Source organism: Cellulosimicrobium sp. SJTW-1, from assembly GCF_047716875.1.
Lineage (GTDB): Bacteria > Actinomycetota > Actinomycetes > Actinomycetales > Cellulomonadaceae > Cellulosimicrobium > Cellulosimicrobium funkei.
Genome location: NZ_CP136680.1, coordinates 2,347,242 through 2,461,410, shown reverse-complemented (window position 1 = coordinate 2,461,410; position 114,169 = coordinate 2,347,242). Strand labels below are relative to the sequence as shown.

Genomic DNA, 114,169 nt, shown 5'->3' with positions numbered 1-114,169 from the left:
CTTGCGCAACGTTTCGCGCGGGCGCGGAGTTCCGGTGGCCCGACCCGTGGCGCGGGGTCGAGGCCCCGTCGTCGTGCGTGGTCCGTGAGCGGGCGAGCACCCGCAGCGAGACCTTGCAGTCAGCGGAACCGAGCGAGTAGAGGACGGGACATGCACGCCATCGGGGTGGACATCGGCGGGACGAAGATCGCGGCCGGGGTCGTCGACGAGAAGGGCGAGATCCTCGTCCAGACGCGCCGCGACACCGAGCCCGACGACGTCGCGAGCATCGACCGCGCCATCGCCGACGTCTATGCCGAGCTCACCGCCGACCACGAGGTCGGCGCGATGGGCCTCGCGGCGGCCGGCTTCGTCAGCCCGGACCGCACCTCGGTGCTCTTCGCGCCGAACATCGCGTGGCGCGAGTACCCGCTGGCGCGCAACGTGCGCGAGCTCATCGGCGACGTCGACGTCCCGATCGTCGTGGAGAACGACGCGAACGCGGCCGGCTGGGCGGAGTTCCAGTTCGGCGTCGCGCGCGACGCGACCGACATGCTCATGCTCACGGTCGGCACGGGGCTCGGGGGCGCGATCGTCGTCGACCGCGAGCTCGTGCGCGGCAAGTGGGGCGTCGCGGCGGAGGTCGGCCACATGCGCGTCGTCCCCGGCGGGCACTACTGCGGCTGCGGCCACGAGGGCTGCTGGGAGCAGTACGCGTCCGGGCGCGCCCTCGTGCGCGACGGGCAGAACGCCCTCATCGCCCAGCCGGACCGCGCGACGCGCCTGCTCGAGATCTGCGGCGGCGACCCGGACAAGCTCAACGGTCCCCAGATCACCCAGGCCGCGCAGGAGGGCGACGACCTCGCGGTCGAGCTGCTCGCGAACCTCGGCCGCTGGATCGGCGAGGGCGCGGCGTCGGTCACGGCGCTGCTCGACCCGGAGCTCATCGTCATCGGCGGCGGCGTCGGTGCGGCGGGCGACCTCCTGCTCCAGCCGGTGCGGCGCGCGTTCGCCGACCAGCTCTCCGCGCGCGGGCACCGCCCGGAGGCGCGGATCGAGCTCGCCGAGCACGGCAACGAGGCGGGCATCGTCGGCGCCGCGGACCTCGCGCGCCGCTGACGGGCGGCGCGGGCGCGGTGCGGGGGAGGCGCGGGCGTCAGACGACGGCGCCCGGCCCCCGGTCGTCGTCGTCCCGCCGGTGCGGCATGCGCCAGAGCAGGATCGCGAGCCCCACGAGGAAGGCGCCGCCGCCCACCTGCGCGACGAGCACGGGGTACGGGCGTGCCACGACCAGCACGACGAGCAGCAGGATCGGCACGCCGACGACGAGCGCCCACGCCATCGTCAGGAGCGGGTCGCGCCCGAGGACGAGCGGCGGGTCCGGCGGCACGAAGTGGCTCTCGGCCTCCTCGAGGTCCTCGACCTCGGGCGTCGTGGGCCAGTCCCGCGGCCCCGTCGGGCGCACCCAGGGCGCCACGGGCACGGACCCGAGCACGTCGCGGCCGCTGCGCGGGGAGCCCTCAGGCGCTCCGGCCGTCGGGTCCTGCGCGGCCCGGGGGTCGTCGCCTGGCCGGGCGCCCGGCTCGGACCGGTCGAGCTCGGACAGGTCCGCGAGCTCGGCCACGATGCCGGCCCACCGGGCGTCGACGTCGAGCGCGGGCTCGGGCGACTCGTCGCGCGGCGCCGTCGCCTCCCCGTCGTCGGCGGCAGGGTGGTCCGCACCCGGCGCCGCGTCGTCGGGCGTGGGGTCGGGGACGTCGTCGGGCTGCGGGGAGTCCGGCTGGGCGTTCGGTGCGGCCATGGGAATCACTCTAGAGTCGGATGCACGTCCCGCGCCGGGACCCCGCGAGGAGGAACGTTGTTCTACTGGTTCATGAAGCAGGTGATGGTCGGCCCGATCCTGCGGCTCCTGTACCGTCCCTGGACGCGGGGCGTCGAGCACGTGCCGGACGAGGGCGGTGCCATCCTCGCGAGCAACCACCTCGCGGTGATCGACTCGTTCATCCTGCCGCTCGTCCTCGACCGCAAGGTCCAGTTCCTCGGCAAGTCCGATTACTTCACGGGCACGGGCGTCAAAGGCCGCCTGACCGCGGGCTTCATGCGCGGCGTCGGGACGATCCCCGTGGACCGCGCGGGCGGCAAGGCCAGCGAGGCCGCGCTCGAGACGGGCCTGCGCGTCCTGCGCGAGGGGGACCTGTTCGGCATCTATCCCGAGGGCACGCGCAGCCCGGACGGGCGGCTGTACCGCGGCAAGACGGGCGTCGCGCGCCTCGCGCTCGAGTCGGGCGCCCCCGTGGTCCCGGTCGCGATGGTCGGGACGAACATCGCGCAGCCGATCGGCAAGGTCATCCCCACGCCGATGCGCATCGGGGTCGTCATCGGCGAGCCGCTCGACTTCTCGCGCTACCGCGGCATGGAGAACGACCGCTTCATCCTGCGCGCCGTCGCCGACGAGATCCAGTACGCGATCATGCGGCTGTCCGGCCAGGAGTACGTCGACATCTACGCGGCCACGGCCAAGGCGCGCCTCGCGGCCGGCCACACCGAGTCCGAGGTGGCGGGCGGAGCCCCCGGCGGGCGTCCCGCCCCGGACGTCCAGGTCCCGGAACCGCCGCCGGAGCCCCGCGCGGCGTCAGTAGACTGAGCGACGGCCGGTCGCGCCGGGCCCGTGCAGGGCCCGAGCCCCGTCGCCGCCACCCCGCCGGACCGCGTCCGTCCGGCCAGGATCCGTCCTACGAGAGGTTCTGAGTTCACATGTCGGTTCGTCGCGTCGCCCTCCTCACCGCGGGCGGTTTCGCCCCGTGCCTGTCCTCCGCGGTCGGGGGTCTCATCGAGCGGTACACGGAGCTCGACCCGGAGATCGAGATCATCGCCTACCAGTACGGCTACCACGGCCTGCTGACCGGCACGAAGATCGTCGTGGACTCCGAGGGGCGCAAGCAGGCGGGGATCCTGCACCGCTTCGGCGGCTCGCCGATCGGCAACTCGCGCGTCAAGCTCACCAACGCGGCCGACTGCGTCAAGCGCGGCCTCGTCCAGGAGGGCCAGGACCCGCTGCAGGTCGCCGCGGAGCAGCTCAAGGCGGACGGCGTCGACGTGCTGCACACGATCGGCGGCGACGACACGAACACGACCGCGGCCGACCTCGCCGCGTACCTCCACGAGAACGGCTACGAGCTCACGGTCGTGGGCCTGCCGAAGACGATCGACAACGACGTGATCCCGATCCGTCAGTCGCTCGGTGCGTGGACCGCCGCCGAGGAGGCCGCGGGCTTCGCCGCCAACGTCATCGGCGAGCACCGCTCGGGCCCGCGCATGCTCATCGTGCACGAGGTCATGGGTCGGCACTGCGGCTGGCTCACCGCGGCGTCCGCCGCCGAGTACCGCAAGTGGCTCGACGCGCAGGAGTGGGCCCCGGCCCTCGGCCTGACGCGCGAGCGCTGGGACGTCCACGCGGTCTTCCTGCCGGAGCTCGCGCTCGACATCGACGCCGAGGCCGAGCGCCTCAAGGCGATCATGGACGAGCAGGGCAACGTCAACATCTTCCTGTCCGAGGGCGCCGGCATGCACGAGATCGTGGCGCAGCTCGAGGCGGCGGGCGAGGAGGTCCAGCGCGACCCGTTCGGCCACGTCAAGCTCGACACGGTCAACCCCGGCCAGTGGTTCGCCAAGCAGTTCGCCGAGAAGCTGGGCGCCGAGAAGGTCATGGTCCAGAAGTCCGGCTACTTCTCGCGCGCGGCCGCCGCGAACGCCGAGGACCTGCGCCTCATCAAGTCGATGACCGACCTCGCGGTCGAGTGCGCGCTGCGCGGCGAGTCGGGCGTCATCGGCCACGACGAGGAGAACGGCGACCGCCTGCGCGCCATCGAGTTCCCGCGCATCGCCGGCGGCAAGGCGTTCGACGTGTCGCAGCAGTGGTTCGGCGAGCTCCTCGAGGGCATCGGCCAGCCGCTCGTGCCCGCGGCGCCCGCAGCCCACTGACCGGCACCACCGCACCAGGAACCTCGTCAGGGGACGCCGTATGACCACCACGAGCGAGCCGGGGACCGACTCCGGGCTCGACCACTTCCGCACGCTCGTCGCGCTCCAGCAGCCGACGTGGCCGGACGAGGCGGCGCTCGACGCCGTCCGTGACCGGCTGGCGGCCTCCGCGCCGCTCGTGGTGCCGGCGGCTGCCGACACGCTGCGCTCCCGCCTGGCCGCGGCCGGGCGGGGCGAGGCGTTCCTCCTGCAGGGGGGCGACTGCGCCGAGACGTTCGCCGAGGCGAACGCCGACCGGATCCGCAACAAGATCCGCACCATCCTGCAGATGGCGGTCATCCTCACGCACGGCGCGAGCATGCCCGTCGTGAAGATGGGCCGCATGGCCGGGCAGTACGCCAAGCCGCGCAGCTCCGACTCGGAGACGCGCGACGGCGTGACCCTGCCCGCGTACCGGGGCGACATGATCAACGGCCACGCCTTCACGCCCGAGGCGCGGATGCCCGACCCGGAGCGCCTCGTCCAGGCGTACCAGATCTCCGCGGCGACGTGGAACGTCGTGCGCGCGTTCACGACCGGCGGCTTCGCGGACCTGCGCCAGGTCCACGAGTGGAACCGCGGCTTCATGCGCAACCCGGCCTACGCGCGGTACGAGCGGACGGCGTCCGAGATCGACCGCGCGATCCGCTTCATGGACGCGTGCGGCGCCGACTTCGACGCGCTGCGCACCGTCGAGTTCTTCGTCAGCCACGAGGCGCTCGTGCTCGACTACGAGCGCGCGCTCACGCGCCGCGACGCGCGCACGGGGGACGCGTACGACACCTCCGCCCACTTCCTGTGGATCGGGGAGCGCACGCGCCAGCTCGACGGCGCGCACGTCGACTTCCTCTCGCGCGTCGCGAACCCGATCGGGGTCAAGCTCGGCCCGACGACGACGCCCGACGTCGCGCTGGAGCTCGCCCGCCGTCTCAACCCCGACGACGTCGAGGGCCGCCTGACCTTCGTCACGCGCATGGGCGCGGGCAAAGTGCGCGACGCGCTCCCGCCGCTCGTCGAGGCCGTCGCGCGCGCGGGCGTGCCCGTCACGTGGGTCACGGACCCCATGCACGGCAACACCATCACGTCCGCGAGCGGCTACAAGACGCGCCGGTTCGACGACGTCCTCGACGAGGTGCGCGGCTTCTTCGAGGTGCACCGCGCCGCGGGGACCGTGCCGGGCGGGCTGCACGTCGAGCTCACGGGCGACGACGTGACCGAGGTGCTGGGCGGGAGCGAGGAGATCGACGACGCGGGGCTCGCCCTGCGCTACGAGACGCTCGTCGACCCGCGCCTCAACCACCAGCAGTCGCTGGAGATGGCCTTCCAGGTCGCGGAGATGCTGCGCGGCTGAGGGCGCGGGGGAGACGGCGTCTCCCGTCGAGCACAGGGCTGTGGCCCGTCCCGTGGTCGGGGCGGGCCACGGCCGTCTGCGCGGCGCGGGAGGTCAGAAGACGTTGAGGACGATCGTCGAGCCCTTGGGCGCGGTGCGCCCGTCGCCGCCCGGAGGGTCCTGGGCGTAGACGATGTTGAGCGGGTGGATGCCCTGCGGGTAGCGGATCTCCACCTGGAAGCCTGCGTCCTTCAGGGCCTTCTCGGCGTCGGCGACGTTGCGGGTGCTCACGTTCGGGACCTCGACGAGCGGGGGTCCGAGCGACACTACGACGTTCACGGTGTCCTTCCGGTGGGCGTCGGAGCCCTGCTCGGGGTCCTGGCGGATCACGAGCCCTGCGCCGACGGTCTCGGAGTACTCCTCGGTGACGGCGGGGACGAGGCCCTGCTCCTCGAGCGCGGCGACCGCGGCGTCCTTCGCGGAGCCCGTGACCTGCGGCACGACGACGGGCGCCGGCCCGGACGAGACGGTGAGCACCACCGGCACGTCGTGCCGGATCGTGGCGCCCTCCTCGATGACGTTGCCGTCGGGGTCCTTCACGGCCATGACCTGGCCCGACGGCACCTCGTCGTGCGGCGTGGCGACGGGGTCGCCCAGCGTCAGGTCGGCGCCCTCGATGGCGGCGGTCGCCTCCTCCTGCGTCGCGCCCACGAGGCCGGTCGGCACCGTGAGCATCCGCACGCCCTTCGACACGACGAGCCGCACGCTGCCGTCCTTGCGCACGTCCTCGCCGGACGCCGGGTCGGTCGCCACCACGGCGCCCTCGGGCACGGCGTCGTCGTAGCGCTCCTCGACCGTGTGGGAGAGGCCCGCGTCGTCGAGGATCGCGACGGCCTCCGGGCGCGCCGCCTCGACGAGGCCGTCCGGGACCTGGGTGTAGGCGCCCGGCCCGGACGAGAACCACCACGCGGCGCCGCCGCCGACGCCCGCGAGGACGAGGAGCACGACGAGCGACCAGACGACCACGCGGCCGTGACCGCGTCGCCGCGCCGGGGTCGGGGCAGCAGGGGGCGGCGGGCCGGGCCGCGTGGTCGGCGCGACGACGTGCCCGACGGCGAGCGGCTCGGTGAGGCCCGCGGCCTCGCGGTCGCGCAGGCTGAGCGCCGCGAGGGACGCGGTCGCGGCGGCGGACGGGTCGTCGGGCTCGGTCCGCGGGCCCGGACCCGGCGGGGGCGGCACGACGGCGGACCCCCCGGCGGGCGGGTCGACGCGCCGCTCGAGGTCGGCCGGGTCGAGCGCCGCGCGGGTCGAGCGCACGAGCGCGAGCGCGGCGCCGGCGTCGGCCGGGCGGTCGGCGGGGTCGCGCGCGGCGAGCGCGCACAGCAGGTCGTCGACCTCGGGCGGGATCCACGGGGCGACGTCCGACGGCGGCGGCACGTCGTTGTTCACGTGCTGGAACGCGACCTGGATCGGCGTCGTGCCGGTGTGCGGGACGGTGCCGAGCAGCATCTCGTACGCGAGGATGCCCGCCGCGTAGACGTCGGTGCGGGCGTCGCACGTGCCGGTCGCGATGAGCTCGGGGGAGAGGTAGGCGACGGTCCCGAGGATCGTGCCCGTCGTCGTCGCGGTCACCTCGTTCACGGCGCGGGCGAGACCGAAGTCGGTGACCTTGAGCCGGCCCTCGGTGTCGAGCAGGACGTTCTCGGGCTTGATGTCGCGGTGCACGAGCCCCGCGCGGTGGGCGGCGGCGAGCGCGTCGAGCACGTGGTCGAGCACGTCGAGCGCGCGACCCAGAGTCAGGGTGCGCTCGGTGAGCATGGTGCGGCGCAGGTTCGACCCCGCCACGTACTCCATCGTCAGGTAGCTCGTGTCGCCGTCGAGGCCCTGGTCGTACACGGCGACGAGGCCCGGGTGGGTGAGCCGGGCCGCGGCGCGCGCCTCACGGCGGAAGCGCGAGACGAAGTCGGCGCCGGACGCGCCCTCGGCGAGGTGGGGGTGCATGACCTTGAGCGCGACCTCGCGCTCGAGCCGACGGTCGACCGCGAGGTACACCGTCGCCATGCCGCCTCGCGCGATGCGCGAGACGACCTCGTACCGCCCGTCGACCAGGCGGCCGACGAGGGGATCGGTCGTCACGGTGGCCACGGGGAGAGTCTAGGTGGCCGGGTGTCACGATCCGGTGAGCGCGGCGCGCACGGCGTGGGTGTCGTGTGGAGGCACGCCGTAGGCTTGCCCGGTGACCGATCGCGACACCACCCCCCGCCCCACGCTCGACGACCTCGTCGGCGATTGGCTGACCCTCCCCGACGTCGCCGAGGCGCTCGGCACCGACGTCGGCAAGGTGCGCCGTCTCGTGCAGGAGCGGCGCGTCGTGGGCGTGAAGCGCGGCGAGCGCACGACGTTCCAGGTCCCGGCGCGCTTCCTCGTGCCGCTGCACCTGGTCGACCCGGCGAACGCCGGCCGCCCGGACGAGAGCGGCCGCGTGGGAGTCCTGTCGAGCCTGCAGGGCACGATCGTCGTCCTCACCGACGCCGGCTTCGACGACGCCGAGATCCTCGAGTGGCTCTTCACCCCGCACGACGAGCTCGGCGAGGCCCCGTTCGACACGCTCCTCAGCGGGCACAAGGCGCGCGTGCGCCGCGTGGCGCAGTCCGAGCTCTGACGCGCCTCGATCGTCCGGGCCCGTGCCGGGCCGACGGACGGCGGTGCGGTCAGGCCGTGCGCTCGACGGCGGCGCGCGCGAGCAGCGCGAGCATCGTCGCGCCCGGCTCCGCGAGCCCGGCCCCGTCGAGGGCGGCCGCGGCGCGCTCGGTGAGCTCCGCGATGAGCGACTCGACGGCGTCGCGCGCGCCAGTCTCGACGAGGACGGCGCGCAGGTCCTCCACCGTGGCCGGGTCGAGGTCCGGGTCGCCCAGGTGCGTGAGCAGCAGCTCGCGCTGCGCGGGCGTGGCGGTCGCCAGCGCGCGCACGACGAGCACCGTCCGCTTGCCCTCACGCAGGTCGTCGCCGGCCGGCTTGCCGGTGACCTGCGCGTCGCCGAAGACGCCGAGCACGTCGTCGCGGAGCTGGAACGCCTCGCCCACGGGCAGGCCGAACGCGCTCGTCGCGGCGACCGCGTCGTCGTCGGCACCGGCGAGCGCCGCGCCGAGCGCGATGGGGTGCTCGACGCTGTAGCGCGCGGACTTCGAGCGGATCACGGCCCGGGCCCGCTCCTCGTCGGCCGCCGGGTCCTCGCCCCACGGCAGGACCTGCGCGTGCACGTCGAGGTACTGGCCGGCCGTGACCTCCGTCTGCATACGGCCGAACACGCGTCGCGACCGCGTGGCGACCACGGGTGCGAGGTCGTCGAGCGCGTCGCCGAGCTCCCGGTGGCTCGCGATGAGCGCGAGGTCGCCGAGCAGGATCGCGGCGTTCTCGCCGTACCGCTCGCCGTCGCCGGACCAGCCGAGGTCGCGGTGGCGCGCCGCGAAGGCGCGGTGCGCCGTCGGGCGGCCGCGCCGGGTGTCGGAGGAGTCCATGACGTCGTCGTGGAAGAGCGCCGCCGCCTGGAACAGCTCGAGCGCCGCGCCGGCGCGCAGCACCGTGGTCTGGTGCGGGCCCGCGGCGTCACCGCCGTGCGCGCGCCACGACCAGTAGCAGAACGCGGCGCGCAGGCGCTTGCCGCCCGCGAGCAGCTCCTGCGTCGCGTCGGCGAGCAGGTCCGTGTCCGGGTGGGTCCCGGCGAGCTCGGCGCGCAGCGCCGCGGTCGAGGCGTGCAGGGCGTCGTCGACGCCGGTGCGCACCCCCTCGCGGTCGACGAGCGCGGCGGGGCTCGGGTCGGTGAGGTCCTCGGACGCCTGGGGAGGGACGGAGGGCGAGGTCGGCAGCGACGGGTTGGGCACGGGGGCAGCCTATGCGGAGCGAGCGCCACCCTGCCCGCCCGGTCTGGTGGCGGTCGGGCGGCGCGGCACCTCAGCCGGCGGCGACCTGGCCGCTGATCGTCACGAGGCGTTCCGTCTCGTCGTCGAAGACGCCGACGGCGACCGACTCGGTCGGGGCCTCGGGCGCCGTCGTGCGGACGAACGTGGTGAGCGAGGTGAGCGCGCTCGGCACGGTCGACGGCGACACCGCGAAACCGGCCACGCCCAGCGTGTCGGTGTAGTAGGCGGTGAGCGCCTCGACCGTGTTCGTGGAGCGCAGGTTGAGCGTGACGTCCACGAGCGCGCCGTCCTGCGACGGCCGTGCCGAGCTCGCGAGCACCTCGGCGCCCGGCGCCACCGGGACGAGCGCGACGGGGAACCCCTCCACCAGGTCCCCGACCGCCGAGGCGGCGTCGTAGTCGGGCAGCGGCGTGCCCGGCGCGCCGGAGTCGGCGTCCGGCGCCGGCTGCTCCTCCCGGGGTGCCGCGGCGCCCTGCACGTCGCCCAGGTCCGCCTGGCACCCCGCGAGCGTCGAGCCCAGCACGGCCGCGACGAGGACGACGGCGGCCCGGCCGGCGGGGGAGAGCGCCGGGTGCGCGGCGGCGCGGGTTCGTGGTGGCACGCGCACACCGTAGTCACCCGCGCGTGCGCGAGCCACCACGGAGGTCGGGGGCCGACCACAGCCCCGGGTGCCCGCCCCGCGTCGTCCACAGCCGGGCGGCGGGCGCCCCGCACGCCGCCCCGACCGACTGGGATGGGCGCATGACGACCCTCATCCGGGCCCAGGGCCCGCGCGAGCTCCTCGCCTACGTCCCCTTCCGGCTCGGCTACCGACCGCAGGACAGCGTCGTCCTCGTGGGGCTGCGGCCACCGCGCGGCCGCATCGGTCTCGTCGTGCGCGTCGACGTCGCCGACGCGGCGGACGTCGAGCACGGGCCGCAGCTCGCGCGGTCCGTCGTGGGGCACCTCGCGGCCGACGGCGCACGCCGCGTCGTGCTCGTCGTCTACTCCGACGCGCCGCTGCGCGCGGCGGGCGTCGCGGCCGCGCGGGTGCGGGCCGCCGTCGAGCACTGCCGCGAGGCCGCCGAGCCGCACCACGGGCCCGTCGAGGCGTGGGTCGTGTCGTCGACGGGCTGGTACGCGCTCGACTGCCCCGAGGACGACTGCTGCCCGCCGGAGGGAAGGTCGCTGCGCGAGCTCGAGTCGAGCGAGGTCGGCGCGCACATGGTGCTGTCCGGGGCGGCGCTCGCGGACTCGCGCGAGGAGGCGCTGCGGATCCCGCCCGCGGGCGCGGACGCGCGGCGCCGTGCGGCGCGCGCGGCACGGCGGGTGCGCGACCGCGCCCGGTCCGTGGCGGCTGGCGACGACGTCGCGTCCCGGGTCGCGGCGCGGGTCTCCGCCCTCGCGCTGTGGCGGACCGCGGTCGCGCAGGTCGTCGCGCGCGACCGGGCGCGGGACGGCGGGCCGGTCGACGACGGCGCCGGTGCCGCGGTGCCCGCCGCGACGGTCCTCGGGCGCCTGGCCGCGGGCCTCGAGTCGGTCCCCGTGCGCGACGCCGTGCTTCTCTCCCTCGTGCCGGGGACCGACGACCTGCCGGACCGCACGGTGCGGGGCGGCGACGTGGACGCCGGGACGGGCCGCGCCATCGCGGCCGTCGTGGACCCGGGCGCGGGCCTCGCGCCCGACCCGGCGGTCACCGGGCCGGCGAGGGCCGTGCTGGAGGGCGTGGTCGCCCACGCGCCGCGCGGGAGCACCGCGCCCGCGCTGACGCTCCTGGCGCTCGTGGCCTGGTGGCACGGCGACGGCGGCCGGGCCCGTCGGCGGCTCGCCGAGGCGCTGGCGGAGGACCCGACGTACCGGCTCGCGCTGCTGCTCGCGAGCGCGCTCGACGCCGGGGTCCCGCCGGGCTGGGTCCGCGCCGACGCGTGCGCCGACACGCACGACGTCGGGTAGGTTCGACGCAACACGACCTGCGGTCGCCCCCGCGGCCGGCCGCACCCACGAGCCGTCTCCGGAGGACACATGAGCGTCGTCGTCGCGCACCTGAGCACGCCCGAGGGCCGCGAGGCTCTCGACAGCGCGGCCACCGAGGCCGTCCGGCGCGGCACCGACCTCGTCGTCGTCGTGACCGAGGCCTCCATGGCGACTCCCGAGCTGGTCGCCGCGCACGAGGACGACCTGCGACGCGTGGAGGCACGCCTCGAGGGGACGGGCACGACGCTGCGCCGCGAGCAGGGCTCGTCGGACCTCGCGGACGACCTCGTGGGCGCCGCGGAGCGGACGTCGGCGGACCTCATCGTCATCGGGCTGCGTCGGCGCAGCCCCGTGGGCAAGCTCATCCTCGGCTCGAACGCCCAGCGCATCCTGCTCGACGCGCCCTGCCCCGTGCTGGCCGTCAAGCCCGAGCGGCCCGCCGGCGTCTGAGCCGCCCGCGCGTCGGCGCGCGGACGTGGATCCCTGCGGTCCGGCGCGCCTGCGGGGGCCGGGTGAGGGGCAGGGTGTGCGGGGAATCTTCCAGGGTCCCGACCCGTTGTACACGTCACGAACCGGGTGACGAACGTCGTGACGACGTGGTGCGCCGGGCCGTCGGGAGGCGGTCAGGTCCGACATCACCCCGTGTCGCGGCGTCCGGCGCACGGATCGCCGGTACAATATAGGTAGTCCGCCAGAGCCCGACGACTCACCGTGAGAGTCCAGAGCAGCCCGCACTTCACGGTTCACGTCCCCGCTCCGGCGGCCCTACCGCCCCCCATGATTGCCGAAAGGTCGGTTTGTGGCGCCCTCAACCCCGATTTCCGCACTCCCGCGAGAGTTCGAGCACCCCGCCCTGCAGGAGCTCCTGCGGCGCGGCAGCGCGAACGGTCGCGTCGACGCCGAGAGCTTCCGCACCGCGTGCGAGCAGGCTGCCGTCAACGACGCCAAGCGGCTGAAGGCGGTCTTCCGCGCGCTCGCGGGCGCCGGCGTCGAGGTCGACATCCCGACCACGACGAAGGTGGCCGCGGCGGCTTCCCCGCGCAGCACGACGACCGCGCGCACCAAGCCCGCCGCGACGAAGTCCGCGGCGGCGACCAAGCGCACGACCACGACGAAGGCCGCCCCGGCGGCCGACGCCGAGGGTGCGGAGACCCCGTCGACCGGCCCCGCCAAGCCCGCCGCCCGCAAGACCGCGGCCAAGGCTCCCGCCAAGTCCAAGGCGACGCCCGCGCGCGCCAAGAAGAAGGACGACGACGAGGACGACGCCGAGGTCGAGATCGAGGATCTCGAGATCGACGTGACCGAGGACGAGGAGGCCGCGGAGCCGGGCGCCAAGAAGGCTGCCGCCGCCGCGCCGAGCGACGAGCCCGAGGAGACCGGCTTCGTCGTCTCCGACGCGGACGAGGACGACGCCCCGGTCCAGCAGGTCGTGACCGCGGGTGCGACGGCCGACCCGGTCAAGGACTACCTCAAGCAGATCGGCAAGGTCGCGCTGCTGAACGCGGAGCAGGAGGTCGAGCTCGCGAAGCGGATCGAGGCCGGTCTGTTCGCGGAGGAGAAGCTCGCGGCCGAGGGCGACGACCTGGACCGCAAGCTCAAGCGTGAGCTGCAGTGGATCGCGCACGACGGCAAGCGGGCGAAGAACCACCTGCTGGAGGCGAACCTGCGTCTGGTGGTGTCGCTGGCCAAGCGGTACACGGGTCGCGGCATGCTGTTCCTGGACCTGATCCAGGAGGGCAACCTCGGTCTGATCCGTGCGGTCGAGAAGTTCGACTACACCAAGGGCTACAAGTTCTCGACGTACGCGACGTGGTGGATCCGGCAGGCGATCACGCGCGCGATGGCGGACCAGGCGCGCACCATCCGTATCCCGGTGCACATGGTCGAGGTCATCAACAAGCTCGCGCGCGTGCAGCGTCAGATGCTGCAGGACCTGGGCCGGGAGCCCACGCCCGAGGAGCTCGCCAAGGAGCTCGACATGACCCCGGAGAAGGTCGTCGAGGTCCAGAAGTACGGCCGCGAGCCCATCTCGCTGCACACGCCGCTCGGCGAGGACGGCGACTCCGAGTTCGGCGACCTCATCGAGGACTCCGAGGCCATCGTCCCGGCGGACGCGGTGAGCTTCACGCTCCTGCAGGAGCAGCTGCACCAGGTGCTCGACACGCTGAGCGAGCGCGAGGCGGGCGTCGTCTCGATGCGGTTCGGCCTCTCGGACGGGCAGCCCAAGACGCTCGACGAGATCGGCAAGGTCTACGGCGTGACGCGTGAGCGCATCCGTCAGATCGAGTCGAAGACCATGTCGAAGCTGCGCCACCCGAGCCGCTCGCAGGTGCTGCGCGACTACCTCGACTGACGCGTCGCGGTGGGCGGCCGGTGGCACCACCGACCGCCCGCCGCCGTCGCACGACGAAGGCCCCGAGGAGATCTCCTCGGGGCCTTCGTCGTGTCTGAGGTCTGTCTCTGAGGTGGTCGTCGCGGGGGACCGGGCGGTGGAGCCGGTCCCCGCGGTCGTGCGCTCCTGGCGCGGGACGGTGCTCGGCGGACCGGCGCGTCAGCGCGCGCCGTGCTCCGCGAGCAGCTTGTCGGTCTCGTCCTGGATGGACGTCGCGAGGTCGGTGTAGGCATCCGCGTGCGCCCGCGCGTGGTGGCCGCAGAACAGCAGCTCGCCGCTCGGCAGGACCACACGGACGTACGCCTGGGCCCCGCAGCGGTCGCAGCGGTCGGCCGCGGTCAGCGGTTCGGTGGTGGTCGTCGTAGCAGTCACATGAACATCAAACCATCCCCTCCTGAGGTTTCGTCCCGGGGGAGGGCCGGGTTCGCTACCCGCGAAGCGCGCTCACCCGGCGCCGTCGTCTCCCGCCGGCATCTCACGCATCCCGCCGCATCCCGCCCGATCGCGCGGCGTCCGCGGCAGCGCGGCGGGGCAGCACCGCGCTGTGGGCGCCCTCGTCTAGGCTTGCCGCCGTGACGACCACCTCCGCTGAGTCCAGCTACACCGCTCGGCACCTGTCCGTGCTCGAGGGCCTCGAGGCCGTGCGCAAGCGCCCGGGCATGTACATCGGCACGACCGACTCGCGCGGTCTCATGCACTGCCTCTGGGAGATCATCGACAACTCGGTCGACGAGGCGCTCGCGGGCAACTGCTCGAAGATCCGGGTCGTGCTGCACGCCGACACCTCCGTGACGGTCGAGGACGACGGCCGCGGCATCCCCGTCGACATCGAGCCGAAGACGGGCCTGTCCGGCGTCGAGGTCGTCTTCACCAAGCTGCACGCGGGCGGCAAGTTCGGCGGCGGGTCGTACACCGCGTCGGGTGGTCTGCACGGTGTCGGCGCGTCCGTCGTCAACGCGCTGTCCTCGCGTCTCGACGTCGAGGTCGACCGCGGCGGCAAGACGCACCGCATGACCTTCCACCGCGGCGAGCCGGGCGTGTTCAGCGACCCGAAGACGGGCCCGACGCCGGACGCCCCGTTCGAGCCGTTCGTGTCCGGGTCCGAGCTCGCGGTCGTCGGGAAGACGAAGCGCGGCGTCACCGGCACGCGCGTCCGCTACTGGGCGGACCGCCAGATCTTCCTCAAGACGGCCGTCTTCTCCTACGACGAGCTCGTCACGCGCGTGCGCCAGACGACGTTCCTCGTCCCCGGTCTCGAGATCACGGTGCGCGACGAGCGCGGCGTGCCGGGGACGCCGGGGGAGTCCGGGCCGCACGAGGAGACGTTCGTGCACACGGGCGGGTCGGTCGACTTCGTCGACTTCCTCGCGCCGGACACCCCCGTCACCGCGACGTGGCGCCTCACGGGCTCGGGCTCGTTCACGGAGACCGTCCCGGTGCTCGACGACCGGGGTCACATGACCCCGCAGGCGGTGCAGCGCGACTGCGAGGTCGACGTCGCGCTGCGCTGGGGCACCGGCTACGAGACCGAGGTCCGCAGCTTCGTCAACATCATCGCCACGCCCAAGGGCGGTTCCCACCTCGGCGGCTTCGAGCAGGGTCTGCTCAAGGTGCTGCGCAAGGCGGTCGAGACGAACGCGCGCCGCCTCAAGGTGTCGACGAAGGACGCGTCCGAGCGCATCGAGAAGGACGACGTGCTCGCCGGCCTGACGGCCGTCGTCACCGTGCGCCTCGCCGAGCCGCAGTTCGAGGGCCAGACGAAGGAGGTCCTCGGCACGGCGCCGGTGCGCGGCATCGTGGCGCGCGTCGTCGAGAAGGAGCTGAACGCCCTCCTCACCTCCACCAAGCGCGACGAGAAGACGCAGGCCGCGCTGCTGCTCGACAAGGTCGTCGCCGAGATGCGCGCGCGCATCACCGCGCGCAAGCAGAAGGAGATCTCGCGGCGCAAGAACGCGCTCGAGACGTCGTCCCTGCCGGCCAAGCTCGTCGACTGCCGCAGCGACGACGTCGAGCGCAGCGAGCTGTTCATCGTCGAGGGCGACAGCGCGCTCGGCACCGCGCGCCTCGCGCGCAGCTCCGACTTCCAGGCGCTGCTGCCCATCCGCGGCAAGATCCTCAACGTGCAGAAGGCGTCCGTGAGCGACATGCTGCGCAACGCCGAGTGCACCGCGATCATCCAGGTGCTCGGCGCCGGGTCGGGGCGGTCGTTCGACCTCGAGGCCGCGCGCTACGGCAAGATCGTGCTCATGACGGACGCCGACGTCGACGGCGCCCACATCCGCACCCTGCTGCTCACGCTCTTCTACCGGTACATGAAGCCGCTCGTCGAGGCGGGCCGCGTCTTCGCTGCCGTGCCGCCGCTGCACCGCATCGAGGTCATCGGCGCCGGGCGCCGCAAGAACGAGTACATATACACGTACTCCGAGGCCGAGCTCGCCGCGACGCTCAAGAAGCTCGACAAGGCCGGCCGCCGCTACAAGGACGACATCCAGCGGTACAAGGGCCTGGGGGAGATGGACGCCGATCAGCTCGCCGAGACGACGATGGACCCGCGCCACCGCACCCTGCGTCGCGTCACGGCCGAGCACGCCGAGGCGGCGGAGCGCGTGTTCGAGCTGCTCATGGGCAGCGACGTCGCGCCGCGCAAGGAGTTCATCGTCGCCGGCGCGGCCGAGCTGGACCACGCCCGCATCGACGTCTGACGATGTCCGCCGGGCAGGACGCGCGACGGGCGGGCGACCCCGACCTGGTCGGGCTGCTGCGGCGCACCGTCCTGCTGGTCGCGGGGCTCAACCTCGCGTACTTCGTCGTCGAGCTCACCGTCGCGCTCGCGGCGGGTTCGGTGTCGCTGCTCGCCGACAGCGTGGACTTCCTCGAGGACACCGCGATCAACCTGCTCATCGCCGTCGCGCTGGGTTTCCCGCTCGCGCGGCGCGCGGTCCTGGGCAAGGCGCTGGCGCTGCTCATCCTCGTCCCCGCGCTGTTCGCGGCGTGGGAGGTCGTGCGCCGGTTCGGCGACCCGCCCGCACCCGAGGTGCTGCCGATCGTCCTCGCCTCGCTCGGCGCGGTCGTGGTCAACGGGGTGTGCGCGTGGCTCCTCGTCCGCGTCCGCCATCACGGCGGGTCGCTGAGCCGGGCCGCGTTCCTGTCGGCCCGCAACGACGTGCTCGTCAACGTCGCCGTCATCGCGATGGGGCTCGTGACCGCGTGGACCGGGTCCGGCTGGCCGGACCTCGTGCTGGGGTGCGGGATCATCCTCCTCGCGGGCCACTCCGCGTACGAGGTGTGGGAGGTCAGCGAGGAGGAGCGGCTGGCGGCCAGGGCCGTCGCGGGCGAGGAGATCGGGTGAGGGGCCGTCGTCCGACAGGCGGGCGACCCGGCGCGAGCCGGGCGGCGCTCCGTACGCTGGCGACGTGACCCTCCGAACGCTCCGCGCCACGTCCGCGCGCCCGCTCACCGCCCTGACCGCCGTCCTGCTCACCGCGGGCCTGCTGGCCGGGTGCTCGTCCGCCGACGAGCCCGCCGCCGACACCACGTCGACCTCCACGGCGACCGCGGGCGAGGAGTCGAGCGCCCCGGCCGACGACGCGACGGACGAGGCGCCCGGCGACGAGTCCGGCGACGACGAGGACGCGCCCGAGCTCTCCTACGAGGGGCGCGAGGGCGCGACGGCCCTCGACCTGCTCCTCGAGGCGGACCCGTCCGCCCAGGTGACCGGTGAGGGCGAGAACGCGTTCGTCACGGCGATCGACGGCGTCGCCGCCGACCCGGACAGCGAGTTCTGGGCCCTGTACGTGAACGGCGAGATGGCTACCGTGGGTGCAGGCTCGCTCGAGACGAAGGACGGGGACGAGATCACGTGGAAGCTCGAGACGTTCACCTCGTGACGCGCTCGGAGAGCACGGCGCTGCGCTGGTGGCGGCCGGCGCTCGTCGTCACGCTCGCGGCGCTCGCCGTCGTGTGGCGGCTCGTGCGCGCCGACCTCGGCGCACCCCCGAACCTCGAGCTCGTCACCGCGGCGACGTTCGCGGCGACGATCCTGCTGCGCTCGCGGTGGGCGTTCGTCGTGCCGCTCGCGGTGACGGTCGTGTCCGACGTCGTGCTCGGCAACACGGCGATCGCGCTGTTCACGTGGAGCGCGTGGCTCGTCGTCGGGCTGGGCTCGCTGCTCGCGCGGAACACGACCGGGTGGCGCCGCGTCGGCGCGGGCGCGGCGTTCGGCGTCGCGGGCTCGCTGTGGTTCTTCGCGTGGACGAACTTCGGCGTCTGGCTGCAGGGCCGCGGCGGCTGGTACCCGGCGGGAGCGGACGGGCTCGTCGCGAGCTACGTCGCGGGTCTGCCGTTCCTGCGCACCATGCTGCTCGGCAACCTCGTGCTCGTGCCGCTGGTCGCGGCCGGGACGCTGCTCGTGGACCGGCTCGAGGCGTCGCACGGGATGGTCGGCGCCCGCGCCGTCCCCGCCGCGCGGTAGCGTGGTTGGTACCGGGCGCCGCACGGGCTGAGCCCGCGACGGGCTCGGCCGGGGCAGGAGGAGGACACCCATGGCGGGACACCGGATCTTCGGCATGAGCTTCGCGAGCCTCTACCCGCTCTACGTGACCAAGGTGGAGCGCAAGGGGCGCACGAAGGACGAGCTCGACCAGGTCGTCGGCTGGCTCACCGGCTACGACGACGCCGGCCTCGCGCAGGCGATCGCCGACGAGATCACGCTCGAGGAGTTCTTCGACCGGGCGCCTGCGTGGAACCCGAACGCCTCGCTCATCACCGGGGTGATCTGCGGCGTCCGCGTCGAGGACATCGAGGACCCGCTCATGCAGAAGGTGCGCTACCTCGACAAGCTCGTCGACGAGGTCGCGCGCGGCAAGAAGATGTCGTCGATCCTGCGCGGCGAGGCGGCCACCGCCTCCTAGCGGCGCCCGCGGCTCACCCGAGCTCTTCCGCGAGCCCGACGATGATGCCGCCGGGCCCCCGCAGGTAGCAGAGGCGGTACGCGTCCTCGAAGCGTACGACCTCACGCAGCACCGCCCCGCCGTGGCGGGCGAGGCGCTCGACCGTGTCGTCGAGGTCGTCCACGGCGAACATCACCCGGTGCAGGCCGAGCACGTTCGGCGGGGCGGTGCCGAGCCCCAGGTCGAGCGGCGCCGGCGCGTGGTACCGCGTGAGCTCCAGCCGCCCGGGGCCGCCGGGGACGCGCATCATCGCGATCTCCGAGCGGAGGTCGTCGAGCCCGACGACGCGCTCCGCCCACCGCCCCTCGATCGTCATCCGGTTCTCGAGCTCCATCCCGAGCTCGGCGAAGAACGCGACGGCCGCGTCGAGGTCGTCGACGACGACGGCCACGTTGTCGAGGCGCTGGATCGCCACGGGTGCCTCCTGAGGTGCTGGGGTCGGTGGGTCGTCCGGGGTGCCGGTGAGGTCCGGCGCCGAGCAGGGCGTCAGGCGTCCTGCCCGACGCCGCGCCCCGGCTCGCTCATGTCGCCCGTGCCCGGCGTGCCGTCCGCGAGGCCGTAGCGCAGCAGGACCGTGCCCGTCGGGCTCGGTGCGGGAGGCTCGAGGAGGGTGAGGTTGGTGGGGACGGCGCCGCCGTCGAACACGGTCTTGCCCGCGCCGAGCACGATGGGGTGCACCCACAGGTCGAGGCGGTCGAACAGCCTCTCGGTCAGCAGCGTCTGCACCAGGTCGAGGCTGCCCACGACCTTGACGTGCTCGTGCCGGTCGCGCACCTCGCGCACCGCGGCGGGCAGGTCCGGGCCGAGCAGCGTCGACCCGGCCCACGGCAGGTCCGGCGTGCCGCGCGACGCCACGTACTTGGGGATGCGGTTGAACAGAGCCGCGAAGTCGTCGTCCTGCCCGCCCTCCTGGAACGGCCAGTACGACGCGAAGATGTCGTACGTGCGGCGTCCGAGCAGCAGCGCGTCCGTGCCCTCGTACGCCGCGGCGATCTGCTCGCCCGCGACGTCGTCGAGCAGCGGCGCCTGCCACCCGCCGAACGCGAACCCGCCCTCCGAGTCCTCCTCCGGCCCGCCGGGCGCCTGCCCGACGAGGTCGAGGGTCGTGAACAGCTCGATCTCGATGCTTCCCATGGCTCGGCTCCCGCGGCGTCGTGGTCTCGGTCACGGGTAAGACGTCGTCCGGTCGCCGAACTCATCGACGCGGCGGCCGGGCGGGTCAGGTGGCGGGCGGTCCTGCGTCGTCGGGCTCGTCCGGGACCCACCGCAGGACGTCTCCGGGCTGGCACCCGAGGACGCGGCAGACGGCGTCCAGCGTCGAGAAGCGCACGGCCTTCGCGCGCCCGTTCTTCAGGACGGCGACGTTCGCCGGCGTGATGCCGACCGCGGCGGCGAAGTCGCCGACGGACATCTGCCTCCGCGCCAGGAGGACGTCGAGGTCGATGACGATCGGCACCTAGATCACCGCGGCCAGCTCGCGGCGGTCGGCGGTCGCGGCGCGGAGCAGCGCGCGCAGCACCACGACGAGCAGGGCCAGCGCGCCCCCGCCCACGAGCGAGCCGAGGAGGCCGAGGAGCACGAGCGGCCCGCCGAGCTGCGCCCCGAACGTCAGGTGACCGAACACCGTCGCGGCGAGGATCGCGACCGTGACCACGCACCCGATCACCACGGTGACCGAGCGCAGCGCGCGCGGGTCGAACACCTCGTCGCGGGCGGCGAGGCCGAGCAGGCGCCACACCGCCACGAGGGCGACCTCGACCGCGAGCAGCGCCAGCACGGCCAGCACGGAGTACGGGACCACGAGGCTGCGGACCTCCGGGTACTGCGCCCCGACCTCGGCCGCGAGGAGGGGGGCGAGGAACATCGACAGCGCGGTGCCGAGGACCACGAGGACGAGGAGCGCTCGTGTGCACGCGACGAGGGGAGGTCTCATCTATCGATTGTCGATAGATGAGACGGCCCTGTCAATGACCGAGGCACGACCCGTTGCGCGAAGGGGGAAGCGCGCGGCCGGGCGGTATCCGCTGTACCCGTCCGCCGGCGGCGTCGGCCCCGGGTGCTCTCTCGTCCGCGGAGCGGTCGATCAGCCGAGTCACAGCGTGGCGTCCCAAGATCCTGCGGATCCTGGCCTGTGGATAACGGGTGCCCTCGCCGTCGCGGCGTCTACCGTCCGGTCCAGGAGCCCACGACCAGGAGGATCATCATGCTCGACCAGCATGAGCGCACGTGCCAGCACGAGCGAACGACCGCGGTCCCTCGCACGGGGCACCGTTCCCGTACTCGCCTCGCCACGCGTCGGAGAGCCACCGTCGGTCGCGTGCTCTCGGGACTCGGGGTCGCCGTCGTCCTCACGGTCGTTCCCGGCTGCGCGCTGCCCTTCGTCGAGACCGACGACGGCGCGACCCCTGCGGCGGCGGTGACGCCCCAGAGCGAGGGCGAGCCGGCGACCCCCTCCGGGGCCGAGTACGCGATCGTCTCGGGCCAGCCGGTGCGGACGCCCTGCTGGTCCTACGAGGGCCCGGAGGCGTTCGTGAACAACGTCTCCTCGGACCAGGAGGAACACTGCCACGGTGCCCTCGAGCTCTGGGGCGAGGTCGTCGACGGGGCGGTGGTGCCCACGGGCGTCGGGGCGGTCTACGGGCAGGTATCGGTCGAACCGGTGCGGGTCGCGACGTCCGAGGCGTGGGGGGTCGGGACCGATCTCGGGGGAGCGGTCGACCTCCTCGCGGACTCGTACTTCGCGGAGAACGGCAGCATCCTCAGCCTGCACGAGGCGACCACCCTCGACGGCGTACCGGCGAACATCACCCGGGTCGAGGGGAGCTTCGAGGAGACGCGGACGAAGGCCTTCATCACCGCCTTCGCACCCGAGCGGTTCGCGTCGGGCACGGACGAGGTCCAGTTCTTCGTGATCGCGATCGTCACCCCCTACGACAACGGCGACGAGCTCATCGAGCAGGTCACGGGCACGTGGAGGTGGTCCTGAGGCTGCTCCCCGCTCGCCCCGGGAGGACGCCCCGCGGCTGGCGATCGTCAGACGCTGAAGTACTTGGCCTCGGGGTGATGAAACACAAAACAATCTGTCGACTGCTCGGGGTGGAGCTGGAGCTCCGCGGAGAGCTCGACACCCACACGCTCGGGCCGCAGGAGCTCGACGACCTTGGTGCGGTCCTCCATGTCCGGGCAGGCGGGGTACCCGAGCGAGAAGCGGGCGCCGCGGTACTCGAGCTTGAACATGCCCTCGACCTCGGTGGGGTCCTCGTCGGCGAACCCGAGCTCGGCGCGCACGCGCGAGTGCCACATCTCGGCGAGCGCCTCGGTGAGCTGCACCGACAGGCCGTGGAGCTCCATGTACTCGCGGTAGTGGTTCCCCGCGAACAGCTTCGCGGTGTGCTGGTCGACGCTCGCGCCCATGGTGACGAGCTGGACGGGCAGCACGTCGTACCGGCCCGTCTCCTCGACCCAGGACCGCGGCTTGACGAAGTCGGCGAGGCACAGGTGCCGGTCGCGGCGCTGGCGCGGGAACGTGAAGCGCAGCCGCTCGGTCCCGGGCTCGCCGCCCGACCCGCCGTCGGGCGCGCCGATCCCCGCGAGCCCGGCGCCGTGGTGCGCGACGACCACGTCGTCGCCCTCCGACCACACCGGGAAGTACCCGTACACGACCGACGGGTCGACGACGCCCTCGGTGCGGATCCGCTCGTACCAGGCGTTGAGGCGCGGGCGCCCCTCGGTCTCGACGAGCTCCTCGTACGACACTCCGTCGTCACCCCGGCCGGGCTTGAGCCCCCACTGGCCCATGAACGTCGCGCGCTCGTCGAGGAACGCTGCGTACTCCGCGAGCTGGACGCCCTTGACGAGGCGCGTGCCCCAGAACGGGGCAGCGGGCACCGGGTTGTCGGCCGCGACGTCGGACCGCGCGGGCAGGTCCTCGACGGGTGTCTCGGTCACGGTGACCACGGCGTGGCGGCGCTTCTTCAGCGCGGGCAGCCCGACGGCGTCGGGCGACTCGCCGCGCGCGACGCGCACGAGCGGCTCCATGAGGCGCAGGCCTTCGAACGCGTCGCGCGCGTACCGGACGACGCCCGGGAACTGGCCCGCGAGGTCGTCCTCGACGTACGTGCGGGTGAGCGCCGCGCCACCGAGCAGGACCGGCCAGCGGCCGGCGAGCCCGCGCGACGTGAGCTCCGCGAGGTTCTCCTTCATCACGACGGTGGACTTCACGAGCAGCCCGGACATGCCGATGACGTCGGCGTCGTGCTCCTCGGCGGCCTCGATCATCGCGGAGATCGGCTGCTTGATGCCGATGTTGACGACCGTGTAGCCGTTGTTGGTGAGGATGATGTCGACGAGGTTCTTGCCGATGTCGTGCACGTCGCCGCGCACGGTCGCGAGCACGATCGTGCCCTTGGACCCGCTCGAGCCCTCGATCTTCTCCATGTGCGGCTCGAGGTAGGCGACCGCCGTCTTCATGACCTCGGCGGACTGCAGCACGAACGGGAGCTGCATCTCGCCGCGGCCGAACAGGTCGCCCACGACCTTCATGCCCTCGAGCAGGTGGTCGTTGACGATCTCGAGCGCCTTGATCCCGGACGCCATCGCCGCGTCGAGGTCCTCCTCGAGACCCTTGCGCGCGCCGTCGACGATCCGCCGCTCCAGCCGCTCGCCGACGGGCAGCGCCGCGAGCTCCGCCGCGCGCTGGTCCTTGAGCGCCGCCGAGTCCACGCCGTCGAACAGCTCGAGCAGCCGGGCGAGCGGGTCGTGCACGAGGTTCCCCTCGTCGTCGTACCGCCGCCGGTCCCACACGAGGTCGAGCGCGGCCTCGCGCTGCTCGGCGGGGATCTGCGCGAGCGGCAGGATCTTCGCGGCGTGCACGATCGCAGAGTCCAGCCCGGCCTCGACCGCCTCGTGGAGGAAGACCGAGTTGAGCACGGTGCGCGCGGCGGGGTTGAGGCCGAACGACACGTTCGACACCCCGAGCGTCGTGTGGATGCCGGGGTAGCGGCGCGTGATCTCGCGGATCGCCTCGATCGTCTCGATCGCGTCGCGCCGCGTCTCCTCCTGGCCCGTGGCGATGGGGAACGTCAGGGCGTCGACGATGATGTCGTCGACCCGCATGCCCCAGTCGCGCGTGAGCGTCTCGACGAGCCGCGTGGCGATCTCCACCTTGCCCGACGCGGTGCGCGCCTGGCCCTCCTCGTCGATCGTCAGCGCGACGACGGCCGCCCCGTGCTCGACGACGTGCGGCATGATCCGCGCGAACCGCGACGTCGGCCCGTCGCCGTCCTCGAAGTTCACCGAGTTCACGACGGCGCGCCCGCCCACGAGCTCGAGGCCCGCCGCGATGACCTCGGGCTCCGTCGAGTCGATGACGAGCGGGAGCGTCGACGCGCTCGCGAGGCGCGAGACGACCTGCTTCACGTCCGCGACGCCGTCGCGCCCCACGTAGTCGATGCACACGTCGAGCAGGTGCGCGCCGTCGCGCGTCTGGGCGCGCGCGATCTCGACGCACTCGTCCCAGTTCTCCGCGAGCATCGCCTCGCGGAACGCCTTCGACCCGTTGGCGTTCGTGCGCTCGCCGATCGCGAGGAACGACGCGTCCTGGTGCAGGTCCGTGTGCGAGTACAGGCTCGCGACGCCGTTCTCGCGCTCCGGGTGGCGCTCGACGACCGGCCGCGCGCGCACCGCCTCGACGACGCGGCGCAGGTGCTCGGGCGTCGTGCCGCAGCAGCCGCCCACGAGGCCCAGGCCGAACTCGGTGACGAACTGGGTGTGCGCCGCGGCGAGCTCGTCGGGCGTCAGCGGGTACGTCGCCCCGTTCGGGCCGAGCACCGGCAGCCCGGCGTTGGGCATGCACGTCACGGGGATCTCCGCGTGCCGCGACAGGTGCCGCAGGTGCTCGCTCATCTCGGCCGGGCCGGTCGCGCAGTTGAGCCCGATCGCGTCGACGCCGAGCGCCTGGAGCGTGGTCAGCGCGGCCCCGATCTCGGAACCCATGAGCATCGTGCCCGTGGTCTCGACCGTCACCTGGACGATCACGGGCACCTCGCGCCCGACGTCGCGCATCGCGTTCCGCGAGCCCGTCACCGCGGCCTTCGCCTGGAGCAGGTCCTGGCTCGTCTCGACGAGGATCGCGTCGGCCCCGCCCTCCAGGAGGCCTGCGGCCTGCTCGGCGAACGTGTCGCGCAGGTGCGCGTACGTCGTGTGCCCGAGGCTCGGCAGCTTGGTCCCCGGACCCATCGAGCCGAGCACCCAGCGCGGCTGGTCGGCGGTCGCGTGGGCGTCCGCGCGCTCGCGCGCGATCCGCGCCCCGGCCGCGGCGAGCTCGCGGATCCGGTCGTCGATGTCGTAGTCCGACAGGTTGGACCAGTTGGCGCCGAACGTGTTCGTCTCGATCGCGTCCACCCCGACCTCGAGGTACGCGTCGTGCACCGCGGCGATGATGTCGGGTCGCGAGACGTTGAGGATCTCGTTGCAGCCCTCGAGGCCCTCGTAGTCCTCGAGCGTCGGGTCCTGCGCCTGGATCATCGTGCCCATCGCGCCGTCCGCGACGACGACGCGCGTGCGCAGCGCCTCCGCGAGGGCCCGGGAGCGGGCGTCGGCGAGGTCCTGAGGAACGACGGTCGGCATGCTCGCAGCGTAGATCGCGTGCGGCGCGGCACGGGGAGCCGTCTCAGCGGGCCGACGCGCCGCGCCCGGACGGCACGGGAAAAGCACGTGCCCGACGGCGTGGGTCCCCCTACCGTGGTCGCCATGTCCTCTCCCTCGACGACCGACCGCGCCGAGGCGGCGCCCCCGACGCTCGCTCCGATCGCCGAGCGCGCCGCCGCCCCCTCGACCCTGCCGCCGGTGACCGCGGGCGGACTCACGTGGCGCTCCGCCACGCCTGCCGACGCGCCGGCCCTGCTCACGCTGCGCAACGACATCGCGGAGGCGGACGACGAGCCGTACCGCGAGACGCTCGCGGAGATCGAGGAGATCTTCACCGCGCCGTGGCGCGACGTCGCGGCCGACTCGATCGTCGGCGTCGACACCGACGGGACGCTGCGCGCCTACGGGATGGTCGACACCAACCCGGGGGACGCGCGCACCGTGCGGGCCTTCCTCGGCGGCGGCGTCCACCCGACCCACCGGGGGCGCGGGATCGGGCGCGAGGTGCTCGCCTGGCAGGTGGCCCGTGCCCGGCAGGTGCTCGCCGCGAGCGGCAAGGAGCTGCCCGCGCGGCTCGCCGTCTTCGGGGAGGACACCGACCCGCCCGAGAAGGCGCGGCTCTACGCGCGGTTCGGGTTCGTCGCCCGCCGCTTCTACTCCGACCTGCGTCGCGACCTCGCGGCCCCCGTGCCCGACGTCCCGCTCGACGGTTCCCTGCACGTCGTCCCGTGGTCCGCCGAGCTCGACGAGGCGACGCGCCTCGCGCACAACGACGCCTTCCGCGACCACTGGGGGAGCGAGCCCCGCACCGCCGAGGCGTGGACGCACGGGCGCAGCGAGTTCGCGCCGCAGTGGTCGTTCCTCGTGGTCGACGACGCGCCCGACGCCGACGCGCTCCTCGCCGACCCGGCCACCGACCCCGAGACCGCCGCCGCGCTGCGCGCCGGCGAGCCGCTCGTCGTCGGCTACGAGATGGCGGGCCGGTACGACGAGGACTTCCCCGTGCGGGGGTACACGTTCGGGTACACCGAGCTCCTCGGCGTCCGGCGCGCGTACCGGGGGCGCCGCGTCGCCGTCGCGGCGCTCGCGGCCGCGATGCGCGCGTTCGCGGCGGACGGCATGCAGTACGCCGCGCTCGACGTCGACACGGAGAACCCGTCCGGTGCGCACGGTCTCTACGCGAGCCTCGGCTACGAGAAGGTCACCGGCTCGCGCATGTACTCGATCGAGCTCTGAGCGACTTCGGCCAGAGCGGTCACAGCGTCGAGGCGGAGAGCGCGTCGCAGTCCTGGAGCGTGCCGCCCTCGTAGCCGGTCGTGAACCAGCGCTGGCGCTGCTCGCTCGACCCGTGGGTCCAGCCCTCGGGGTTCACCTGGCCGGTCGCGGCCTCCTGGATGCGGTCGTCGCCGACGGCGGACGCCGCGGACAGCGCGTCGTCCAGCTGCTGCTTGGTGATCGGTGCGAGGAACGTCACGCCGGTGTCCGGGTCGACGGTGGTCGCCGCGTGGCCCGCCCACATGCCGGCGAGGCAGTCGGCCATGAGCTCGATGCGCACGGAGTCGGACTCAGGGCCCGTGCCCTGCCGGTCCGCCGAGTCCATGGCGCCGGTCAGCTGCTCGATGTGGTGCCCGAACTCGTGCGCGACGACGTACATCTCCGCGAGGCCGCCGTCGTTCGCACCGAAGCGGTTCGTCAGGTCGTCGTAGAAGCCGAGGTCGATGTACACCGTCTGGTCGGGCGGGCAGTAGAACGGCCCGACGGCGCTCGTCGCCGCGCCGCACCCCGTCGAGACCTGCCCGGTGAAGCTCACGACCTCCGGCAGCGCGTACTCGACGCCGGCCTGCTGGGGGAGGGCCTCGGTCCAGTAGGCGTCGAGCGACTGGACGGTGCCGTTGAGCCGGCACTCGCGCGTCGTGTTCGCCTGATCGGCGGTGCACGTGTCGATGTACTCCTGCTGGCCGTCGCCGTACGCGCCGGAGTCCGACCCGTCGCCGCCGGTCAGCGCGCTGAGGTCGACGCCCGTCTGGTTGCCGACGAACGCGATGAGCAGCGCGACGAGCACCGCGCCGATCCCGCCGCCCGCGATCATCGGGCCGCGCCCGCGGCCGCCACCCTTGCGGACGCGTCCGCCCTCGAACGATCCGCCCTCCTGGAATGTCACAGGGGAACGCTACCCCCGGGCGCGGTCGCAGGCCTCAGAAGCGGACCAGCGCGCGCAGTACCCGCGCGAGCAGGTCGTGGTCGCCGCGGTGCTCGTGCCGCTCGACGGGCCCGACGACGGGCGCCGGCGGCTCGCGACGCGGCAGCGTGCCGGGGTCGTCGCCGGGTGCCTCGGCAACGGTCTCGGCCAGGTAGGTGTCGACGAAGTCGACGAGGAATCGCTCGACGCGGCGGCCCGTGAGGGCGATGTTCCAGTCCGTCGGGCCCACGAGGATGACCGACAGGTCCTGCCCCAGCAGGTAGACGAAGACGCACGCCTCGGCGGTGTTGAGGATGCAGCGCGCCGAGCTGCCCGGGACGGCCGGGCCCTGGGTGAGGGCCGCGGCGACGGCCCGCGCCACCTCGACGACCGGGCCGGGAGAGGGGCCGGCACTGCCGAGGACCCGGCCACCGGGACCGAGGGCGAGCACGTGCGCCTCGTGGTCGAGGGCGTCGTCGATGCCCCGCAGCACGTCCACCACGCTGCGGGGGGCGACCCGCCCGCGCTGGTCGAGGGCGTCCGCGACCACGGGCGTCAGAGCGACAGCGACTCGTCGAGCTGGGCCAGGCCGCGGCGCGCGAGCGCGAGGTTCGCCCGTCCGCGCTCGAGCACGAGGTAGGAGAAGGTGCCCCGCAGGCTCTCGCGCTGCGACAGGCAGATGAGGTGGTACTGGCGGCCGAGCGTGATGAGGATGTCCTCGATGCCGTCCTCGAGCCCGAGCTGCTCGATCGCCCGGAGCTTCGCGCGGATGACCTCGGTGTTCGCCGCGGCGGCGAGCTCGAGGTCGAACGGGGCGGCCTGCTTCTGGACCAGGGCCAGGCCGCTGCTGTAGTCGACGACCGCGATCGCGATCGCCCCGTCCAGCTCGAGGACCTTGCTCAGTGCTGCTTCGGCGTTGCTCAACGTGCTCTCCTTGCTCGGGTCCCCCCGCCATCTCCTCGGCGGTCCGGGACGTCCGGAGGCTAGCACGATGGGCTGATTGTCCCGTTCTGTTCCCTGTGTGTGGGACCGCCGTGGGGCGGTCCGGGGGGCGTCGAGAGAAAGACCGCGCGGGAGCGGGCGCGCGGCCCGTAGAATCGTCGGGCCCCGTCGATCGGATCGCCCCACCAGGCTGGATCCACCGGGGTCACCCTTCGGAGAGGACCTGCACGTGATCACCGCCCACGGCGTCGAGCTGCGCGTCGGCGCCCGCGTCCTGCTGCACGAGGCGACGTTCCAGATCGCCGCGGGCGACCGGATCGGCCTCGTCGGCCGCAACGGCGCCGGCAAGACGACCCTGACCAAGACCCTCGCGGGCGAGACCCAGCCCACGGCGGGGAAGATCACGCGCGGCAACGACATCGGCTACCTGCCCCAGGACCCGCGCACGGGCGACCTCGAGGTCATCGCGCTCGACCGGGTCCTCTCGGCACGCAACCTCGACAGGATCGTGCGCCAGATGCGCGAGACCGAGGGCGCGATGGCGAGCGCGGACGCGGAGACGCACGAGGCCGCGATGGAGCGCTACCCCAAGCTCGAGGCGCGGTTCCTCGCGGCCGGCGGGTACGCGGCCGAGAGCGAGGCGCACCGCATCACGAGCAACCTCGGTCTCGACGACCGCGTGCTCGGTCAGCCGCTGAGCACGCTGTCCGGCGGGCAGCGCCGCCGCATCGAGCTCGCGCGCATCCTCTTCTCCGGCGTCGAGACGCTGCTCCTCGACGAGCCGACGAACCACCTCGACGCCGACTCGATCGTCTGGCTGCGCGACTACCTCAAGTCGTACAGCGGCGGCTTCGTCGTGATCTCGCACGACGTCGAGCTGCTGCGCGCGACGGTGAACAAGGTGTTCCACCTGGACGCCAACCGCGGCGAGCTCGACCAGTACAACCTCGGCTGGGACGCCTACCTCGCGCAGCGAGAGTCCGACGAGCGCCGTCGTCGTCGCGAGCGGCAGAACGCCGAGAAGAAGGCGGGCGCACTCCTCGCCCAGGGCGAGAAGATGCGCGCCAAGGCCACCAAGGCCGTCGCCGCGCAGCAGATGATGCGCCGCGCCGAGAAGATGCTCGCCGGCATCGAGGGCGAGCGCCAGAGCGACAAGGTCGCGAAGCTGCGCTTCCCGAAGCCCGCACCGTGCGGCCGCACGCCGCTCACCGCGAGCGGGCTGTCCAAGGCCTACGGCTCGCAGGAGGTCTTCGCGGGCGTCGACCTCGCGATCGATCGCGGCAGCCGCGTCGTCGTGCTCGGCCTCAACGGCGCCGGCAAGACGACGCTCCTGCGCATCCTCGGCGGCGTCGAGCAGCCGGACACGGGCGAGGTGCACCCGGGCCACGGCCTGAAGATCGGCTACTACGCCCAGGAGCACGACACGCTCGACATGGACGCGACCGTCGTCGAGAACCTGCGCCACGCGGCGCCCGACCTCACGGACACGCAGGTGCGCTCGGTGCTCGGGTCGTTCCTGTTCTCCGGCGACGACGCGGACAAGCCGACGAACGTACTGTCCGGCGGGGAGAAGACGCGGCTCGCGCTCGCGACGCTCGTCGTCTCGGCGGCGAACGTGCTGCTGCTCGACGAGCCGACGAACAACCTCGACCCCGCGTCACGCGCCGAGATCCTCGGGGCGCTCAAGACGTACGAGGGCGCGGTCGTCATGGTCACGCACGACGACGGCGCGGTCGAGGCGCTCGAGCCCGAGCGCGTCCTGCTGCTGCCCGACGGCGACGAGGACCTGTGGAGCGACGAGTACGCGGAGCTCGTCTCGCTGGCCTGACGGGCCCGCTCGTCGCCGGGACCAGGCCTACCGCGGGGCGGACCCCTGCCGGGCGTCGAGCTGCGCGTCGATGAGGGCGTCCTCCTCGTCCTCGGCGCTCGGACGGCGCGAGCGCGGCTCCCGCCGGGCCCGCGCGGCGTCCGGGTCCTGGGCCGCGAGGAGGTCGCCGGCGGTGAGGGTGGTCTGCTCCCCGCGCGCGTCGCGCCGGTCGCGGCGCACGAGGAGCCAGAAGCCGGCGACCGCGCCGAGGGCGAACACCGCCCACTGGAACGCGTACGACAGGTGCGAGCCGGGGTCGGTGTCCGGCTTCGGCAGCGCCTCCAGGGTCTGAGCCGCGGGCGGCACCTCGGTGCGCAGCTGCCCGTAGGCGCCGACCGTGCGGCCCTCGGCCCAGCCGCCGCCGTCCGGGCCGGCGGCGAGGACCTGGTCCGTCGCGATGGCCTGCACCTGGCCCGCGGGCGCGTCCCGGCCCGACGGCGGCTCGTCGCCGCGCAGCGTCACGGTCGCCTCGACGTCGCCCGCGGGGGGCGGGGGCACGTCCCCGGGGGTGACGGCGTCGGTCCCCAGCGGCACGAACCCGCGGTCCACGACGACGACGAGCCCGTCCGGCGCGGACGGCGTGGGGTTCGTCACGAACGGGACGAGCACGTGGAAGCCGGGGCTGCCGCCCACCGGGCGGTTGCGCAGCAGGACCGTGGCGTCCGTCTCGTAGCGTCCCTCGAGGACCACCGGCCGCCAGAGGTCGGCCTCGTCGAGCTCGGTACCCGGAGTGGGCAGCACGTCGTCCACCGGGACCGGGTCCGACGTGTAGTTGGCCTCGATGCGCTCGATCTCGGCGTCGCGCGAGACGTAGCGGTTCCACTGCCAGCGGCCCGCGACGAGGCACAGCGCGACGAGGACGAGGACCCCGACCGCGAGCGTCGCCCACTGGCGCGGGGTGCGCGGCTGGTGGGCGTCCGCGGTGGCGCGCTGCGGCGTCGGGCCCGCGGGGACCTGCGGTGGTGCGGCCTGCGTCACGGGGCCGCCCGGCGCTCGAGCTCGTCGACCGGCACCGTCGAGCGCCAGAACGAGCGGGCGCCGAGGAACGTCTCCAGGTGCTCCCGGTGCGCGTCGCACGCGAGCCACACCTTGCGCCGCTCGGGCGTGTGGATCTTGGGGTTGTTCCACAGCAGGCCCCACGCGGCGGCCTCCTGGCAGCCCTTGGCGCTGCACACCAGCTCGTCCTCGCCGACAGGGTCGGCGAGGCCCAGGACGTCGGTCACCGGCGGTCCTCCTCGTCGTCGTGCGGCTCGCGGGGCTCGGCGCCCGCGATGCCGTGGCTCCCGGGCGCACCCGCCGTGGGCAGCGCGCGGTGCTCCATGGGGGAGGTGTCGTAGTGCGCCTGGTCGCGGCCCGCGTTGGCGACGAGCACCGCGCTGTACGGCAGCACGACCGCGCCGACGGCGAGGACCCACGTCACCCAGCTGCCCTGCGCCAGGATGGCGCCGAAGATGCACACGAGCCGGATGCCCATCTGGATCAGGTACTTGCGCTCCCGGCGCGCCTGGTCCGCGGCGAGCGGTTCCGGTGCGGCGGTGATGCTCGGGACCGCCTCGGCCGACCTCCGGGCGGCGCGTCGTGTGGTCACCCGTCCAGTCTACGTTTGTCGGGACCCCACAAAGTGTGGGGGAGCGGTGTGACCTGGCCGCACCGCGCACCGCGGGGCCCGCGCACGGTACGGTCGGTGCGGCGCCGTCGCGCCGGGCCCGGCAGGGCCCACCCGGCACCGGCCGTGCGGGACCCGTCCCCGGCCGCCGCCGACCCACCCGACCGTCCCGAGGAGCCGCACGTGTCCGAAGCCACCGCCCCCGCCCCGCGCACCGTCGTCGTCACCGGCGCGAACCGGGGCATCGGCCGTGCCATCGCCGAGCGCTTCGTCGCGAACGGCGACCGCGTCGCGACCGTCTACCGCGGCGGTGACCTGCCCGCGGGCGTCTTCGGCGCCGTGGCGGACATCACCGACACCGCCGCCGTCGACGCCGCGTTCTCCGAGATCGAGAAGGAGCTCGGCCCGGTCGAGGTGCTCGTCGCGAACGCGGGCGTCACGCACGACCAGCTCCTGCTGCGGATGACCGACGAGGACTTCGAGTCCGTGATCGACGTCAACCTCACCGGCACGTTCCGCTGCGTGCGCCGGGTGACGAAGGGCATGATCCGGCTGCGCCGCGGGCGCATCGTGCTCGTGTCGTCCGTGATCGGCCTCTACGGCGGCGCGGGCCAGGTCAACTACGCCGCCTCGAAGGCCGCGCTCGTGGGCATGGCGCGCTCGATCACGCGCGAGCTCGGGTCGCGCAACATCACGGCGAACGTCGTGGCGCCCGGGTTCATCGACACCGCGATGACCGCCGAGCTCCCCGAGGAGCGCCAGGCCGCGTACAAGTCCGCCATCCCCGCGGGCCGGTTCGCCCAGGCGGATGAGGTCGCCGGGGTCGTGCAGTTCCTCGCGTCCGACGACGCGGCGTACGTCTCGGGGGCCGTGATCCCCGTCGACGGCGGCCTCGGCATGGGCCACTGACCGCACCCCGCGGCGCCTCGCGCGCCGTCCCGCGGAGCCGTCACCGACGCGCCCGCCCCACCTCTCTTTCAGTACGCTCGCCTCAGCGCGCCCACAGCGGGCGCACGACGGAAGGAAACCGATGGGTCTGCTCGACGGCAAGAAGCTCCTCGTCACGGGAGTGCTCACCGACTCCTCGATCGCGTTCCACGCGGCGCGGCTCGCGCAGGAGGAGGGTGCCGAGGTCGTGCTCTCCTCGTTCGGCCGCCAGATGAAGCTCACGCAGGCCTTCGCGAAGCGCCTGCCGGTCGAGGCGCCCGTCGTGCAGCTCGACGTCACGAACGACGACGACCTCGCCGGCCTCGCGGACGCGGTGCGTGAGCACACGGACCGCCTCGACGGCGTCGTGCACTCCATCGGCTTCGCGCCGCAGAGCGTCATGGGCGGCAACTTCCTCTCCGGCACCTGGGAGGACGTGGCGACCGCGCTCCAGGTCTCGACGTTCTCCTACAAGTCGCTCGCGGTCGCGGCGAAGCCGCTCATGACCGACGGCGGCGCCGTCGTCGGCCTCACGTTCGACGCGCAGTTCGCCTGGCCGGTCTACGACTGGATGGGCGTCGCGAAGGCGGGCCTCGAGTCCGCGAACCGCTACCTCGCGCGCGACCTCGGCCCCGACGGCATCCGGGCCAACCTCGTCTCCGCGGGCCCGATCCGCACCACGGCGGCGAAGTCCATCCCGGGCTTCGCGCAGATGGAGGACGCCTGGCCGAACCGGGCGCCCCTCGGCTGGGACCAGACGACGGCGGAGCCCGCCGCGCGCGCGGTCGTCGCGCTCCTGTCCGACTGGTTCCCGGCGACGACCGGCGAGATCGTGCACGTCGACGGCGGCGTGCACGCCATGGGGCAGTGACCGCGGAGGAGCGCAACGGCGCGCAGACCCCCGACGGCGGCACGCGCCGCCTCGTCCTGCTGCGCCACGCGAAGGCCGAGCCCGGCGGCGGGAACGTCGACGACGTGCTGCGCCCCCTCGCGCTGAACGGCCGCCGGCAGGCGGTGCGTGTCGGTGCGGCGCTGCGCGAGTCGGGGCTCGTCCCCGAGCGCGTGCTGTGCTCCTCCGCGCTGCGCACGCGTCAGACGTGGGAGCTCCTGTCGGCGCACCTGGGCGACGTCGCGCCCGACGTGCTCGTGAGCGACGGCCTCTACGCGGCCGACGTCGCCGACGTCCTGGACCTCCTGCGCGCCACGGACCCGCGGGTCCGCACGCTGCTCGTCGTCGGGCACGAGCCCACGATGGCGGCCACCGCGTCGTACCTGGCGGACCCGGCGTCCGACGGCGGCGCGCTCGCCCAGGTGCGCGTCGGCGTGCCGACCGCGACGTACTCGGTGCTGGAGTCCGGGGCGTCGTGGGACGCGTGGGAGCCGCAGGCCGCCCTGCTGACCTACGTGGGCCGCCCGTCCTGACCCGGTCGCGGCGCACCCGCACGACGGAGCCCTGGCACCCCACGGTGCCAGGGCTCTCGCGCGTCCGGGGTCAGCGTGCGGCGTCGACCTGGTCGACGACCGCGAGCACCGCGTCGAGACGCGGTCCGTCGACGCCGTAGGGTGCCTGCTCGCGCACGACGGGCTTGGCCGCGAAGGCGATGCCGACGCCCGCGGCGCCGATCATGTCGAGGTCGTTCGCGCCGTCGCCCACGGCGATCGTCGCGCTCATGGGCAGGCCGAGCTCGGCCGCGAACTCGCGCAGCGCGGCCTCCTTCGCCGCACGGTCGACCACTGGCCCGGTCGTGCGGCCCGTGAGCCGCCCGGCGGAGACCTCGAGCCGGTTCGCGCGGAAGCGCGTGATGCCGAGCTCGGCTGCGAGCCCGGCCACGACCTCCTCGAAGCCGCCCGAGACGAGCGCGACCTCCCAGCCGCGGCGTCGAGCCTCGGCGACGAGCTCGCGGACGCCGGGGGTGAAGGTCGCGCGCGCGCGGACGTCGTCGAACGCCTCGACGGGCACGCCCGCGAGGGTCGCGACGCGCTCGCGCAGCGAGGCGCCGAAGTCGATCTCGCCGCGCATCGCGCGCTCGGTCACCGCCGCGACCTCCCCGCGCGTGCCGGCGTGGTCGGCGAGGAGCTCGATGACCTCCTGCTCGATGAGCGTCGAGTCGACGTCCATGACGAGGAGCCGCACGGGGGCGCTCGGCGGGTCGGGGGTCACGCGAGGGCTCCTCGGGCTGGCGGTCGCGGGCGGGGCAGGGCTCGGCGCGGCGTCGGGCACGTGCACGACGCCGGTCGGGGAAGGCGTCACTCGACGACCGTCCCCTTGGGGACGACCGTGATCCCGGACTCGGTGACCGTGAAGCCGCGCGCGCGGTCCTGCTCCGGGTCGAGGCCGATGCGGGCCTGCTCCCCGACGACGACGTTCTTGTCGATGATCGCGCGGTGCACCTGCGCGTGGCGGTGTACCTGCACGCCGTCCATGAGCACGGAGTCCGAGACGGACGACCACGAGTGCAGGTAGGTGCCGGGCGACAGGACGGAGCCGACCGCCGTCGCGCCCGAGATGATCACGCCGGGGGAGACGATCGAGTCCGCGGCGTGGCCCAGGCGGCCGCGGCCCGCGTGCACGAACTTCGCGGGCGGCAGACCGGTGTAGCCGGTGTGCAGCGGCCACTCCTCGTTGTAGAGGTTGAAGACCGGCGTGACGGCGATGAGGTCCTTGTTCGCGTCGTAGTACGAGTCGATCGTCCCCACGTCGCGCCAGTAGTCGCGGTCGCGGTCGGTCGAGCCCGGCACGTCGTTGCGGATGAAGTCGTAGACCGCCGCGGTGCCCTTCTCGACGAAGGCGGGCACGATGTCGCCGCCCATGTCGTGGCGGGAGTCCGCGTTCGCGGCGTCGGACGTGACGGCCTCGATCAGCGCGTCGGTGTCGATGACGTAGTTGCCCATCGAGGCGAGCACCTCGTCCGGGGAGTCGGCGAGGCCCACCGGGTCCGACGGCTTCTCGCGGAACGCGGCGATCTTCGTCGGGTCCTTCGGGTCGGTCTCGATGACGCCGAACTGGTCCGCCATCGAGATCGGCTGGCGGATGCCCGCGACGGTGAGCTGCGCGCCGGACTCGACGTGCGCGTCGACCATCTGGGAGAAGTCCATGCGGTACACGTGGTCCGCGCCCACGACCACGACGATGTCCGGACGCTCGTCGTCGATGATGTTGAGGCACTGGTAGATCGCGTCCGCGCTGCCGAGGTACCAGTGCTTGCCGACGCGCTGCTGCGCGGGCACCGGCGCGACGTAGTTGCCGAGCAGCGAGGACATGCGCCACGTCTTCGTGATGTGCCGGTCGAGGCTGTGCGACTTGTACTGCGTGAGCACGATGATGTGCAGGTAGTGCGAGTTCACGAGGTTGGACAGCGCGAAGTCCACGAGGCGGTAGATGCCTCCGAACGGCACCGCGGGCTTGGCCCGCGAGGCGGTGAGCGGCATGAGGCGCTTGCCCTCGCCCCCGGCGAGGACGATGGCGAGGACTCGGGGTGCGGCGGCCATGCCCAGACGGTAGCCCCTCGGGGCGGGACCACGCAGCAGGACCCGCATCCTGGGCGCGGGTCGCGTCGGCCCCGCCCACCGGGGGTCCGCGGCGGGCGACTCGGCTACGGTGTGGCGCGTGAGAGTCGACCTCCTGACCCGTGAGTACCCGCCGCACGTCTACGGCGGGGCCGGCGTGCACGTCGCCGAGCTGTCCGCGGTGCTGCGGCGCCACGTCGACGTGCGCGTGCGCTGCTTCGACGGCCCGCCCGGCGACGACGGCGTGACCGGGTACTCCGTGCCCGGCGTCCTGTCCGGGGCGAACGCCGCGCTCGGCACGTTCGGCGTCGACCTGCAGATGGCGGACGACGTCGCAGGCGCCGACCTCGTGCACTCGCACACCTGGTACGCGAACCTCGGAGGCCACCTCGCGGGGCTGCTGCACGGCGTCCCGCACGTGCTGTCCGCGCACTCGCTCGAGCCGCTGCGGCCGTGGAAGGCGGAGCAGCTCGGCGGCGGGTACGCGCTGTCGTCGTGGGCGGAGCGCACCGCGTACGAGGGCGCGGCGGGGATCGTCGCGGTCTCCGGCGGGATGCGCGACGACATCCTGCGCGTCTACCCGCAGGTCGACCCGGCGAAGGTGCACGTCGTGCACAACGGGATCGACCTCGACGGCTGGCGCCGCCCCGAGCCCGGCGTGCAGCAGGACGTCGCCGACCGCGTCGTGCGCGACCTGGGGATCGACCCCGGGCGGCCCGCCGTGGTGTTCGTCGGGCGGATCACGCGCCAGAAGGGGCTGCCGTACCTGTTGCGGGCCGCGCGCTCGCTGCCCGACGACGTCCAGCTCGTCCTGTGCGCGGGCGCCCCGGACACCCCGGAGATCGCCGCGGAGGTGAGCGGCGCCGTCGCCGAGCTGCAGGCCGAGCGCAGCGGGGTCGTCTGGATCGAGCAGATGCTGCCGCGCGCCGAGCTCGTCGCGGTGCTCGCCGCATCGACCGTCTTCGTCTGTCCGTCCGTGTACGAGCCGCTCGGCATCGTCAACCTCGAGGCGATGGCCGTCGGGCTGCCCGTCGTCGGGACCGCCACGGGCGGCATCCCCGAGGTCGTGGACGACGGCGTCACCGGCCTCCTCGTGCCGATCGACCAGGCGGACGACGGCACGGGCACGCCGCTCGACCCCGACCGCTTCGTCGCCGACCTCGCCGCCGCGCTCACGCAGGTCGTGAGCGACCCCGAGCGGGCCGCCGCGATGGGCCGCGCGGCGCGGCAGCGCGTCGAGGACCACTTCGCGTGGGACGCGATCGGCGAGCGCACGCTCGAGGTCTACCGGACGGTGCTGGGGCAGTCGTGACCACCGCGGGGAGCGACCGGGTCGACGAGGCGTCGCGCCTCGTCGCCGCCGCGCCCCGCGCCGTGTACCGCGCGCTCGTCGACCAGGACGCGCTCGCGGCCTGGCTCCCGCCCGACGGCATGACAGGGAGCTTCGAGCGCTTCGACCTGCGCCCCGGTGGCGGCTACCGCATGGTCCTCGCCTACGACGACCCGCAGGCCGACCCCGGGAAGACGGGCGAGGGGACCGACGTCGTCGACGTCGCCGTCGTCGACCTCGTCCCGGGCCGGAGCGTCGTGCAGCAGGTCGTCTTCGCCGCGGACGATTCGGCGTTCGCCGGGACCATGACGATGACGTGGACCGTGGAGCCGGTCGGGGACGGCGCGCGCGTCACGGTCCGCGCGACCGGCGTGCCGCCGGGCATCTCCCCGGCGGACCACGCCGCCGGGATGGCCTCCTCGCTCGCCCACCTCGACGCGTACGTGACGGCGCGCGCCTGACGGCCCACCCCGCGCGGACCGGGCCAGGCGGTGGCGGTCAGCGGTCCGGGTCAGGCGGTGGCGGCCCAGAACGTGGCGGCGCCCACGGCGTGGCGGGACGCGCGGTCGACCTCGCGCAGCGCCGTCGAGCGCTGGTCGGCCTGCCAGAGGTTGACGGCGCCGCCGTCGTCGGCGGTCGCGAGGTCGACGATCGCGCGCAGGCGCACGGCCTGCACGAGGACCTGGACGGCGCGCGGCGGGACGCCGGGCGGGAGCTGCCAGGTCGGGGCGCCGCCCGCGCGCAGGTCGGCGATGGCGCCCGCGGCGTCGTCGCGCCAGCGGGCGACGTCGAGCTCGTCGAGGGCGCGCGTGGCCAGCAGGAGCGCCGTGCGCAGGTCGCGCTCCGCCTCGGGGAGCGACCCGACGGCGCCGAGCACGCGGGCGCTCCACGGCCCGACCTGCGTGACGTGCCACGTGACGAGGTGGCCCGGCTCCAGGTCGCTGCCGAACTCCGTGACCTCCGGCACGAGCGCCCACGACCCGGACGACGTCGTGACCACGACGCACTCGCCCGCGTCCGTCGCGCGCGCGGAGACCTCGGGCGGGACGCCCGACACGTCGCCGGGGACCGGCGCGAGCGCGACGACCTCGCGCGCGTCGCCGGCCCACGCGCCCGCGAGGTCCGCGAGCCGGACGTCGCCGAGCGCCCCGGACACCACGTGCGGCTCGTCGTCGCGCTCCACGGCGCGCACGAGGCGGGCCGTCCCGTCGTCGTCGCCGAGGCGCGCGGCGCGCAGCCAGAGCGCGAGCAGGGCGCTGCGAGGGAGGGCGCCCGCGCTCGACGCGGAGCCGGGGCCCGGGGCGGGCTGCGGGGCGTCGTGCGGACCCTCGGACGAGTGTGAGACCACGACGGCCAACCTATAGGGTCGGTGACCATGAGCGCGGTTCTCGACCTGAAGGGCGTCACCGTCCGACGCCACCCCAAGACCATCCTCGACGCGGTGGACTGGCAGGTGAACGAGGGCGAGCGGTGGGTCGTGCTGGGCCGCAACGGCGCCGGCAAGACGACGCTCCTGCAGATCGCGTCCGCACGCATGCACCCCACGGCCGGCACGGCCGACGTCCTCGGCGAGCGGCTCGGCCGCGTCGACGTGTTCGAGCTGCGCCCGCGCGTCGGGCTCGCGTCCGCGGCCCTGGCCGACCGCATCCCCGGCGACGAGACCGTGCGCGACGTCGTGCTCACCGCCGCCTACGGCGTCACGGGGCGGTGGCGCGAGGAGTACGAGGAGTTCGACGCGCAGCGCGCGGACGACCTGCTCGCCGCGTTCGGCGTCGACCACCTCGCGGACCGCACCTTCGGCACGCTGTCCGAGGGGGAGCGCAAGCGCACGCAGATCGCGCGCGCCCTCATGACGGACCCGGAGCTCCTGCTGCTCGACGAGCCCGCCGCGGGCCTCGACCTCGGGGGCCGCGAGGAGCTCGTGGGCGCGCTCGCGGAGCTCGCCGGAGACCCGGCGTCGCCGGTCCTCGTGCTCGTCACGCACCACGTCGAGGAGATCCCGCCGGGCTTCACGCACGTCCTGCTGCTCAAGGACGGCGTCGTGCACACCGCGGGCCCGATCCGCGAGGTGCTCACCGCGGAGAACCTCAGCGACGCGTTCGGCGTGCCGCTGCTCGTCGCGCACGGCGGCGGCCGGTGGATGGCGCGCGCCGCGCGGGCGTGACCTCCGAGCGCGGCACGCGCCCGGGGCGTGCACCGCGGGCGGAAATTCGGTAAAGTACACGTAAAGCGCGCACGTGGGATCGGGGGTCGAGATGGACTGGCTGTGGTGGGTCGGAGCGGCACTGCTCCTCGGTCTCGTGGAGATCATCTCGCTCGACCTCGTGCTCATCATGCTCGCCGGGGGATCGCTCGCCGCCGCCGGCGTCAACGCCGCCGGCGGGCCGCTCTGGCTCCAGATCGTCGCGTTCGCGGTCGTGAGCGTCATCCTGCTCCTCACGCTGCGCCCGTGGCTCCTGCGGCACCTGCGCTCGCGCGTCCCGCTCACGGAGACGAACGTCGCGGCGCACGTCGGCCGCACGGCGCTCGCCGTCGACCGCGTGAGCGAGTTCGGCGGCCGCGTGAAGCTCGTCGGCGAGGTCTGGACCGCGCGGACCGAGCCCGACGCGCCGCAGATCCCCGTGGGCACGGAGGTGCGCGTCGTCCGGATCGACGGCGCGACGGCCGTCGTCGCGCCGCTGCCCGCCCAGCACCCCACCGGGTCGTGACCAGCCGGCACACCCGCACCGCGCCGCCGGGCGACCGGTCGCGCGACCGACGACCAGGAGGCAGTCGATGAACGACCCCAGTCCCGGAACGATCCTCGCGTACGTCGTCCTCGCGCTGATCCTGATCTTCGTCATCGTCGCGCTCGTCAAGGCGGTGCGCATCGTGCCGCAGGCGGTCGCGATCATCGTCGAGCGCCTGGGCCGGTACTCGCGCACGCTCGAGCCGGGCCTGCACCTCCTGGTGCCGTTCATCGACCGCGTCCGTGCCTCGGTCGACCTGCGCGAGCAGGTCGTGTCGTTCCCGCCGCAGCCGGTCATCACGTCCGACAACCTCGTGGTGAGCATCGACACGGTGATCTACTTCCAGGTCACCGAGCCGAAGTCCGCGGTCTACGAGATCGCGAACTACATCACCGCGATCGAGCAGCTCACCGTCACGACCCTGCGCAACGTCATCGGCTCGATGGACCTCGAGCAGACGCTCACGAGCCGCGACCAGATCAACGGCCAGCTCCGCGGCGTGCTCGACGAGGCGACCGGTCGCTGGGGCATCCGCGTGAACCGCGTCGAGCTCAAGTCGATCGACCCGCCGCCCAGCGTGCAGGGCTCGATGGAGCAGCAGATGCGCGCCGAGCGTGACCGCCGCGCCGCGATCCTCACCGCGGAGGGCGTGAAGCAGTCGCAGATCCTCACGGCCGAGGGTGAGAAGCAGGCGGCGATCCTCCGGGCCGAGGGTGACGCGCAGTCCCAGATCCTCCGGGCCGAGGGCGAGGCGCGCGCGATCCTCCAGGTCTTCGACGCCATCCACGAGGGCGACGCGGACCCGAAGCTGCTCGCCTACCAGTACCTCCAGATGCTCCCGCAGATCGCGAACGGCACGGCGAGCAAACTGTGGGTCGTGCCGACGGAGTTCACGGCGGCGCTCGGCTCGATCGCCAAGGGGTTCGGCGGCGTGCCGGGGATCGACGGCGGGGGAGTGCCGAGCGGGGGCCCCGCCGAGGACGCGGAGGCGGCCGAGGCGAGCGCCGAGGCGCGTCGTGAGCGCGACCGCGACCGCGTGAGGTTCGGCGTCCCGTCGCTCACCGACCCCGCCGAGGCCCTCGCCGAGGCGCGGCGTCAGGCGGAGGCCGCGACCGCGGACGCGACGAGCTCGGGCACGCGGTCGGGCCTGCCGTTCGACCCGCAGACCGAGCGGGGCCAGCACCCGGGTGGCCCCGGCGAGCACCACGCGGCCGCGCCGGAGCCCGGGACCGCCACGCCGCGTCCGCTGGGCGGGCCGTCGCAGTACGCGCCGCCGCCTCCGCAGCCGATCGTCGAGGACGCGCCGACCACGGACGAGCCCCCGCGCGACGAGCCGCCCGCCGGCGGGCCGCCGTCCTTCTCGCCGCGGCACTGACGGGGCGCGCCACCGCGCGGCCCCAGCGGCCGTGGTGGCCCCCGGCCACGCACGACGACGACGCCCCTGCACCCACCCGGGTGCGGGGGCGTCGTCGTGCCGGCCGCCGGAGGTTCGCCGGGAGCGGACGGCCGTGAGAGTGAGTGCTCACTCAGTTACCGTCGAGACGTGGTCCCCGTCTCCGTTCCCTCTGATGCCCCGCCCGACGCTCCTCTCGACGCGCCCTCGGGCGCGCGGTCCGAGGCGGCCGCCCCGGAGCGCACCCGCGCACGGCCGCTCTCGCGCGAGGAGCGCCGCGACGCGATCGCCGCCGCGACGATCCCGCTGCTCGTCCAGCACGGCGCCGCCGTGACGACGCGCCAGATCGCCGACGCCGCGGGCGTCGCGGAGGGCACGCTGTTCCGCGCGTTCGCGGACAAGGACGAGATCCTCCACGCCGCGGTCGTGCGCTCGCTCGACCCGGCGCCCGCCGTCGCCGCGATCGGCACGCTCCCGGACGACGACGGGCTGCGCCCGCTCGTCGTGAGCATCGTCGAGTTCCTGCTCGAGGCGCAGCGCGTCGGCATGCGCATCTTCGCCGCGGCGCACCAGGTGCTCGACCCGCACCGCGCGACGGCCGACCGCGCCGAGGCCGTGCGCCGGATGCGAGCCGGGGACGGCCGGGACGCCCGTCGGGCCGGGTTCGACGCCCGGGAGCGGTCGGCGCGCGAGATCGTCGCGGCGATCGAGAGCAAGCTCGCGGCGCACCGGACGCAGCTGCGCGTGGACCCGGCGCTGGCCGCGCGGGCGCTGTTCTCGCTCGTCTTCGGAAACGCCTTGCCGCACCTCTCGGGCGGTGACAGGCTCGACGCCGTGCAGCTCGCCGACCTCATCCTCGGCGGCATCGGGGCGGACGTCACGACCGACCCGTCGCCCTGACCGGCGGCCCGTCCACGACGCGCGCGCACCCTCGTCCGGTGCCGCCCGCCCCGCGCACCCGCGACCCGCGGCTCGCGCCCTCGTCCCGCAGCCCCCTCCCGGACAGGAAGCCCATGCTCGTCAGCCTCTTGCGGACGCGACTGCGTCCCTACCGGACGCCGATCGTCGTCCTCCTCGTGCTCCAGCTCCTCGCGACGCTCGCGTCGCTCTACCTGCCGAGCCTCAACGCCGACATCATCGACCAGGGCGTCACGCAGGGCGACACCGCCTACATCATGCGCACCGGGGGCCTCATGCTCCTCGTGAGCCTGGGCCAGGTCGTGTGCGCGGTCGCGGCCGTCTACTTCGGCGCCAGGGTCGCCATGTCGTTCGGCCGCGACGTGCGCGCCGGGCTGTTCACCAACGTGCAGCGCTTCTCCGCCCAGGAGATGGGCCAGTTCGGGGCGCCGTCCCTCATCACCCGCACGACGAACGACGTGCAGCAGGTGCAGATGCTCGTGCTGCTCTCGCTGACCATCATGGTCATGGCGCCGATCATGCTGGTCGGCGGCGTCGTCATGGCGCTGCAGGAGAACGTCGAGCTCTCCGGCCTGCTGCTCGTCATCGTGCCCGTCCTCGGGGTGAGCGTCGGGCTCATCATCTGGCGGATGGTGCCCTACTTCCGGCAGATGCAGAAGAAGATCGACGGCATCAACGCCGTGCTGCGCGAGCAGATCACCGGCATCCGCGTGATCCGCGCGTTCGTGCGAGAGCGTCGCGAGGCCGAGCGGTTCGACGTCGCGAACGACGCCCTGTTCGACGTCTCGCTCAAGGCGGGCAAGCTCATGGCGCTCATGTTCCCGACCGTCATGCTCGTCATGAACGCGTCGAGCATCGCGGTGCTGTGGTTCGGCGGGCGCCAGATCGACGCCGGCGACATGGAGGTCGGTGCGCTCACCGCGTTCCTGTCGTACCTCATGTACATCCTCATGGCCGTGATGATGTCGACGATGATGTTCATGATGGTCCCGCGCGCGGCCGTCTCCGCGGAGCGCATCACCGACGTCATGCAGACCCGCGCGACGGTCGTCGAGCCCGAGCGGCCCGTCGCCCTCACCACGCGGACGGGCCGCGTCGAGCTCGACGGCGTCGAGTTCCGCTACCCCGGGGCCGAGGAGCCCGTGCTCCACGACGTGTCGTTCGTCGCGGAGCCCGGGCGGACCACGGCGATCATCGGCTCGACCGGCTCCGGCAAGACGACGCTCCTCAACCTCGTGCCGCGGCTGTTCGACGTGACGGGCGGCGCCGTGCGGATCGACGGGACCGACGTGCGCGACCTCACCGGCGCGGACCTCGGCTCCCTCCTCGGCCTCGTGCCGCAGAAGGCCTACCTGTTCTCCGGGACGGTCGCCGACAACCTCCGCTACGGCCGGCCCGACGCCACCGAGGAGCAGATGTGGGAGGCCCTCGAGGTGGCGCAGGCGCGCGACTTCGTCGAGGCGCTCGACGGCGGCCTCGACGCACCGGTCGCGCAGGGCGGCACGAACTTCTCGGGCGGGCAGCGTCAGCGGCTCGCGATCGCCCGCGCGATCGTGCGCGACCCGGCGGTCTACCTGTTCGACGACTCGTTCTCCGCGCTCGACTACGCGACGGACGCCCGCCTGCGCGCGGCGCTCGCGCCCCGCACGCGGCGCTCGACCGTGATCGTCGTGGCGCAGCGCGTCGCGACGATCCGGGGCGCCGACCAGATCCTCGTGCTCGACCACGGCCGCATCGTCGGTCGCGGCACGCACGCCGAGCTCCTCGAGTCCAACGAGACGTACCAGGAGATCGTCTACTCCCAGCTCTCGATCGAGGAGGCAGCATGAGCGGCGAGCAGGACGCCTCGCGCACGCCCGCGACGTCGGGCGACGGCTCTCCCGAGACCGGCGCACCCGCGGCGGCCGGCGGGCGCGACGTCGCCGGGACCCGGCTCGCGGGCCGACCCCGCGGTGGCGGCGGGCACGGCCCCATGGGCGGCATGGGCGTCCCCGGGGAGAAGGCGCTCGACTTCAGGGGCTCCCTGCGCCGGTTCGTGGCCTCGCTGCGCCCCGAGCGCGTGCCGATCGTCGCCGTCGTGATCCTCGGCGTGGTGTCCGTGGCGCTCGCGGTCGCCGGGCCGAAGCTCCTCGGCAACGCGACGAACATCATCTTCGCGGGCGTCGTCGGCTCGCAGCTCCCGGCCGGCGTCACCCAGCAGCAGGCCGTCGAGGCGCTGCGGGCGCAGGGCCAGGACCAGGTCGCCGACCTCGTCTCCGGCGTGCCGGGGCTCGTGCCGGGGGAGGGCATCGACTTCACCGCGCTCGCGACCGTGCTCGCGTGGGTGCTCGCCGTGTACGTCGGCTCGTTCCTCTTCGGCTGGCTCCAGGGGCGCATCACGGCGATCGTCGTGCAGCGCACGGTCTACCGGCTGCGGGGCGAGGTGCAGGCCAAGCTGGCGCGCCTGCCGCTGTCGTACTTCGACCGCAACGCCCGCGGCGAGATCCTCTCGCGCGTGACGAACGACATCGACAACATCTCCCAGACGCTCACGCAGACGCTGTCGCAGCTCGTCACGTCCGTGCTCACGGTGGTCGGCGTGCTCGGCGTGATGTTCTGGATCTCGCCGCTGCTCGCGGTCGTCGCGCTCGTCACCGTGCCGCTGTCCGTGCTGGTCACGGCGCAGATCGCGAAGCGGTCCCAGCCGCAGTTCATCCGGCAGTGGGCCGCGACGGGCCGCCTCAACGCGCACATCGAGGAGATGTACACCGGCCACACGCTCGTCAAGGTGTACGGCCACCAGCAGGCCGCGATCGACGACTTCGAGCGCGAGAACGCGGCGCTCTACGACGCGAGCTTCCGCGCGCAGTTCATCTCGGGCACCATCCAGCCCGCGATGGGCTTCCTCGCGAACCTCAACTACGTGATCGTCGCGGTCGTGGGCGGCCTGCGGGTCGCGTCGGGCACGATGACCCTCGGTGACGTGCAGGCGTTCATCCAGTACTCGCGGCAGTTCACACAGCCCATCACCCAGATCGCGTCGATGATGAACCTGCTCCAGTCGGGCGTCGCGTCGGCGGAGCGCGTGTACGACCTGCTCGACGCGCAGGAGCAGACGCCCGACCCGTCGCCCGCGAAGACGGTCGACCCGGTGCGTGGCCGCGTCGCGTTCGAGGACGTCTCGTTCTCCTACGACCCGGACGTCCCGCTCATCGAGCACCTCGAGCTCGTCGTGGAACCGGGGCAGACGATCGCGATCGTCGGGCCGACGGGCGCGGGCAAGACGACGCTCGTCAACCTGCTCATGCGGTTCTACGACGTGGACGGGGGCCGGATCTCGCTCGACGGCGTGGACACGCGGGACATGACGCGCGACGACCTGCGCTCCGACATCGGGATGGTCCTGCAGGACACGTGGCTCTTCCAGGGCACGATCGAGGAGAACCTGCGCTACGGCGTCCGCGACGGCCGCACCGTGGACGACGAGGCGTTCCTCGCCGCGACGCGTGCGACGCACGTCGACCCGTTCGTGCGCACGCTGCCCGACGGGTACGCCACGGTGATCGACGACGAGGGCTCGAGCGTGAGCGCGGGGGAGAAGCAGCTCCTCACGATCGCGCGTGCCTTCCTCGCCGACCCGGCGATCCTCGTGCTCGACGAGGCGACGAGCTCCGTCGACACGCGCACGGAGGTGCTCGTGCAGCAGGCGATGAACGCGCTGCGCGAGGGCCGCACGTCGTTCGTCATCGCGCACCGCCTGTCGACGATCCGCGACGCGGACACGATCCTCGTCATGGAGCACGGCTCGATCGTCGAGCAGGGGTCGCACGACGAGCTGCTCGCGGCCGGCGGCGCCTACGCCCGGCTGTACGAGAGCCAGTTCGCGGCGCCGCTCGACGCCGAGGCGGAGGACCCGGAGGGCGTGGGCGCTCCCGCGGGCGGTCCGGCGGGACGCTGACACGCCGCGGCCCGCACCGCGCCCACCCCGAGGGGTGAGGCGAGGTGCGGGCCGCGTGCGTTCCGGTGCCGTCGCGCTCAGGCGAGCGACAGGAAGAGCTTCTCGAGCTTGGCCACGTCGAGCGTCGGGTCCTCGCCGTCCTCGGTCGGCTCGGTGAGGCACTGGCGCATGCCGGACGCGATGATCGCGAACCCGGCCCGGTCCAGGGCGCGCGAGACGGCGGAGAGCTGCGTGACGACGTCCTCGCAGTCCCGCCCCTCGTCGAGCATGCGCACGACGGCCGCGAGCTGGCCCTGGGCGCGCTTGAGCCGGTTGGCGACCTTGCTCATGTCGGTGGGGTCGAGCTCCACGGTCGTCCTCCTGCGTTCGTCGGTGTTCTTGTCGGTTCTCGTCGTGGCGTGCCTGGTCAGGCGCAGGTGCAGCGCTGCTCGGGCGGCACCTCGGCCATGACCTCGTCGGCGTGCATGCCGCAGCCGGTCCAGGTGGTCTTGCCGCACGTGCGGCACAGGGCGGGACTGCACATGGTGGGTCTCCTCGGGTGTGGGGGTCGATCGGGGGTGCGAGGGTCGGGGTTCGGCGGGGCCGGGGGCGGCCGTGCGTGGTGGCGCAGGATCAGCGTCGCACGGCTCCGCCCGCGGCCTGCCACGCGCCGAGCCCGCCGGACAGGCTCGTCGCGGCGTAGCCGAGCGAGCGGAGCTGGCGCGCCGCGGTGCGCGAGCGCATCCCCGACGCGCACACGACGACGACGGTCGCGCCGTCCTGCAGGCGCCGCGGCGCGACCGACGGGACGTCGGCGAGCGGTACGTGCACGGCCTGGGGCGCGTGCCCGGCGCGCCACTCGTCGCGCTCGCGCACGTCGAGGAGCGTCGCGCCGTCGCGGACGAGCTGCACCGCGGTGGTGGCGTCGACGGTCGGGCGCACGCCGCCGTCGTCGGAGGAGCGGGAGAACAGGCGGCGGAGGCGGTCGATCATGCGGGGACTCCTTCGAGGGTGCGCGCGGCGCGCGGCGTGGTGGTCAGGGTGAGCCAGCCGCCGGAGAGGTTGCGCGCGTCGAGCCCGGCGGCGAGCAGGACACGGGTCGCGAGGTAGGACCGCACGCCGCTCGCGCAGTGCACGGCGACGGGGCGCCCTTCCGCGGCGGCGCGCACCTCGTCGAGCCGCTCGCGCAGCTCGGTGTGCGGCACGTTGAGGGCGCCGTCGAGGTGGCCGCCGGCGTGCTCGGCGCGCGACCGGACGTCGAGCACGAGCGACGTCGCGACGACCTCGTCGAGGTCGGCCGCGTGCCACTGCGGCATGGTGCCGTCGAGCACGTTCTGGGCGACGAAGCCCAGCATGTTGACGACGTCCTTGGCGGCGCCGAAGGGCGGGGCGTACGCGAGCTCGAGCTCCGCGAGGTCGTCGGCGGTGAGCCCGGCGCGCAGCGCGGTCGCGAGCACGTCGATGCGCTTGTCCACCCCCGCGCGGCCTACGGCCTGCGCGCCGAGCAGGCGGCCGTCGGGCGCGAAGCTCGCCGTCACGTGGACCGGCTCGGCGCCGGGGAACCAGCCCGCGTGGTGGGCGGCGTGGACGCGGACCTGCTCGTGGGCGACGTCGGCCGCCGCCAGGGTGGCGTGGCTCGGCCCCGTGACCGCGGCGGTGAGCCCGAACACGCGCACGATCGCCGTCCCGAGCACGGGCGCCTGCGGTGTGGTGCGGTGCCCGGTCATCGCGTCCGCGGCGCGGCGGCCCTGGCGGTTGGCCGGACCCGCGAGCGGGACGGGGCCCGTCGCGCCGGTGACCGCGTGCACGACCTCGACGGCGTCGCCGACGGCCCACACGTGCGGGTCGGACGTGCGCTGGTCTGCGTCGACGCGGATCGCTCCGCGCTCGCCGAGCGCGAGCCCGGCCGCCGCCGCGAGGTCGCTCGCGGGCCGCACCCCGACGCTCACGAGCACCACGTCGGCGTCGAGGACGGTGCCGTCCGCGAGCTCGAGCGCGACGGCGTGGTCCGCGCCCTCGGGCTGCGGCACGACGGCGCTCGCGGAGGTCCCGAGGTGGAGACCGACGCCGTGGTCGCGGAGCTCGTCCGCGAGCAGCGGCGCGAGGTCGGGCTCCAGCGGCGGGAGCACCTGGTCGGCGCGCTCGACGACGTCGACCGTGAGACCGCGGCCGACGAGCGCCTCCACGGCCTCGAGCCCGATGAAGCCCGCGCCGACGACGACGGCCCGCAGCGGGGCCGTGCGGCCAGCGACGACCTCCGCCTCGAGCTGCGCGAGCCGGGCCGCCAGGGCGTCGAGGTCCGCCATGGTCCGCAGCGTGTGCACGGCCGGGTGGTCGAGGCCCGCGACGGGCGGGAGGACGGTGGTCGCGCCGGGCGCGAGGAGGAGCGCGTCGTAACTGAGCTCGTACGTGCCGTCCTCGGCGGCGACGGTGACCGTGCGCGCCGCGCGGTCGACCGCGGTGACGCGGTGGCGCGTCCGCACGTCGAGGTCGAGGCTCGCGCGGAGCGAGGCGGGCGTGTGCAGCAGGAGGGCGTCGCGCTCCGCGATCTCGCCCGCCACCTGGTACGGCAGGCCGCAGCCCGCGAACGAGACGTGGTCGGACTGCTCGAGCACGATGACCGACGCGCGCTCGTCGAGGCGGCGGGCGCGCGCGGCGGCGCTCATGCCGCCCGCGACGCCGCCGACGACGACGATGCGGCGGGCGCCGTCGGGGTCGGACGGGTGGGTCGTCGAGCCGGGGGTCGAGGGGATCATGCTCCGACGATACCCCGGGGGGTATCCCTCACGGCAAATGGACGGGCTGAGAGGTCGGTCACCGGACGCGCCGGGCAGTGGCGCGCGCCGCTCACAGCCGACGGACAGCCGTGGCATCCCCACAGCACACGCCTGCTCCGTAGACACGGCCCATGAGCAACCCCACCTCGCACCTCGCCTCGTCAGCCTCGCCCGTGCCGCCCGTGCCGCCCGTGCCGCCCGTGCCGCCCGTGCCGCCCGTGCCGCCCGTGCCGCCCGCGTCCCGGCGCCGACGACGGTGGCGTGCCGCGCTCGTCACCGCCCTCGCGGTGCTGCTCCCGCTGGGTGGCGCCACGGCGTGGGCGCTGGACCGGTTCGTCGTCGAGCACGTCGAGATCGCCGACGTGTCGGCGTACGAGGCCTCGCAGGGTCTCGACGCGAGCGGGGCGTCGGGCCAGGGGGCGACCGCGGACGACGGCGCGGGCGCCTCGACCGGGACCTCGGCGGGCACCTCCGCGGGCACCGGGACGGTCGACGGCGACACGTACACGTCCGACAGCACGAGCATCACGGTCTCCCGGGTGACCACCGGGTCGGGGGACGACACCCTGACGTACTACGTGGCCGACGTCGTGCTCTCCGACATGACGGACCTGCGCTCCGCGTTCGCGCAGGACGCGTTCGGCACGAACATCACGGAGACGACGTCGGACATCGCTGCCGACAACGGCGCCGTCCTCGCGGTCAACGGCGACTACTACGGGTTCCGGGACACCGGCATCGTCATCCGCAACGGCGTCGTGTACCGGGACGAGGGTGCGCGCGAGGGCCTCGCGATCTACCGCGACGGCAACGTCGAGGTCTACGACGAGACGACGACGGATGCGCAGAGCCTCGTCGACGCCGGGGTGTGGAACACGCTGTCGTTCGGGCCCGCGCTCGTCGAGGACGGCGAGGTCGTGGCCGGGATCGACGACGTCGAGGTCGACACGAACGTCGGGAACCACTCGATCCAGGGCGAGCAGCCGCGCACGGCGATCGGGGTCGTCGACGAGAACCACCTCGTCCTCGTCGTCGTGGACGGCCGTCAGGAGGGCTACTCGCGCGGCGCGACGACGACCGAGCTCGCCGGGATCTTGCAGGAGCTCGGCGCGACGACCGCCTACAACATCGACGGCGGCGGGTCCTCGACCCTCTGGTTCGACGGCGAGGTCGTCAACAGCCCGTCGCAGGGTCGTGAGCGGGGCACGTCCGACGTCCTCTACGTCGCGGACGGTGCCTGATGGCCGCCGCGACCACGCGCGAGCAGCCCGCGGACCCGGCGACGAGCGTCGCGCGGACCGCCGTCGTGGTGCCTGCGTACCAGCCCGACGCGCGGCTCGTCGCACTCGTCGACGCGCTGCGGGCGGCCGTCCCCGAGTCCCCGGTCGTGGTGGTCGACGACGGCAGCGACCGGCGGTGCGGGGGAGTGTTCCGCGCGGTGCGGGCGCTGGGCGCCGTGGTGCTCACCGTCCCGGTGAACCGTGGGAAGGGCTACGCGCTGCGGACCGGGATCCGGTGGGTGCGCGACCGGCTGCCCGGCCACGGCGTGGTGTGCGCCGACGCGGACGGGCAGCACACCGTGCTCGACGTGCTGCGGGTCGCCGCGCGCTCGCAGGCCGAGCCCGAGGCCGTCGTGCTCGGCGCGCGCCGCTTCGCGGGCGACGTGCCGGTGCGCAGCCGCGTCGGCAACGCCGCGACCCGCTGGGCGTTCGCCGCGACGACCGGCACGCGTGTCCGGGACACCCAGACCGGGCTGCGCGCCTACGGGCCGGGCCTGCTCGGCGATCTCCTCGCCGTGCGCGGGGACCGGTACGAGTACGAGCTGCGCGCGCTCCTCGAGGCGACCCGCGCGGGCCGCCGGATCGTCGAGGTGGACGTCGCGACGGTGTACCTCGACGACAACGCGTCCTCGCACTTCCGGCCCGTCGCCGACTCGCTGCGCGTGTGGGCGCCGCTGCTGCGGTTCGCGGCGTCGTCGCTCGGTTCGGCCGCGGTCGACGTCGTCGCGCTGCTCGCGCTGCACGCGGTCACCGGGTCGCTCCTCGCGGCCGTGGTGGGCGCGCGCCTGCTCAGCGCGGGCGTGAACTTCGCCGTGAACCGCCGCCTGGTGTTCCCGGGCGGGCGCGATCTCCCGCTGCGCGTCGCGGCGGCCCGGTACGTGGCGCTCGCGGCCGTGCTGCTCGCGGCGAGCTACGGGCTGCTCGCGCTGCTGACCGGGATCGGCCTGCCGCTCCTCGCGGCCAAGGTCGGCACCGACGCCGTGCTCGTCGCGACGAGCTACGAGGTGCAACGGCGCGTGGTGTTCGCGCCTCTCAGCGCTGAACGGCGTCCCGCTCGACGAGGGCGGGCACGTGGTCGCGCGCCGTCCAGCGCCGGCCGACCCACTTGATGACCTCGACGAGCAGGAAGACGACGAGCGCGAGCCCGAGCGTCTTGCCCCACTCCGCGAGCGCGATGGGTGCCGAGTCGAACCACGAGTGCATGAACGGCGCGTAGACGAAGACGGCCTGCAGCGCGAGCAGCGTCGCCGCCGAGACCCAGACCACCCGGTTGCCGCGCAGCACGTCGAGCGTGAGGCTCGACCGGTCGAGGAACCGGCAGTTGAACAGGTAGGCGAGCTGGCCGAGCGCGAGCATCGTGACCGCCGTCGTCTGCGCCTCGGCGAGCGGGACGCCCTGCGCCCGCTCGACGTAGAACAGCAGGATGGTCGCGCCGCCGATGAGGAGCGACACGAGCAGGATGCGGCGCACGTACGCGCCGTCGAGGATCGACGCCTTGGGGTCGCGCGGGGCGCGGCGCATGACGTCGGGCTCCGCCTTCTCGTACGCGAGCGCGAGCGACAGCGTGACCGCGGTGATCATGTTGATCCACAGCACCTGGACCGGCTGGAGCGGCAGGGTGAGGCCGAACAGGACCGCGACGAGGATGACGAGCGACTGCGCGCCGTTGGTCGGGAGCAGGAACAGGACGGACTTGCGGATGTTGTCGTAGATCCGCCGGCCCTCCTTGACGGCCCGTTCGATGGTCGCGAAGTTGTCGTCGGCGAGCACGACCTCCGCGGCCTCCTTGGTCGCCTCGGTGCCCTTGATGCCCATCGCGACGCCGACGTCCGCCTGGGTGAGCGCGGGGGCGTCGTTGACGCCGTCGCCCGTCATCGCGACGACCTCGCCGTGCGACTGGAGCGCGGACACGATCCGGATCTTGTGCTCGGGGCTCGTTCGCGCGTACACGTCGACGTCGCGCACCACCTGGCGCAGCTTCTCCGTGCTCATCTCCTCGAGCTCGGGGCCGGTGAGCACGGCCGGCGCGGACGAGCCGTCGTGGGCGTCGACGATGCCCATCTCGCGGCCGATCGCGAGCGCGGTTCCCGCGTGGTCGCCGGTGATCATCTTCACGCGGATGCCCGCGTCGCGGCACTCGGCGATGGCCTCGATCGCCTCGGGCCGCGGCGGGTCCACGATGCCGACGAGCCCGCACAGCTCCAGGCCGTCCGCGACGTCGGCGACGTCGAGGTCCGCCGCGCCGTCGGCGGCCGGGCGTCGCGCGGCCGCCAGCACGCGCAGACCCTGCCCGCCGAGCGCGTCGATCTGCGCGTCCCAGAACGCGCGGTCGAGCGGCTCGTTGCCGCCGTCCGGGCCGACCTGGGTCGCGCAGCGGTCCAGGACGCGGTCGGGCGCGCCCTTGACGTGCACGTGCAGGCCGCCGTCGGGGTCGGCGTCGAGCGTGGCCATGAACTTGTTCTCGGACTCGAACGGCACGACGGCGACGCGCCGCCACCCCGTCGGGTCGACGCCGGCCTTCATGCCGAGCGTGCGCAGCGCACCCTCCGTCGGCTCGCCGACGAGCCGCCATCCGTCGGTGTCCTCGCCGTCGGGCACGATCCGCGCGTCGTTGCACAGCATCATGACCGTCGCGAGGGCCGCGAGGTCGCGGTCGTCGGCGAGGTCCGCGTGCCGGGTGCCCGACGCCGGTCCCTCGCCCGCGCCGTCCACCTCGCCGGGTGCGCCGGTCGCCCCGGGGCGGGGTGCGTCGTCGGGCACGGTCACGTCTCCCACGGGCGCGTACCCCGCGCCTGCGACCGCGAACGTGCGCCCGCTCGTGCGGACCGTGCGCGCCGTCATCTCGTTCTTGGTGAGCGTGCCGGTCTTGTCCGAGCAGATCGTGGTCACCGAGCCGAGCGTCTCGACCGCGGGGAGCTTGCGCGTGATCGCGCGACGCCGGGCCATCTGCTGCACCCCGAGCGCGAGGGTGATCGTCACGAGCGCGGGCAGGCCCTCCGGCACCGCGGCGACCGCGAAGCCGATGGACGCCGAGATGAGCTCCGGGACGGTGAAGTCGTGGAAGACGCGGCCGATGATCACCATGACGACGGCCATCGCGAGGATGAGCACCGCGAGCAGCTTGCCGAACCGGTCGAGCTGGCGCGTCAACGGCGTCGCGAGGCTGCGGACCTCGGAGATCATCGTCTGGATCCGGCCGATCTCGGTCGCCGTCCCGGTCGCGGTGACGACGCCCACGCCCTGTCCGGCGGCCACGAGCGTGCTCGAGAAGAGCATGCTCGACCGGTCGCCCACGCCCGCGTCCGCCCCGACCGGGGCCACCGACTTTGCCGCCGCGACCGACTCGCCCGTGAGCGCCGACTCCTCGACGCGCAGGTTCGTCGCCTGGATCAGCCGCACGTCCGCGGGCACGCGGTCGCCCGAACGCACGCGCACGACGTCGCCGGGCACCACGTCGTCGGCGTCCACGCGGGCCCACGCACCGTCGCGCCGCACCTCGGCGTTGACGGACAGCATGTTCCGGATGCCCTCGAGCGCGCTCTCCGCGCGCCCCTCCTGGATGAACCCGATCGCCGCGTTGATCACCGCGACCGCGAGGATCACCGTGAAGTCGACCCAGTCGCCGAGGATCGCCTTGAGCACCGCCGAGACGAGCAGGATGTAGATGAGGATGTCGTCGAAGTGGACGAGGATCCGCTTCCACAGCGGGTCGCGCTGCGGCGGCGGCAGCCGGTTGGGCCCCACCTCCGCGAGCCGCGTCGCGGCGTCGGCGCTGGAGAGGCCGCCCGCGTCCGTGCCGAGCTCGGCGAGGACGGCGTCGGGCGGGCGCGACCACGGCGCGTCGAGCGACCGTTCGGTCGTGCTCGCCGAGGTCGAGGAGGCCGCCGTGGCGGGGGTCGGTGCAGCGTCCGGCGCGGATCCCATGCCCCTATTCGACCCCCGATGCCCGGATCGCGCGAGGGGCGAAGGACCGTGACCCGCGACACGCCAGCGGCTGGCGGTCAGCGGTCAGGAGAACGGGTTGACGACGGGGACGCCGCTGTCGACGAAGTCCCGGGTGTTCCGTGTCGCCACCGTGAGCCCGTGGGCGAGCGCGGTCGCCGCGAGCAGAGATTCGACGACGGGCAGCGGGCGCGCCGCGTGCGCGGCCGGCCATCGCTGCGCGATCTCGAGCGTCACGGGGAGGATGCGGTCCCCGTACGTCTCCTCGAGACCGTGGAGCCACGTCTCGAGCGCGGTCGCCCGCGCGGCGTCGCGGGGCACGAGGCGCTGGACCCCGGTGCGGATCTCGCCGACGGTCAGCACCGAGAGGTAGATCTGGTGCGTCCGCAGCCCGCGGAGCCAGGTGACGACCTGCTCGTCCGGTCGGGTTCGGACGAGCTCGGAGACGACGTTCGTGTCGAGCAGGTACCTCACGCGTCGACCCCGAGATCGAGCTCGCGCAACGGAGTCCGGTCACGGGTGAGGTCGAGGTCGTCCGCCGTGGGTGCCTGAAGGAGGTAGTCGGCGAGCTCCACCCGGACCCCGGCGAGCTCGTGGTAGAGGTCGATCCCGACGACGACGGCGATCTCCTTGCCGTGCCGGGTGATGACCTGTGGACCGTTCTCGGCCTCTCGCAAGACCTCGCTCAGGCGTTGCTTCGCGTCCTGCACCTGCCAGCTCATGGGACCCCCGCTCCTCGTCCTGTCTGGACAGACTAGACAGGACGGAGCCGGGGATCAAGGCGCGTGGCATGCCTGGGAGAATCGACGACGTGAGCGAGACCAGCACCCGAGCCGGCCTGCGGGTCGTGCACGTCACCGACCCCGCCGACGGCCGCCTCGCGGACTACAACCGCCTGACCGACGTCGCGCTGCGGTCCAAGCACGAGCCGGAGAAGGGGCTGTACATCGCCGAGAGCTCGACGGTGATCCGGCGGGCGCTCGCCGCCGGGCACCGACCCCGGTCGTTCCTCATGGCCGAGCGCTGGCTCGACGACCTCGCCGACGACATCGCCGCGCTGCCGGTCGACGACGCCCCGGGCGGCACGGGCGAGCAGGTCCCGGTCTACGTCGGCGCACCTGACGTGCTCGAGGCGATCACCGGGTTCCACCTGCACCGTGGGGCGCTCGCGGCGATGCACCGCCCGCCGCTGGTCCCCGTGCGCGACCTGCTCTCCGCGGCGCGCGGCGGGACGGGTGCGCGGCGGGTCGCGGTGCTGGAGGACATCGTGGACCACACGAACGTCGGGGCGATCTTCCGCTCCGCCGCTGCGCTCGGCGTGGACGCGGTGCTCGTCTCGCCGCGCTGCGCCGACCCGCTCTACCGCCGCTCGGTGCGCGTGAGCATGGGCACGGTGTTCCAGGTGCCGTGGACGCGGTTCGAGACGTGGCCGGGCGGGCTGGACCTGCTGCGCGACGAGGGTTTCACGGTTGCGGCGCTCGCCCTCGCCGACGACGCGATGAGCCTCGACGACGTCGTGGCCGACCCGCCCGAGCGGCTCGCGCTCGTGCTCGGCACAGAGGGCGACGGCCTGTCGCGCGGCGCGATCGAGGCGGCCGACCGGGTCGTGACGATCCCCATGGCGGGGGGAGTGGACTCGCTCAACGTCGCCGCGGCGTCGGCCGTCGCGTTCTGGGCGACGCGCGTCCCCTGACTCGTCGGTCGCGGCGGGAGAGACGGGAACAACGATGCTCCCCGACGCGTTGGGCCCGTGTCCGTACGTCGTACGAGAAGAGGTCCCGTGCCGGTCCAGCCCTCCCCGTCCCTGCCTGCCACCACCCGCCCCCACCACGGGCGCGACCTTGCGGCGCATGCCATCGCCGAGGAGCAGCAGCACCTCGACGCCGCGCTCGCCCGTCGCGCGGACCTGCTCGCCGAGCTGGACGCACAGCTCACCGCTCCTGCCGACGGCGCTGCCTACCGGGACGCGGTCTCGGACCCGGCCGGTGCCGAGTCCGTCGTCGAGCGCGCGCGGCGCGCTGGGTTGCGCCGCCGTCGCACCGAGCTCGAGCGCGCGGAGAGCGGGCTCGTCTTCGGCCGCGTCGACACCGTCGACGGGGCCACGCGCCACGTCGGGCGCGTCGGGATCACTGCGCCCGAGGACGACGCGGACCCGCTCGTGCTCGACTGGCGTGCTGACGGTGCACGCGCCTTCTACACCGCGACAGCGCGCGAGCCGCAGGGTCTTGCGCGGCGTCGGCACGTGCGGACCGCGAGGGACCGGGTCACCGGCGTGGACGACGAGCCGCTCGACGGCTCGGCGACCGGGGCGGAGGAGGAGGGCGGGCTCGTCGGCGAGGGCGCGCTGCTCGCGGCGCTGTCGGAGCGCCGTACCGGGCGCATGGGCACCGCCGTCGCGACCCTCCAGACGGAGCAGGACGCGATCGTGCGCGCCCCGGCGGACCAGGTGCTCGTCGTGCAGGGCGGCCCGGGGACGGGCAAGACCGTCGTCGCGCTGCACCGCGTCGCATACCTGCTGTTCACCCACCCGCACCTCGCCGAGCGGGGCGTCCTCCTGCTCGGGCCGTCGTCGCGCTTCCTCGAGTACGTGGCGCAGGTGCTGCCCGCGCTCGGGGAGACGGCGGTCGTCTCGGCGACGTGCGACACGCTCGTGCCCGGCGTCGCGCCCGAGCGGGAGGAGGGGCGCGACGTCGCGGAGATCAAGGGGCGCGCGCTGTGGCAGGACGTCGTCGCCCGGTACGCGGACTCCCTCGTCCCGGACGCGCGAGCCCTGACGGTCCGCCTCGACGGCGAGCCGCTCACGCTCGACCCGGCCCGCGTCGCCCAGGTCCTGCGTGCCTCTCGCGCGGGAGGCCGCAGCGTGCTGGCCGCGCGGGGCCGGGCCGTGGACCTGCTGCTCGACGCTCTCGTGGACGAGGCCGCGGAACGCCACACCGAGCTGCTCGAACGGGTCGAGGAGGGGTTCGAGGACGTGCTCGGGAAGCTCGACGCCGGGCTCGCCGCGCGCGACGACCGCGCCCCCACGACCGGCGCGCGCGGCGGCGACGTCGACGGCGAGCTCACCGAGGAGGACCTCGACCGGCTCCGGGAGGACCTCGCGCGCGACGCCGGGTTCGCGGCCGCCGTCGACGCCTGGTGGCCCGTCACGGACGTCCGCACCGCGCTCGCGGACCTGCTGGGCGACGCCGCGCTCCTCGCGCGCCACGCGCCCGACCTGACGACGGCCGAGGTGCGCCACGTCACGAGCGAGCCGCCCGCGCTCGCACCGAGCGACGTGCCGCTGCTCGACGCGCTCGCCGACGCGCTGGGGGCTCCCGACGCGCCCGGCGAGCAGGGCAAGTTCCTCGCGCAGCGGGCGGCCGCACGTCGCGACTGGGTCTACGGGCACGTCGTGGTCGACGAGGCGCAGGAGCTCTCGCCCATGCAGTGGCACATGGTGCTGCGCCGCTGCCCGACGCGGTCCGTGACGGCCGTCGGGGACCTCGACCAGACCGAGGCGCCGCACCGGCACACGGACTGGGCGGACGCCGTCGGCCCCGTCCTCGGGGAGCGTTGGCGGCGCGCGGACCTCACCATCTGCTACCGCACGCCGCGCGAGGTCATGGCGCTCGTCGGGCCGGTGCTGCGCGCGGCGGGCAGCCGGAACGACCCGCCGCGTGCGGTGCGGGACGCGGGGGTCGAGCCGCGGGACGTCGTCGTGCCGGACGGTGCGCCGGGACGCCTGGGTGAGACGGTCGCCGCCGAGGTCGCACGCCTCGCGGCCCGGTACGACGGCGGGACCGTGGGCGTCGTGGCGCCGGTCGCGCGCCTCGCGACGCTGCGCGCGGCGGTCGAGGGCGTGCCCGTCCTCGGGACGTCCGAGGCGAAGGGCCTCGAGTGGGACGCGGTCGTCGTCGTGGACCCCGACGGCGTCGCCGCCGAGCCGCGCGGGTGGAACGGGCTGTACGTGGCGATGACCCGGTGCACGCAGGAGCTCGTGCGCGTCGCGGTGGGCGAGCCCGCCCGCTCGGCCTGAGGGCCGCGCTCAGTCCGAGGGCGCCGACCGGGCGAACCGGTCGACCTCCCGCACCACGACCTCGACGAGCGTCGGGTCGCCGAGCGGGAGGAAGTGCCCGGCGAGCGGCAGCTCGACGTTCCGTCCGCCCTCGAGGCGGCCGGTCTCGGGGATGTGGGGGTCGAAGCGCGGGTACACGGCCGTGATGCGCGCGTCGACCCCGCGCTCGGCGGCGAGCGCGACCAGCGCGGCGTCGCGCGGCGAGAACGCGCGCAGCGTGCGCCCGAGGAGGTACTGCGCGTAGCGCGAGCCGCGGAACGGCGTCGCCACGGCGACCATGCCGGCGACGCGCGGCCCGGCGGCCGACAGCATGACGCGCTTGCCGACGAGGCCGCCCTTGCTGTGGGCGACGAGGACGACGTCGTGCAGGTCGGACCGCTCGAGGAACGCCGCCGTGCGGTCGGCAGCCTCGGCGAACGGGCGCCGGTTGTAGCCGAGGCCGGGCACGGCGTGCACGGGGTGCCCGGCTCGGGCGAGGGCCGTCGCGATCGGCCCGAGGAGCTGCCACGTCTCGTAGACGCCGGGCAGGAGCACGACGGGGCTCGCGCCGCCGGGGCCGGTCGGGACGGGTCGGCGCGCGCGCAGGGCGCCCTGGACCTGGCGCGCGGCGACGTACGCGTAGTCCACCGCGCGGTCGCGCAGCCGCAGGGAGCGGGGCCAGCGGGGCGCCCTCACGGCAGGTCCCCGGGCAGGTCTCGCGGCAGTCCACCGGCATCGCGCACGGCCGCGACGATCCCCTCCGGGTCGGCGTCCATCGCATGGTGGCGTCCCCGGACCTCGCGGAACATGCCGCGCGGCGCGGCGAGCGCGAGCTCGCGGCACCACAGGCGCGGAGCGATCGGGTCGTGCGCGCCCCGCACCACGACGAGACGCCCCGGCACGTGCGGCACGACGTCCTCGAGCCGGTGCGCCAGCATGTGCCGGACCTGGCGCGCGTAGTGCGGCAGCGAGCAGCGCAGCACGTAGTCGACGGCGAGCGTCGCGAGCGCGCGCGGCCGCTCGCCCACCGCGTCGCGCGCGAGCCGCAGCGCCTGGCGCGGCGCGCTGCGGGCGTGGCGGTCCGCCGTCGGCCCGACGAGCACGCCCGCGGGCGCCTCGCGGGGGTGGTCGGCCATGGCCTGGGCGACGACCTGCGCGCCCATCGAGTGGCCGACGAGCACGACGACGGGGCGCGGGGCGCCGTCGGGCAGGTCGAGCACGTGGCGGCGCACGTGCTCCGCGACGACGGCCGCGTGCTCCTCGATCGACACGTCGCGCGGCGCCCGGGGCGCCGCGCCGAAGCCGGGCAGGTCGACCGCGTGCACGGCGACCCGGGGGAGCGCGCCCGGCCGCAGGAGCGCGCGCCGCACCGGGTCGAACGCGCGCGCCGACGACCCGACGCCGTGCACGAGCACGACGACGACGTCGGGTGTGTCCGCCCCGGACACGTGCACGACGGCGGTGAGGTCGCCGGCCGCGCAGCGCACCTCCGCGGTGCCCGCCGACGCTGCCGCCGCCGCCGACGCCGCCGACACCGTCGACGGCGCGGACGACGCGCCGGAGCGGGCCCGGGCGAACCGGACCCGCTCCGTGACGTGCTGGGTGTCGTCACCGGCCGTGGCCGGCGACGTGCTCCGGGTCGTCAGCTGACGTCTCCTCGCCACGCGCCCGTCTCGGCCCCGCGGGACTCGATGAACTCCTTGAACCGGGCGAGGTCGCCCTTGACGCGGCGCTCGTCGAGCTGGAGGACGTCGCCCACCTTCTCCACGACCCCCTCCGGCGTCCAGTCGAGCTGGACCGTGACGCGGGTCTGCGTGTCGTTCAGCCGGTGGAAGGTCACGACGCCCGCGTGGTCGGGGCCCGACGTGCTGTTCCACGCCACCCGCTCGTCGGGGTGCTGCTCGGTGATCTCCGCGTCGAACTCGCGCTCGACGCCGCCGATCTTCGTCTTCCAGTGCGTGTGCGTCGCGTCGAGCTGGCGGATCTCCTCGACGCCCTCCATGAAGCGGGGGAACTCCTCGAACTGGGTCCACTGGTCGTAGGCCGTGCGGACGGGGACGTCGACGTCGATCGACTGGGTGACCGTGCTCATCGGTGATACCTCCTGTGGTTGGCGGGCGGTACGACCACACCCTTCCCGGGGTCCGTCCCGCTCGCGCGGCGAACGGGGGTCGGGCTCACTCCAGCGCGCTCGACGGGTCCCCGGACGCCGGCTCGGCCGCGTCGGTGCGCGAGCCGAGGGAGTCGTCGCCCATGTCCTGCGCGTCCACGACGGCGAGCTCGTCGAGGAGGAACAGGAACGCGCGGGCGTACGGGTTGTCGTCCACGCGCTCCCGGACGTCGGACCAGTCGATCTGCTCGCGCATCGCCCGCGCGACCGGCAGGAGCCGCGAGAAGTCGCAGTAGTGCTCGCCGAGGACGCGGAGCTTCGACGCCATGATCTCGGTCGCGGACAGCACGGGCATGCGGACCGCGAGAACCTCGAGCTCGTCGGTGCGCGCGAGCAGGTCGTCGTCGATCGGCTCGCCGACCATCCGGTACAGGACGTCGATGAGCTCGCCCCCGTGGTACGCCTTGAAGAGCCAGTTCTCCGTCGGCTCCGTGATCTCGAGCCCCGCCTCGCGCAGCACCTCGCGCGCGCGGTCCACGTCCACCTCGCGGATCGCGAAGTCGGCGTCGTGGCTCGGCTCCGGCGCCCCGCGCGCCCACGCCGCGTAGCCGCCGACGAGCGCGTGCGGGATATCGGCCTCGGCCAGCGCCGCGGCGGTCATCCGGAGGCCGTCGTGCAGTGCGTCCCTGTCGTCCACCATGCCCAGGGTCTACACCACCCCGGGGGTGCTGGCACGTCGCCACGGGGGAGCGGCCGCCCGGCCGAGCGCGTGCGGCGTCGGGCCGTGGTCCCCACAATCGGGAGGGTGCGCCTCGCGACGTTCAACATCCTGCACGGGCGGTCGCTCGTCGACGACCGCGTCGACGTCGACCGCTTCGCCGGTGCCGTCCGGGCCCTCGACGCGGACGTCCTCGCGCTCCAGGAGGTGGACCGGGACCAGCCCCGCTCGCACCGCGCCGACCTCACCGCGGTCGCGGCCGAGGCGGCGGGCGCCGTCGACCACCGGTTCGTCGCGACGCTCGTCGGCGAGCCGGGCGTGTGGACCGCGCCGACGGGGGAGCACCAGCCGGGCCGCGCCGCCTACGGGATCGCCGTCGTGAGCCGGTACCCGGTCACCGCGTGGCGCACCGTCCTGCTGCCCGCGCCCCGCACGCGCGTGCCCGTGCGCTTCCCCGGGCGCCGGCTGCCGACGCTCGTGCGCGACGAGCCGCGCGCGGCCCTCGTCGCGCGCGTCGAGGCGCCGGGCGGGCCGGTGACGGTCGTGTGCACGCACCTGACCTTCGTGCCCGGGCGCAACCTCACGCAGCTCGTGCGGCTCACCCGGGAGCTCGCCGCCGACGTGCCCGACGGCGAGCCCGTCGTCCTGCTCGGCGACCTCAACATCGAGGCGCCCCAGGCCGCGCGCACGAGCGGGTGGCGCCCCCTCGCCTCCGCGCCGACGTTCCCCGTCGGCGAGCCCGCGCGCCAGCTCGACCACGTGCTCGCGCACGGCCCGGTCCGGGCGACGGCGCCCGCCGTCGCGGTCGACACGGGGCTGTCGGACCACCGGGCGCTCGTCGTGCCCGTCGCGCTCGGCGGGGAGCGGCACGCGTCCCCGACGCGCGCGCACGCGGCGGACGAGGACCACGCGCCGCCCACCGCGGGCGCGGGAGAGCCGCGACGGCGGGCCGGCCGGGCCGCCGAGGGCTGACCACGACGCCGTTCGTGAGCCCCGTCACACGGACGTGAGGGGCTGGTTCCGGGCGGGCGACATAGATTAGCCTCACCTTTGTGAGTGGAACCTCAGCTGCCTCGGTCGCGCCGGGCCTGCCCGGCGCCCCGGCGCTCGCGGGTCACGACCTGCGGCTGTCCTACGACGACCGCACCGTGGTCCACGGCGCCGCGCTCGAGCTCGCCCCGGGGGCCGTCACGGCCCTCATCGGGCCCAACGGCTCGGGCAAGTCGACCCTCCTGCGCTCGCTCGCGCGCCTGCACCGGCCCGACGCCGGGACCGTCGCCCTGGACGACGTGCCCGACGCGCTCGCGCTCCACGCCAAGGACTTCGCGCGGCGCGTGACGCTCCTGTCGCAGAGCCGGCCCACGCCGTCGGGCGTGAGCGTGCGCGACGTCGTCGCCTACGGGCGCCACCCCTACCGCGGCCGGTTCCGCTCGAACGACCCCGACGGCCCGCGCGCGATCGCGCACGCCATGGACGTCACGGGCATCACCGCGATGGCCGACCGCGGCGTCGACGAGCTCTCCGGCGGCGAGCTGCAGCGCGTGTGGCTCGCGACGTGCCTCGCGCAGGACACGAAGGTGCTCCTGCTCGACGAGCCGACGACGTACCTCGACCTGCGCTACCAGGTCGAGCTGCTCGACCTGGTCCGCGACCTGGCGAGCGAGCACGGCGTGGCCGTGGGCGTCGTCCTGCACGACCTCAACCAGGCCGCCGCGGTGGCCGACCACGTCGTCCTGCTCCACGGCGGCGTCGTGCGCGCCACGGGCCGGGCCGAGGACGTGCTCACGACCGAGCTCCTCACCGAGGTCTACGGCATCCACGTCGACGTCTACACGCATCCCCTCACGGGGCGCACGTGCTGCGAGCCGCTCGGTCGGCACGCCGCCCGGCTGGACGCGGCCGTCCTCGTCTGACCGCGGCGTCCGGCGCCGGGCCGCGACTCTCCGCACCTCTTCGTACTCCTCCGCACCGTCTCCGCACCGAACCCGAAGGACACCCATGCGCTCGACCACCCGTTCCCTCGCCGTGGGCGCCGTCGCGCTCGCGACCGCGCTCGCGCTCACCGCGTGCGGCACGACCGAGGAGCCCGCGACCGGCGGCTCGTCCGACGGCGCGACGACCGACGCCGCGTCCGGCCCGGTCACCGTCACCGACGAGCGCGGCGAGGTCACCCTCGACGCCCCGGCCACCGACATCGTCTCGCTCGAGTGGGGCCTCACGGAGAACCTCGTGGCGCTGGGCGTCGAGCCCGTCGGCCAGGCGGACGTCGAGGGCTACAACACGTGGGACACCGTCGCGCCGATCGACGCGAGCACGCCCGACGTCGGCACGCGCGGCGAGCCGAGCCTCGACGCGATCTCCGCGCTCGAGCCGGACCTCGTGGTGACGACCACGGACCTGCCGGAGAACGTCATCGCGCAGATCGAGGAGGTCGCGCCGGTGCTCGCGCTGCGCGGCTCCGACGGCGAGGACCCCATCGGCTACATGCGCTCCACGGTCGAGACGCTCGGCACCGTGACGGGCCGCGAGGACGAGGCGGCCGCCGCGCTCGAGGAGTACGACGCGAAGATCGCCGAGGCCACCACCGCGCTCGACGAGGCGGGCCTCGCCGGGGCCGAGTTCACGATGGCCGACGGCTGGGTGACGAACGGCGCCGTCTCGATCCGCATGTACACGCCGGGCTCGTTCTTCGGCGCCATCGGCGAGGAGATCGGCCTCGTCAACGCCTGGACCGAGGGCGGCGACCCCGACTACGGCCTCGCGCAGACCGACGTCGAGGGCCTCACCCAGCTCGGCGACGTGCAGTTCCTCTACGTCGCGAGCGACTCCGAGGCGAACCCGTTCGAGGAGGGCCTCGCCGGCAACGCCGTGTGGGAGCAGCTCCCGTTCGTCACGGCCGGCGACGTGCACCGTCTGCCCGACGGCATCTGGATGTTCGGCGGCCCGCTGTCCGCCGCGGCCTACGCCGACGCGGTCGTCGAGGCCCTGACGGCCTGACGCGGCATCCCCGGGCGCGTACCACGCCAGGACGACGAGAAGGCTGACGAGACCCACTGTGAGCAGGCGAGAGCAGCGCACCGCGCCGGAGCCGGACACCCTCCTCCTGGAGGACCCGGCTCCGGCCGTCGTCCCCGGCGCGGACGGCCCGGAGGGCGGCGTCCCTCCGGGCACCGGCACCGCCCCGGGCCCGACGGCGGCCGCCCCCCGCGCGCGGACGTCGCGCCTCGGGGTCGCGGGCGCGTTCCTCGCGGCGGTCGTCGTCGCGCTCGTGCTCGCCGCCGTGCACCTTACGCAGGGCACGGCCGACGTCGGCCCGCTCGACCTGCTGCGCCTCGCGACCGGGGGAGACGGGGTCGACCAGACGGTCGCCGTCCTCGTCGCGTCGCGCGTGCCGCGGCTCCTCGCCGGCCTGCTGCTGGGGGCCGCGCTCGGCGTCGCCGGCGCGGTGCTCCAGTCGGTCGCCCGCAACCCGCTCGCGTCGCCCGACACGCTCGCGGTCAACGCGGGCGCCTACCTCACGGTCGTCGTGGTCGCCGCGTTCGGCCTCTCCGTCCCGTTCTACCTCCAGGGCGGCCTCGCGTTCCTCGGCGGGCTCGCCGCGGCCGGGCTCGTGCTCGTCCTGGCGCGCGGCGGCGCCGACGGGCCGACCCGGCTCGTGCTCGCCGGCTCGGCCATCATGCTCGCGCTCCACTCGCTGACGACGGTCCTCCTCGTGCTGTTCGAGCAGGAGACGATGGGCCTGTTCGCGTGGGGGAGCGGCTCGATCGTCCAGTCGGGCACGCGCACGGTCACGATGGCCACGCCCGTCGTCGTGGTCGGCGTCCTCGCCGCGCTCGTCCTCGCGCGCCGGCTCGACCTCCTCGGCCTCGGGGACGACGCCGCGACCGTCCTCGGCGTCGACGTGCGCCGCACGCGCGTCGCCTCGGTGCTCGTCGCCGTCCTGCTCGCCTCGATCGCCGTGACCGTCGCCGGGCCGGTCGGGTTCGTCGGTCTCGCGGCGCCCGTCGTGGCCCGCCTCGTCGCACGTCGCGTGCCCGGGCTCGGGCGGCACGTCCTCCTCCTGCCCTTCGCGGCCCTCGTCGGCGTGGTCGTCGTGCTCGGCGCCGACGTCCTGCTCCGCCTCCTGCTGCCCGGGACGCTCTCGATCGCGGTGCCGACCGGCATCGTCACGACCGTCCTCGGCGCGATCCTGCTCGTGTGGCTCGCGCGCCGCCTGCGCGACTCGGGGCCCGCGTCGTCGCGCGGCGGGCACGGTGCGCTGAGCCGGCCGCGCTCGCGGCGCGCGGTCGTCGTGGTCGTGGTCGTCCTGTCGCTCGCCGTCGCCGCGGCCGCCGTCGCGGGCCTCCTGCTCGGCGACCGGGTCGTGCTGCTGGGCGACGTCGCGAACTGGTGGGCCGGCGTCGCCGGCCGGCACGTGACGTTCGTGCTCGACCAGCGCGTCCCGCGCGTGCTCGCGGCCCTCCTCGCGGGCGCCGCGCTCGCGCTCGCCGGCACGATCGTGCAGGCCGTGTGCCGCAACCCGCTCGCGGAGCCGAGCCTGCTCGGCGTGACGTCGGGCGCCGGCCTCGGTGCCGTGACGATGATCCTGCTCGTCCCCGGCGTCGGGATCTGGCCGATGTCCGCCGCCGCCGCGTTCGGGGCCTTCGCCGTGTTCGGGCTGGTCTACGGGCTCTCCTACCGCGGCGGGCTGAGCTCCGACCGGCTCGTGCTCATCGGCATCGGCGCCCAGGCCGGGGTAATGGCGATCATCACGCTCGTCGTCGTCGTCGTCGCGCCGTGGGACGTGAACCTCGCGCTCACGTGGCTGTCGGGCTCCACGTACGGGCGCACGCTCGAGCAGCTGATCCCCGTCGCGCTCGCGCTGCTCGTGCTCACCCCGCTCACCGCGGTGTTCCGGCGCGACCTCGACGTCGTGGCGCTCGACGACGACACGCCGCGCGTCCTCGGCGTCGCGCTCGACCGCACGCGGCTGCTCCTGCTCGGCGTCGCCGCGCTGCTCACCGCCGCGGCCGTGTGCGCCATCGGGGCGCTCGCGTTCGTGGGCCTCGTCGCGCCGCACGCCGCCCGCGCGCTCGTCGGGTCGCGGCACTCCCGGGTCGTGCCCGTCGCGATGCTGCTCGGGGCCCTCCTCGTGTCCGTCGCGGACACGCTGGGCCGCGTCGTCATCGCGCCCGGGCAGATCCCGGCGGGTCTCGGCACCGCGCTGCTGGGCGCGCCGTACTTCGTCTACCTGCTCTGGCGCAGCCGCGGCCGCGGAGCGTGACGTGTCTCACCCCTCCGGGCGCAGGTCCGCGTCCCGGACGGGTTGACCCCGCCGTGGGCGCGTAGGTTAGCCTCACCTGTGTGAGCCAGACCGTCGTCGCACCCCGCACCCGCGCTCGTCGTCCCGTCGCCCGTGCGACCGCCCCCTGGCGCTTCTTCGACGTCGAGGTGGCGCGGGTCGAGCAGCTCTCGCCGAGCTTCCGCCGCTTCACCTTCACCGGCCCGGAGCTCGACCTCTTCGGCGACCCGGGGCTCGACGTCCGGATCAAGTTCGTGCTCCCCGCGCCCGACGGCGGCTACGAGCACCTCGTGCGCGACGCCGAGTCCTGGTACGCCGCGTGGCGCGACCAGCCCGAGGAGCGCCGCAACCCGCTGCGCACCTACACGACCGTCGCGGTGCGCCCCGAGGCGCGCGAGGTCGACGTCGACGTCGTGCTGCACGGCGACGCCGGCCCCGCGTCGCGCTGGGCTCTCGCCGCCGAGGTCGGCACGCCGCTCGTCCTGCTCGGCCCGGACGCCACGTTCGACGGCCCGGCCGGCGGCATCGAGTTCCGCCCGCCCACCCGCCCGCACGCGCTCCTGCTCGCGGGCGACGAGACCGCGCTGCCCGCCATCGCGGCGATCTGCGAGGACCTGCCCGCCGACGCGTGGGGCGAGGTCTACGTCGAGGTCCCGCACGTGGGCGACGCGCGCGACCTCGTGACCCCGCCCGGGGTGCGCGTGACGTTCCTCGCGCGCGACCACGTCCCCGGCGGGCCGCACGACGCCCACGGCGCGCGCCTCGTGCCGGCCGTCAAGGAGGCCGCCGCGCGCATGCTCGGTGCGGGCGTCCTCGGGACGGACCCGCCCGTCCAGTGCCGCACCGCGGAGGACCTCGAGGACGTCGACGTCGACGCGTCGATCCTCTGGGAGGTCCCCGGGCTCCTCGACGAGGAGACCGTCCTCTACGCGTGGCTCGCGGGCGAGGCAAGCGCCATCAAGACGCTGCGCCGCCACCTCGTCGCCGACCTCGGCGTCGACCGCCGCGCCGTCGCGTTCATGGGCTACTGGCGCGAGGGCCGCGCCGAGAGCTGAGGCGTTCCCGGGATCCTGTCGAGGGTCCCGTCGAGACACGAGAAGTGGCCCCCACCGAGCACGGTAGGGGGCCACTTCTCGCATGTCGGCTGTGCGGCGCCGCGCAGACGCTGGGCGGTCGACGACCGGGCCGAGAGCGTCGGCACCGAGCGCACCGGCACGACGTCCGGCAACGAGAAAGGGAGGCTCGACCGGCCTCCCTCTCCAAGGTATAGCGCACCGGGGGTCTTGCGGCAAGGCCCCCTCGGGGGCGCAGAATCTCCGCTCGTGCGCGGGTCGTCGTGGCCCGTGCGTCCCTCCGCAGGACCCGGACCGGAGCTGATGACGTTGCCCGACGCCCCCGTGACCGCCACCACCGACCCGTCCCGCCGCTCGTCGACCCACTCCACCGCGGACCAGGACCCGCGGCCCGCGCCGTTCTTCGACCTGCCCGCGCGGCTGGCCCCGAAGGCCGACCCGGCGCTGGTCGACCCCGACGAGCGCCACTTCGCGGCGATCGCCGCGAGCCTCGAGCACTCCGTGGCCGACCTCGCGCAGCGTCTCGACGCGGCCCGGCGCGCGCCGGGCGGGAGCGGCACCGAGGCGCTCGAGCGCGACCAGGAGATCCACCGCCTCAGCAGCCGGTTGCGGCTGCTCCAGCGCTACGGCGTCGACCTGTGCCTGGGCCGCATGACCTTCGCCGACGGCTCCGCGCCGGTGTACGTGGGCCGCGTGGGCCTCACCGACCCGGCGGGGGAGCGCCTGCTCGTCGACTGGCGCTCGCGCGCCGCCGAGCCGTACTTCGCGGCCACGCCCGCGCAGCCGCTCGGCCTCGCGGCGCGGCGCCGGTACCGGTGGGCGCGCGGGCGCGTCACCGACTACTGGGACGAGGAGCTCGTGCCCGACGGCGCCGGGTCGAGCGCGGCGCTCGACGACCAGTCGGCGTTCGTCGCGAGCCTCGGCGCGAGCAGGTCGCCGCGGATGCGCGACGTGCTCGGCACGATCCAGGCCGACCAGGACGCGATCGTGCGCGCGGGCTCGCGCGGCGCGCTCGTCGTCGACGGCGGCCCCGGCACGGGCAAGACGGTCGTGGCGCTGCACCGCGCGGCCTACCTGCTGTACGCCGACCCGCACGTGGGCGGCGGGCACGGGGGTGGGCGTGCTGGCGGGCGCGGTGGTGGGCAGGCTGGCGGACGCGGTGGTGGGCGCGGCGGCGTGCTCGTCGTCGGGCCCAGCCGTCCCTACCTCGCGTACGTGGCCGACGTGCTGCCCGGCCTCGGCGAGGAGGGCGTGCAGACCTGCACGCTGCGCGACCTCGTCCCCGAGGGCGCGACGGCGCGCGCGGAGGCCGACCCCGAGGTGGCCCGGCTCAAGGCGTCCGCCGAGCTCGTCGCCGCGATCGAGCCCGCCGTGCGGTTCTCCGAACGTCCGCCCGCCGAGGGCATGGAGGTCGAGACGCCGTGGGCCGGCGTCTGGCTCTCCACCGCCGACTGGGCGGAGGCGTTCGAGTCCGTCGACCCGGGCACCCCGCACAACGAGGCGCGCGACGACGTCTGGGCCGCGCTCGTCGAGATCCTCGTGGACAAGGCCTGCGGGGGAGCCGCGGAGGACGGCGCCGACGTCGAGGCCGACGACGTGCGCCGCGCCCTGCGCGGCCACCGCGGGCTCGGTGCCGCGTTCGACCGCGCGTGGCCCCTCGTGGAGCCGACGGACCTCGTGGCCGACCTGTGGTCCGTGCCCGCCTACCTGCGGCTGTGCGCGCCGTCGCTCACGCCCGAGCAGGTGCGCGCGCTCCAGCGCCCGGACGCGCACGCGTGGACGACGGCGGACCTCCCGCTGCTCGACGCCGCGCGCCGTCGGCTCGGCGACCCGGAGGCGTCACGCCGACGCCGCCGCAACGAGGCCGCCGTGGCGGCGGAGCGCGCGCGCATGGACGACGTCGTCGACCACCTCGTGGCGACCGACGACAGCGAGCTCGGGGTCATGCAGATGCTGCGCGGCCAGGACCTGCGCGACGCGCTCGTGGACGACGGCGCGCTCGTCGTCGCGACGCCCGACCGCCTCGCGGGGCCCTTCGCGCACGTCGTCGTCGACGAGGCGCAGGAGCTCACCGACGCCGAGTGGCAGATGGTCCTCAGCCGCTGCCCGTCGCGCAGCGTCACGGTCGTCGGGGACCGGGCCCAGGCCCGCCACGGCTTCCCCGAGGGCTGGCGCGAGCGGCTCGCGCGCGTGGGCCTCGCCCGCGTCGAGGAGGCGTCGCTGAGCGTCAACTACCGCACGCCGCGGGAGATCATGGCCGAGGCGGAGCCCGTCGTCCGGGCCGCGATCCCGGACGCGAACGTCCCGACGTCGGTGCGCAGCACGGGCGTGCCCGTCGCCCACGGGGCGGTCGCGGACCTCGACGCGGTCCTCGGCGCGTGGCTCGCCGAGCACGCGGACGGCACGGCGTGCGTCATCGGCGCCACCGAGCCGTCCGGGCCGTCCGGGCCGTCCGGGTCGTCCGGCGAGGAGTCGGACGGCAGGGTCGGTGACGTCGGTGGCGAGGGCGAGAGGTCCGCGCGGGTGCGGTGGCTCACGCCCGAGACGGCGAAGGGCCTCGAGTTCGACCTCGTGGTGCTCGTCGAGCCGCAGGCGTTCGGCGACGGCGTCGAGGGCGCCGTGGACCGCTACGTCGCGATGACGCGCGCGACGCAGCGGCTCGTCGTCCTCGAAGGCTGACCACCGCGCACGACCTGAGGGCCGGTGGGGGTGCCCGGGGCGCCTCAGGTCGTGCTCGGCAGGGTGGGACGGGTCAGGCGACCGGGACGGCCAGGTCCTCGACGACCTCCACGCCGGGCAGGCGGCCCAGCAGGTCGCCGGGGAGCAGCAGCTTCGAGTGCCGCACGCCGCTGCCGATCAGCGCGAGCGCGCCGTCGGTCACGACGCGGGAGTCGACGAGCACGCGCCACCCCTCGGGCAGCCCGACGGGCGTGATGCCGCCGTACTCCATGCCGGACTCCGCCGTCGCGCGGTCGGTCGGCAGGAACGACGCCTTGCGCACGTCGAGCAGCTTGCGGACGCGCGTGTTGACGTCGGCGCGCGTGTGGGCCCGCACGACGGCGGCGCCGATGCGCTCGTCGCCCGCCCGGGTGCCGCCCACGACGACGCAGTTCGCCGACGCCTCGACGGGCAGGTCGAACGCGGTGTTGAGCGTCGCGGTGTCGGCGAGGTCGGGGTCGATCTCCGTCACGGCGACGAGCGCCGCGACGTCCGGGTCGGCGTCGACCCACCGGCGCAGCGCGTCGGCGGTCACGGGGGCGACGAGGTCGAGGTGGTCGAGCGCCGGCTCCCAGGTGAGCGAGCCGAGCGTGGGCAGGGTCGTGCGGGCGTCCATGGCGTCAGCCTGCCATCCCGGCGGGCCGCCGCGCGGGAGAGGCCGGATGCCGAACACACCCCGGAGCCCCTCGAGCCCGCCGAGCATGCGGTCGCAGCCCGTGCCGCCCGCCGGACGGGCGACAGCCGCATGGTCGGCGGGGAAGGAGGGTCAGGTAGAGGTCGAGGGTTTCGGGCAAGTCTCCAGTGGGGGTCGAAGGTTGGGGTGGGCATCTCGGACGAAGCAGGCGCCCCGACCTGCGGAGTTGACACCTCGGAGCGGCGGTCGTTCACTGGAAGTGTTCGAACGTTTGTTCGAACACCCAGCGGGTGCAGCACACCGCCCGCAGCAGTCGACGCGCGGTGCGCGTCCCGTCCGAGCACCACCCCGGGAGGCGAGATGACCCTTCTCGCCGACCCCGCCGAACGGGCGGGGGCACCAGGCCCGACGGCTGCGGCCGTCGACAAGGCCGAGCGCGCCCGTGCCGTCCTGCGCCGTGCGGAGGAGCGTACGGGGGTCCGCCGACACCGTCCCGTCGTCGCCCCCGCGGCCCCGGAACCGCTCACCGCCCCGGCGGCACCGGCCGTCGTCCCGCGCACCGAGACCGCCCCGCGCGCCGGCACCGCCCTGCTTGCCGAGGTCGCCCCGCTCGCGGACGCCGCCGCCTCCCCGGTCGTGCGGCCCGCCCCCGCGCCGCCCGACCCTCCGGCGCGCGCCCGCACCCGCCACGTCCGGACCTCGGGCGCGAGCCGGGACGCGGGCACGGACGAGCGGGTGTGGCCGGTGCACGACGCGCTCGCGCCGCTCCTCCCGCTCGGCGCCCTGCAGCGCGGCACCGTGCTGGCGGTGCGCGGCTCGACGAGCCTCCTGCTCGCGCTCGTCGCGCGGCCGTCGCGGGCCGGGGCGTGGACCGCCGCCGTCGGGTTCCCCGCCGTCGGGCTGCTCGCGGCCGCCGACGCCGGCGCCGACCTCGACCGCGTGGTGCTCGTCCCGCGGCCCGGCCCGGACGCGGCGCTCGCGATCTCGGCGCTCGTCGACGGGCTGGACGTCGTGGTCGTCGGGCCCGACGCCGCCCTCACCGACCCCGACCGACGGCGCCTGGCCGCGCGGGCGCGCGAGCGCGGGGCGCTGCTCGTCGCCGCGGGGACGTGGCCGGGCGCGCACGTCGCGCTCACCGTGACGGGCGGCGGCTGGTCCGGGGCGGACCGCGGCGCGGGCTGGCTGCGCCGTCGCACCCTCGTCGTCGAGCGCGCGGGCCGCGGGGGAGCCGCGCGCCCCGTGCGCCTCGAGGTCGAGCTCCCGCTCGGCCACGAGGACTGGCCCGCGTTCCTCGCCGAGGACGCCCGCGGCCCCCGGCCCGCGGCCGGGACCGGCGCCATCGCGGCCGGGACCGCCGAGACCGCCCACGAGACCGCCCGGGTCGACGACCCCGACCGGCCCTCCCGGCTCCGGCTCGTCGGATGACCACGAGCCCGACCCGCACAGCGGCCCTGTGGGTGCCGGACTGGCCGGTGCTCGCGGCGATGGCGGTGCGCGACGTCCCCGCGCACGTCCCCGCCGCGACGCACGACGGCCGCCGCGTCGTCGCCGTCTCCGCGACCGCGCGCGCCCACGGCGTGCGCCGGGGCATGCGCCGCCGTCGGGCCCGCGAGTGCTGCCCCGAGCTCGAGCTGCTCGACGTCGACGACGCGCGCGACGCCCGCGAGTTCGAGCCCGTCGCGCTCGCGGCCGAGACCGTCGTCGCGGGGCTGGAGATCACCCGACCCGGCCTGCTGCTCCTGCCCGCCGCCCGGGCGAGCCGGTACCACGGGTCCGACGCCGCGCTCGCGGAGGCGCTCGTCGCGCGCGTCGCCGAGCGCACCGGCCACGAGAGCCAGGTGGGCGTCGCCGACGGCATCCTCGCCGCCGTGCTCGCCGCGCGGGACGCCGCCGTCGTCCCGCCCGGCCGCTCCGCCGCGTTCCTCGCGCCGCGGCCCGCGCGCGACCTCGTGCACGTCACCGCCCGTCCGGACGCCGCCGTCGCGGTCGACGAGCTCGTGGACCTCCTGGGCCGGCTCGGCGTGCGCACCCTCGGGGCGCTCGCGGCCCTGCCGCCCGCGACCGTCGAGGGGCGCTTCGGCGACCTCGGCGCGTGGGCGCACCGGCTCGCGCGCGGCGAGGACCTGCGCCCGCCCGCGCGGCGCCGCGTCGAGCCCGACGTCGCGGTGAGCGCCGAGCTCGACCCGCCCGCCGAGCGCGTCGACGTCGCGACCTTCGCCGCGCGGCGGCTCTCCGAGGACCTGCACGACCAGCTCGTCGCGCGCTCGCTCGTCGCCGGGCGCCTGCGCATCACGGCGCGGACCGTCGAGGGCGACGACCTCGAGCGCACCTGGCGGCTCGACGGGCCGGGCGCGATGAGCCCGGCGCGCCTCACGGACAAGGTCCGGTGGCAGCTCGAGGGCTGGCTCACCACCACGTCCGTCCGCGCCGGGCGCGCGGCCCGGGCCGGGCGCGGGGGCGGTCGCGGAGGAGAGCGGGGCGGCTCGCCCGGCGGGGCCGACGTCGTCCCGGGCGTCGCGCCGCTGGCCCGCCTGTCCCTCACGGCCGAGGAGGTCGTGCCCGCGGGGGCGGAGCAGCCGCGCCTGTGGGGCGCGTCGAGCGGCGAGGACGCGCGGGCCCACCGCGCGCTCGGGCGCGTGCAGGGCATCCTCGGGGGCGACGCCGTCCTGCGCGTCCAGGTCCAGGGCGGCCGCGACGCGACCGACCGCGTGCACCTCGTGCCGTTCGGGGAGGACGTCGTGCGCCCGCGCGACCCGGCCCTGCCGTGGCCCGGCGCGCTGCCGAGCCCCGCCCCCGCGCTCGTGCCCGTCGAGCCGCAGGACGTCGTCGTGCTCGACGACGCCGGGCGGCCCGTCGTCGTCGACGCGCGCCTCGCGATGAGCGGCGAGCCCGCGACCGTGCGGTGGCCGGCCCCCGCGCCGGAGGAGGGCCCGCGCCGTGCGGCGGCGCCCCGGGACGAGACGGCGCTGCCCGGGCCCGGGTCCGCGCGCGCCGTCGTGGACTGGGCCGGGCCGTGGCCGCTCGCCGAGCGCTGGTGGACGCCCGCGCCCCGGCGCCGCGTGCACGTGCAGGTCCTGCTCGACGACGGCCGCGGCCTGCTCCTCGCGAGCGCGCGCGGGCGGTGGACCGTGGAGGGCCTGTATGACTGACCGGACCACCGGCCCGCGCTACGCCGAGCTCCACGCGCACTCCGCGTTCAGCTTCCTCGACGGCGCGTCCCACCCCGAGGAGCTCGCCGCCGAGGGCGCGCGGCTCGGGCTGTCGGCGCTCGCCGTCACCGACCACGACGGCCTGTACGGCGTCGTGCGCTTCGCCGAGGCCGCGCGCAAGGTCAATCTCCCCACCGTCTTCGGGTCCGAGCTGCACCTGCCCGCGCCGACCACGACCGGCGCGCCCGTGCTCGACCCGCCCACCGGCGTCCCCGACCCGCGCTCGACCCACCTGCTCGTGCTCGCGCGCGGCACGCAGGGCTACCGCAACCTGTCGCGCGCGATCGCGACCGCGCACCTCGCGACGGGCACCAAGGGCGCCGCCGACTACCGCCTCGAGCAGCTCGCGGCGGAGGCCGCCGGGCAGTGGCTCGTGCTCACCGGGTGCCGCAAGGGCGCGGTGCGGCGCGCGCTCGTCACGTCCGGGCGCGCCGCGGCCCGCCGCGAGCTCGACCGTCTCGTCGCCCTCTTCGGCGCCGACAACGTGGCCGTCGAGATCACCACGACCGACGACCCGCGCGACGCCGACCTCCACGCGGCGCTCGCCGACCTCGCCGCCGACGCCCGCCTGCCGCTCGTCGCGACGACCGCCGCGCACTACGCCCACCCGCGCGACGCCGACCTCGCGGGGGCGCTCGCGGCCGTGCGCGCGCGCTCGTCGCTCGACGACCTCGACGGCTGGCTGCCCGGTGCCCCGACGACCCACCTGCGCTCCGCGGCGGAGATGCTCGCGCGCCACCCTCGGCACCCGCAGGCCGTCGCGACCGCGGCGGCGCTGGGGGACGAGTGCGCGTTCGACCTGCACCTCGTCGCACCCGACCTGCCGCCCTACCCGGTGCCGGACGGGCACACCGAGGCGACCTGGCTGCGCGAGCTCGTGCGGCGCGGCGGCGAGGACCGGTACGGGCCGCGCGGCCAGGAGAAGATCACGGGCGCGTGGGCGCAGATCGACCACGAGCTGCGCGTCATCGAGGACCTGCACTTCCCGGGGTACTTCCTCGTGGTCTACGACCTCGTCGAGTTCTGCCGCAGGAACGGGATCCTCGCCCAGGGGCGCGGCTCGGCCGCGAACTCCGCGGTCTGCTACGCGCTCGGCATCACGGCCGTCGACGCGGTGAAGCACGGCCTGCTGTTCGAGCGCTTCCTCGCTCCTGAGCGCGACGGCCCGCCGGACATCGACATCGACATCGAGTCGGCACGGCGCGAGGAGGTCATCCAGCACGTCTACGAGACGTTCGGGCGCACGCACGCCGCGCAGGTCGCGAACGTCATCTCCTACCGGCCGAAGTCGGCGGTGCGCGACGCGGCCCGGGCGCTGGGGTACGACGTCGGGCAGGCCGACGCGTGGAGCAAGTCGATCGAGCGGTGGGGGTCGCTGCGCGGTCCCGACCCGTCGTCGCCCGCGGCCGACCGGGCGGCGAAGGAGCGGGCGATCGCGGCGAAGACCCCGGGGCCCACCGGCCCGGCCGCGCCGCGGGTCACGACGCGCACCGCCCGGAAGGACGCCGCGACGTCGCGCCTGTGGGGGAGCCGGGACTGGTCGCCCGACCTCACCGGCCGGGGCGCGCGCGTCGTCGACCCGCTCGCCGTGGACGAGGGCGACGTCCTGCGCGCGGACGACACGCACGACGTCGTGCCCGCGCACCGGCCGCCGTCGGCCGCGCAGGAGGGCGAGATCCCGGACGCGGTGCTCGACCTCGCCGACCGGATGCTGCGCCTCCCGCGGCACCTGGGCATCCACTCGGGCGGGATGGTCATGTGCGACCGCCCCGTCATCGAGGTGTGCCCCGTGGAGTGGGCGCGCATGGAGGGCCGCACCGTCCTGCAGTGGGACAAGGAGGACTGCGCGGACGCGGGGCTCGTGAAGTTCGACCTCCTCGGCCTCGGGATGCTCACGGCGCTGCGCATCGGGTTCGACCTCGTGGAACGGCACGAGGGCGGGCCGCGCCTCGCGCTGCACACGCTGCCCGAGGACGACCCGGCGGTGTACGACCTGCTGTGCGCGGCCGACACCGTCGGCGTGTTCCAGGTCGAGTCGCGCGCGCAGATGGCGACGCTCCCGCGCCTGCGGCCCCGGACGTTCTACGACATCGTCATCGAGGTCGCGCTCATCCGCCCGGGTCCCATCCAGGGCGGCTCCGTGCACCCGTACATCAACCGGGCGCGGGGCCGGGAGGAGGTGACGTTCCTGCACCCGCTGCTGGAGAAGTCGCTCGGCAAGACGAAGGGCGTGCCGCTGTTCCAGGAGCAGCTCATGCAGATGGCGATCGACGTCGCGGGCTTCTCCCCGAAGGAGTCCGACCAGCTCCGGCGCGCGATGGGGTCCAAGCGGTCGGTCGAGCGCATGGAGGAGCTGCGGGGGCGGCTCATGGACGGGATGCGGGAGAAGGGCGTCACCGACCCGGCCGTGCGCGAGGAGATCTACGACAAGCTCAAGGCGTTCGCCGACTTCGGGTTCCCCGAGTCGCACGCGTACTCGTTCGCGTTCCTCGTCTACGCGAGCTCGTGGCTCAAGGTGCACCACCCCGCCGCGTTCTACGCGGGGCTGCTCGCGGCGCAGCCCATGGGGTTCTACTCGCCGCAGTCTCTCGTGGCGGACGCGCGCCGCCACGGCGTCACCGTGCTGCGCCCCGACGTCAACGCGTCCGACGTCGAGGCGACGGTCGAGCGGCTGCCCGCCGACCATGCGGCTGCGCCCGCCGAGCATGCGGGTACGGACCGCCCTGGCGCCCGGACGGGCGACAGCCGCATGCTCGGCGGGGAGGCGGGGGTCGATACCCGCTACGGGCCGGAGCCCGACCTCGGGCTCGCGGTGCGGCTCGGGCTCGCGAGCGTGCGCGGGCTCGGGAAGGACGCGGCTGAGCGCGTCGTCGCGGCGCGCGGGGCACCGGGGGAGGGGCGGGCGTTCAGCGACCTGCGCGACCTCGTGCGGCGCGTCGACCTCACGACCGCCCAGCTCGAAGGGCTCGCGACCGCCGGCGCAACCGACGGCCTCGGCGTGACGCGACGCGAGGCGCTGTGGGCGGCCGGCGCGCTCGCGCAGGAGGGTCCGGGGACGCTGCCGGGTGTGAGCGTCGGCGTCGACGCGCCGGCGCTGCCCGGCATGACCGACGTCGAGACCGCCGTCGCCGACGTCTGGGCCACGGGCGTGTCGACCGACTCCTACCCGACGCAGTACGTCCGCGACGGCCTCACCGCGGCCGGGGTGCTCACCGTCGTCGGTGCCGTGGCGGTGTCGCGCGAGATCGAGGAGGTCGACGAGGCGGAGCGCGCGGCGGGCGAGGTGCCGGGCACGCGCCCGCACCCGCCGTCGCGCGTCGCCGTGGGCGGCGTCGTCACGCACCGGCAACGGCCCGGGACAGCCGGAGGCGTGACGTTCCTTTCGCTCGAGGACGAGACGGGCATCCTCAACGTCGTGTGCTCGCCCGGGCTGTGGCAGCGGTTCCGGAAGGTCGCGCGCGGGTCCGCGGCGCTCGTCGTGCGCGGGCGGCTCGAGCGGGCCGACGGCGCCACGAACCTCGTCGCGGAGCACCTCGCGCCGCTCTCGCTCCAGGTCGGCACGACCTCGCGCGACTTCCGCTGAGGCGGGAGGCGGGGACCGCGGCGCCGCGGGCGGCGTGGTAGGAACGGACCGGGTGCCGTACGTCCGCCGACGTCGCGGCCCCGGACCGTCTCGCCGACGAGAGGAAGCCCGTGATGCCGCCCCGTCTCACCGCCCGCACGATGCTCTGGACCGGGCTCGGCCTGACCGTCGGGAGCGCGCTCGTCCAGAACGTCGGCCTCATGAACCTCGCCTATCCGTTGGCGGGCACCTGGTTCGTGGGCGTGCTGCTCACCGTGCTGCAGGTCGCGTTCACCGGGGGCGTCGTGCTCGCCGCGGGGTCGTTCGTCGTGCGCGCGCTCCAGCCCGACGACGTCACCCCGCCCGGGCGGTCGGCTGCCGCGTCGCCGTGGGAGGACCGGGACAACCGGCTGTCCTGACCCGGGGCGCTCGCGGCCGGTGGACGGGCGCGGTCGTGCGGTGGGTTGGTCGTGCCGGGGTCGGTCGTGCCGGGGTCGGTCGTGCCGGGGTCGGTCGTGCGGCCGTGGTCGGGCGCGGCTACGGGCCGACCGGCACCGCGACGCACACCTCGAACGTGTCCCGCGCGCGGCGCAGCAGGTACCGCACCTCCTGCGCCTCCTGCTCGTTCGCGTACTCGTCGCGGTAGCTCCAGCGCGCGTGCGCCCAGACGAGCGCGTCGCCGACCTCCTCGACCCCGACGAGGTGCGCGACCACGCCGACGAGCCCGCGCTCGCGGAACCCCCGGGCGAGCTCGGCCGTCGACGCGCGCACGTCCTCGGGGTCGCCGAGGAGCACCGCGTCCGTCGTGCCGACGACGAGCGCCGGGAAGGCGTAGCTCTCGCCGATCGTGTCGAGGTCGCCCGTCGAGAGCGCGACGCCGTAGGTCGTGAGGAACGTGCGGACGTCGTCGGCGTCGAAGGACTCGGTGGAGGGCTCCATGGTCCCGTTCTACCCCGTCCGCCGCGCCCCGGCGCGGGCGGCGGGAGCTCCGGGGCCCGGGGTCAGGGCCGCAGGGCCGCGCCCACCTGCTCGAGGAGCGCGAGGTCGGCGAGGATCGTCGCGTGCTCGGCGGCGACCCGGCCCGCGTCGTCGGTGACCCGGCCCGCGTCATCGGCGGGGTCCGCCGTCGTGCGCGCCGCGGTAGGCGTCGTCGTGGTGGTCCCGGGCGCGAGGACCGCGAGCCCGTGCTCGACCACCGGGGCGAGGTAGTCGGCGTCGAGCACGACCTCGGTGCGCTCGACGCCGCGGGGCGTGCGCACCGCGACCGCGAACCCCGCGGTGGGGTGGGTGTCCGGGTCCAGGAGGAGCAGGCGGACGTCGACACCGCCCAGCCGCGTCGTGGCGACGATCCCGTCCGCCGAGCGCGTCACGACGGGCGGCGACCACGCCGCCCCGGGCGGCGCACCGACGACGGCGCGCGCCGCCTCGACGACGTGGATGCCGAGGAAGAACAGCCCGTCGCGCTCGTCGTGCGGGTCCGCCGGGCCGGACACCTCGACGGCGGGTCCGGGCGGCGACGCCGCTGGCCCGGGTGGCGACGCCGGTGCTGCGGTGACGAGCGGCGCGACGGGATCTTCGGCAACGGTCACGAGGGCGGCGCGCGCCGCCGCGACCTCGGGCGCGAACCGCAGCGCGGACGCCGTCGTCACGGCCGTGCCGTGCGCGCGCGCCACGTCGAGCGTCGCCCGCGCGTCGGCCACCGACGCGGCGAACGGCTTGTCCACGAGCACCGGGACGCCCGCCGCGAGGAGCGCACGGGTCGCGGCGCCGTGCCGCCGCCCCGCGCGGTGGGCGACGATCGCGGCGTCGACGCGCCCGACGACGTCGGGCACGGTGGCGTCGCCCGCGTCCAGGAGCAGCCCGCCGGCCGCGGCGAGCTCCGCGCGGCGACCGGGCTCCCCGTCGACGAGCGCCACGAGCCGCACGCCGGGCCAGCGCCGCTCGGCGGCCACGAGCCGCACGTAGTGGTCGGCGTGGGACGAGTCGAGACCGACGAGGGCGAGACGCAGCACGCGGTCGATCGTCGCACGGACGGCCGAGCCGCCCGGTCCTCACCACGCCTGGGCGAGCAGCACCGCGAAGAGCTCGTCGGCGTCCGCCTCGAGCCCGCGCCCGGCGAACCACGCGGACATCGTGCGGCAGTCGCGCAGCAGGAGCTCGGTGCCGAACGGGTTCGCCACGAGGTCCACGACCTGCGGCAGGTCGATGACGACGATCCGCTCGCCGTCCGCCAGGACGTTGTACGGCGACAGGTCGCCGTGCGCGTAGCCGAGCCGGGCGAGCACGGCCATGGCGTCGCGGACCTGGTCCCACCACGACGCGAGGAGGTCGCGGTCGGGCCGCGTGCGCGCGAGCCGGGGCGCGGCCTCGTGCGAGACGCCGTCGGACGTGCCGACGAACTCCATAAGGATCTCGTCGCCGTCGATCTGCACGGGGTACGGGACGGGCGCACCGGCCGACCACAGCTCGCACAGCGCGGCGAACTCGGCGGCGGCCCACTGCCCGGCCGCGACCTGGCGGCCGTAGCGCGACTTGCGGTCGAGGGCGCGACGGTCGCGCGTCCGGCGCACGCGGCGGTCCTCGGTGTAGACGGTGTCGCGCCGGAACGAGCGGTGGTCGAGGTCGCGGTAGCGCTTCGCGGCGAGCAGGCTGCGGCGCGCGGGGTCGCCGGGGACCGCCCGCTCCAGGAGGAAGACGTCCGCCTCCTTGCCGGTCTTGAGCAGGCCGAGCTCGGTGTCGAGGGCCGCGTCGGCCGTCACCACCCAGTCGGGGCGCGGCTCCGGCCCGCGCTGTCCCTTCTCGACGGCGGACCACGTGGACCAGCGTTGGTCGTCGCTGAGCGCCGCATCGAGGACACCGGCCTCGGCCTCGGCGTCGGCCAGGTCGGCGAGGCGCCGCAGGCGGCGCGGCGGGGGAGTGCGGGGGTCGCGCGCCAGGGCGGGCGGGAGGGAGAGGTCGGGGTAGGGCAGGTCGTGCTCGGGCACGGGGGCTCCTCGGGGGAGGGGAGCGCGCGTCGCCGCGGCCGCCGGGCGGGCGGTCGGGGACGGTCGTCGCGAGCGGTCGTGGACCGGTCAGCGGCGGTGGGTGCTCCCGGGGGTGGTGGACACGCGAGCGGGGGTCGTCCAGCTCATGGCGTTCCTCCTCTCCTCCGGTGCCCGACGACGCGGGCGACGTCCTGCGACCGTCTCATCGCCGCGCGCCCCGGCGCAACGGAATTACGGCGGATACGATCGCGCCCATGACGGCGCCGTCGACGAGGGCTGCGGGACTGACGTCACGGGACGTCGCGGAACGCGTCGCCGACGGCAGGGTCAACCGGTTGCCGCCCCGTTCGGGGCGCACGACCTGGGACATCGTCCGGGCCAACACCGCGACGCGGATCAACGCCCTGCTCGGGGTGCTCCTCGTCCTGGCGCTGAGCACGGGCTCGCTCATCAACAGCCTCTTCGGTCTCGCGATCCTCGCCAACGCCGGCATCGGGATCGTCCAGGAGCTGCGCGCGAAGCGCACCCTGGACGCGCTGGCGATCGTGGGGCGGGCGCCCGTGCGCGTGCGCCGCGACGGGGCGGTGTCGGAGGTCGACCAGGCGGACGTCGTCGTCGACGACGTCGTCGAGCTCGGCGCCGGGGACCAGGTCGTGGTCGACGGCCCGGTGGTCGAGTCCGCCTCGCTCGAGGTCGACGAGTCCCTCCTCACGGGCGAGGCCGACCCCGTCGTGAAGAGGCCCGGGGACCGGCTCCTGTCCGGGAGCTTCGTGGTGGCCGGCTCGGGCGCCTACCGGGCGACGGACGTCGGCCCGGCCGCGTACGCCGCGCGGCTCGCGCACGAGGCGAGCGCGTTCACGCTCGTGCGCTCGGAGCTGCGGTCCGGCATCGACTCGATCCTGCGGGTCATCACGTGGCTGCTGGTGCCCGCGGGCGTCCTCACGGTGGTGAACCAGCTCGTCATCTCGCGGCAGGGGTTCCGGCAGTCCGTGCTCGGCATGGTCGCGGCCCTCGTGCCCATGGTCCCCGAGGGCCTGGTGCTCCTGACCTCCGTCGCCTTCGCGATCGGCGTGGTCCGGCTCGGCCGACGGCGGTGCCTCGTGCAGGAGCTGCCGGCCATCGAAGGGCTGGCGCGCGTGGACGTGGTGTGCGCGGACAAGACGGGCACGCTCACGGAGAACGGGATGCGCCTCGCCCGGGTGGACGTGCTCGACGGCCCCCGGGACGAGGTGGAGCGCGCCCTGGCGGCGCTCGCCGCCCTCGACCCGCGGCCCAACGCGTCCGTCGCCGCGGTCGCGGAGGCGTTCCCGGACGCACCGGCCTGGCGGGCGACCGCCGTCGTCCCGTTCTCGTCGGCCACGAAGTGGTCCGGCATGTCCTTCGCGGACGCCGACGGCCCGCAGGGGAGCTGGGTGCTCGGCGCGGCGGACGTGCTGCTGGACCCCCGGTCCGCCGTGGCGCAGCAGGCGACGGCCCTCGGCGCCGACGGCCTGCGGGTGCTGCTCCTCGCGTCGACCGACGCCCCGGTCGACGCCGCCGCCCCGGACGGAGGCGCCCCGGGGCACCTCGCCCCGCGGGCGCTCGTCGCGCTCGAGCAGCGGGTGCGCGCGGACGCCCGGCAGACCCTGGACTACTTCGACGCCCAGGGCGTCACGGTGAAGGTCGTCTCGGGCGACAACCCGGTGTCCGTCGCCGCGGTCGCGCGGTCCCTCGGCCTGGGCGGCCCCGAGACGTCGGTCGACGCCCGGGCCCTGCCCTCCGACGGCGAGGAGCTCTTGACGGTCGTGGAGGGCGCCACGACGTTCGGCCGGGTGCGACCGGACCAGAAGCGGGCCGTCGTCGGGGCGCTGCAGGCGCGCGGGCACACCGTCGCCATGACGGGGGACGGCGTGAACGACGTGCTGGCCCTCAAGGACGCGGACATCGGCGTGGCGATGGGGTCGGGGAGCCCGGCCGCGCGGTCCGTGGCGCAGATCGTCCTGCTGGACGACCGCTTCGCGACGCTGCCGTCCGTCGTCGGGGAAGGGCGCCGGGTGATCGGGAACATCGAACGGGTCGCGCACCTCTTCCTCACCAAGACCGTGTACGCGGTGGTGCTGGCCGTCCTCGTCGGCCTCGCCGGGGTCGGCGCCTGGCTCCTCGGGGCTGCGCCCGTCTCCTACCCGTTCCTGCCGATCCACGTGACCGTCGCGGCGTGGTTCACCATCGGGGTCCCCGCGTTCGTCATGTCCCTGGCGCCCAACGACGAGCGGGCGCGCCCGGGCTTCGTGCCCAGGGTGCTCCGGCTCGCGGTGCCCGCGGGCGTCTCGATCGGCGTCATGACCTTCCTGTGCTACCTCGTGGTGGACCCGGGCGCGGGCGGGGCGTCGCTGGGCGGCCCGACGGACACGCTCGCCCCGGCGGAGGTCCGCGCGTCCACCGCTGCGCTCGTCACCCTGCTCGTGGGCGCCCTGTGGGTGCTCGCCGTCGTGGCGCGTCCGTACACGGCGTGGAAGGTCGTCCTGGTCGGCTTCTGCGCGGTGTTCTACGTGGCGCTCTTCAGCGTCCCCGCGGCGAGGGAGCTCCTGTCGCTCGACGTCTCCGACCCCGCGACGCTCGGCGTCGGCCTGGCGTGCGGCGCGCTCGCGATCCTCCTCGCCGAGGCGCTGCGGTGGTCGACAGCGCGCGTCCCCCGCGCCCACGCCGCCGGCTGAGGACGGGCTCAGGCCGCCCCGGACGCGAGGACCTGGATCGCCGCCACCACGCGCTCGTACGTGCCCAGGGTGTCGAAGCCCATCTGGTCGAGCGCCGACCACACGAACCCGACCGTCGCGTACATCCCGACGGCCGTCGCGAGGATCCACTCGCGCACCGACCCCGTGGAGCCGAGCAGGGGGAGGGCGAAGCTCCCGCTCGGGCGCCACACGTCGTCGACGACGAGCGAGCGCCGCACCCAGCGCGGCGAGCGGATCTTCACCGGCCACAGCAGGGGGGCGCCGTTGGTCGTGAGCACGTCGCCGAGGATGTGGATCGCGACGCCGAGCCCGACCGCGACGGGGAGCCAGTTCCACTCCTCCGGGGAGAACAGGGCGACGAGCACGGCGACGGTGAGCGACGTCACCCACGGCACGAGCTTGCCGCGCCGCGTGAGCTTGAGCGCCTTGAGCGCGAGCGCGACGAGCAGCACCGCGAGCAGCCCGCCGCCGACGTAGACCGTGCCGAAGCTCGCCGTCTCGACCGTGACGAGCCCAGCGAGCCAGGCGAGCGCGGTGAACACCGCGATGCCGAGGAACGAGTGCGTGCCCTGGCGGTGGCCGCCTGCGACCGTCTCCACGGCGTCGGACACCCACTCGCTCACGGGCGGCAGCGAGTGCGCGAACGTGCCGTTGTGGTGGTCGGCGTCGGGGAGGAGCGCGGCCCCGGCGCACACGACCGCACCCGTCATGACCCCGACCGACGACACGGGGTGCCAGCCGAGGGCGAACGGGGCCGTGGACGTCACGGCGATCCACGCCGCCGCACCGGTCGCGGCGTGGTTGGCACCCATCATGGCGGCGCATCTCCTGTCGTCGGGCCCGCGCGCGGTTCGTCGGCGTCGGGAGGTCTGTCCGGAACGTCCGGAACCCTACCCGGTGCCGCCGACAGCCTCGGTCGGCCGCCCGGAACGCCGAGGGCCTTCGCGCCCGCGAGGAGAAAAGTGTGCCAAGCGGCCGAGCATCATCCGGGGTCGGTCGCCGGAGCCCGACCGACCGAGCCCTGACGGGGGAGGCGGAGGCCGTGTCCTGCGCGGAGGGCGCGCGGGGAGCCGGGGGTGGCACGGGGGGCGCAGGGCGGGCGAGCTCGTCTGCGGTGAGGAAAGGCCGGCAGGCGGGATATCCGGGTGGTGCACGGGTCACGGTCGAAGATTCTCCGACGAATTCGAGAAATGGGGTTGTGCGGTTCGGGAAAGGCGCGTACGGTCTACCTCGGTCGACGACATTCCGGTGCGTGGGCCACCCGACACGACCGAGAGGAGCAGTGCCGTGCGCGAACCCGTCCAGCAGGACCGGCGACGTCCCGTCCTGCCCTGCGAGCAGCCGCGCGTCGTGCTGCCCGTGGCGTATCTCAGCGTGTCCTCGTTCCTCGTCGGCTACCCCGGCGGTCCTGTCGTCTGACCACAGCGTCGTCACGACAGGCCGTCCCGGACATCGCCGGGGCGGCCTTTTTTCTTGTGCGGGAATGCACCCGGTCGGGGTGCATTTCTCGTGCTGTCTTTCTCTTCTCTCCGCCGTCGGCGCGCATTTGTCGTGCGCCTGCGGTGAAAAGCACTGCCTTCGTGGTCCAACGGACACGACGCCGCTCTACGGAAGCGGAGACGGGGGTTCGACTCCCTCCGAGGGCACCTGGACGCTCGCGTCCCGTCTGCTCGACGTTAAGGAGCACCAGCGCGCGTAGCTCAGCGGACAGAGCGCCGGCTTCCGGAGCCGGGCGTCGGGGGTTCGAGTCCTCCCGTGCGCACCTCGTCGCCCCAGCCGGGGCGGCGTCATGATCGTCAGGACGACCCGAGGAGGTCAGCATCGTGAGCACCGAGGCCCACACGTTCCCCGTCCCGCTGTCGGGCGCGAAGGCACCCACCCTCATGTGGGCGCACGAGCACGCCGTCGAGCCGGCCGCGCTGCAGCAGCTGCGCAACATCGCCGCGCTGCCGTGGGTCGAGGGCGTGCGGGTCATGCCCGACGTCCACCTCGGCAAGGGCGCGACCGTCGGCTCGGTCATCGCGATGCGCGACGCCGTGTCGCCCAACGCCGTCGGCGTCGACATCGGGTGCGGGATGATCGGCGTCCGCACGTCCCTCACGGCGGAGGACCTGCCCGACGACCTCGGACCGGTCCGCGCGCGCATCGAGGCCGCGATCCCCGTCGGCTTCCACGCGCACGACGAGCCGGTCGACCCGCACCGGCTGCGCTCGATCTCCGGCCGCGGCCCGGCCGAGGTCGCGCGCGGCGCGGACGCGTTCTGGTCGCGGTTCTCCGGGCTGCACGGGCGCGTGTCGGACATCGAGGGCCGCGCGCGCCGTCAGCTCGGAACCCTGGGCGGGGGAAATCACTTCGTCGAGCTGTGCACGGACACCGACGGGCAGGTCTGGCTCCAGCTGCACTCGGGGTCGCGCAACATCGGCAAGACGCTCGCGGAGCAGCACGTCGCGGTCGCGAAGCGCCTGGAGCACAACCAGGGGCTCGTCGACCGCGAGCTCGCCGTGTTCCTCGGCGGCACGCCGGAGATGGACGCGTACCTCTCCGACCTGTGGTGGGCGCAGGAGTACGCGGCGCGCTCGCGAGCGGTCATGATGACGCTCGTCGTCGACGCCGTGCGCGCGTCGTTCCCCGGCCGCGAGATCGCGTTCGACGAGGCCGTGAACGTCCACCACAACTACGTCGCGGTCGAGCACGTCGACGGCCAGGAGCTCGTCGTGACCCGCAAGGGCGCGATCCGGGCCGGGAAGGGCGACCTCGGGCTCATCCCGGGGTCCATGGGCACCGGCTCGTACATCGTGCGCGGGCTCGGGAACCCGGAGTCGTACTGGTCGGCGTCGCACGGCGCGGGCCGTCGCATGTCGCGCACGAAGGCGAAGAAGACCTTCACGCTCGACGACCTCGCCGCCCAGACGACCGGCGTGGAGTGCCGCAAGGACGCCGGGGTGCTCGACGAGATCCCGGCCGCCTACAAGGACCTCGACGAGGTCGTCCGCGCCCAGTCCGACCTCGTCGAGGTCGTCGCCCGGCTCACGACGCTCCTCTGCGTCAAGGGCTGACCAGGCGGTCCGGGCGCGGCGAGCAGGTGGTTCTGGCGCGTCCCGAGGTCCGGACGAGCCAGGACCACCTGCTCGGCGCCGGAGGGGTGTCAGAGGCGGGTTCGGGGGAGGCGGACCGCGACGGTGGTGCCGGTGGGGCCGGGCTCGTCCGCCGTCGCGGACGTCACGGTGATCGTGCCGCCGTGGGCGGTGACGATCGCGTCCACGATCGCGAGCCCGAGGCCCGTGGAGCCGCCGGTGCGGTTGCGGGCGTCGTCGCCGCGCGTGAAGCGGCGCAGGAGCGTCGGCCGCAGGGGCGCGGGGATGCCGGGCCCGTCGTCGGCGACGGCGAGCACGACGGCGTCGGCGTCCGCGGTGAGCCGGACGTCCACGTGCGTCCCGGGCGGGGTGTGCGTGCGGGCGTTGGCGAGGAGGTTGGCCAGCACCTGGCGCAGGCTGGCCTCGTCGCCGGTCACCTCCAGGTCGACGGCGTCGTCCGGCAGGTCGTCCGGGTCCGGGGCGCCGGACGCCGGGTCGACGTCGAGGTCGTCCGCGCCGGGCAGGTCGAGCGCCCAGTCGTGGTCGGGTCCCGCGGCGTGCGCGTCCGTGACGGCGTCGACGGCGAGCACGGCGAGGTCGACGGGCGCGCGGTCGAGCGGGCGTCCGGCGTCGAGCCGGGCGAGGAGCAGCAGGTCCTCGACGAGGCCGGTCATGCGCACGGCCTCGGCCTCGATGCGGTCGAGCGAGCGCGCGGTCGCGGGCGGCACGTCGTCGGGGGAGCGGCGCACGAGCTCGGCGTACCCGCGGATGGAGGCGAGCGGCGTGCGCAGCTCGTGGCTCGCGTCGGCGACGAACCGCCGCACCTGGGTCTCGGAGTCGTGGCGCGCCTGGAGCGAGGTCTCGACGTTCTCGAGCATCCGGTTGAGCGCGGCGCCCACCTGGCCGACCTCCGTGCGCTCGTCGGTGAGGTCGTCCGGGACGCGCGGGATGGCGTCGATCTCGCCCTGCGCGAGCTCGAGCTCGGAGACGCGGCCCGCGGCGGCGGCGACGTCGTCGAGCGGGCGCAGCGAGCGCCGCACGAGCCAGGTGCCGAGAAGTACGGCCGCGAGGACTCCGGCCGCGCCGAGCGCGGCCTCGACGAGCACGTACCTCTCGACGGTCGCGTCGACCTGGGCGGTGCTCGACGCGACGACGACGGGCTGCCCGTCCGCGGTGGTGCGGTGCACGGCGCGGAACGACCCGAGGTCGGGGAGGTCGACGTCGTGCGCGGCGCCGTCGGCGGGGACGTCCTCGAGCGCCGCGACCTGGGCGTCGTCGAGCGTCACGCGCTGGAGGTCCGGGGTGACGTACTCCGCGAGGACGAGCGCGCCGCCGTCGTACCGCAGCACGGCGCTGCCGGGGCCGGTCCCCGCGGGGAAGCGTGACGGGTCGTCGGGCCCGCCGGGCTCCGGCCCGGACGCGTCGCCGGTGCCGTCCGGGGGCTGCGCGGGGCCGTCGCCGCGGGCGAGCCGGTCGCTCGCCTGGCGCAGCTCGTGGTCGACCTGGGCGACGAGCTGGGTGCGCAGCACGACGGCGGACGCGACGGCGAGCCCGACGGTGACGAGCAGCACGACGGCCGCGAGCACGAGCACGAGGCGCCGGCGCAGCGCGGTGGGCCGCCGCTCCCTGCCGGTGGCCGTCGGGCGGGTCGTGCCGAGGTCAGGCACGGGCGCTCTCCGCGTCGGCGGCGGGCTTGAGCACGTACCCGACCCCGCGCAGCGTGTGGATCATGGGCGTGCGGCCCTTGTCGATCTTGCGGCGCAGGTAGGAGACGTAGAGCTCGACGATGTTGGCCTGGCCGCCGAAGTCGTAGTTCCAGACGCGGTCGAGGATCTGCGCCTTGGACAGCACGCGGCGCGGGTTGCGCATGAGGTACCGCAGGAGCTCGAACTCGGTCGCGGTGAGCCGGATCTCCTCGCCCCCGCGCCGCACCTCGTGCGCGTCCTCGTCGAGCTCGAGGTCGCCGACGACGAGCACCGAGTCCTCGCGCTGGGCGGTCGCACCGCCGCGGCGCAGCAGCCCGCGCAGCCGGGCGACGACCTCCTCCAGGCTGAACGGCTTGGTCACGTAGTCGTCGCCGCCCGCGGTGAGCCCGGCGACGCGGTCCTCGACGGCGTCGCGCGCGGTGAGGAAGAGCACGGGCACGTCGGCGTCGCGCTCGCGCAGGCGGCGCAGGACGGTCAGCCCGTCCATGTCGGGGAGCATGACGTCGAGCACGACGACGTCCGGCCCGGTCTCCCGCGCGGTGCGGATCGCGGTGTGACCGTCGAGCGCGGTGGAGACGTCCCAGCCCTCGTACCGCAGCGCCGAGGTGAGCAGCTCGGCGAGGTTCGGCTCGTCGTCGACCACGAGCACGCGGACGGGGGAGCCGTCCGGGCGCGTGAGGCGCGGCTGGTCCGGGCGGCCGACGGGGGCGGGGGCTGTGGTCATGCTCCCAGGGTCGCGCGCGACGCGGAGGCGTGCCTGTGGTGACCCTGTGCGCTCGCTGTGCCCCGAGGCCGGCCCGGCCGCCGCCCGACGCGCGCCGCGGGCCGGGGTGAGAAACCGCAGTCGCGAGTCGTTGAAACCTTGACTTTTGTGCGCCTGCCGTCAAAACTCGCTGCATCGGCAGCAGCCGACGTCCACGCACGCAGGAGTGCGCGCGTCGCCCCGTGGGGTCGCCGTCGGCGACCCTCCGGCTCGCGCTCTCGACGACGAGGGAGAAGCACGCATGGATTTGTTCAGCGGCATGACGTTCCGGCGGGCGGTGGCTGCGGCCGCCGCGCTGCCGCTCGTGGGCGGTGCCACGCTCATGACCGCGGGCCCGGCGGCCGCCGACGAGGAGGACTACAAGATCCTCGTCGTGGGGGAGACGCTCGGCTTCCGCCACTCGCACATCGACGACACCACGCGCGCGCTCATCGAGCTCGGCGCCGACAACGGCTTCACGGTCGACGTGTGGGACCCGCCGAACAGCTCGGCGGGGTGGTGGGGCAGCGGTTCGCCCGGCCAGCCCGACCTGACGATGGACTCCTCGCCGTTCACGAGCGCCGAGGACCTCGCGCAGTACGCGACCATCGTCTTCGCGTCGCCGGTCGACAACACCAACTCCCTCAACCCGGCCACGCCGCGCCTCCTGGACGACGCCGAGCTCGCCGCGTTCCAGGGCTACATCCGGGGCGGCGGCGGGTTCGTGGGCCTGCACGCGGCGACGGACACGATGCACACCGTGCCCTGGTACAGCCAGCTCACGGGCGGCGGCGCGCGGTTCGTCAGCCACCCGCAGCAGCAGACGGCGACGATGCGCGTCGAGAGCCCGGGTCACCCCTCGACGGCGCACCTGCCCGCCGTCTGGGAGCGGTTCGACGAGTGGTACAACTACACGACCAACCCGCGCGAGGACGTCCACGTCCTCATCACGCTCGACGAGTCGACGTACAACCCGGGCAACAACGCGATGGGCGAGGACCACCCGATCGCGTGGTGCCAGAACTTCGAGGGCGGTCGCTCCTGGTACGAGGGCGCCGGGCACACCGACGCCTCGTGGATCGACCCGCTGTTCCTCGAGCACGTCCTCAAGGGCGTCGAGTGGACCGCGGGCGTCGTCGAGGGCGGCGGCAACTGCGTCACCTTCGGCGAGGTCGACGAGCTCGTGGCGGGCCTGAACACCTCCGCGGTGGGCGACGGCGTCATCGCCGGCGCGATCTCGTCGCTGCTCGGCAGCGCGCGCAGCGCGGCCGACGCGGACGACCCCGCGACGGCCGTCCAGGTGCTCGGCGGCGCGCGCTCGCTCGTCGACCACCTGTCGGCGGCGGCGGGCGACCGCGCGCTGCTCGGCACGAAGATCGACGACCTCGTCGACTGGCAGTCGGCCCTCGTCGACGACGGCCCTGCGCTCGACCTCTCGGCCGAGGCCGAGCTGCGCACCATGGGCGGCAAGCAGTACCTCGCGGTCCGGGTGGTCAACCAGGACGACACGGCCGTGGACCTCACGGTCACCACGCCGTACGGGACCAAGGAGTTCGCGGCCGTCGCGCCGACCAAGAACGCCTACCAGGCCTTCGCGACGCGCCTCGTCGAGGTGCCCGCGGGGCAGGTGACGGTCACCGCCACCGCCGAGCGCGACGGCGAGACGGTCACCGAGGAGCTCGTGGTCGACTTCGGCGGCACCGCCTGACGCCTCCCCGGCCCAGCAGGCACGACGCCCGTCGCACCCCGGTGCGGCGGGCGTCGTCGTGCGCGGGGCGGGACGCCGCCGGGCGCGCCCGTCGCGCGTCAGGCGAGCTGGAGGGTCGTGAGGCAGGTGGGGTCGTCGTGGCGCGTCGAGACGGTCGTGGTGCCGACCCGGCCGTCGTGCTCGACGCGCAACTCCGCGTCGACGTCGCGCGGGAGCCAGTAGCCCACGAACCCGTTGGCGCCGAGCGTCGTGTCCTCCTCGACGAGCACGTCGCCGGTGGCCGCGTCGACCACCGTCACCGAGACCGGCTCGCCTGCGAGCTCGCCCTGGCACGTGGTGAGCGAGTGGTAGAAGCACTCGTGCGTCTCGTCCACGAAGGGCGCGACGGAGAGGTAGAACGTGTCCTCGGGCAGCGGGACCGTGGTCTCGTACGACTCGTCGGCGAGCACGAGCTCCGCCGCGCGGACGGAGGCCACGAGGTCGGTCGGTCGATCGGCGGTCTCGAGCCCTTCCAGGCGGTCGACGACCTCCTGGCCGCTGAGCCCGGTGAGGTCGTGGCGGTCGAGCAGGGCGTCCAGCGCGGACGGCTCCGGGGACCCGCCGGAGCAGCCGGCGAGCACGAGGGCGGTGGCGGCCACGGCGGCCACGAGGGTCGGGAGGGCACGTCGTCTCATGCGCCGATCCTCTCAGAGCGCGACGCCGTGGCCAGGGCCGGAGGTCCCGGGCGCGCCGACGGCCGGGGCCCTGGCGGGCCCCGGCCGTGCGGGTGGCGGACGGCGTCGCGTCACGCGGTGAGCATCGCCACCGGGTTGTCGTGCGTGAGGCGCGCGAGCACGTCGCGCGGCACCCCGCGCGCGGCGAGCATCTCGGTGAACACCGTCGGGACGTAGGCGAACCCGTTGCCGCCGTGCTGCACCCACATCTGCTTGAGGAACACGTCGTGGCTGAGCAGCACCTGGTCCGCGTGGCCGGCCTCGACGAGGCGCTGCACCGCGGTCGCGGTCGTGTGCGGGTCGGGGGACACGCCCTCCTTCGGGAAGGTGATGTCCATGCCGACCATGTCGAACTCGAGCCAGACGCCGCGCTCGGCCACGGACCGCTGGTAGCCCGGGTCGTCGGCGGACGGGTCCATGTGGCACAGCACGACCTTCTCCGGGCGCACGCCCACCTCGTCGAGCACGAGGTCGAGCACCTCGTGCGCGCGGCGCTGCCAGCCGGGCAGGTGCACCTGGAGCGCGACGTGCGGGTGCTCGCGCTGCGCGAGGGCTGCGGCGCGCAGGGACGCGGCCTCGCCCGGCGTGAACGACGGCGAGACGCCGATCTCGCCGATGATGCCGGGCCGCACGCCGGTCCCGCCGATCCCGTCGGCGAGCTCCGCGACGATCGCGGACGCCTGGGCGTCCACGGCCGCGGCGGCGATGCGGTCGCCCTCGAACTTCTCGAGGTACGCGCCGCAGCCCGCGACCACGTGCAGGCCCGTGCGGCGCGCGACCTCCGCGAGGCGCTCGGGGTTGCGCCCGATCGCGGCGCTCGACGTCGCGTCGACGATCGTGCGCCCGCCCAGCGCGGCGAAGCTCTCGAGCTCCGCCGCGACCGCGGCGACCGGCTTGTCGGCGATGTTGTCCGCGCAGCAGTACGGGTCCTGGCGCAGCGCCCACGCGACCGACGCCGAGACCGGGGCCTCGACGACCGCCTCGGAGAAGCGGTAGCTCGGCGGGTCGAGCACCCCGGACAGGTCGTTGAAGAGGTGCTCGTGGGGGAGCGTGAGGCCGAGGTCCGCGGCCGCGGCGCGGCCGGTGACCGTCTGGACGTGGCCGGCGGGCGTGACGCTCATCGCGCGCTCGTCTCGCCGGCCTCGCCGCCCGCGACGGCCGCCGCGACGCCCGCGTCGGGTCCGTCCGGGCCGCCGGGGGCGGCCGGGTCGTCGGCGTGCGCGGCCTTGCCGGACGGGATCATGCCGATCCCGGCGGCGACGAGCGCGATGACCGTGCCGACGACGGTCGCGACGTGCACGGTGTGGCCGAGCGCGGGGATCGCGGCGTCGAGGACGAGCGAGCCGACGAGCTGGCCCGCGACCGAGGCGAGGCCGAGCAGGAGGAGGCCGAGGCCGCGCACGAGCAGCGCCATGAGCGCGATGGACAGCAGGCCGAGCGGACCGCCCAGGTACATCCACCACTCGTTCGGGAGCTGGAAGTCGACGCCGCCCACGGCCGCGCGCGCGAGGTAGGCGATCAGCAGGGCGGTGAAGCCCACGAGGAAGTTCCAGCCGATCGAGACGAGCATCGACCCGGTGACGTCGGCGACGGCCGCGTTGCCGGCAGGCTGCCAGCCGGCGAGCAGACCGCCCACGAACGGCATGATCGCGAGGACGATCGTGTGCGGCACGGAGAAGCTCGGCGAGATGACGACGACGGTCGCCGCGATGGCGAGCGCCGCGCCGAGCAGGCGCGTGGTGGTGAGCGGCTGCTTGACGGACGCCGTGACGCCGAGGCGGTCGCAGATGACGCCCGAGATGACGAGGCCGGAGATGAGCGAGATCTGGAACGTCGCGACGCCGAGGACGCCGACGGTGACGCCCTCGGACAGGACGATGACGGCCCCGCACAGGCCCGCGAGGTAGTTCCACCACGGGATGGTTCGCGAGCGGATCAGGCCGGGGATCGCGAGCGCCTCGCGTCGGGTCGCGGGGCGCGCGAACACGACGACGAACATGAGGACCAGGCCGGTCCCGAACGAGATGAGGGCGGCGGCGTGCCCGTCGCCGATCGTCTTGCCCAGCTGGCCGTTGACGGCCGCCTGCATGGGGCCGAGGGCCCCCGCGAGGACGGTCGCGACGACGAGCAGGGCGGTCGCGGTGTCCTTGACCCTGCTGCGGCGGGCTGACGGGCTCACAGCACCTCCCTGAGTGCCGGACGGGGAACCGGTGGTCGCCGGCGTGGTGTGCTTCATTGCGTGACCGTGCCTTCCTCCGACGGTACGTCGGACTTAGCTGTGGAGCGGAATTCTGGTGCCCTCGGGGGCCAGGTCGGTGGCGCGCGGCAGGGAGTCGACGGCGCCGTGGCGGGTGGTGGTGGAGGCGGCGACGTGCGCCGCCCAGCGGGCGGACTCGACGAGGTCGCCGCCGTGGAGGAGGCCGTCCGCGAGCGCCGCGCAGAACGAGTCGCCGGCGGCGGTCGTGTCGACGGCGTCGACGCGCTCCGCCGGGACGGTGACGGGTGCGCCTCCCGCGGGGACGACGAGCGCGCCGTCGGCCCCGAGGGTGACGACGACGTCCCCGGGGTGGTCGAGCGCGCGGACCATGGCGAGCACGGCGTCGGTGCCGACGGGCTCGTCGCTCGCGCCGACGAGGGTCGCGAGCTCGAACCGGTTGGGCACGAGCACGCGGAACGCGGCACGCACGGGGGCGGGCAGCGGGACGGCGGGCGCCGGGTTGAGCACCGTGGTGCCCGTCGCGGTGGCGGCGACGGCGCGCAGGGCGCCGAGCGGCGTCTCGCACTGGCACAGGACGGCGGCCGCGTCGCGGACGAGGTCGGCGCGCTCCGTGACGAACGCCTCGTCGACGACGGCGTTCGCGCCGGGCTCGATGACGATCGTCGACTCGGGCTGCTCCCACAGCACGACGGCGACGCCGGTGGGGCGGTCCGCCGTCGCGAGGCCGTCGAGGACGAGGCCCTCGACGGCGAGACGGCGGCGGATCGCGCGGCCGTCGTCGTCGTCGCCGACGGCGCCGACCATGGCGACGCGACGGCCGAGCCGGGCGGCGGCGACCGCCTGGTTGGCGCCCTTGCCGCCGGGGGAGCGGACGAGGCCCGTCGCGGAGACGGTCTCGCCCGAGCGGGGCAGGCGGTCGACGGTCAGCCTGAGGTCCATGTTCAGGCTGCCGACGACCACCACCTCGGGCGTCATCAGCCCGCGAGCCAGGTGACGGCCTGGCCGAACAGCGGGCCGTAGCCGGCCCAGTCCATGAACTCGCGCGGCGCCCAGTGGGGGGAGATGTCGGAGGCGAACGCGAGCGTGCGCCCCTGGCCCTCGGTGCGGACGGCGACGAGCGGGCGGCCCTCGATGGTGGCGAGGACGGTCGCGTCGGCCTTGGCGGTGAGTCGCTGGTAGCCGAGGAGGATCGGCCACTCGCGGTCGAGGCCGGCGGTGACGGGGTGCTCGACGTCGGTCAGGGTGCCGCCGATGCCCTCGGGGGTCTCCTCGCGGTCGTCGTACGGGAGGATGTCGACGGGCAGGACGGCCTCGACGGCGGTGCCGTGGTAGTTCGCCTTGGCCTGGAAGCCCTGGAAGCTGAGGTAGCCGCCGGCCATCATGAGGCCGCCGCCGCGGCGGACCCACTCGGCGAGGAGCTTGAGCCGGTTCGGGAACGGGCGCCCCTGGGAGAACACGACCGGCGGGAGCAGGAGCGAGTTGGCGCCGATGTCGGACAGGATCACGACGTCGTAGGCGTCGAGCTCGTCGAGCGTGGAGGGGAAGTCCTCGGCGACGAGGTGCGAGGGCAGGTGCGTGACCTCGTGGCCCTCGGCGGCCAGCGCCTCGAGCAGGCGCGCGCACCCGATCTCGAGCTGGGCGTGGGGGAACGCGTCGTACCCCTTGTAGTCGGTGGTCGCGTTGATCCACGACTCCCCGGCGAGCAGAACCCGGCTCATCCCGGCCTCCTTGCGATCAGGTCGCGCGGCGACGTCCTCGACGACGTTGCGCAACGTTGTGTAGCGTTGCGCAAGACCGTAGGGGGCGAGCGGCGCGGCTGTCAACACCGTGCGCCGACCGACGCTCCCGGTAGAGTGCAGGGGATCTGGGGGGACCGCCCCGAGGAAGGGGAGCCATGACGCTCACGCGTGTTGCGCAACGTGCCGGCGTGTCGGCCTCGACGGCGTCGCGCTACCTGCGCGGGCAGCTCAACGTCCAGCCGGAGACGGCGGCGCGCATCGACGCCGCGGTCCGCGAGGTGGGGTACGTCGTCCCCGCGCCCGGTCCGGCCCCGCGCGAGGACGAGCGCCGCACCGGGGTGGTCGCGCTCGTCGTGCCCGACTTCGTCAACCCGTTCTTCACCGCCCTCGCCGAGGAGGTCGCGCGCCTCGCGGGCGACCGCCGCGTCCCGCTCGTCGTCGCGCTGTCGACGCGGCACGGCGACGCCGAGTCCGGCCTGGGCCAGCTCCTCGCGAGCGACGGCTCGCTCGGCGGCGTCGTCTACGTGGGGATGTCCCGGACCGACGACCGGCTCGCGCGCGCCGTCGCGGACGGGCTGCCCGTCGTCGTCATCGACGAGGAGGTCGACCTCGACCTGCCCGTCGAGACGATCACCGTCGACAACTACGGCGGCGCCTACCAGGCCACGAGCTACCTCGTGCAGCAGGGGCACCGGCGCATCGCCCACGTCGCCGGGCCCGCGGAGCTGTCCACGACCCAGGACCGCCTGCGCGGCTACGTCGACGCGATGCACGACGCCGGCCTCGACGTCGACCCGGACCTCGTGCGCCACGGGCCGTACACCGAGCAGTTCGGCGCCTCGACGTTCCCCTACCTCACGCGGCCCGGGAACGCGCCGACGGCCGTGTTCGTCGGCAGCGACATCGTCGCCGTCGGGATGCTGGGCGCCGCCGAGCTGCACGGCATCTCCATCCCCGAGGACCTCTCGGTCGTCGGGTGCGACGGCATCCGTGTCGGCCAGTGGCTGCGCCCCAAGCTCACGACGCTGGAGCAGCCCGTCGCGGCGCTCGCGCTCGCCGCGATGGACGCGATCGAGCGCTCGATGACCGGCACCCCGCCCGCGGCCCCGCCCGCGCGCACCGTGCTGCCGCTGCACCTCGTCGTGCGCGGCTCGGTCGCCCGACCCGCGGACGGCTGAGGCCAGCCCTCTCGCACGGCGGAGCCTGCCGGGCGGCACGGCTGCAGCACGGACGCCCGTTGTCGCGACCACGAGGCGGCTCGTCCGTTCTGCGCTGTTGGTACCTTTCCGCCATGACGTCACGCGCAGGGTCGGAGCACGGGCCGGGCCGAGGTCGGCGGGGTGCCGCGCTCGTCGTCGGAGGTGCCGCGCTCGCCGCCGTGCCCACCGTGCTGCTGGGCCGGGCGGCCAGCCAGTACCTGTGGGAGCTGTGGTGGCTGGACGCCGGGTCGAGCGGGCTGCTCGACGGGGTGCCCGACCGGCCGGTCGTCGTCCGCGCGCTGGTCGGTGCCGTCCTGTTGCTCGTCGTCGCGCTCTCCGCCGTCGGCCTGGCCGTCCGCGCCCGGGCTCGCGGCGGGCTGACGGCCGCGGTCGCGGCTCGGTGCGCCCTCCTCGGTGCGGCGATCCCGGTCGCCGTGCTCACCGTGGCGCTCGTGCTCCAGTCGACGCTGTCTGGACCGGAGCAACCGCCGTTCGTCCCGTTCTCCTAGCGGTCCTGCTCGCGGTCCTCCGCGGGGACGCGCAGTGCCCGGACGGCCACCGCCAGGCCGGCGACGAGGCACACGAGGCCGGCGACGGCCAGGAGGGCGGCGGCCACCAGGTGCTCCCGGTTGGACTCGATCGCCGCCGCGCTCCACGGCTCGGCCCGGCTCTCCGCCTGGTTGACGTACTCCCAGACCGAGCCGAGGTGGTAGTTCCCCTCCCAGGTGGTGAGCCACCAGGCGAGGAGCGGCAGCACGACGCCGGCGGCCAGGAGCCGGGCGGCGCGGACCAGGCGACGCTCTCGGCCGATCGGGTCCATGGTCCTCCGAGCCGAGCCGAGCCGAGCCGAGCCGAGCGCCGCGCCGTCACGCCGCGCGTGCGTCCGCGGCCCGGCGGGTCCAGCGCATCACGACGTACAGCACCGCGCCGACGGCGAGCAGGATACCCGCGCGCAGCCACGTCACGGCGTCCTGCTGCGTCAGGAGCAGGACGCACGACGCCACGCCCAGCACCGGCACGACCGTCGCGACGCGGAAGTGCGGCGCGTCGACGGGGTCGCGGCGCAGCACGAGGACCGCGACGTTCGTCGAGGCGAACACGAGCAGCAGGAGCAGCACGACGGTCTCGGCGAGGCCCGCGACGTCGCCCGTGAACACGAGCCCCATCGCGACGACCGTCGTCACGACGATCGCGACCCACGGCGTGCGGCGGTGGGGGAGCACGCGCCCGAGCGTGGCCGGGAGCAGGCCCTGCTCGGCCATGCCGTACGCGAGCCGGCTCGCCATGATCATCGTGAGCAGCGCCCCGTTCGCGACGGCGATCAGCGCCACGAGGGAGAAAACCCAGGCGGGCACCGACCCCTCCGCGTCGACGACCTCGAGCAGGGGCCCGGTCGAGCCGGCGAGCGTCTCGGGGTCGACGACCGCGACCGCGGCGACGCCCACCGCGACGTACACGACGCCCGCGGTGACGAGCGCCCAGAACAGCGCTCGCGGGTAGGTGCGGCGCACGTCGCGGACCTCCTCGGCGAGGTTCGCCGACGTCTCGAACCCGACGAACGAGTAGTAGGCGAGGATGGCGGCCGCGAGCACGGCGAGCGCCGGCGTCGTGCCCTCCGCGAACTGCGTGACGCGGCCCGGCGACCCCTCGCCGCGCCCCAGCACGACGGCGGCCAGCACGACGACGAGCACGAGCCCGGACAGCTCGATCGCGGTCATCGCGACGTTCGCGCGCAGCGACTCCTTGATGCCGCGCGCGTTGAGCGCCGCCACGACGGCGAGGAACAGCACGGCCACGAAGCGGTCGGGGGCGTCGACGAACGTCGCGAAGTAGTCGCCGGCGAAGGCCAGGGAGAGGCCCGCGGCGCTCGTCACGCCCGCGGCGAGCATGGAGAACCCGACGAGGAACGACACGAGCGGGCTGCGGAACGCGCGGTCCGCGAACACGGCCGCGCCGCCGGCCTGCGGGTACTTGGTCACGAGCTCGGCGTACGACCCGGCGGTCAGCAGGGCGAGGCCGAGGGCGACGAGGAGCGGCAGCCAGACGGCGCCGCCCACCTCGCCGGCCATCTCGCCGACGAGCGCGTAGACGCCCGCGCCGAGCACGTCGCCGAGGATGAAGAGGTACAGGAGCCGTCCCCCGACCGAGCGGGACAGCTTGGTGTCCGGGTCGGTGGCCTGCTGCTGGGGTGCGGTCGGTGCGCTCATCGCGTCACCGTGCCACGACCCCGGATCGCTCGCGCCCGGTGCCGGACCGTGCGCCTGCCACGTGCGCCCGTCCCGTGCGCCCGGACGAATCCGCACGCGCACGGCGTGCGAGCCGCCGTGCGAGCCGACAGGAGGCGTGTGAGCGTGGGAGCCCCGGGTCCAGCCACGAGCCCGTCCGCACGAGCGCGACCGGCGGGACGGAACGTCCCCGCGTGCCTGCGTCGCGCTCCGTCGCGAGGAGACGAGCATGAGCGACACCCCGGAGACCTCGAGCGCGGCCCGTACCGTGCGCCGCGCCGTCGTGCTGGGCGGTGCCGGGTTCGTGGGCAGCCACGTGTGCGAGGCGCTGGTGGGTCAGGGCGTCGAGGTCGTGTGCGTCGACGACCTGTCGACCGGGCGGGTCCGCAACCTCGACGCGCTGCGCGACGAGCCGCGGTTCCGCTTCGTCGAGGGAGACGTCAGCGCGGGGATCGACGTGCCCGACCCCGAGCGGGTCGATCTCGTGCTGCACCTCGCGTCGCCCGCGTCGCCCGTGGACTACCTCCGGCTCCCGCTCGAGACCCTGCTCGTGGGCTCGGCGGGGACGCGCCACGGCCTCGAGCTGGCCGAGCGTGCCGGGGCGCGGTTCGTGCTGGCCTCGACGTCCGAGGTGTACGGCGACCCGGAGGTGCACCCGCAGCGCGAGGACTACTGGGGCCACGTGAACCCCGTCGGCCCGCGCAGCGTGTACGACGAGTCCAAGCGGTTCGCGGAGGCGACCACCGCCGCGTACCGCCGCAGCCGCGGCGTGGACACGGGGATCGTGCGGATCTTCAACACGTACGGGCCGCGGATGCGCGGGCACGACGGCCGCATGGTCCCGACGTTCGTGCGGCAGGCGCTCGCGGGCGAGCCGCTGACCGTCGCGGGCGACGGGTCGCAGACCCGGTCGGTGTGCTTCGTGGACGACCTCGTCGAGGGCATCCTCGCGTTCGCGCGCACCGACCACCCGGGCCCGGTGAACCTCGGCGACCCGACGGAGCTCACGGTGGAGCGCGTCGCGCGGGACGTGCTCGCGGCGACGGGGAGCGACGCCGGGATCGTGCACGTCGACCTGCCCGAGGACGACCCGCGCCGCCGTCGGCCGGACACGAGCCTCGCGGAGCGCACGCTCGGCTGGCGGGCCCGCACGCCGTGGGCCGAGGGCCTCGCCCGGACGGTCGAGTGGTTCCGCGCCGACGGCGGCGGCGAGACGCCCGTCGCGGTCGGTGCGGCGCGCGGCGGCGCCGCCGACGAGGCGGGTGAGCCGGCATGAGGGTCTCCGTGCACGGCTGCGGCTACCTCGGGGCGGTCCACGCGGCGGCCCTCGCGCGCCTGGGGCACGAGGTCGTCGGCATCGACGTCGACCCGGCGCGCGTCGCGGCGCTCGCCGAGGGCCGCGCCCCGTTCTTCGAGCCGGGTCTCGCCGCGCTCCTCGCCGACCCGGGCGGGGCGGGGTCGCTCACGTTCTCGACCGACGTCGCGCACGCGGGCGTCGCCGACGTCCACTTCCTGTGCGTCGGCACGCCGCAGTCGGCGGGCAGCGGCGTCGCGGACCTGCAGCAGCTCGAGGCCGCGCTCGCGGCGCTGCGCCCCCACCTGCGCCCGGGGGCGGTGGTGGTCGGCAAGTCGACCGTCCCCGTCGGCACGGCGGCCCGGCTCGCGACGGGCCTGCCCGACGGCGTCCGGCTCGCCTGGAACCCCGAGTTCCTGCGCGAGGGGCACGCGGTCGCGGACACGCTGCACCCGGACCGGCTCGTCTACGGCGTGCCCGACGACGGCGACGCGCTCGTCGAGCGCCTCGACGCCGTGTACGCGCGGCTGCTCGACGACGGCGTGCCCCGCCTCGTGACCGACCTCGCGACCGCGGAGCTCGCGAAGGTGGCCGCCAACGCGTTCCTCGCGACGAAGATCTCGTTCGCCAACGCGGTCGCGGAGGTGTGCGAGGCCGCGGGCGGCGACGCGGTCGCGCTCGTCGGCACCATGGCGCTCGACCGCCGGATCGGCGGCGAGTACCTGGGCGTGGGCCTGGGGTTCGGCGGCGGGTGCCTGCCCAAGGACATCCGCGCGTTCGCGGCCCGGGCGCGCGAGCTCGGCGTCGGCCCGGCGGTGTCGTTCCTCGACGAGGTCGACGCCATCAACGACCGCTGCCGGGAGCGCGCCGTCGTGCTGGCGCGCACCGCGTGCGGCGGCTCCCTCGCTGGGCGACGCGTGGCGGTGCTCGGCGCCGCGTTCAAGCCGGACAGCGACGACGTGCGCAGCTCGCCCGCCCTCGCGCTGGCCCGGGCGCTCGCCGCCGAGGGGGCCGACGTCGTCGTCACCGACCCGCAGGCGCTCGCGCTCGCGCAGGCGGCCGCCCCCGAGCTCGGGTACGCCGCGGACGCGCGCGAGGCGGCGACCGGTGCCGACGTCGTGGTCCTCGCGACCGAGTGGGACGAGTACCGCGACCTCGACCCCGGTGCTCTGGCCGACGTGGTGCGGTCGCCGCGCCTCGTGGACGCGCGCAACGCCGTCGACGGCGCGCGGTGGCGTGCTGCCGGGTGGGACGTGCGCTCGCTCGGGGTCGCCGCGCCGCGCGCGGCACGACCTCAGTCGAGCAGCCCCACGGCGTAGCCCACGAAGAACAGGGCCGTCACGACGGCGACCACGCCGACGACCCCGATCCAGACCCACGGCACGGCCCGGTGCGGGCCGTGCTCCTCGTGGCCCTGCGGCGCGCTCACCTGGTCCTCCGCGGGCGGGGTCTCGCCGGGCTGCACGTCGCCGCTCGCCGAGAAGTCGGCCGCGGGCGAGCGGTGCGAGGCGTCCAGCGGGTCGGGGTCGGGGGAGGCGGGTCCGGTCATGGTGCGGTCCTTCCGTCGGTGCGGTGGTGCGAGGTCGCTGCGGGGGCGGTCGTCAGGGGCTGGCGCGTCACGGGCGGCGCCAGTCGTCCGAGGTGAGGTGCGAGCCGGCCATCGGCCCCATGCGGAGCATGCCGCCGTCGACCGGCCAGGACGCCCCGGTGACGTACGTCGCGGCCGGGCCGCACAGGAACGCGACGACGGCGGCGACCTCGCGTGCGTCCCCGGGCCGCCCGAGCGGGACGCCCGGGCGCGCCGTCGGGTGCGGGTCCTCGTCCTCCTGGCCGGTCATCGCCGTCGCGATCTCGCCGGGGGCGACGGCGTTCACCGTGATGCCGTGCTCCGCGAGCTCGAGCGCGGCGACCTGGGTCAGCAGCCCGAGCCCGCCCTTCGCCGCGCAGTACGGGGCGGCCCCGACGCGCGGCGCGTGCTCGTGCACGCTGGTCACGTTGACCACGCGGCCCCCGCGCCCGCCCGCGACCATGTGCCGCGCGGCGGCCTGGGTGAGCACGAACGGGCCGTCGAGGTCGGTCGTCAGCACCTCGCGCCACGTCCCGAGGTCGAGGTCGAGGAACGGCGTCGCGGTGCCCGTCCCGGCGACGTTGACGAGCGCGTCGACCCGCCCGAGCTCGGCCGCCAGGGCGTCCACGGCGGGAGCCAGCGCGTCGAGGTCGGTGACGTCGACGCGGCGCGTCACGGCCGTCGCGCCGCGCTCGCGGACCTGGCGCGCGGTCTCCTGCGCCTCCTCCTCGTCGGCGTACCAGCACAGGCCGAGGTCGAAACCGTCGGCCGCCAGGGCGACGGCGGTGGCGCGTCCGATGCCGGACTCCGAGCCCGTGACGAGGGCGACGGGGCGCTCGTGCGCTCCCTCGCCCGCGGGGGCCGCGGACCGGGCGGTGCGGGGGTCGAGATCGGGAGAGGTCATGACTCGACCCTCCGGACCTCGTCGCCCGCACGCATCTCGGCAGGGTCCTGCGGCCCCACGAGGAGCGACCGCGCGGCCGCGACGACCTCGGCGACGGCGATGCGGCCGAGCGCCGGGTCGAGGTCGGCGGCGTGCGGGTCACCCCGGTAGCCGCGCGCCGCGTCGTCGGGCGCGTGCGCCGGCCCCTGCTCCGTGTCGCCGTGCCAGAGCACCGCGTGCCGCTCCGGGTCCACGGCGGGACCCCACGTGGCGGGCGGTGTCGGGCCGAACAGCACCACCGACGGGGTGCCGTACGCGGTCGCCAGGTGGGCCACGCCCGTGTCCCCGCAGACGACGAGCCGGGCCGTCGCGACGACGTCGGCGAGCGCGGGCAGGTCGAGCGTCCCGGCCGTGTCGGTCACGCTGCCGGTCCCGTCCGGCGCCCCCGCGGGGCCGCCGAGGGCGGCGTCCGCGTCGGCCACGACCCGCGCGCACAGGTCGCGCTCGTCGGGGCCGCCCGTGACGACGACGTCGTGACCGGCGGCCGCGAGGTCGCGCGCGACCGCGGCGAAGCGGTCCGCGGGCCAGCGGCGCGCGCCGGACGCCGCGCCGGGGTGCACGACGACGTGGCGCCCGCGCGACCCCGGCGGGTCGAGCCGCAGGTCCTCGCGCGAGCACGCGCCGCCCGCCGCGGTGACGAGCCGGCACCAGCGGTCGACCTCGTGCTCGTCCGGGTCCCAGTCCGGCCCGTCGACCCCTGCGTCGCCCGACGCGAACGCGACGACCCGCTCCGGGCCGGTGTCGAGCAGCACCCGGTGGCTCTCGGGACCGCTGCCGTGCAGATTCACCGCCACGTGCCCGGGGTCCGCACCGGTGAGCGTCCGCGCCTCCTGCGCCCAGACGAGCGGCTCGAGGCCGCGGGTCGGTACGACGCCGTCGACCAGGCCGAGGTCGCGCAGCCAGCCGCCGACCTCGGCGGGTGCGGCGAGGAGCACGCGCCGGCCGGGCCACGCGCGCCGCACGCCCCGCAGCGCGGGCACGGCCGTCAGCGCGTCCCCGAGCCCGAGCGCGCGCAGCACGAGGATGGTCCCCTCGTCCTGCCCCGCGAGCCCCGGCAGGTCGGGCGCCAGCTCCGTCGCGCCCGCCGTCACGGCCACGACGTCTCGCCGGACGCCATGACGAGCATCTCGCGGATCTCGCAGCCCACCGGCTGGCGCAGCGCCGTCACGACGGCGGCCGCGGTCGCGCGCGGGTCGTTGAGGTCGGCGTCCGGCCCCGGCTTGTACTGCTCGGTGCGGCCGTCGAAGAACGCGGTGCGCATCCCGCCGGGCACGAGGCACGTGACGCCGACGCGGCCCGCGAGCTCCGCGGCGAGCGCCTGGGAGAACCCGCGCACCGCGAACTTCGACGCGCAGTAGGCGGTCGCGTCCGAGACGCCCTTGAGGCCGAGCGTCGACGCCACCGTGACGACCGTGCCGCGGCGCTCCTCGAGGAACGGCAGCGCGGCGCGCACGACGGCGACCGTGCCGAAGAGGTTGACACGCACGACGCGCTCCCACGTCTCGACGTCGATCTCGTCGAGGCGCCCGCACGCGTCGGTGCCGGCGGCCGTGACGACGTCGTCGGGCGGCCCGACCTCGAGCGCGAGCCGCTCGACCGCGGCGGCCGCGGCGGCGGAGTCGGACAGGTCGACGACCGCGTGCGGCACGCCGTCGGCGGGCGCGACCCGGTCCAGGACGACCGGCTTGCCGCCCGCCGCCGTCACCGCCTCGACGAGCGCGGCCCCCAGGCCGCTCGCGCCCCCGGTGACGTAGACGGTGCCGAGCTCGCGGGGCACGGGGACGTCGGTCCGCTGGGCGGACGTGGTGGTGGTCATGCGGTGGTCTCCTCCGTCAGGGTGGGGACCCCGGGCGCGAACCGCCCGGAGCGTTCGAGGATCGAGGTCGTGGAGCGGCCGTCGACGTAGGGCAGGACGACGACCCGGCCGCCGTGGCGCCGGACCGTCTCCGCCTCGGGGAGCGTCTCCTCCGTGTAGTCGCCGCCCTTCGCCCAGACGTCGGGGCGCAGGCGGTCGAGCGCGGCCCGCGGGTCGTCCTCGTCGAACACGACGACGGCGGCCACGCAGTCGAGCGCGGCGAGGACCCGGGCGCGGTCGGCCTGCCCGACGACAGGGCGCTGCGGCCCCTTGAGCCGCCGCACCGACGCGTCGCCGTTGAGCAGGACGACGAGGTGGTCGCCCAGGCGCGCGGCCGCCTCGAGCGTCGCGACGTGCCCGGCGTGCAGGATGTCGAAGCAGCCGCCCGTGGCGACGACGGTGCCGCCCGCGGCACGCAGCCGGGCGGCCACGGCCTCGGGCCCGTCGGGGTCCGACGGCGGGACGTCCTGCGTCGCGCCGGAGGGGGTCGGCGCGGCGGACGCGCGGTCCGGCGCGTGCTCCCGTGCCGCGCCCGGCGTGCGGTCGGCGGGGGAGTCGGCCCGGCGCCGGTAGCCCTCCGCGCCGCCCGCCGCGACCCAGGCCGAGGCCGAGGCGACGGCGGCGACGACCGCCGGGACGAGGCCCTCGCCCCGGGCGAGCGCGACCGCGACCGTCGAGGCGAAGCGGTCGCCCGCGCCGCACGGGTCGCCGTGCGCCACGGTCGCGGGCACGTACGCGGGCTCGCCGTCCGCGCGCGCGACGAACGCCCCGCGGTCGCCCGCCGTGACGCACACCGCCCCCACGTCCCACGCGGCCGCGAGCGACCGCGCGAGGCCCCCGGGGTCGTCGGGCGTCGCGTCCACGCCGAGCGCCTCCGCGGCGTCGAGCGCCTCCGCGAGGTTGGGCGTGACGAGCGCCGTCCCGGGGACCGGGGCGCCGCCGCGCGGGTGCGGGTCCCACACGAGCGTCCCGGTGCGGGCCGCGTGCGCGAGCGCGTCGCGGACCGGCCCGGCGTGGGTCGTCCCCGCGCCGTAGTCGGACACGAGCACGACGTCGGCGCCCGCGAGCGCCGCCCGCGCCGCGCGCTCCGGCAGGTCGCCGGGCCGGGCGGGGCCGCCGTCGTCGACGCGCACGACCGTCTGGCCGCCGGAGCGCACGCGGGTCTTGCGCCGCGTCGTGCCGACCTGCGGCAGCGCGACGACGTCGAGGTGCGGGCGCAGCAGGGCCCGCAGCTCGGAGCCCGCGTCGTCGTCCCCGAACGGCGCGACGAGGCGCACGCTCGCGCCGTCGGCCGCGAGGAGCGCGGTGAGCCCCCCGCCGCCCGGGCTGCGCCGGACGCCGAGCGTGTCGACGACGGGCACGGGACCGTCGGGGGAGAAGCGGGTCACCTGGCCGTCGACGTCGCGGTCGAGGAGCACGTCCCCGACGACGACGACCTGCGGTCCGGTCGCCGCGGAGGCCGGTACGGGTGCCGGGGTCGGTCGGTCGTCGGCCGACCCGGCGCCCGGGAGGTCTGCCGCGGCGCGCGCCTCGCGGTGGCGCACGTGCGCGTCGAGCGCGGCGCACAGCGCGTGCACGACGACGAGGTGCAGCTCCTGGACGGACGAGGTCGACGCGCCGCGCAGGGCGAGCACGTCGTCGCACGCGGCGGCGAGCGCGCAGTCCCGCGGGCCCGTGAGCGCCCACGTCGTGAGGCCGAGCTCGCGCGCCCGGCGGGCCGCGGCGACGACGTTCTCGCTCTCGCCGGAGGTCGACAGGAGCACGAGCACGTCGCCGGGGCGACCGTGCGCCGCGACCTGGCGCGCGTACATCTCGGCGATGCCGTAGTCGTTGACGATCGCCGTGAGGCTCGACGTCTCCGCGTGCAGGCTGATCGCGGACAGCGGGGTGCGCTCGCCGTCGAAGCGGCCCACGAGCTCGGCGGTGAGGTGCTGCGCCTCGGCGGCGCTGCCCCCGTTGCCCGCGACGAGCAGCCGCCCGCCCGCGAGCACGGTGTCGGCGAGCCGCGCGCCCCACGCGTCGATCCGGCCCGCCTCGGCGGTGAGCAGGTCGAGGCCGTCGTGCAGGTCGTCGGCGTGCGCGCGCAGCCAGCGGCGCGCGGCGTCGTGCGGGCCGTCGCCGGACCCGGCACCGGGCGTGTCGCCGGAGGGCGTCCGGGGCGCGGTCACGGTGCGCTCACCGCCCGCAGGGCGGTGCGCCCGGCCGCCACCGGCCGGGCTCGGCCGCGCTCGGCCTGGCGGGTCGTGGTGACGCGCTCGTACGACTCGGCGGTGCGCTCGGCGACCGTGACCCAGCCGTACAGGTGCTCGGCGCGCAGCCGCGCGGCCGAGCCGAGGCGTTCCGCGAACGCCGGGTCGTCGGCGAGCCGGCGCAGCGCGGCGGCGAGCGCCCCGGGGTCGCGCGGCGGGACGAGCAGGCCCGTGCGCCCGTCGACGACCGAGTCGAGCAGCCCGCCCACGGCGGCACCCACGACGGGACGCCCGCACGCGGCGGCCTCGAGCGGGACGATCCCGAAGGGCTCGTACCAGGGGTCGCACACGACGGCGTCGGCGGCGTGCATGAGGTCGCGCACGTCGTCCTGCGTCACGCTGCCCACGAACCGCACGCGGTCCGCGACGCCGGAGGCGACCGCGACGGCGCGCAGCCGCAGCACCTCGGGGTCGTCGTCGAGCGTGCCCGGCGCGGGGCCGCCCGCGACGACGAGCTCCGCGCCCGGCAGCGCGGCGAGCGCCTCGATGACGGTGTCGACGCCCTTGCGCTCGACGAGGCGGCCCACCGAGAGCAGGCGCAGGCGGCCGGGCTCGCGGTGCAGGTGCTCGGTGCGGTCCGGGTCGGGCAGGAAGCGGCCGAGGTCCACGCCGCACGGCACGACGTCGATGCGGTCGGGGTCGGCGCCGAGCGCGACGAGCTCGGCGACCTCGTCGGCGCACGTCGCGACGATCCGGTCGACCGCGCGGCACAGCAGGCGCTCGCGGGCCACCCGCTCGGCGGGGCTCGTGTCGTGCGCGCCCTGGTGGCGGCGCTTGACGGAGCCGAGCGCGTGGAAGGTCTGCACGAGCGGGACCCCGAGCGGGGGCGCGGACAGCAGGCCCGCGATCCCGGACATCCAGAAGTGGGCGTGGACGACGTCGGGCCGGGGCCCGGGCTCGATCCACCGCCGCAGGAGGTCGGCGCCGAACGCGTCCATGTGGGGCAGGAGGTCGTCCTTGGGGACGGGCACGGGCGGACCGGCGTCCACGTGCACGACCTCGACACCGCGGGAGAGCGGGACGCGCTCCGGGAGGGACGCGTCGTCGCGGCGCGTGAACACCTCCACGCGGTGGCCCTGCGCGCCGAGCCGCGTGGCGAGCGACGCGACGTGCACGTTCTGCCCGCCGGCGTCGACGCCGCCCAGGGCGGCGAGGGGGCTGGCGTGCTCCGAGATCATCGCGATCTTCATGAGGTCACCTCCGTCAGGACCGTGTCCCAGCGCCGCAGGAACGCGACGTGGGAGTAGTGCTCGAGCACGTGGGCGCGGGCCGCCCGGCCGTGCTCGCGGGCGTCGTCGGGGTCGGCGAGCCAGCGCCGCGCGGTCGCGGCGAGCTCGTCGGGACGGGCGCTGAGGAGCCCCGCGGACGCGGGCACCGCGACCGGCGCCTCGGTGGTCGGCAGCGCGAGGACGGGCATCCCGAGCGCCATCGCCTCGAGCAGGGAGAGCCCGAGGCTCGTCCAGCGGTACGGGTGCAGGTAGGCGCGCGACGTCGCGAGCCGCGCGTGCATCGCGGCCTGGGGGACGTCGTCGTGCAGGCCGTGCGGGAGGTCGTGCGGCAGGTCGTGCGGCGCGGCGCCGGGCGCCGCGAGGTGCTCGGCGAGCTTGCCGACGCCCATGCCGTAGACGTCGAGCGGCACGTGCCGCCCCAGCGCGACGAGCACGTCGGTCCCGGCGACGCGCCAGCGCCGCACGGGCTCGTTGACGACGGCGCCGACGCTCGCCCGCTCCCCGGTGTACAGCGGGCCGGGGTCGGGGATGCCGTGGTCGACGACGAGCGTGCGCGCGTCGCCGGTGTCCCACATGAGCGCGTTGAACGCCGTGACGTGCACGATCGGCACGAGGCCCTCCTCGACGACGTCGAGGTCGGCGAGCGGGTGCCGGGTCGCGGCCGCGTGGCCGGTCGGGGCGTTGTGCTCGACGTAGACGGCGGGCACGTCGCGGCCGGGCACGAGCCCGGTCCAGCGCCGCAGCAGCTCGACCTCCTCGGGGCGCTGGAGCACCACGACGTCGATCGCGCGGTCCGCCGCGAGGTCGGCGAGCTCGTCCGGCGCGACCTCGCGCGCCCCGGGCGGCCAGTCCCAGGTGCGCGCGCGGCCGCGGCCGTCGGGCCCGCGGTCGGGGACGACCGGGACCAGGTACTCGTGGCCGCCGGCGACGAACGACGTCGCCCACGACCCGTGCACGTGCCACACGAGGATCCTCATCGGGTCACCCCCACGGTCCGGAGCGGTGTCGCGCGGGGCGCGGGCGTCCCCACGACGTGCGGGACGACGAGCCGGTCGACGGCCGCGACGACGTCGTCCGGGTCGACGCCGAGGCACGGGTGGCCGGGCACCGGGCACACCCGGGCGCGCGTGCCGCGGCACGCGGACTCCTGGTCGCCGAGCAGGACGGTCGGCACGCCCCACGGCGCCCAGCGCTCCGCGGGGACCACGGGGGCGAAGAGCGACACGACGGGCGTGCCTACCGCGGCGGCCAGGTGCGCGGGCCCCGTGTTGCCGACGACGACGCACCGGGCGCCCGCGAGCACCGCGGCCAGGCCCGCGAGGTCCGTGCGCCCCGACAGGTCCCGCGCGCGCCCGGCGGCGACGTGCGCCGCGAGGTCCGTCTCGCCGGGCCCGCCCGTGACGACCACCTCGTGGCCCGCGCGCACCAGCGCCGCGACGAGGTCGCGCGCGTGGTCGGGCGCCGGGGCCCGGGCGGGGACGGACGCGCCGGGGTGCACGACGACGTAGGGCCCCGCGGGCACGAGCGACGACACGTCGGGCAGCGGCCCGCGCACGCGCAGCCGGTCGCCGTCGGGCGGCGCGCCGAACCCCGCGGCGCGGGCGAGGTCGAGCGCGGCCTCGACCTCGTGCAGGCCGTCCGCGCGGGTGTGCCGCACGTCGAGGAGCGAGCCCGGGTAGTCCTCGCTCACCGCGGCGACGCGCCCGACGCCCGCGACCTTGAGCAGCATCGCCGCGGGCAGCGGGCTCTGGTGGAACGAGGTGAAGACGACCGCGGCGGCGTAGCGCCTCTCGGCGAGGGTCGCGACGAGGTCGAGCACGCTCGCGCGGTCGACGGGCGGGGGCCGGTAGCCGGACCAGGGGGCGTCGAAGACGAGCACGTCGCGCACGTCCGGGAGCAGCCCTGCCGCCGCGCGGCCGGCGGGGGCCGCGAGGACGTCCACGCGGCCGCCGTCGCTTGCGGCCGCGTGCGCCATCGCCCGGACCGCGGGACCCGTGAGCAGGACGTCGCCGTCGCTGTCGAGGCGCACGGCGAGCACGTCGGCGCTCATGCCGCACGCTCCTCGCCCGGTGCCGCCGCAGGCGTGCCGGGAACCGACGCGCCGGGGGAGGGCGCGGCGTCGTGCTCCCCGGGCGGGCCGGGCAGGCGGTCGTCGAGCGCGCGGACGGCCGCGGCGAGGTCCGGCACGACGCACGGGGCAGCGGCGACCTCCTCGGCGCGCGTCACGGGCGTCGGGACGAGGACCGGGGTCGCGCCCGCGGCGAGCGCGGCGCCCACGTCGGCGCCGATGTCGCCCACGACGGCGCACCGCCACGGCTCGACGCCGAGGTCGGCCGCCGCGGCGAGCACGAGGCCGGGACCGGGCTTGCGGCACGCGCACGCGTCGTCCGGCGCGTGCGGGCACACCTGCCACGTGTCGAACGGGCCGAGCAGCTCCTCGACGCGCGCGTTCACGGCGTCGACCTGCGCGCGCGTGAGGAGCCCGCGCCCGACGCCGGACTGGTTGGACACCACGCCGAGCCGGACCCCGCGGGCGCGCAGGCCGTCGAGCACGGCGCGGGCGCCCTCGACGGGACGCACCGCCGCCGGGTCGCCGTTGTACGGGACGTCGTGCACGAGCGTGCCGTCGCGGTCGAGGAGCACGGCCGCGAGCGGCGGCGGCCACGGCTCGAGCCCGCGCCGGGCGGCGAGCGTGCCCGCGACGCGGTGCCGTACCGCGGCGAACGGGATGGCGGCGCTCGTCCACGCCATGCGCCGCAGCTCGGGCCCGAACGCGTCGTCGCCCGGCCGCGGCCCCGGCGCGAGGCGGCGCCCGAGGAACTGCGCGGTGAGGGCCGCCCACCCGATCACGCCGAGCGCCGCGACTCGCGGGCGCCGCGCGACGAGCCCGCCGACGCCGACCGCGGCGGCCGCGACGGTCGCGACGTGCCACGCGAGGCGGCCGCGACCGGTCTCGGCGCGCTCGCGCCACCCCGGCCCGTGCAGGGCGCGGAACGTCGCGTCGTCGCGGGTCCCGGCCTGCACGCGCAGGCTCACGGCGTCGTCCGCGGGGCGCACGGGGTGCGTCGTCGTGCGCGTGCCGCGCACGAGCTCCCAGCCCGCCTCGCGCACGCGCAGCGCGAGGTCGGCGTCCTCGCGGTAGGCGCGGGGGAAGCGCTCGTCGAACCCGCCGACCTGCTCGAGCGCTTCGCGCCGGTACGCCATGTCGGCGGTCGCCCAGGCCGCGCGCTCGAGCCCGGCGGTCCCGCGCTCCCAGTCGGTCGGACGGCGGTGCGCGGGCAGCGGCACGTGCAGGCGGCCCTGCACGCCGCCGGTGCGGGGCGTCGTCGCCGCGAGGTCGTGCGCGAGGAGGCGCGCCCACCCGGCGGGGAGCTCGACGTCGTCGTCGAGGAGCACGACCCACGGCGCGGTCGTCGAGCGCCACCCGGCGTTGCGCGCGGCGGCCGGCCCCCGGCCCCCGGTGCGCACGACGCGCGCGCCGAGCGTACGGCCGGCGTCCCCGAGGTCGAGCGGGTCGGGCACCGGGTCGGTCGTGCCGGGTCGCGGCAGCCGGCGGTCGTCCGCGACGACGACCTCGGCCGGCCCCGGGGAGCCCGGGCCGTCGGCCTGGGCGACGAGGGTCTCCAGGAGCCGGTCGAGCGACGGGCGGCCGATGGAGGGCACGACGACGGCGTACGGCACCGGGGGAGCGGGACGGCCCGCGGGCGCGCTCACGCCGTCGCCCCGGACGGAGCGGCGAACACGTCGGGCCGGCGCACCAGGTGCGGGCCGAGCACGAGCGCGTCCACGGGGGCGGACCCGAAGAGCTCGAGCGCGTCGCGCGGGTCGTCGACCATGGGGCGCCCCGCGGTGTTGAGGCTCGTGTTGACGACGACCGGCAGCCCGGTCAGCTCCTTGAACGCCCGGATCGTCGCCTGCAGGCGCGGGGTCGAGTCGTCGACCGTCTGGATGCGCGCGGTGCCGTCCACGTGCACGACGGCAGCGATCCGGTCGCGCCACGCGGGCGCCACCTCGTGCACGAAGAGCATGTACGGGCTCGGGACGGGGCCGCCGGAGAAGATCTCCGCGGCGTCCTCGAGCAGGACCATGGGCGCGACGGGCCGGAACTGCTCGCGGCCCTTCACGTCGTTCAGGCGCTCCAGGTTCTCCACCGGTCCCGGGTGCGCGAGCAGGGAGCGGTGCCCCAGCGCGCGCGGTCCGAGCTCGGCGCGGCCGTCGAACCACGCCACGACGCCGTTGTCGGCGAGGATGCGCCCGACCTCGGCGGGCAGGTCGTCGGGCGTCGTGAACGGCACCTGCGCGGTGCGCAGCCACCGGGCGAGCGCCTCGTCGCCCCACGCCCGGCCGAGCGCCGCCGAGCCCATCGGCTCGACGGTGTCGCCCGCCTCCGCGGCGAGCTGGAGGGCGGCGCCCAGCGCCGTGCCGGAGTCGCCCGCCGCGGGCTGGACCCAGACCTCCTCGAACGGCGACTCGCGCCAGACCCGCGAGTTCGCGACGCAGTTCAGCGCCGTGCCGCCCGCCATGGTCAGCACGCGGTCGCCCGTCTGCCCGTGGAGCCACGTCGCGAGGTCGACGAGCACCTCCTCGAGCCGCGCCTGCACCGACGCCGCGAGGTCGGCGTGCTCGGCCCGGCCGCCGTGCGCGGTGCCCCACGTGCCGTCGTCCGTGCGGCGCGGCGCCCAGCGCTCCCAGTCGGGCACCTCGGCGACGAAGCCGCCGTCGCCGGTCGCGTAGAGCACCTCGCGCAGGTCGTCGAGGAAGCGCGGCTCGCCGTACGACGCGAGCGCCATGACCTTGTACTCGTCGCTCGACCGCAGGAAGCCCAGGTGCTCGGTGAGCGACTCGTAGACCAGCCCGAGCGAGTGCGGCAGCTCCTGGCTCGCGAGCACCTCGAGGCGGCCGTGGTCGTACCGGCCCGCGAGGTGCGACGAGCGCTCCCCGCGGCCGTCGAGCGACAGGACGCTCGCGACCGGGAACGGCGACGCCAGCGCGGCCGACGCCGCGTGCGCGACCTCGTGCGGCACGAACCGCACCGTCGAGGGGGACAGGCCCGGCAGCGCGGTGGCAAGGAACTGCGGCGCGCGCTCGGCGTACTGCACGCGCAGCCAGTCCCACGGGTCCGGCAGGCCCATCTCCTCGGCGGGCTTGGCCAGCGCCGGGTCGAACGAGTACGCGACGGCGTCCAGGTCCTGGGGGCGCAGCCCGCCCTCCTCGAGGCACCAGGCCATCGCCTTCTCGGGCAGCTCCCACGCCGCGAACGGCAGCGGTCGCTTGCCGTGCTTGCGCCGCGAGAAGCGCTCCTCCTCCGCGGCGGCGACCACCCGGCCGTCGACGACGAGGGCGGCGGACGGGTCGTGGAACAGGGCGTTGACTCCGAGGACGCGCATGGGCTGCGAGCCTTCCTCGTTCGGGTCAGGCTCGTGGTGCGCCTCGAGAAACCGGGGGCACTCCACCTGACGCGTGCGGGTCGGCTCTGCTGCAACCCGACTTCACCCTGACCCGGAGAAGCGGTTCTCGCACGCCGACGTCGCACCCATGGGTAGTTCTCTTCGTGTGATTCCTCGGGAGGCCTGCATGACCACGACCACCGCACCCACCCCGCGCCCCGACCTGTCCGCGCCGGCCGCGGGCGAGCGCCGCCTCGACCGGACCGACCCGGCCACGGGTCGGTCCCCGCCCCGGTCCGCTGCGCGGGCGCCGACGAGGTCGACGCCGCCGTGCGCGCCGCCGCGGCCGCCTGGCCCGCGTGGCGCGCGACCCCGCCGGGGGAGCGGGCCGGTGCCCTGCGCGCCGCCGCTCGCGCGGTGCGCGCCGCCGTCGACGAGCTCGGCGACCTGCTGTGCACGACCACCGGACGGCTGCGGGCCGAGGCGCGCGCGTCGGCCGAGGTCGCCGCCGACCTGCTCGACGAGGCCGCCGTGGCGGGTCTCGGCCGGGCCGGGCGGGTGCTCGCGGGCGACCCCGCCGCGCTGGACGTCGTGCGCCGCGAGCCGCGCGGCGTCGTCGCGGTGATCACGCCGTGGAACGACCCCTACCCGGCCGCCGCCGGGCTGCTCGCCGCGGCGCTCGTGACCGGCAACACCGTGGTGCACAAGCCGTCCGAGCGCAGCGACGCCCCCGGCGTGCGCCTCGCCGAGATCGTGGCGGGCGCGCTCCCGCCGGACGTCC

At 75.3% G+C, this 114,169-nt stretch carries 103 protein-coding genes and 2 tRNA genes (1 of these 105 running past the window's edge); 52 read left to right on the top strand and 53 right to left on the bottom strand.

What is annotated here, in order from left to right; translation table 11 throughout:
* Positions 1–150 precede the first annotated feature (150 nt).
* Complete coding sequence (locus tag RSE42_RS11240; RefSeq protein ID WP_043658218.1) at positions 151–1,098, top strand: ROK family glucokinase; 948 nt, start codon at positions 151–153, stop codon at positions 1,096–1,098.
* A gap of 37 nt (positions 1,099–1,135) precedes the next feature.
* Here the strand turns inward: RSE42_RS11240 and RSE42_RS11235 are convergent, their stop codons facing one another.
* Positions 1,136–1,780 carry a hypothetical protein gene (locus RSE42_RS11235; RefSeq protein WP_144723360.1) on the bottom strand — a complete coding sequence of 215 codons (645 nt, stop codon included), beginning with the start codon at positions 1,778–1,780 and terminating at the stop codon, positions 1,136–1,138.
* Between the two features lie 57 nt (positions 1,781–1,837).
* Between RSE42_RS11235 and RSE42_RS11230 the strand changes: the two genes are divergently transcribed.
* The 3 genes from RSE42_RS11230 to RSE42_RS11220 all read left to right on the top strand — a co-directional run bounded on the left by RSE42_RS11230 (position 1,838) and on the right by RSE42_RS11220 (position 5,350).
* On the top strand, positions 1,838–2,623 hold the full coding sequence (locus RSE42_RS11230; RefSeq protein ID WP_415296253.1) for a lysophospholipid acyltransferase family protein: 786 nt from the start codon (positions 1,838–1,840) through the stop codon (positions 2,621–2,623).
* Positions 2,624–2,733: 110 nt separating this feature from the next.
* Positions 2,734–3,960 (top strand): pyrophosphate--fructose-6-phosphate 1-phosphotransferase, encoded by a 1,227-nt coding sequence (locus tag RSE42_RS11225; RefSeq protein ID WP_074807116.1) that lies wholly within the window; start codon positions 2,734–2,736, stop codon positions 3,958–3,960.
* 40 nt (positions 3,961–4,000) lie between these two features.
* Complete coding sequence (locus tag RSE42_RS11220) at positions 4,001–5,350, top strand: class II 3-deoxy-7-phosphoheptulonate synthase (RefSeq protein ID WP_415296251.1); 1,350 nt, start codon at positions 4,001–4,003, stop codon at positions 5,348–5,350.
* 93 nt (positions 5,351–5,443) lie between these two features.
* On the opposite strand, the gene pknB is transcribed toward RSE42_RS11220, so the two are convergent.
* Positions 5,444–7,474 (bottom strand): Stk1 family PASTA domain-containing Ser/Thr kinase, encoded by a 2,031-nt coding sequence (gene pknB, locus RSE42_RS11215; RefSeq protein WP_415296250.1) that lies wholly within the window; start codon positions 7,472–7,474, stop codon positions 5,444–5,446.
* Positions 7,475–7,565: 91 nt separating this feature from the next.
* Here pknB and RSE42_RS11210 point away from each other — a divergent pair, with 91 nt between their 5' ends.
* Entirely contained in the window at positions 7,566–7,991 is a 426-nt protein-coding gene (locus tag RSE42_RS11210; protein ID WP_415296248.1) for an Rv2175c family DNA-binding protein, read from the top strand.
* Between the two features lie 49 nt (positions 7,992–8,040).
* Here the strand turns inward: RSE42_RS11210 and RSE42_RS11205 are convergent, their stop codons facing one another.
* Both RSE42_RS11205 and RSE42_RS11200 read right to left on the bottom strand, forming a co-directional pair.
* Complete coding sequence (locus tag RSE42_RS11205) at positions 8,041–9,210, bottom strand: polyprenyl synthetase family protein (RefSeq protein WP_415296246.1); 1,170 nt, start codon at positions 9,208–9,210, stop codon at positions 8,041–8,043.
* 70 nt (positions 9,211–9,280) lie between these two features.
* Positions 9,281–9,850 carry a hypothetical protein gene (locus RSE42_RS11200; protein WP_415296244.1) on the bottom strand — a complete coding sequence of 190 codons (570 nt, stop codon included), beginning with the start codon at positions 9,848–9,850 and terminating at the stop codon, positions 9,281–9,283.
* 140 nt (positions 9,851–9,990) lie between these two features.
* Between RSE42_RS11200 and RSE42_RS11195 the strand changes: the two genes are divergently transcribed.
* From RSE42_RS11195 to RSE42_RS11185, 3 genes are all read left to right on the top strand, one after another.
* Entirely contained in the window at positions 9,991–11,181 is a 1,191-nt protein-coding gene (locus RSE42_RS11195) for a DUF4192 domain-containing protein (protein WP_415296242.1), read from the top strand.
* Between the two features lie 69 nt (positions 11,182–11,250).
* Positions 11,251–11,652, top strand: coding sequence for a universal stress protein (locus RSE42_RS11190; protein ID WP_034655584.1), 402 nt, complete (start codon positions 11,251–11,253; stop codon positions 11,650–11,652).
* Between the two features lie 349 nt (positions 11,653–12,001).
* Positions 12,002–13,555 carry an RNA polymerase sigma factor gene (locus RSE42_RS11185; RefSeq protein WP_034655587.1) on the top strand — a complete coding sequence of 518 codons (1,554 nt, stop codon included), beginning with the start codon at positions 12,002–12,004 and terminating at the stop codon, positions 13,553–13,555.
* Positions 13,556–13,753: 198 nt separating this feature from the next.
* Here RSE42_RS11185 and RSE42_RS11180 read toward each other — a convergent pair whose 3' ends face one another.
* Positions 13,754–13,966, bottom strand: coding sequence for a hypothetical protein (locus RSE42_RS11180; protein WP_021479923.1), 213 nt, complete (start codon positions 13,964–13,966; stop codon positions 13,754–13,756).
* A gap of 200 nt (positions 13,967–14,166) precedes the next feature.
* Here RSE42_RS11180 and RSE42_RS11175 point away from each other — a divergent pair, with 200 nt between their 5' ends.
* The 5 genes from RSE42_RS11175 to RSE42_RS11155 all read left to right on the top strand — a co-directional run bounded on the left by RSE42_RS11175 (position 14,167) and on the right by RSE42_RS11155 (position 18,504).
* On the top strand, positions 14,167–16,296 hold the full coding sequence (locus RSE42_RS11175; protein ID WP_031315183.1) for a DNA gyrase/topoisomerase IV subunit B: 2,130 nt from the start codon (positions 14,167–14,169) through the stop codon (positions 16,294–16,296).
* A 2-nt stretch (positions 16,297–16,298) separates the two neighbouring features.
* Positions 16,299–16,943, top strand: coding sequence for a cation transporter (locus RSE42_RS11170; protein ID WP_415296240.1), 645 nt, complete (start codon positions 16,299–16,301; stop codon positions 16,941–16,943).
* Between the two features lie 64 nt (positions 16,944–17,007).
* On the top strand, positions 17,008–17,481 hold the full coding sequence (locus tag RSE42_RS11165; protein WP_171468014.1) for a DUF4430 domain-containing protein: 474 nt from the start codon (positions 17,008–17,010) through the stop codon (positions 17,479–17,481).
* Positions 17,478–18,065, top strand: coding sequence for a DUF6580 family putative transport protein (locus RSE42_RS11160; protein ID WP_171468013.1), 588 nt, complete (start codon positions 17,478–17,480; stop codon positions 18,063–18,065). The genes RSE42_RS11165 and RSE42_RS11160 overlap by 4 nt, the downstream gene beginning before the upstream one ends.
* A 70-nt stretch (positions 18,066–18,135) precedes the next feature.
* A complete protein-coding gene (locus RSE42_RS11155; RefSeq protein ID WP_363374675.1) occupies positions 18,136–18,504 on the top strand; it encodes a DUF2200 domain-containing protein in 369 nt (122 codons plus the stop codon).
* Positions 18,505–18,517: 13 nt separating this feature from the next.
* On the opposite strand, the gene RSE42_RS11150 is transcribed toward RSE42_RS11155, so the two are convergent.
* The 4 genes from RSE42_RS11150 to RSE42_RS11135 form a co-directional block, all read right to left on the bottom strand.
* Entirely contained in the window at positions 18,518–18,958 is a 441-nt protein-coding gene (locus RSE42_RS11150) for a VOC family protein (protein ID WP_363374678.1), read from the bottom strand.
* A 71-nt stretch (positions 18,959–19,029) separates the two neighbouring features.
* On the bottom strand, positions 19,030–19,677 hold the full coding sequence (locus RSE42_RS11145) for a dihydrofolate reductase family protein (RefSeq protein WP_415296238.1): 648 nt from the start codon (positions 19,675–19,677) through the stop codon (positions 19,030–19,032).
* Positions 19,678–19,762: 85 nt separating this feature from the next.
* Positions 19,763–19,999, bottom strand: a complete 237-nt coding sequence (locus RSE42_RS11140; RefSeq protein ID WP_034655601.1) for a helix-turn-helix domain-containing protein — start codon at positions 19,997–19,999, stop codon at positions 19,763–19,765.
* Positions 20,000–20,476, bottom strand: coding sequence for a DUF2975 domain-containing protein (locus RSE42_RS11135; RefSeq protein ID WP_081599868.1), 477 nt, complete (start codon positions 20,474–20,476; stop codon positions 20,000–20,002). It abuts the gene before it with no gap.
* 384 nt (positions 20,477–20,860) lie between these two features.
* On the opposite strand from RSE42_RS11135, the gene RSE42_RS11130 reads away from it, so the two are divergent.
* On the top strand, positions 20,861–21,529 hold the full coding sequence (locus RSE42_RS11130; RefSeq protein WP_415296236.1) for a hypothetical protein: 669 nt from the start codon (positions 20,861–20,863) through the stop codon (positions 21,527–21,529).
* Between the two features lie 47 nt (positions 21,530–21,576).
* On the opposite strand, the gene metH is transcribed toward RSE42_RS11130, so the two are convergent.
* Entirely contained in the window at positions 21,577–25,170 is a 3,594-nt protein-coding gene (gene metH / locus RSE42_RS11125; protein ID WP_415296234.1) for a methionine synthase, read from the bottom strand.
* A 123-nt stretch (positions 25,171–25,293) separates the two neighbouring features.
* On the opposite strand from metH, the gene RSE42_RS11120 reads away from it, so the two are divergent.
* On the top strand, positions 25,294–26,427 hold the full coding sequence (locus tag RSE42_RS11120; protein WP_168945932.1) for a GNAT family N-acetyltransferase: 1,134 nt from the start codon (positions 25,294–25,296) through the stop codon (positions 26,425–26,427).
* 19 nt (positions 26,428–26,446) lie between these two features.
* Here the strand turns inward: RSE42_RS11120 and RSE42_RS11115 are convergent, their stop codons facing one another.
* The 3 genes from RSE42_RS11115 to RSE42_RS11105 are packed head-to-tail and all read right to left on the bottom strand — an operon-like array spanning position 26,447 to position 28,294.
* Positions 26,447–27,352: a neutral zinc metallopeptidase gene (locus RSE42_RS11115; protein ID WP_415296232.1), complete on the bottom strand. Its 906-nt coding sequence runs from the start codon at positions 27,350–27,352 to the stop codon at positions 26,447–26,449.
* A 34-nt stretch (positions 27,353–27,386) separates the two neighbouring features.
* The gene (locus tag RSE42_RS11110; protein ID WP_051027827.1) at positions 27,387–27,920 is read right to left on the bottom strand and encodes a hypothetical protein; all 534 of its coding nucleotides are present in this window, start codon (positions 27,918–27,920) and stop codon (positions 27,387–27,389) included.
* Positions 27,921–27,925: 5 nt separating this feature from the next.
* Positions 27,926–28,294 carry a hypothetical protein gene (locus RSE42_RS11105; RefSeq protein ID WP_415296230.1) on the bottom strand — a complete coding sequence of 123 codons (369 nt, stop codon included), beginning with the start codon at positions 28,292–28,294 and terminating at the stop codon, positions 27,926–27,928.
* A gap of 247 nt (positions 28,295–28,541) precedes the next feature.
* Here RSE42_RS11105 and RSE42_RS11100 point away from each other — a divergent pair, with 247 nt between their 5' ends.
* Positions 28,542–30,140 (top strand): ABC-F family ATP-binding cassette domain-containing protein, encoded by a 1,599-nt coding sequence (locus tag RSE42_RS11100; protein ID WP_021481119.1) that lies wholly within the window; start codon positions 28,542–28,544, stop codon positions 30,138–30,140.
* Between the two features lie 27 nt (positions 30,141–30,167).
* Here the strand turns inward: RSE42_RS11100 and RSE42_RS11095 are convergent, their stop codons facing one another.
* The 3 genes from RSE42_RS11095 to RSE42_RS11085 are packed head-to-tail and all read right to left on the bottom strand — an operon-like array spanning position 30,168 to position 31,767.
* Positions 30,168–31,157: an SURF1 family protein gene (locus RSE42_RS11095; protein WP_363374697.1), complete on the bottom strand. Its 990-nt coding sequence runs from the start codon at positions 31,155–31,157 to the stop codon at positions 30,168–30,170.
* Positions 31,154–31,402 (bottom strand): hypothetical protein, encoded by a 249-nt coding sequence (locus RSE42_RS11090; RefSeq protein ID WP_009863594.1) that lies wholly within the window; start codon positions 31,400–31,402, stop codon positions 31,154–31,156. The genes RSE42_RS11095 and RSE42_RS11090 overlap by 4 nt, the downstream gene beginning before the upstream one ends.
* Entirely contained in the window at positions 31,399–31,767 is a 369-nt protein-coding gene (locus RSE42_RS11085) for a DUF3099 domain-containing protein (RefSeq protein WP_074807059.1), read from the bottom strand. Before RSE42_RS11085 ends, RSE42_RS11090 begins: the two co-directional genes overlap by 4 nt.
* A gap of 201 nt (positions 31,768–31,968) precedes the next feature.
* Between RSE42_RS11085 and fabG the strand changes: the two genes are divergently transcribed.
* From fabG to RSE42_RS11070, 3 genes are all read left to right on the top strand, one after another.
* Positions 31,969–32,694: a 3-oxoacyl-ACP reductase FabG gene (gene fabG / locus RSE42_RS11080; RefSeq protein WP_043653054.1), complete on the top strand. Its 726-nt coding sequence runs from the start codon at positions 31,969–31,971 to the stop codon at positions 32,692–32,694.
* Positions 32,695–32,815: 121 nt separating this feature from the next.
* Entirely contained in the window at positions 32,816–33,583 is a 768-nt protein-coding gene (gene fabI / locus RSE42_RS11075; RefSeq protein ID WP_021483251.1) for an enoyl-ACP reductase FabI, read from the top strand.
* The gene (locus tag RSE42_RS11070; protein WP_415296228.1) at positions 33,580–34,134 is read left to right on the top strand and encodes a SixA phosphatase family protein; all 555 of its coding nucleotides are present in this window, start codon (positions 33,580–33,582) and stop codon (positions 34,132–34,134) included. Before fabI ends, RSE42_RS11070 begins: the two co-directional genes overlap by 4 nt.
* Before the next feature lie 70 nt (positions 34,135–34,204).
* Here RSE42_RS11070 and serB read toward each other — a convergent pair whose 3' ends face one another.
* On the bottom strand, positions 34,205–34,873 hold the full coding sequence (gene serB / locus RSE42_RS11065) for a phosphoserine phosphatase SerB (protein ID WP_415296226.1): 669 nt from the start codon (positions 34,871–34,873) through the stop codon (positions 34,205–34,207).
* Between the two features lie 86 nt (positions 34,874–34,959).
* The gene (gene glgC, locus RSE42_RS11060) at positions 34,960–36,201 is read right to left on the bottom strand and encodes a glucose-1-phosphate adenylyltransferase (protein WP_021482660.1); all 1,242 of its coding nucleotides are present in this window, start codon (positions 36,199–36,201) and stop codon (positions 34,960–34,962) included.
* A 118-nt stretch (positions 36,202–36,319) separates the two neighbouring features.
* On the opposite strand from glgC, the gene glgA reads away from it, so the two are divergent.
* Together glgA and RSE42_RS11050 are read left to right on the top strand one after the other, a co-directional pair.
* Positions 36,320–37,531 (top strand): glycogen synthase, encoded by a 1,212-nt coding sequence (gene glgA / locus RSE42_RS11055; RefSeq protein WP_415296224.1) that lies wholly within the window; start codon positions 36,320–36,322, stop codon positions 37,529–37,531.
* The gene (locus tag RSE42_RS11050) at positions 37,528–38,010 is read left to right on the top strand and encodes an SRPBCC domain-containing protein (RefSeq protein ID WP_415296223.1); all 483 of its coding nucleotides are present in this window, start codon (positions 37,528–37,530) and stop codon (positions 38,008–38,010) included. Before glgA ends, RSE42_RS11050 begins: the two co-directional genes overlap by 4 nt.
* Positions 38,011–38,060: 50 nt before the next feature.
* Here RSE42_RS11050 and RSE42_RS11045 read toward each other — a convergent pair whose 3' ends face one another.
* Complete coding sequence (locus RSE42_RS11045) at positions 38,061–38,897, bottom strand: hypothetical protein (RefSeq protein ID WP_415296221.1); 837 nt, start codon at positions 38,895–38,897, stop codon at positions 38,061–38,063.
* A 27-nt stretch (positions 38,898–38,924) separates the two neighbouring features.
* On the opposite strand from RSE42_RS11045, the gene RSE42_RS11040 reads away from it, so the two are divergent.
* From RSE42_RS11040 to RSE42_RS11015, 6 genes are all read left to right on the top strand, one after another.
* The gene (locus RSE42_RS11040) at positions 38,925–39,713 is read left to right on the top strand and encodes an ABC transporter ATP-binding protein (RefSeq protein ID WP_021483599.1); all 789 of its coding nucleotides are present in this window, start codon (positions 38,925–38,927) and stop codon (positions 39,711–39,713) included.
* A 73-nt stretch (positions 39,714–39,786) separates the two neighbouring features.
* Positions 39,787–40,257, top strand: coding sequence for an NfeD family protein (locus RSE42_RS11035; protein WP_319946773.1), 471 nt, complete (start codon positions 39,787–39,789; stop codon positions 40,255–40,257).
* 67 nt (positions 40,258–40,324) lie between these two features.
* Positions 40,325–41,653 carry an SPFH domain-containing protein gene (locus RSE42_RS11030; protein WP_137280636.1) on the top strand — a complete coding sequence of 443 codons (1,329 nt, stop codon included), beginning with the start codon at positions 40,325–40,327 and terminating at the stop codon, positions 41,651–41,653.
* A gap of 168 nt (positions 41,654–41,821) precedes the next feature.
* Positions 41,822–42,571 (top strand): TetR/AcrR family transcriptional regulator, encoded by a 750-nt coding sequence (locus RSE42_RS11025; protein WP_144723390.1) that lies wholly within the window; start codon positions 41,822–41,824, stop codon positions 42,569–42,571.
* 113 nt (positions 42,572–42,684) lie between these two features.
* Complete coding sequence (locus tag RSE42_RS11020; protein ID WP_021483161.1) at positions 42,685–44,418, top strand: ABC transporter ATP-binding protein; 1,734 nt, start codon at positions 42,685–42,687, stop codon at positions 44,416–44,418.
* Positions 44,415–46,526 carry an ABC transporter ATP-binding protein gene (locus RSE42_RS11015; protein WP_415296218.1) on the top strand — a complete coding sequence of 704 codons (2,112 nt, stop codon included), beginning with the start codon at positions 44,415–44,417 and terminating at the stop codon, positions 46,524–46,526. The genes RSE42_RS11020 and RSE42_RS11015 overlap by 4 nt, the downstream gene beginning before the upstream one ends.
* A gap of 77 nt (positions 46,527–46,603) precedes the next feature.
* Here RSE42_RS11015 and RSE42_RS11010 read toward each other — a convergent pair whose 3' ends face one another.
* The 3 genes from RSE42_RS11010 to RSE42_RS11000 all read right to left on the bottom strand — a co-directional run bounded on the left by RSE42_RS11010 (position 46,604) and on the right by RSE42_RS11000 (position 49,261).
* A complete protein-coding gene (locus RSE42_RS11010) occupies positions 46,604–46,876 on the bottom strand; it encodes a metal-sensitive transcriptional regulator (RefSeq protein ID WP_021482683.1) in 273 nt (90 codons plus the stop codon).
* Between the two features lie 262 nt (positions 46,877–47,138).
* On the bottom strand, positions 47,139–47,498 hold the full coding sequence (locus RSE42_RS11005) for a rhodanese-like domain-containing protein (RefSeq protein ID WP_085387788.1): 360 nt from the start codon (positions 47,496–47,498) through the stop codon (positions 47,139–47,141).
* Positions 47,495–49,261, bottom strand: a complete 1,767-nt coding sequence (locus RSE42_RS11000) for an FAD-dependent oxidoreductase (protein ID WP_415296216.1) — start codon at positions 49,259–49,261, stop codon at positions 47,495–47,497. Before RSE42_RS11000 ends, RSE42_RS11005 begins: the two co-directional genes overlap by 4 nt.
* Before the next feature lie 248 nt (positions 49,262–49,509).
* Between RSE42_RS11000 and RSE42_RS10995 the strand changes: the two genes are divergently transcribed.
* Positions 49,510–50,523 (top strand): phosphodiester glycosidase family protein, encoded by a 1,014-nt coding sequence (locus RSE42_RS10995; RefSeq protein WP_415298892.1) that lies wholly within the window; start codon positions 49,510–49,512, stop codon positions 50,521–50,523.
* Positions 50,523–51,671: a glycosyltransferase gene (locus tag RSE42_RS10990; protein WP_415296214.1), complete on the top strand. Its 1,149-nt coding sequence runs from the start codon at positions 50,523–50,525 to the stop codon at positions 51,669–51,671. Before RSE42_RS10995 ends, RSE42_RS10990 begins: the two co-directional genes overlap by 1 nt.
* Here RSE42_RS10990 and RSE42_RS10985 read toward each other — a convergent pair.
* The 3 genes from RSE42_RS10985 to RSE42_RS10975 form a co-directional block, all read right to left on the bottom strand.
* Positions 51,595–54,486: a cation-translocating P-type ATPase gene (locus tag RSE42_RS10985; RefSeq protein ID WP_415296212.1), complete on the bottom strand. Its 2,892-nt coding sequence runs from the start codon at positions 54,484–54,486 to the stop codon at positions 51,595–51,597. The genes RSE42_RS10990 and RSE42_RS10985 overlap by 77 nt on opposite strands.
* 84 nt (positions 54,487–54,570) lie before the next feature.
* Positions 54,571–54,978: a type II toxin-antitoxin system VapC family toxin gene (locus RSE42_RS10980; RefSeq protein WP_415296210.1), complete on the bottom strand. Its 408-nt coding sequence runs from the start codon at positions 54,976–54,978 to the stop codon at positions 54,571–54,573.
* Positions 54,975–55,226, bottom strand: coding sequence for a type II toxin-antitoxin system Phd/YefM family antitoxin (locus tag RSE42_RS10975; protein WP_171467993.1), 252 nt, complete (start codon positions 55,224–55,226; stop codon positions 54,975–54,977). The genes RSE42_RS10980 and RSE42_RS10975 overlap by 4 nt, the downstream gene beginning before the upstream one ends.
* Positions 55,227–55,315: 89 nt before the next feature.
* On the opposite strand from RSE42_RS10975, the gene RSE42_RS10970 reads away from it, so the two are divergent.
* Together RSE42_RS10970 and RSE42_RS10965 are read left to right on the top strand one after the other, a co-directional pair.
* Positions 55,316–56,197, top strand: coding sequence for a TrmH family RNA methyltransferase (locus tag RSE42_RS10970; RefSeq protein ID WP_415296208.1), 882 nt, complete (start codon positions 55,316–55,318; stop codon positions 56,195–56,197).
* A gap of 87 nt (positions 56,198–56,284) precedes the next feature.
* Complete coding sequence (locus tag RSE42_RS10965) at positions 56,285–58,519, top strand: HelD family protein (protein ID WP_415296206.1); 2,235 nt, start codon at positions 56,285–56,287, stop codon at positions 58,517–58,519.
* Positions 58,520–58,528: 9 nt separating this feature from the next.
* Here RSE42_RS10965 and RSE42_RS10960 read toward each other — a convergent pair whose 3' ends face one another.
* The 4 genes from RSE42_RS10960 to RSE42_RS10945 form a co-directional block, all read right to left on the bottom strand.
* Positions 58,529–59,233: an esterase/lipase family protein gene (locus tag RSE42_RS10960; RefSeq protein ID WP_415296204.1), complete on the bottom strand. Its 705-nt coding sequence runs from the start codon at positions 59,231–59,233 to the stop codon at positions 58,529–58,531.
* Complete coding sequence (locus RSE42_RS10955; protein WP_415296202.1) at positions 59,230–60,201, bottom strand: alpha/beta fold hydrolase; 972 nt, start codon at positions 60,199–60,201, stop codon at positions 59,230–59,232. The genes RSE42_RS10960 and RSE42_RS10955 overlap by 4 nt, the downstream gene beginning before the upstream one ends.
* A complete protein-coding gene (locus tag RSE42_RS10950) occupies positions 60,180–60,629 on the bottom strand; it encodes an SRPBCC family protein (protein ID WP_021483430.1) in 450 nt (149 codons plus the stop codon). Before RSE42_RS10950 ends, RSE42_RS10955 begins: the two co-directional genes overlap by 22 nt.
* 85 nt (positions 60,630–60,714) lie before the next feature.
* Positions 60,715–61,347 carry a nucleotidyltransferase family protein gene (locus tag RSE42_RS10945; RefSeq protein WP_415296200.1) on the bottom strand — a complete coding sequence of 211 codons (633 nt, stop codon included), beginning with the start codon at positions 61,345–61,347 and terminating at the stop codon, positions 60,715–60,717.
* A gap of 105 nt (positions 61,348–61,452) precedes the next feature.
* Between RSE42_RS10945 and RSE42_RS10940 the strand changes: the two genes are divergently transcribed.
* The 6 genes from RSE42_RS10940 to helR all read left to right on the top strand — a co-directional run bounded on the left by RSE42_RS10940 (position 61,453) and on the right by helR (position 70,398).
* Complete coding sequence (locus RSE42_RS10940; protein ID WP_082774365.1) at positions 61,453–62,337, top strand: endonuclease/exonuclease/phosphatase family protein; 885 nt, start codon at positions 61,453–61,455, stop codon at positions 62,335–62,337.
* Positions 62,338–62,417: 80 nt separating this feature from the next.
* Complete coding sequence (locus RSE42_RS10935) at positions 62,418–63,278, top strand: ABC transporter ATP-binding protein (RefSeq protein ID WP_269467728.1); 861 nt, start codon at positions 62,418–62,420, stop codon at positions 63,276–63,278.
* 85 nt (positions 63,279–63,363) lie between these two features.
* Complete coding sequence (locus tag RSE42_RS10930; RefSeq protein WP_043656895.1) at positions 63,364–64,362, top strand: iron-siderophore ABC transporter substrate-binding protein; 999 nt, start codon at positions 63,364–63,366, stop codon at positions 64,360–64,362.
* A 106-nt stretch (positions 64,363–64,468) separates the two neighbouring features.
* Positions 64,469–66,628 (top strand): iron ABC transporter permease, encoded by a 2,160-nt coding sequence (locus tag RSE42_RS10925; RefSeq protein ID WP_415298890.1) that lies wholly within the window; start codon positions 64,469–64,471, stop codon positions 66,626–66,628.
* A gap of 80 nt (positions 66,629–66,708) precedes the next feature.
* On the top strand, positions 66,709–67,701 hold the full coding sequence (locus RSE42_RS10920; RefSeq protein WP_415296198.1) for a siderophore-interacting protein: 993 nt from the start codon (positions 66,709–66,711) through the stop codon (positions 67,699–67,701).
* Between the two features lie 426 nt (positions 67,702–68,127).
* Positions 68,128–70,398, top strand: coding sequence for an RNA polymerase recycling motor ATPase HelR (helR, locus tag RSE42_RS10915; RefSeq protein ID WP_415298889.1), 2,271 nt, complete (start codon positions 68,128–68,130; stop codon positions 70,396–70,398).
* A gap of 73 nt (positions 70,399–70,471) precedes the next feature.
* Here helR and RSE42_RS10910 read toward each other — a convergent pair whose 3' ends face one another.
* Positions 70,472–71,053, bottom strand: coding sequence for a YbaK/EbsC family protein (locus RSE42_RS10910; RefSeq protein WP_415296196.1), 582 nt, complete (start codon positions 71,051–71,053; stop codon positions 70,472–70,474).
* A 378-nt stretch (positions 71,054–71,431) separates the two neighbouring features.
* On the opposite strand from RSE42_RS10910, the gene RSE42_RS10905 reads away from it, so the two are divergent.
* The 4 genes from RSE42_RS10905 (at position 71,432) to RSE42_RS10890 (ending at position 78,261) form a co-directional block, all read left to right on the top strand.
* The gene (locus RSE42_RS10905) at positions 71,432–72,496 is read left to right on the top strand and encodes a hypothetical protein (RefSeq protein WP_415296194.1); all 1,065 of its coding nucleotides are present in this window, start codon (positions 71,432–71,434) and stop codon (positions 72,494–72,496) included.
* A complete protein-coding gene (locus RSE42_RS10900; protein ID WP_415296192.1) occupies positions 72,493–74,220 on the top strand; it encodes a DNA polymerase Y family protein in 1,728 nt (575 codons plus the stop codon). The genes RSE42_RS10905 and RSE42_RS10900 overlap by 4 nt, the downstream gene beginning before the upstream one ends.
* On the top strand, positions 74,213–77,863 hold the full coding sequence (locus RSE42_RS10895; protein WP_415296191.1) for an error-prone DNA polymerase: 3,651 nt from the start codon (positions 74,213–74,215) through the stop codon (positions 77,861–77,863). Before RSE42_RS10900 ends, RSE42_RS10895 begins: the two co-directional genes overlap by 8 nt.
* Before the next feature lie 113 nt (positions 77,864–77,976).
* Positions 77,977–78,261: a hypothetical protein gene (locus RSE42_RS10890; protein WP_415296189.1), complete on the top strand. Its 285-nt coding sequence runs from the start codon at positions 77,977–77,979 to the stop codon at positions 78,259–78,261.
* A gap of 118 nt (positions 78,262–78,379) precedes the next feature.
* On the opposite strand, the gene RSE42_RS10885 is transcribed toward RSE42_RS10890, so the two are convergent.
* From RSE42_RS10885 to RSE42_RS10875, 3 genes are all read right to left on the bottom strand, one after another.
* Positions 78,380–78,781: a hypothetical protein gene (locus RSE42_RS10885; protein WP_074806972.1), complete on the bottom strand. Its 402-nt coding sequence runs from the start codon at positions 78,779–78,781 to the stop codon at positions 78,380–78,382.
* A 62-nt stretch (positions 78,782–78,843) separates the two neighbouring features.
* Complete coding sequence (locus RSE42_RS10880; protein ID WP_415296187.1) at positions 78,844–79,854, bottom strand: Gfo/Idh/MocA family oxidoreductase; 1,011 nt, start codon at positions 79,852–79,854, stop codon at positions 78,844–78,846.
* A gap of 39 nt (positions 79,855–79,893) precedes the next feature.
* Entirely contained in the window at positions 79,894–80,724 is an 831-nt protein-coding gene (locus RSE42_RS10875) for a serine protein kinase RIO (protein WP_415298887.1), read from the bottom strand.
* 356 nt (positions 80,725–81,080) lie between these two features.
* Between RSE42_RS10875 and RSE42_RS10870 the strand changes: the two genes are divergently transcribed.
* A complete protein-coding gene (locus tag RSE42_RS10870; RefSeq protein WP_415296185.1) occupies positions 81,081–83,519 on the top strand; it encodes an HAD-IC family P-type ATPase in 2,439 nt (812 codons plus the stop codon).
* Positions 83,520–83,527: 8 nt separating this feature from the next.
* Here RSE42_RS10870 and RSE42_RS10865 read toward each other — a convergent pair whose 3' ends face one another.
* Positions 83,528–84,355 carry a metal-dependent hydrolase gene (locus tag RSE42_RS10865; RefSeq protein WP_061267388.1) on the bottom strand — a complete coding sequence of 276 codons (828 nt, stop codon included), beginning with the start codon at positions 84,353–84,355 and terminating at the stop codon, positions 83,528–83,530.
* A 472-nt stretch (positions 84,356–84,827) separates the two neighbouring features.
* Here RSE42_RS10865 and RSE42_RS10860 point away from each other — a divergent pair, with 472 nt between their 5' ends.
* From RSE42_RS10860 to RSE42_RS10845, 4 genes are all read left to right on the top strand, one after another.
* Positions 84,828–84,959, top strand: a complete 132-nt coding sequence (locus RSE42_RS10860; RefSeq protein WP_255376401.1) for a hypothetical protein — start codon at positions 84,828–84,830, stop codon at positions 84,957–84,959.
* Positions 84,960–85,114: 155 nt separating this feature from the next.
* A tRNA-Arg gene (locus RSE42_RS10855) sits at positions 85,115–85,186 on the top strand.
* 43 nt (positions 85,187–85,229) lie between these two features.
* A tRNA-Arg gene (locus RSE42_RS10850) sits at positions 85,230–85,302 on the top strand.
* A gap of 121 nt (positions 85,303–85,423) precedes the next feature.
* Positions 85,424–86,596, top strand: coding sequence for an RtcB family protein (locus RSE42_RS10845; RefSeq protein ID WP_076404994.1), 1,173 nt, complete (start codon positions 85,424–85,426; stop codon positions 86,594–86,596).
* A gap of 89 nt (positions 86,597–86,685) precedes the next feature.
* Here RSE42_RS10845 and RSE42_RS10840 read toward each other — a convergent pair whose 3' ends face one another.
* Both RSE42_RS10840 and RSE42_RS10835 read right to left on the bottom strand, forming a co-directional pair.
* Positions 86,686–88,281: a sensor histidine kinase gene (locus RSE42_RS10840; RefSeq protein WP_415296183.1), complete on the bottom strand. Its 1,596-nt coding sequence runs from the start codon at positions 88,279–88,281 to the stop codon at positions 86,686–86,688.
* Complete coding sequence (locus tag RSE42_RS10835; RefSeq protein WP_415296181.1) at positions 88,274–89,044, bottom strand: response regulator transcription factor; 771 nt, start codon at positions 89,042–89,044, stop codon at positions 88,274–88,276. The genes RSE42_RS10840 and RSE42_RS10835 overlap by 8 nt, the downstream gene beginning before the upstream one ends.
* A 280-nt stretch (positions 89,045–89,324) precedes the next feature.
* Here RSE42_RS10835 and RSE42_RS10830 point away from each other — a divergent pair, with 280 nt between their 5' ends.
* A complete protein-coding gene (locus tag RSE42_RS10830) occupies positions 89,325–90,770 on the top strand; it encodes a ThuA domain-containing protein (RefSeq protein ID WP_415296179.1) in 1,446 nt (481 codons plus the stop codon).
* Positions 90,771–90,868: 98 nt separating this feature from the next.
* Here RSE42_RS10830 and RSE42_RS10825 read toward each other — a convergent pair whose 3' ends face one another.
* From RSE42_RS10825 to RSE42_RS10805, 5 genes are all read right to left on the bottom strand, one after another.
* Positions 90,869–91,444, bottom strand: a complete 576-nt coding sequence (locus tag RSE42_RS10825) for a CueP family metal-binding protein (RefSeq protein WP_415296177.1) — start codon at positions 91,442–91,444, stop codon at positions 90,869–90,871.
* A gap of 110 nt (positions 91,445–91,554) precedes the next feature.
* Positions 91,555–92,604: a phosphotriesterase gene (locus RSE42_RS10820; protein ID WP_415296176.1), complete on the bottom strand. Its 1,050-nt coding sequence runs from the start codon at positions 92,602–92,604 to the stop codon at positions 91,555–91,557.
* Positions 92,601–93,662: a DMT family transporter gene (locus RSE42_RS10815; protein WP_415296174.1), complete on the bottom strand. Its 1,062-nt coding sequence runs from the start codon at positions 93,660–93,662 to the stop codon at positions 92,601–92,603. The genes RSE42_RS10820 and RSE42_RS10815 overlap by 4 nt, the downstream gene beginning before the upstream one ends.
* Positions 93,663–93,755: 93 nt before the next feature.
* Entirely contained in the window at positions 93,756–94,676 is a 921-nt protein-coding gene (locus tag RSE42_RS10810; RefSeq protein WP_043653989.1) for a ribokinase, read from the bottom strand.
* The gene (locus RSE42_RS10805; RefSeq protein ID WP_237842930.1) at positions 94,676–95,419 is read right to left on the bottom strand and encodes a glutamine amidotransferase; all 744 of its coding nucleotides are present in this window, start codon (positions 95,417–95,419) and stop codon (positions 94,676–94,678) included. Before RSE42_RS10805 ends, RSE42_RS10810 begins: the two co-directional genes overlap by 1 nt.
* A 176-nt stretch (positions 95,420–95,595) precedes the next feature.
* Between RSE42_RS10805 and RSE42_RS10800 the strand changes: the two genes are divergently transcribed.
* Complete coding sequence (locus RSE42_RS10800) at positions 95,596–96,618, top strand: LacI family DNA-binding transcriptional regulator (RefSeq protein ID WP_415296172.1); 1,023 nt, start codon at positions 95,596–95,598, stop codon at positions 96,616–96,618.
* A gap of 113 nt (positions 96,619–96,731) precedes the next feature.
* Positions 96,732–97,148: a hypothetical protein gene (locus RSE42_RS10795; protein ID WP_415296170.1), complete on the top strand. Its 417-nt coding sequence runs from the start codon at positions 96,732–96,734 to the stop codon at positions 97,146–97,148.
* On the opposite strand, the gene RSE42_RS10790 is transcribed toward RSE42_RS10795, so the two are convergent.
* A complete protein-coding gene (locus RSE42_RS10790) occupies positions 97,145–97,459 on the bottom strand; it encodes a hypothetical protein (RefSeq protein ID WP_415296168.1) in 315 nt (104 codons plus the stop codon). The genes RSE42_RS10795 and RSE42_RS10790 overlap by 4 nt on opposite strands.
* 46 nt (positions 97,460–97,505) lie before the next feature.
* Complete coding sequence (locus RSE42_RS10785; protein ID WP_415296167.1) at positions 97,506–98,846, bottom strand: APC family permease; 1,341 nt, start codon at positions 98,844–98,846, stop codon at positions 97,506–97,508.
* A gap of 247 nt (positions 98,847–99,093) precedes the next feature.
* Between RSE42_RS10785 and RSE42_RS10780 the strand changes: the two genes are divergently transcribed.
* Positions 99,094–100,140 (top strand): NAD-dependent epimerase/dehydratase family protein, encoded by a 1,047-nt coding sequence (locus RSE42_RS10780; RefSeq protein WP_396051895.1) that lies wholly within the window; start codon positions 99,094–99,096, stop codon positions 100,138–100,140.
* Entirely contained in the window at positions 100,137–101,477 is a 1,341-nt protein-coding gene (locus RSE42_RS10775) for a UDP-glucose dehydrogenase family protein (RefSeq protein ID WP_415296165.1), read from the top strand. Before RSE42_RS10780 ends, RSE42_RS10775 begins: the two co-directional genes overlap by 4 nt.
* Here the strand turns inward: RSE42_RS10775 and RSE42_RS10770 are convergent.
* From RSE42_RS10770 to RSE42_RS10725, 10 genes are all read right to left on the bottom strand, one after another.
* Positions 101,453–101,707, bottom strand: coding sequence for a DUF6480 family protein (locus RSE42_RS10770; protein ID WP_415296163.1), 255 nt, complete (start codon positions 101,705–101,707; stop codon positions 101,453–101,455). The two genes, RSE42_RS10775 and RSE42_RS10770, sit on opposite strands and share 25 nt — an antisense overlap.
* Positions 101,708–101,774: 67 nt before the next feature.
* The gene (locus tag RSE42_RS10765) at positions 101,775–102,629 is read right to left on the bottom strand and encodes an SDR family oxidoreductase (RefSeq protein WP_415296162.1); all 855 of its coding nucleotides are present in this window, start codon (positions 102,627–102,629) and stop codon (positions 101,775–101,777) included.
* Entirely contained in the window at positions 102,626–103,765 is a 1,140-nt protein-coding gene (locus RSE42_RS10760; RefSeq protein ID WP_415296160.1) for a glycosyltransferase family 9 protein, read from the bottom strand. Before RSE42_RS10760 ends, RSE42_RS10765 begins: the two co-directional genes overlap by 4 nt.
* On the bottom strand, positions 103,756–104,484 hold the full coding sequence (locus RSE42_RS10755; protein ID WP_415296158.1) for an SDR family oxidoreductase: 729 nt from the start codon (positions 104,482–104,484) through the stop codon (positions 103,756–103,758). The genes RSE42_RS10760 and RSE42_RS10755 overlap by 10 nt, the downstream gene beginning before the upstream one ends.
* Positions 104,481–106,691, bottom strand: a complete 2,211-nt coding sequence (locus RSE42_RS10750; RefSeq protein ID WP_415296157.1) for a PfkB family carbohydrate kinase — start codon at positions 106,689–106,691, stop codon at positions 104,481–104,483. The genes RSE42_RS10755 and RSE42_RS10750 overlap by 4 nt, the downstream gene beginning before the upstream one ends.
* Positions 106,688–107,962, bottom strand: coding sequence for a glycosyltransferase (locus RSE42_RS10745; protein WP_415296155.1), 1,275 nt, complete (start codon positions 107,960–107,962; stop codon positions 106,688–106,690). Before RSE42_RS10745 ends, RSE42_RS10750 begins: the two co-directional genes overlap by 4 nt.
* A complete protein-coding gene (locus RSE42_RS10740; protein ID WP_415296153.1) occupies positions 107,959–108,978 on the bottom strand; it encodes a glycosyltransferase in 1,020 nt (339 codons plus the stop codon). The genes RSE42_RS10745 and RSE42_RS10740 overlap by 4 nt, the downstream gene beginning before the upstream one ends.
* Complete coding sequence (locus tag RSE42_RS10735) at positions 108,975–110,051, bottom strand: glycosyltransferase family 9 protein (protein ID WP_415296151.1); 1,077 nt, start codon at positions 110,049–110,051, stop codon at positions 108,975–108,977. Before RSE42_RS10735 ends, RSE42_RS10740 begins: the two co-directional genes overlap by 4 nt.
* Positions 110,048–111,715 carry an HAD-IIIA family hydrolase gene (locus RSE42_RS10730; protein WP_415296149.1) on the bottom strand — a complete coding sequence of 556 codons (1,668 nt, stop codon included), beginning with the start codon at positions 111,713–111,715 and terminating at the stop codon, positions 110,048–110,050. Before RSE42_RS10730 ends, RSE42_RS10735 begins: the two co-directional genes overlap by 4 nt.
* Positions 111,712–113,388: a carbamoyltransferase gene (locus RSE42_RS10725; protein ID WP_043660497.1), complete on the bottom strand. Its 1,677-nt coding sequence runs from the start codon at positions 113,386–113,388 to the stop codon at positions 111,712–111,714. The genes RSE42_RS10730 and RSE42_RS10725 overlap by 4 nt, the downstream gene beginning before the upstream one ends.
* Before the next feature lie 183 nt (positions 113,389–113,571).
* Here RSE42_RS10725 and RSE42_RS10720 point away from each other — a divergent pair, with 183 nt between their 5' ends.
* Positions 113,572–114,169: the start of an aldehyde dehydrogenase family protein gene (locus tag RSE42_RS10720; protein WP_415298885.1), read on the top strand. 842 nt of this gene lie beyond the right edge of the window; the window shows 598 of its 1,440 coding nt (coding positions 1–598); its start codon is at positions 113,572–113,574; the stop codon falls past the right edge of the window.

Bases quoted from the DNA above. Each gene is read 5' to 3' on its own strand.
- RSE42_RS11240 (WP_043658218.1), top strand. From the start codon at position 151: ATGCACGCCATCGGGGTGGACATCGGCGGGACGAAGATCGCGGCCGGG.
- RSE42_RS11235 (WP_144723360.1), bottom strand. From the start codon at position 1,780: ATGGCCGCACCGAACGCCCAGCCGGACTCCCCGCAGCCCGACGACGTC.
- RSE42_RS11225 (WP_074807116.1), top strand. From the start codon at position 2,734: ATGTCGGTTCGTCGCGTCGCCCTCCTCACCGCGGGCGGTTTCGCCCCG.
- RSE42_RS11220 (WP_415296251.1), top strand. From the start codon at position 4,001: ATGACCACCACGAGCGAGCCGGGGACCGACTCCGGGCTCGACCACTTC.
- RSE42_RS11195 (WP_415296242.1), top strand. From the start codon at position 9,991: ATGACGACCCTCATCCGGGCCCAGGGCCCGCGCGAGCTCCTCGCCTAC.
- RSE42_RS11190 (WP_034655584.1), top strand. From the start codon at position 11,251: ATGAGCGTCGTCGTCGCGCACCTGAGCACGCCCGAGGGCCGCGAGGCT.
- RSE42_RS11170 (WP_415296240.1), top strand. From the start codon at position 16,299: ATGTCCGCCGGGCAGGACGCGCGACGGGCGGGCGACCCCGACCTGGTC.
- RSE42_RS11155 (WP_363374675.1), top strand. From the start codon at position 18,136: ATGGCGGGACACCGGATCTTCGGCATGAGCTTCGCGAGCCTCTACCCG.
- RSE42_RS11145 (WP_415296238.1), bottom strand. From the start codon at position 19,677: ATGGGAAGCATCGAGATCGAGCTGTTCACGACCCTCGACCTCGTCGGG.
- RSE42_RS11135 (WP_081599868.1), bottom strand. From the start codon at position 20,476: ATGAGACCTCCCCTCGTCGCGTGCACACGAGCGCTCCTCGTCCTCGTG.
- metH (WP_415296234.1), bottom strand. From the start codon at position 25,170: ATGCCGACCGTCGTTCCTCAGGACCTCGCCGACGCCCGCTCCCGGGCC.
- RSE42_RS11120 (WP_168945932.1), top strand. From the start codon at position 25,294: ATGTCCTCTCCCTCGACGACCGACCGCGCCGAGGCGGCGCCCCCGACG.
- fabI (WP_021483251.1), top strand. From the start codon at position 32,816: ATGGGTCTGCTCGACGGCAAGAAGCTCCTCGTCACGGGAGTGCTCACC.
- glgC (WP_021482660.1), bottom strand. From the start codon at position 36,201: ATGGCCGCCGCACCCCGAGTCCTCGCCATCGTCCTCGCCGGGGGCGAG.
- RSE42_RS11040 (WP_021483599.1), top strand. From the start codon at position 38,925: ATGAGCGCGGTTCTCGACCTGAAGGGCGTCACCGTCCGACGCCACCCC.
- RSE42_RS11030 (WP_137280636.1), top strand. From the start codon at position 40,325: ATGAACGACCCCAGTCCCGGAACGATCCTCGCGTACGTCGTCCTCGCG.
- RSE42_RS11020 (WP_021483161.1), top strand. From the start codon at position 42,685: ATGCTCGTCAGCCTCTTGCGGACGCGACTGCGTCCCTACCGGACGCCG.
- RSE42_RS11015 (WP_415296218.1), top strand. From the start codon at position 44,415: ATGAGCGGCGAGCAGGACGCCTCGCGCACGCCCGCGACGTCGGGCGAC.
- RSE42_RS11005 (WP_085387788.1), bottom strand. From the start codon at position 47,498: ATGATCGACCGCCTCCGCCGCCTGTTCTCCCGCTCCTCCGACGACGGC.
- RSE42_RS11000 (WP_415296216.1), bottom strand. From the start codon at position 49,261: ATGATCCCCTCGACCCCCGGCTCGACGACCCACCCGTCCGACCCCGAC.
- RSE42_RS10990 (WP_415296214.1), top strand. From the start codon at position 50,523: ATGGCCGCCGCGACCACGCGCGAGCAGCCCGCGGACCCGGCGACGAGC.
- RSE42_RS10985 (WP_415296212.1), bottom strand. From the start codon at position 54,486: ATGGGATCCGCGCCGGACGCTGCACCGACCCCCGCCACGGCGGCCTCC.
- RSE42_RS10975 (WP_171467993.1), bottom strand. From the start codon at position 55,226: ATGAGCTGGCAGGTGCAGGACGCGAAGCAACGCCTGAGCGAGGTCTTG.
- RSE42_RS10950 (WP_021483430.1), bottom strand. From the start codon at position 60,629: ATGAGCACGGTCACCCAGTCGATCGACGTCGACGTCCCCGTCCGCACG.
- RSE42_RS10945 (WP_415296200.1), bottom strand. From the start codon at position 61,347: ATGGTGGACGACAGGGACGCACTGCACGACGGCCTCCGGATGACCGCC.
- RSE42_RS10930 (WP_043656895.1), top strand. From the start codon at position 63,364: ATGCGCTCGACCACCCGTTCCCTCGCCGTGGGCGCCGTCGCGCTCGCG.
- RSE42_RS10910 (WP_415296196.1), bottom strand. From the start codon at position 71,053: ATGGACGCCCGCACGACCCTGCCCACGCTCGGCTCGCTCACCTGGGAG.
- RSE42_RS10905 (WP_415296194.1), top strand. From the start codon at position 71,432: ATGACCCTTCTCGCCGACCCCGCCGAACGGGCGGGGGCACCAGGCCCG.
- RSE42_RS10900 (WP_415296192.1), top strand. From the start codon at position 72,493: ATGACCACGAGCCCGACCCGCACAGCGGCCCTGTGGGTGCCGGACTGG.
- RSE42_RS10895 (WP_415296191.1), top strand. From the start codon at position 74,213: ATGACTGACCGGACCACCGGCCCGCGCTACGCCGAGCTCCACGCGCAC.
- RSE42_RS10890 (WP_415296189.1), top strand. From the start codon at position 77,977: ATGCCGCCCCGTCTCACCGCCCGCACGATGCTCTGGACCGGGCTCGGC.
- RSE42_RS10885 (WP_074806972.1), bottom strand. From the start codon at position 78,781: ATGGAGCCCTCCACCGAGTCCTTCGACGCCGACGACGTCCGCACGTTC.
- RSE42_RS10870 (WP_415296185.1), top strand. From the start codon at position 81,081: ATGACGGCGCCGTCGACGAGGGCTGCGGGACTGACGTCACGGGACGTC.
- RSE42_RS10865 (WP_061267388.1), bottom strand. From the start codon at position 84,355: ATGATGGGTGCCAACCACGCCGCGACCGGTGCGGCGGCGTGGATCGCC.
- RSE42_RS10845 (WP_076404994.1), top strand. From the start codon at position 85,424: ATGTGGGCGCACGAGCACGCCGTCGAGCCGGCCGCGCTGCAGCAGCTG.
- RSE42_RS10835 (WP_415296181.1), bottom strand. From the start codon at position 89,044: ATGACCACAGCCCCCGCCCCCGTCGGCCGCCCGGACCAGCCGCGCCTC.
- RSE42_RS10830 (WP_415296179.1), top strand. From the start codon at position 89,325: ATGGATTTGTTCAGCGGCATGACGTTCCGGCGGGCGGTGGCTGCGGCC.
- RSE42_RS10825 (WP_415296177.1), bottom strand. From the start codon at position 91,444: ATGAGACGACGTGCCCTCCCGACCCTCGTGGCCGCCGTGGCCGCCACC.
- RSE42_RS10820 (WP_415296176.1), bottom strand. From the start codon at position 92,604: ATGAGCGTCACGCCCGCCGGCCACGTCCAGACGGTCACCGGCCGCGCC.
- RSE42_RS10810 (WP_043653989.1), bottom strand. From the start codon at position 94,676: ATGACGCCCGAGGTGGTGGTCGTCGGCAGCCTGAACATGGACCTCAGG.
- RSE42_RS10805 (WP_237842930.1), bottom strand. From the start codon at position 95,419: ATGAGCCGGGTTCTGCTCGCCGGGGAGTCGTGGATCAACGCGACCACC.
- RSE42_RS10800 (WP_415296172.1), top strand. From the start codon at position 95,596: ATGACGCTCACGCGTGTTGCGCAACGTGCCGGCGTGTCGGCCTCGACG.
- RSE42_RS10795 (WP_415296170.1), top strand. From the start codon at position 96,732: ATGACGTCACGCGCAGGGTCGGAGCACGGGCCGGGCCGAGGTCGGCGG.
- RSE42_RS10790 (WP_415296168.1), bottom strand. From the start codon at position 97,459: ATGGACCCGATCGGCCGAGAGCGTCGCCTGGTCCGCGCCGCCCGGCTC.
- RSE42_RS10785 (WP_415296167.1), bottom strand. From the start codon at position 98,846: ATGAGCGCACCGACCGCACCCCAGCAGCAGGCCACCGACCCGGACACC.
- RSE42_RS10780 (WP_396051895.1), top strand. From the start codon at position 99,094: ATGAGCGACACCCCGGAGACCTCGAGCGCGGCCCGTACCGTGCGCCGC.
- RSE42_RS10775 (WP_415296165.1), top strand. From the start codon at position 100,137: ATGAGGGTCTCCGTGCACGGCTGCGGCTACCTCGGGGCGGTCCACGCG.
- RSE42_RS10770 (WP_415296163.1), bottom strand. From the start codon at position 101,707: ATGACCGGACCCGCCTCCCCCGACCCCGACCCGCTGGACGCCTCGCAC.
- RSE42_RS10765 (WP_415296162.1), bottom strand. From the start codon at position 102,629: ATGACCTCTCCCGATCTCGACCCCCGCACCGCCCGGTCCGCGGCCCCC.
- RSE42_RS10755 (WP_415296158.1), bottom strand. From the start codon at position 104,484: ATGACCACCACCACGTCCGCCCAGCGGACCGACGTCCCCGTGCCCCGC.
- RSE42_RS10745 (WP_415296155.1), bottom strand. From the start codon at position 107,962: ATGAAGATCGCGATGATCTCGGAGCACGCCAGCCCCCTCGCCGCCCTG.
- RSE42_RS10740 (WP_415296153.1), bottom strand. From the start codon at position 108,978: ATGAGGATCCTCGTGTGGCACGTGCACGGGTCGTGGGCGACGTCGTTC.
- RSE42_RS10735 (WP_415296151.1), bottom strand. From the start codon at position 110,051: ATGAGCGCCGACGTGCTCGCCGTGCGCCTCGACAGCGACGGCGACGTC.
- RSE42_RS10725 (WP_043660497.1), bottom strand. From the start codon at position 113,388: ATGCGCGTCCTCGGAGTCAACGCCCTGTTCCACGACCCGTCCGCCGCC.